Here is a 115,343-nt window from a genome sequence, read left to right as displayed (position 1 = left end):
CCGGAGGAACCGGCACGCGGACGCCCGAACACCCGGACATCGCTTTCGGGCACGGCGAGTGCCGCGGCCAGCGCATCGGCGCCCGGCACCGGACCAACGGTCGCCGCACCGATCAACCGAGCAGCACCGGGTGACACCATCAACGTGTCCGCCGCAAAGCCCAAGATCGCCCTTGCTTGCAACTCGGAGACAGAAAGGCGTTGGCTACGCAGGGTAACCCGCGCGGTATCCCTCGGGAATGGTTGGACGTCGGCAAAGTAGACCTCGTCGCCGTTGACCATCAACTCGACACCGAAAACCCCACATCCCCCAGCGCCTTGACGATGCGGGCGGCGATCGACTTCGCCGCATCGAGTGCGGCCACACTCACCTTCTGCGGCTGCCAGGATTCCTGGTCACCACCGTCGCCACCGTGGCCGATGGGTGCGCAGAAGTCGATGCGCGGACCTTGCGGCCCCTGGCTGCACACCGCGATCAAAGTGACCAAAAACTCGACCTCAACCTGGGTCTCGGCCCACACCCGGGGTGGGGCTCCCGCAGGCCCGCCCGCGACAGCCCGCGCCCAGGCGGCCTCCACTTCGTCGGGCCCACGGACCAAAGACCGCCGCGGACCGTCGGCGCCGGCTACCGGCTTGACGAGCAGCGGGTAGCCCACGTGTGCGGCGACCGCCTCGAGCTCGCCAAGGGATCCGACGAACCAGAACGGCGCGGTGGGCAGGCCGAGCTGGTCGGCGGCCAGCTTGCGCAAGGCCTCGCGATCGCCAGCAAGCCGGACACACCGGGCGCTGGGCACCAGCCCGATCGACCCGCCTTCGGAGGGCGCGCGGTCAGCCAGGGCGTCGAGGGCAGCGACGCTCACCGCGTCGGTAAGCGGCACCACAAGATCCGGCCGTAGCCGCGTGAAGACCACCTTCAGCTCGTCGGCATCGGTCATCGCCACCACCAGCGCCTAATCGGCGACGCGGTGCGCGGGCGCATCGGCGTCTGTGTCAACGGCGATCACCTCGGCTCCAAGGCCCTGCAGCGCGATCGTCAGCTCGCGGCCCTGCTCGCCACCTCCCAAGAGCACGACCCGAGGCCTGACGTGGACGTCGGCTTCGGCTCGCCGCGGTGTCCCAACGGGCGGAACCGCGATGGTGGTCGTCTTGTCGCCTTCGGGAGCGTTGGCGCCTTCGGTCGCCGGGCGTTGATGCTTGCCGATGGCTTCGTCGTGTCCTTCGGTCAAGCCGTCAGTCACCAGCTCACCCTCTCGCTCGGAATTTCATCCCTGCCGCTCAAGGATAGGGGCGCCAGATGGAGCAGCGAACGGCGCTAGGACTCCTCTACCAGAGGGCTCTATAGGAGAACGACGCTTCCGTGCTCATTTCTTGACAAATTGTGTAACTCTGCAAACAGCTCGCTGTGTAACTTGGCCATAAGGAGGTGGGGGCGAGTGAGCGACGAGCGATGGTCCGAGGTACCCGAAATCTGACGGCCGCAGGCGCGGACTGAACCGGTCAGCGCGGCCCCATCCGATTTCAGCGGCAACGGGGGCCTTCGCGGTCCCACCCAATCCGTCGAGGAGAAGTCGATGTTCCTGACGACGCAGCCTGAGACGCTGGCACCAGCCAACGTCGCTCGGGTCGTCACCGACGCGGCTTCCCACGCCCAAGACGCCGTCGCCGGCGTCGCCGCGGCCAGCCGGGGAGGTAGGCCGCAATGACCATGGGGATGGACTTCGGGGCGCTGCCCCCGGAGATCAATTCCGCCCGGATGTATGCCGGTCCGGGCTCGGCCCCGCTGGTGCAGGCGGCCCGGGCCTGGGGGCGGCTGGCAAACGAACTGAACGCCACGGCCGCCTCCTATTCTTCGGTGATCGCCGGGCTTGGCGCCGCTGACTGGCAAGGCCCCTCGGCACTGTCGATGGCGGCCGCCGCGGCCCCCTATGTGGCGTGGATGCGGTCCACCGCCGCACAGGCCGAGCAGGCCGCGGCCCAAGCCATCAGCGCCGCCAACGCCTACGAGTCCGCGCACGCGGCGATCGTTCCTCCTGGCCAGATCGCGGCCAATCGCAGCACCATGCTGTCGTTGGTGCGGAGCAACATTTTCGGGCAGAACACCCCGGCGATCGCAACCAGCGAAGCCGACTACAGCGAAATGTGGGCCCAGGACATCGTCGCGATGGACGGCTACGCCGGCACCTCGGCGGCCGCGACGGACTTGGCACCCTTCACCTCGCCAGCTGCGACAACCACCGGGACCGAAGCGCTCAGCGCGGCCACGGTGCCGGCGGCCGCCGCCGCTGCCGCACCGGCGGAAACCAGCATTTTGCCCCTCCTCCAGTCGTTCCTGCCCGCCCCGTTCAACGCCATACCAAACCCATTCGAGGACCTCGACCTGCTGGTCCTCGCAGCCGTGGTGGTCTCCCTGGGCGCCTTGGGCGTCTCCGCGATTCAGCTCGGCGAGGTGTACCGCCACGACATCGTCGACGAAGACGAGAACGCTCCGCTCTGCGGCGGGGAGTACGACGAGCTACCGGCCGCGGGCCTGAGGAACCCGGACCGAGACGCCATCACCACACCGGGCGGGCAACGGCTGGCGAGCCCGCCGTCGCCGCCGGTGGCTGCACTTTCGGGCTACTCGGCCAACATCGGCGGACTCTCGGTGCCACCGGCCTGGAATCTTCCTCCGGCGGTGCGCCAGGTGGCGGCGATGTTCCCCGGCGCAACCCCGATGTATCTGACCGGCGGGTCCGATGGCCAATACACCGGTATCGCGGCGGCGGGGATAGCCGGGGCCAGCCTGGCCGGTTTTGCCGCCCGGGGCAGCGGTTCGGCACCCGCGCCAACCACGGGAGCGCCATCAGCGGGCGGCGGTGGGGCCGCGGCGGCCGCCAGACCGGCCGCGAACACCCCATCGGTTCCGGCCGCCGCCGCCGCGGCAAACATTCCGGGGTTGCCCTCTGGTCTACCGCCGGGGGTCGTCGCCAACCTGGCGGCCACCCTGGCGGCAATTCCCGGAGCGACCATCATCGTGGTTCCGCCCGATCCGAACGCCGCCCAATAACCCCACCGCGACGGCTGGCGACCGGCCCGAACTGCTGCACGCCCGTCACCAACTTCGGTTGCGGGCTTGCAGATAGTTGTCAATTACGGTTGCCTACTCTAGCGAGCGTCGCTAATATACATAGCCGGGTGCGCATGTGTGCATGCGTAATACGTACCTATAAAATAGATTCGCTATGCATTTATGTGCCGGAGGCATGGTTGCCTGACATTGATTCATGTCGTCGGGGCCAGCCGAGTGCACCGTCAAGCGTGCGAACGACCGCGTCCAGTGGACCGCAGCGTCCAGATGCGAAGGAGTACCGGAGTACCAATGCCCCGAAAGAGCGCAACGTTTCGCAAAGTACCCAGGGCTCCGGCGTTGTTGATTAGCAGGCTTGTGAGCTGGGGAATTGTGGATTGAGGAGGTCTAGGCGGCGGTTGGCGGTCAAAGCGGTGATCCGGCAGGCTTCGGCGATGTTGTCGGCGCCGTTGAGGCGGTGCAGATTGATCGCGGTGTTGCGTAGCGTTGCTAGGACCTGTGCGCCGTTTCCGGTATGTGCCCTTTGACGGTCTTCGTCGAAGGTGACGTCGCGTATCCAGTGCAGGCTGTTCTCGATTCCCCAGTGTTGACGCATCCAGGTCATGATCGCGGTAGGGCGGGCGTGCTCGAACGGCAGGCTGCAGATGGCATAGACCACCTCCACGCTGCGCTGGTTGGTGGCGGTGATCAAGCGTTCACGAGTGATCCGGATGATTTGTTTTGCGTAGGGGAAGCCGATTCCTCGTGCAGCGGTGATGATTTGCAGGGTGCGGGTCTCGACACGGCCGTGGCCGCGGGAGTCGTCGGTAGCGGCTGCGGGCACCTCGGCCCAGGGCAGCGCGGTGATACGCGCAAGTATTTTGGCTTGGTTGGACTTGACGATCATCAGGTAGTGCGACTTCAAGGTGGCGCAGATCAACTTCGCGGTGACGACCTGGGTATGCATCGCATCCACGGTGACCAGCCACCGCAAGCTACCCGGCAGCAGCGTGAGCAGGGCACGTACGCAGGGAATTTCATTGCTTTTCTCGGCGACAGCGAGTTGACCGAGCACCAATCGGGCACGGTGGGCGAACACCGACACGAGATGCGTGGCTGTCGCTTTGGCGCGTAAAGGCACCACGCAGCATCTTGCCGTCCAACGCGATCGGCACCAATCCACTGGGGTCGCTGCTGGCCACGTGTGCAGTGAAGTAACTGCCCATCCTGGCGTTGAGGTCGGCGGGGTCTAGCCGAGACAAAACAGCGCGGAAGGTCTTCTCACTGGGCCGCCGGAACCGGACCCCTAATTAGGCCAACACATCATCGGGAGCGGTGGCCGCCCATGTGGCAAAACCAGCATAGCCGCGCATCCCCGCGGCAGTGGCCAGAACCGCGATCGCCAACAAAGCCATCAGCGAATACCTCCGACCGCGTGGGTCCCTCGGGTCTGGCACCGAGGCCAACACATCGAGAAACTCCGATCCGATGAGCTCGCTGCGCTCACCAGGACTCCAGCGGTCGAACACCTCTGGAACCGACGACACAGGCAATACTGAAACGGTAGGCACGGGCAACTCCAGACCAACGACGAACAGTAACCAACTCGATCGTTCTCCAGATAGCCCGTGCCTACACTCCGGCCCCAATAGCGCGGCACCAAAGATCATCAACCCAGCTCACAAGCCTGCTAATCAACAACGCCGGAGCCCTGCGCGATTGCGGTAGCCGCTCGGGTGCCATCGTTGGGCGGCTCGAGCAACTGCAGGGCATTGTGCAAGGGGAGAACCAACGCAACGGCGTCGAAGTAGCCCAGCGATCGATCATTGGCTGTCAGGAGTTGCCACGAGTCGGTCGCGCGCTTGATCCCAGTGACCGCAACACCGGTATATACCCGATGCTCCTTGGCCACCGCCTCGAACAGCGATTGCGCACCGTAGGTGAAACTGCGGAATCCCAACCCGCCCTTGCGCAGCCTCCTCAGCATCACCGAGTAAATGCTGCCGCGCGGAATGCAGAGCATGTAGTGCAGCAGGTATAGCGCGGAGACGTCTCGGTACGGGCCGTACCCCATGTCGACGGTGGACGGTTCCCACATCGTTGTCAGCGGGGTAAGCCGGTGCCGCACAGCCCATTCGGAGAATGGCAGCGCTAGTTCGGTGCGCAACCAGCCCAGTTCGGGACAGTGGTTGAAAGAGAATCCAGGTGTGTCGAAAAACTTTCGATGCCGTTTGACATAGCGCAGCGCGCGAATTACCGCGCTGAGATATTCCCGCGACGGGTGCATCGACCGCGTCATCTGTTCAGGGCTCCGGCGTTGTTGATTAGCAGGCTTGTGAGCTGGGGAATTGTGGATTGAGGAGGTCTAGGCGGCGGTTGGCGGTCAAAGCGGTGATCCGGCAGGCTTCGGCGATGTTGTCGGCGCCGTTGAGGCGGTGCAGATTGATCGCGGTGTTGCGTAGCGTTGCTAGGACCTGTGCGCCGTTTCCGGTATGTGCCCTTTGACGGTCTTCGTCGAAGGTGACGTCGCGTATCCAGTGCAGGCTGTTCTCGATTCCCCAGTGTTGACGCATCCAGGTCATGATCGCGGTAGGGCGGGCGTGCTCGAACGGCAGGCTGCAGATGGCATAGACCACCTCCACGCTGCGCTGGTCGGTGGCGGTGATCAAGCGTTCACGAGTGATCCGGATGATTTGTTTTGCGTAGGGGAAGCCGATTCCTCGTACAGCGGTGATGATTTGCAGGGTGCGGGTCTCGACACGGCCGTGGCCGCGGGAGTCGTCGGTAGCGGCTGCGGGCACCTCGGCCCAGGGCAGCGCGGTGATACGCGCAAGTATTTTGGCTTGGTTGGACTTGACGATCATCAGGTAGTGCGACTTCAAGGTGGCGCAGATCAACTTCGCGGTGACGACCTGGGTATGCATCGCATCCACGGTGACCAGCCACCGCAAGCTACCCGGCAGCAGCGTGAGCAGGGCACGTACGCAGGGAATTTCATTGCTTTTCTCGGCGACAGCGAGTTGACCGAGCACCAATCGGGCACGGTGGGCGAACACCGACACGAGATGCGTGGCTGTCGCTTTGGCGCGTAAAGGCACCACGCAGCATCTTGCCGTCCAACGCGATCGGCACCAATCCACTGGGGTCGCTGCTGGCCACGTGTGCAGTGAAGTAACTGCCCATCCTGGCGTTGAGGTCGGCGGGGTCTAGCCGAGACAAAACAGCGCGGAAGGTCTTCTCACTGGGCCGCCGGAACCGGACCCCTAATTAGGCCAACACATCATCGGGAGCGGTGGCCGCCCATGTAGCAAAACCAGCATAGCCGCGCATCCCCGCGGCAGTGGCCAGAACCGCGATCGCCAACAAAGCCATCAGCGAATACCTCCGACCGCGTGGGTCCCTCGGGTCTGGCACCGAGGCCAACACATCGAGAAACTCCGATCCGATGAGCTCGCTGCGCTCACCAGGACTCCAGCGGTCGAACACCTCTGGAACCGACGACACAGGCAATACTGAAACGGTAGGCACGGGCAACTCCAGACCAACGACGAACAGTAACCAACTCGATCGTTCTCCAGATAGCCCGTGCCTACACTCCGGCCCCAATAGCGCGGCACCAAAGATCATCAACCCAGCTCACAAGCCTGCTAATCAACAACGCCGGAGCCCTGGTCATCTGTTCCAACCCCATCCAGTCGGCCGATTTGAGGTCGACAGCCAGCGCCGCCTCGCTGCGCGGGAAGGTGGGCACGCGGTAGCGGTCCGCGAGCGGCCAACACATTGGGGTACTGCGGTGTGATGACGACGGCACCCAGGTCGTAGTCGCGACCATCGACTTCGACCGAGCAAGCCTTGCCCCCCCACCTGTTGCGCGCCTTCGAACACGGTGACGTCGTCGTAGCCGCGATCTCGCAACCGCACCGCGGCACTCAGTCCGGCGGCTCCGGCGCCGACTATCGCGATCCGCTTGGTCATGATGCATCCGCCGCGGTACCGGTGGGCCCCGCCAACGTCGGCCGACCGGGGGGCGCAACGGCATTGACGATTTCCTCTCCAAGGATCTGACGCTCAGCCCGGATCGGTTGATCCGCGACGACGGGGCCGAGCCGATCTCGGCACCAGCTACATTTAGCATCGCTAAAAACTCGTGTACAACTCGCATTTAAAATGCGGAGAACTTGCCGTCGGCAATTGCGAGAACATCGACGTTGTTGCTCATTTTCTTTCGGTGATCCGCCGCCGGAGCCAAACCTGATGTCGCCAATACTCGCCGCCCGCTCGTAGCACCGCCCGCCGAATTTGGCCCGAATTGTTCAACCATCCGCTCGGGACAGCTCGCGGGAGACACCACCACCAGAGGGTGTCCGCGGATCGCCAGAGCCCGGACCGGACTCCGGGCCCAGCCGCCCTAAAGTTGGCCTTTGGCTACATAATCCGCACAGCACGTCTACTCGGATGGCACGCCACCGCCGTGGGACGTGCGGCAATCCCGGCGACCCTAGCTGGCGAGCGGCGCCCGAGCCGGCACCCCCCGCCGCGCCACCGCGACCGCGTTGACCAGCCGTTCCGCCGCCGCGCGCGGCGCCCAGAAATGCGGATAGAACGCGATCGAGAATTTGTGTTATCCATAGCGCTCTAGAAACATCCGAACGATGGGTCTAGAGGGAGTATTGACTGCCGACATCAATTGTTGAGGCAACGATTCTTGCGGAAAGAACAACAACGCGTGAAGTGTCACGAGTGACCATATTTGACAAGCTATTCGGCCCGCCGTACGACGCGATTCGCCCGCGTCGGAATCGACGTGTGGGGCGCAGAGCTGCGAGCGGCCACGGTGCCCACGTCGAGGTCGTCGAGTCCGGCCCCAGTATCGCTGCCCGGGTGGTCTCGCTGGCATCCCGACTGACGGTCCGCCCGGTTATTGCGGTCGCTAGCCACTTCCCGCACCTACCGTGGCCGTGGAGCCTGGTCGATTTCGCGCTGCTGCCCATCACCTGGGCATCGGGCATCATCGGGGAAAGGGTGAGCCTGCCAAATGCCTCGGGACATCTGGTCCGCGCGTCGGGCGTGCCACCGCCGGACGGCAGCCGTCGGGTAGTCCTTTACATGCACGGCGGCGCCTTCCTGAAGGGTGGAATTCACTCGCACGCCAGGCTCGCCGGCACGCTGTCAAAATTTGCGGACTCACCTCTTCTGGTCGTCAACTATCGGCTGGTGCCCAAGCACACGGTCGGGATGGCGCTCGAGGATTGTCATGACGCGTACCTGTGGCTGCGGCTGCGCGGACATGCCCCGGAGCAGATCGTGCTGGCCGGCGATTCTGCGGGCGGCTACCTCGCGTTTGCCTTGGCGCAGCGCCTGCGAGCACGCGGCGAGGAACCAGGCCGCCCTGGTGGCAATCTCACCACTGCTGCAGCTGGCAATGCGGTCCAAGAAGGCCCATCCCAACATCAAGTCAGACGCGATGTTTCCGGCCAGGGCGTTCGATGCGCTGGTCGCCATCGTTGCGGGCGCCGCCGCCCGCAACGAAACCGCCGGCCGGCGTGAAGAAATCTACGAGCCGCTCGAACACATCGCCCCCGGCCTGCCCCCTACCCTCATCCACGTCTCTGGGGCCGAAGCGCTCTTGCACGACGCACGGCTGGCCGCGGGCAAGTTGGCGGCAGCGGGGGTTCGGGCCGAGGTTCGCGTCTGGCCCGGCCAACTGCACGATTTCCAGGTGGCCGCGCCGATGCTGCCCGAGGCGACGTACAGCCTGCGCCAGATCGGCGAGTACATCCGCCAGGCGACGGGCTAGGGCTGGTCCGGTAGCAGTCGCACCATCAGACCGTTGGCTTCGGCCAACAACACCTCGTCGGCGTCGACCAGTTCCGCGGCCACGAACGCCTTGCGGCCCTCGGTGCGGGTGACCCGCCCACGCACCAGCAACGGGGTATCGATCGGGGTGATCCTGCGGTAGTCGACGTGCAGGAAGGCGGTTCGGCTAATGGGCCGTGCCGCCGCGTGCGAGATCATGCCGAACATGTGGTCAAACAACAGCGGCAGCACGCCACCGTGCACCGCCGAGTTGCCGCCGACATGGAATCGGCTGAACGATCCCCGCATTTCCACACCGTCGGGGGCGTAGCGGGGCAATGTCCACGGTGGCAGCAGCAGGCTGCCCATGCCGGGCAGATCGGGTGTTCGCCCGGCGGGCCCTTGTCCCTCATCGGCCTGGAACGGACCGAGCAGGCTTGCCAGTGCGTCGGCCTGCTCGGCGGCTTGGTCCCACACGCCGTCACCGGGATCGGCAGACACGGCCAGATCCTGCAATCGGCGCATCGCTGCCACGAATCGGCCAAAGCCAGGACCGGGGCTGGCGGGTCCGTACTCCGGGAACCCGCCGTGATGCTCGTATTCGGGATCGACTTCTTCCCCGGATCCTTCCGATCCGAGCGAAGAATAATGGGTCACGCGCGTTCCTGCAGGATGTCCCGTCGAACGATGGTCTGGTCCCGTCCGGGACCGACACCAATGCACGAAACCGGCGCTCCGGCAATCTCTTCGAGCCGCAGCACATAGTCGCGGGCCTTGGCCGGCAGGTCGTCGAATTCGCGTGCCGCCGAGATGTCCTCCCACCAGCCCGGTAGCTCCTCGTAGACCGGTTTGGCACGGCACAGATCGCTTTGGGTCATCGGCATCTCACTGGTGCGTTTGCCGTCGATCTCATATCCGACGCACACCGGCACCGTTTCCAGGCTGGAGAGCACGTCGAGTTTGGTCAAGAAGTAGTCGGTGATGCCGTTGACCCGGGTGGCGTAGCGCGCGATGACGGCGTCGAACCAGCCACAGCGGCGGCGCCGGCCGGTGGTGACGCCGAATTCGCCACCGGTCTTGGACAGGTATTCGCCGCTGTCGTCGAACAGCTCGGTGGGGAACGGGCCGGAGCCCACCCGGGTGGTGTACGCCTTGAGAATCCCCAACACCGTGCGAATCCGGGTGGGTCCGATGCCGGAACCAACGGCAGCCCCGCCGGCCGTCGGATTGGAGGACGTCACGTACGGGTAGGTGCCGTGGTCGACGTCGAGCAGGGTGCCCTGGGAACCTTCCAGCAACACCGTCTCGCCGGCCTCCAGCGCGTTGTTGAGCAGCAAGCGAGCGTCGGCGATGCGATGGCGGAAACCCTCGGCCTGCTCCAATAGCGACTCGACCACCTGGTCCGGATCCAGCGCCTTGCGGTTGTAGATCTTGACCAGCACCTGGTTCTTGAATTCGAGGGCCGCCTCGACCTTGTGCGCGAGCTGGTCGGTGTCGAGCACATCGGCCACCCGAATGCCCATTCGGGCGACCTTGTCCTGGTAGCACGGGCCGATACCGCGACCGGTGGTCCCGATTTTCTTGCTACCCATGTAGCGCTCGGTCACCTTGTCGATGGCCACGTGGTACGGCATCAGCAGATGCGCGTCCGCGGAGATCAACAGCTTGGAGGTGTCGACCCCGCGATCTTCCAGCCCTTTCAGCTCGCTGAGCAGGACCCCTGGGTCTATCACGACTCCGTTGCCAATCACGTTGGTGACCCCCGGCGTCAGCACGCCGGACGGAATGAGGTGCAACGCGAAGTTCTCGCCGGAGGGCAAGACCACGGTGTGCCCGGCGTTGTTACCGCCCTGGTAGCGCACCACCCACTGCACCCGTCCACCGAGTAGATCGGTGGCTTTACCTTTGCCCTCGTCGCCCCACTGGGCTCCGATGAGGACGATTGCCGGCATGACGCGCTCCCTGGTCTCACGGGTTAAGCCCGCTTATTGTGTTCCAGCCGGTGACCTACCCTACCCAGGAGGTCAGGAGGAGCTTCAAGAATGGGCAGCAATATGGGGGTGAAATCGGCCGCGAACACGCCAAGCATGGCGGTACTGGTGTTCGATGGTCAAGCCGTGCCCGCCGCACTGACCGGCCTGCCGACCCATCAAGTCGGCGATTCCGCCTCCATCGACGCCGCGCTGGCCGCCTACCCACGGCTCGCTGTGATCGGCGGTGATGCCGACCTGGCCGCGATGCTGACCCGGCTACTGCGGACCGACCGACTCGACATCGAGGTGGCCTATGTGCCGCGCCGGCGCACCACAGCGACCCGGGTGTACCGGTTGGCCGCGGGACGCCGCGGCGCATGGCGCGCCCGGCGCGGCAGCGCGGGGCGGGTGCCGCTGATTCGCGACGAAACCGCGACGGTGATCGTCGGCCGCGCCCGCTGGCTACCCGCCGATGACGAGCAGACGATCCACGGCGAGGCGGTCGTCGACGACAACACGCTGTTCGACGGCGACATTGCCGGTGTCTACATCCAGCCGACGCTGGAGCTTCCCGGCCTGCGGGCCGCCTTGCACGAGCGCAGACCATGGCGACGTTGGATTGGCGGACGCGCCGCCCAGCTGGGCACCAGCGGCGCCCGAGTGATCCGCGACGGTATCCCGGCACCCCGGGCCGTGCGGCGCTCCACGTTCTACCGCAACGTCGAAGGCTGGCTGCTGGTCCGGTAGCTTTCGACCGGTGAGCGAAATGGGCCTGCACGAGTCGGTGCGACCCAGCCCGATCTTTCTGGGCCTGGTCGGGCTGACGACAGTTGGAGCGGCGCTGGCCTGGCTGGCGGGATCCAGCGTCCGCCCCTTGGCGTATGCCGGGGTGTTCGTCTTCGTCATCGCCGGCTGGCTGGTCTCGCTATGCCTGCACGAGTTCGGGCATGCGTTCACCGCCTGGCGATTCGGTGATCATGACGTCGCGGTGCGCGCTTACCTGACCCTGGACCCGCGGCGCTACAGCCACCCCGCGCTGTCGCTGCTGTTGCCGATGGTTTTCATCGCGTTGGGCGGAATCGGACTACCGGGTGCCGCGGTGTACGTGCGGACGTGGTTCATGACGCCGACCCGGCGCACCTTGGTCAGTCTGGCGGGGCCGGCCGCCAACGTGGTGCTGGCGGTGTTGCTGCTTACCGCAACCAGATTGTTCTATGACCAGGACCACTGGGTGTTGTGGGCCGGAGTGGCGTTCCTGGGTTTTCTGCAGATCATGGCGGTGGTGCTGAACCTGCTGCCGATCCCCGGTCTGGACGGCTACGACGCATTGGAGCCCCATCTGAGCCCACAGACTCAGCGCGCGCTGGCACCCGCCAAGCAATTTGGCATCTTCATCCTGCTGTTCTTGCTCTTGGCGCCGGTACTCAACCAGTGGCTGTTCGAGTTTGTCGGTTGGGTCTTCGATTTTTCCGGGGTGCCCCATCTACTGGCGATGGTCGGCAACTCGCTGACCCGCTTCTGGAGTCAGTGGATCTGACCGCGGTTGCAATATATGCATAAGTAAGCATATATTGCTCTGCCATGGGCGCTGGACACAATCACACCCCCGCTACGGCCTACGCCTCACGGATGATTCCCCGGATGGTCTGTGCGGCGACGATCCTGGCGATGTTTTTCGTGGTGGAACTGACCACCGCATGGCTGATCAATTCGATCGCGCTGCTCGCCGATGCGGGCCACATGCTCACCGACGTGGTCGCGGTGTTCATGGGACTGGCCGCCGTCATCCTGGGCAGGCGGGGCAGCTCGTCACCAAACCGCACCTACGGCTGGCATCGCGCCGAGGTGTTCACCGCGGTCGCCAACGCGGCGCTGCTCATCGGGGTCGCGCTGTTCATCGTCTATGAAGCGATCGATCGCCTGCGCGAGGCGCCCTCGGTGCCCGGCCTGCCGATGATCGTGGTGGCACTCGCCGGCCTGTCCGCCAACATCGTGGTTGCGCTGCTGCTGCGTTCGCACGCCGATAGCAGCCTGGCGGTCAAGGGCGCCTACATGGAAGTGGTCGCCGACACCGTCGGCAGCCTCGGTGTGCTGGCCGCGGGCGTGGTTACGGTCACGACCAGCTGGCCTTACGCGGACGTTGTGGTCGCCGTGCTGGTCGCGCTGTGGGTGGCACCGCGGGCGGTCTCGTTGGCCCGCGCCGCGCTACGAATCCTTTCCGAATCCTCGCCGAGACATATCGACGTCGACGAGCTTCGTTCGGCGCTGCGCGCCGTGGACGGCGTGACCGAGGTGCACGACCTGCATGTGTGGACGCTGGCCCCCGGCAAGGACATGGCTACCGCCCACCTGACCAGCAGCGCGGACTCCGCGCGGGTGCTGCACGACGCGCGGGCCGTGCTCTCCGACCGTGGGCTGCACCATGCCACGGTCCAGATCGAGCACACCGCGGGCATCCAGGAATGTCCCGATAGCTGTTCGGACGCGGTGCCCGCGATCGGCTGAGCCAAGCGGGCCCGCTTCGGCCAGCCTGCCTACCCGACAGCGGGGTCGCGGGCGTGCCGACCGCCGTGCGCCCAGGCGGCCAAATCCGGCGGAGCCAGTGCGGCGACACGCTCCTCGTATCGCTGTTGCTCAGCCCCACAAAGGATCTCCCGCCACTCACCCCGACCCCCCGCCCGAAAGAAGCGCTCGTTACTACGCCACACACCGTCTGTGGCGTTGGGAGCGAAGTCGAAAGCGCGCTCCCGCATGGCATCCAGCGTGGCGTAGGCGGCCAGCTTCCGGGCGCGAGCACACCCCAGCTCAATACCGAGCACCTCGGCCAGCCGGATCAGCTCACCCACCAAATCCGCTTGATAGTCGGCAAAGTGGAACATGGCGACGTTGGGCAGATGGCGCCGCTGCCAGAGCGAGCCGAAGTGATGCAGGATAGCGGCCAGGGATCCGATCTCGGTAGGCGGCCGAAACCGCATCTCCGACGACGGCACGGCCGCCGCGTCCATCCAGCTTCGGAACGCCTCAATCCGGTCAGGGGCGCAATCAAAGGTGAGCCGGAAGTCGGCGCCTGACTGAACAAATCGCTGGTGCGGCATCGCCGTCACTTCGCGGGTCCGCAATGCGCTGGCTTCCACGTTGGCCCACTGGAACAGCTCCGATACCGCGGCGTCACGCGGATCGCGGCCCACACCGATGTAGGTAACCCGATCGTCGAGCACCAGACCATCCAACGGCGTGTGAGTCTTGATGAACCGGCGATGCCGCTGCGCATCCAGGGCCCTCACCACATCCTCGATCGGGCGAATCGTCTGGTCGAGCCACGGTGACACCCTCGACATTGGCGCCGGCAGCTGCGGGCCGTTGAAGACGAGCAGTGAGACCAACCGCTGGGTCCAAGTCACGCCGCATTTCCACGGCGCGGAAATGACGATGTCGCCCTCGCGCAGTTCAAGCGCGTACCAACGCAGGTTGTCGCTCATCAACGAGCGGTACAGGACAGGTCCGGCCATCTAGGGCAACTTCTCTCGATCGTGGCCCCACTCGCCACGAAGCATTTGCGCTGACTTGTTGCCGATACCGACGGGATGTGAGCCCAACTTGCCCACATCCCGTCGGATCGGCGTCTCACTGTGCCGGTCAGAAGCCAACTCTCACTCGGTGAGTTCGTTGGCGCTGAACACGTAGCACGAGTGGGTGCTCTCTTTCTCGCAGAACAACACTTCGTGGGACATACCCTCACCTCCTGTCGGTGCTCGACGATGCACGTCGACGCAGCCTATATACAAAAACGTATGGTTGTCCATACGAAATAGTCTGTACCAGGGCAGTGGAGGCAGCACCCGACGGGCGACGATGCCGCAGGAGAGGCCGAGATGGGCTTGCGCCCTTAGTGATTCAGTTGCCGTCGGCAACCCGCCGACCGGCCTTAGAGCGGCTTGCGAGCCTCAATGAGTGCCCGGGTTGAATGTGTGACAAACGAGCCTTCGGACTGGATATGGTCGTGCAGCGCCCGCAGCTGATCATGGTAGCACTCGACGGTGAAGTCCGGCAGAAACCAGATCACCTTTCGCAGAAAATAGATGACCGCCCCGACGTCGAAGAACTCCACCCGAAGCCGCTCGATCCGCATATCGACGATCTCGAGGCCGGCGCCGGTGATTTCCGTGCGCACCCGGTCGGCGTACTGATCGGGCCCGCCGTGCTGTCGCGGCCCCAGGAAATGCTCGCGCAGGCTCCACAACGTGGCAGGCCCGACGTGCTGGGCAAAATACGTGCCACCCGCCTGCAGCACCCGGGCGACCTCTCCCCAGCACAGGTTGGACGGGTGACGGCTGGTCACCAAGTCGAACGCGGCGTCCGTGAACGGCAACGGCGGCTTGTCACCGGTGGCGACCACCACCACACCCAACGGATGCAGCAGCTTGGTGGCCAGAGCCGCGTTGGGCGGCCATGATTCGGTGGCGGCCATGGTGGTCGGGAAGTTGCCCGCACCGGCTAACACCTCGCCGGCGCCGGTTTCCAGGTCCAAGGCGGCCGTCGCGTTCGCCAGACGCTGACCTAGCAATCGTTGATAGCCCCATGACGGGCGTTCTTCGGTCGCGCGGCCAACCAACCAAGAGAAGTCCCAGCCCGCCACGGGCACTGACGTAGATTCGGCCACCAGATCGTCGAACGTTCTTGCCACGCCTCACGTTATCAAGGCTTCTCAGGGCTTCGGGGCTCCTTATTGGATGGCGAACCGCACGAAGGGTGCCGCGAAGTGGCTTCGGTGCATGACACACGGATGCCCGCGAAGCGGCTAGCGTCGCCAAGCTCGGAAGTGTCGGGATAACGCCTGGGCCCGGTTCGCAGCCTCGACGGCCGGCGCCAGTTGGCCAGCAAGCCGCCCAGCAAGCAGAGTTGCTCGCCTAGAACCCGAGCACCGAACGGGCCGTCGGGTCGCAATCGTCGAGCAGGTCCAAACACCGCCGGTACTCGTCGGTCTCGCCGATGGAGTCAGCGGCACGCGCCAGAGCGGCCACGCACCGCAGGAAGCCTTGGTTGGATTCGTGCGCGTAGGGCACCGGCCCGAAGCCTTTCCAGCCGTTGCGGCGCAACTTGTCCAGGCCACGGTGATAGCCGGTGCGCGCGTACGCGTAGGCGGTGATGACCTTGTCGTCGTCGAGCGCCTCCTCGGCAAGCGCCGCCCAGGCCTCCGACGCCGACGGATGGGCGGCGGCGACGGTGGCGGGACTTTCGTCTGCCAGCAACTTCTGCTCAGCCTCACTGTCGGGGGGCAGCAGAATAGGATCGGGCCACAGAAGATCACCCATCGACGTCATGGGCGTCATTTTGCCAACCGTTTTGGGCGTGGCCAAACCCGCCTGCCTGGCCGCCACTCAAACGGTTCCTAGCTCGGCAATCACCCCAAGCGGGGGTAGGGTCGCTAAGCTCCAACCTACCCACTCAATAGCGGGAGGAAAGCAGCACTCATGCCCAACGCACCCGAGCCCGACCGCGACGGGACCGAAACCAGGGACGCAGCGGCCGGGGAAGCAGGCACCGAGAGCTTTCCCCTGATCCCCGATGACACTGAAACCGAGACTGTGGTCATCTCCAAGGCTGATCCCGTTACCGATCCCGAACCGTCAGGCGCGGACGCGCAACCTGAGCGGCGCTTCACCGCGCCAGGCTTCGACGCCAAGGAGACCCAGGTCATTGCGACCGCACCCGAGCCGGCCACCGAGGTGTTCCAAACCCACCAAGCGCCGCCCGCTGGCCCACCGCCAATCGGCATGCCACCGAAAACTGCGGTGCCGCAATCGATCCCGCCGCGCGATAGCGGCAGACCGGCTGCCCTGAAACAGCGCAACTGGGGCTGGGTACTGGCAATTGTCGTGATCGTGTTGGCGTTGGCGGCGATCGCCATCCTGGGCACCGTCCTACTGACCCGCAACAAGCACCCGAACGTGTCCCAGGAAGACCGGGTGCGCCAAACCATCCAGCACTTCGACGCCGCGGTGCAGACCGGCGATCTAACCGCTCTGCGCAGCATCACCTGCGGTACCACCCGCGACGGCTATGTGGACTACGACGAACGCTCGTGGGACGAAACCTACCGCCGGGTCTCAGCGGCCAAGCAATATCCGGTCATCGCCAGCATCGACCAGGTCGTGGTCAACGGCCAGCACGCCGAGGCCAACATCACCACCTTCATGGCCTACGACCCGCAGGTTCGTTCGACGCGCAGCCTTGATCTGCAGTTCCGCGATGATCAGTGGAAAATCTGCCAGTCACCGAGCAGCTAGTAGCGCACGCCGCAGCTTCCACCGGGCAACAATTCTCCCGCTCGACCCGCCTGCGCTTCGCGCAAAATCTGTTGCACTGCAATAACTTTCAAATATGACCGCGGTTAGCACTGGCCCCGGGTGCGCCAGCGCGCATTTTCCAGGTCCAACCATTTGTGGCCAATTCCCGGACTCGATCAAGAACAGATTCGCCGCGGGGGCTTTCGGCGGCGACCGGTTGCACTGTTCGTCGAGGAACCACGACTCCCCGATGCATTCCCCATCCAGCCCCATCCAGCGGGACCCACGTCGCACCGGCCGCGCCGGGCAAGCTGCGTCCCGCCAGGATTGAGGCAGGCTTCACGACGGTAAAAGGCGCGCAGTGATCCGCTCGCAATGACCTCGACTATTCGTTTACCACCGCCGGGGGTCTACCCTGTGAGTCGCGGCGGCTACTGCATATTCGGATGTCTCCACAAACACCGAAGAATGCCGCGGTCACCGCCCCCCATCAGTGCAGACATGCCAGAACACGCGAACCACAGTTGCGGAACTAGCCGAACAATTGGCCCATTCGTTACCTGTAGTTTCGGGCTAGTTCCGGCCCGCACCACCCGTTCGTCAAATTGACGGAGTAGCTCGGTTTCCAGCGTGGGAGATCGACTGCTGCCGAAATGCGCCGACATGCATTCTGTGGCAGGGTGTTGGCGAATTGCCTGCTCCTGCGGGGATTTCGACCCGATTCGCTGTTCCAGGAGAGGCAGGTGAGTTTCACGTGAGCATCCACTACCCAGGGCTCCGGCGTTGTTGATTAGCAGGCTTGTGAGCTGGGTTGATGATCTTTGGTGCCGCGCTATTGGGGCCGGAGTGTAGGCACGGGCTATCTGGAGAACGATCGAGTTGGTTACTGTTCGTCGTTGGTCTGGAGTTGCCCGTGCCTACCGTTTCAGTATTGCCTGTGTCGTCGGTTCCAGAGGTGTTCGACCGCTGGAGTCCTGGTGAGCGCAGCGAGCTCATCGGATCGGAGTTTCTCGATGTGTTGGCCTCGGTGCCAGACCCGAGGGACCCACGCGGTCGGAGGTATTCGCTGATGGCTTTGTTGGCGATCGCGGTTCTGGCCACTGCCGCGGGGATGCGCGGCTATGCTGGTTTTGCCACATGGGCGGCCACCGCTCCCGATGATGTGTTGGCCCAATTAGGGGTCCGGTTCCGGCGGCCCAGTGAGAAGACCTTCCGCGCTGTTTTGTCTCGGCTAGACCCCGCCGACCTCAACGCCAGGATGGGCAGTTACTTCACTGCACACGTGGCCAGCAGCGACCCCAGTGGATTGGTGCCGATCGCGTTGGACGGCAAGATGCTGCGTGGTGCTTTACGCGCCAAAGCGACAGCCACGCATCTCGTGTCGGTGTTCACCCACCGTGCCCGATTGGTGCTCGGTCAACTCGCTGTCGCCGAGAAAAGCAATGAAATTCCCTGCGTACGTGCCCTGCTCACGCTGCTGCCGGGTAGCTTGCGGTGGCTGGTCACCGTGGATGCGATGCATACCCAGGTCGTCACCGCGAAGTTGATCTGCGCCACCTTGAAGTCGCACTACCTGATGATCGTCAAGTCCAACCAAGCCAAAATACTTGCGCGTATCACCGCGCTGCCCTGGGCCGAGGTGCCCGCAGCCGCTACCGACGACTCCCGCGGCCACGGCCGTGTCGAGACCCGCACCCTGCAAATCATCACCGCTGCACGAGGAATCGGCTTCCCCTACGCAAAACAAATCATCCGGATCACTCGTGAACGCTTGATCACCGCCACCGACCAGCGCAGCGTGGAGGTGGTCTATGCCATCTGCAGCCTGCCGTTCGAGCACGCCCGCCCTACCGCGATCATGACCTGGATGCGTCAACACTGGGGAATCGAGAACAGCCTGCACTGGATACGCGACGTCACCTTCGACGAAGACCATCAAAGGGCACATACCGGAAACGGCGCACAGGTCCTAGCAACGCTACGCAACACCGCGATCAATCTGCACCGCCTCAACGGCGCCGACAACATCGCCGAAGCCTGCCGGATCACCGCTTTGACCGCCAACCGCCGCCTAGACCTCCTCAATCCACAATTCCCCAGCTCACAAGCCTGCTAATCAACAACGCCGGAGCCCTGATCCACTACCCGACCGTCGAGCAATCGACTATTGATATCCGACAAGTTGTCGGCATCGGGACGCCCAAAGCCGTCGATTTGTGGCTCGATGTGGTCACCGACGCGCCGGATCGCGTCCGTGAACTTGCCTCCTTGTCCAAAGCCGAATTGGCCAAGCTCGGTGACCTGCTCGACACCACCAGCGGCGTTGAGTTGTTCGAATCGGTTGACGACATGCTGGCTGCCGAGGCGCTGCAAGCGATGGACTCGGCGGTGGCGGCCAGCCTGCTGGATGCGCTGGACTCCGATCACGCCGCCAACATTCTGCGCGAGTTCAAGACCGCCAAGCGCGATGCCCTGCTGGCCTCGCTGCCGCTGAAGCGCGCGGTTGTCCTGCGTGGCCTGCTGAGCTGGCCCGAGGACTCCGCCGCGGCGCACATGGTGCCCGAAGCGCTGACCGTGGGCGCCAATATGACTGTGCTGGATGCCATCGCTACCGTGCGCGAGCACGCCGCAGGATTGCGCAGCGACTCCCGGACCACCGCCTACGTCTACGTGATCGACGCCGACTCGCATCTGTTGGGCGTCGTCGCCTTTCGGGCCCTGGTTCTGGCCGACCCCGAGCGCCTGGTATCCGAATTGATGACCGAGGATCTCATCGTCGTCTCACCGCTGACCGACAAGGAATTGGCGGCACAGACGCTGATGACTCACAACCTCATGGCGGTCCCCGTCGTCGATGGGGAAAACCGCCTGCTCGGCATCATCGCCGAGGACGAAGCCCTCGACATCACCCAGGAGGAAGCGACCGAAGACGCCGAGCGTCAGGGCGGGTCGGCCCCGCTGGAGGTGCCGTATCTGCGTGCGTCGCCATGGCTGCTGTGGCGCAAGCGCGTGGTGTGGCTACTCGTGCTCTTTGTCGCCGAGGCCTACACCGGCAGCGTGTTGCGGGCGTTCTCCGACGAGATGGAGGCGGTGATCGCGCTCGCCTTCTTCATCCCGTTGCTGATCGGCACCGGCGGCAACACCGGCACCCAGATCGCAACCACGCTGGTGCGCACGATGGCCACCGGTCAGGTCAGGTTCCGCGATGTCCCCGCGCCCGATGTAGTTGACGACGGTGGCCGCGACGGTCGGCCCCAGCGCCGCAACCAGTGGATTGCCCGAAGACGACATGGCCGCGGCTCCGCCCGCGCCGGTGGCCAACAACAGCACGGCCGCACACGTCAACACCAAGACGCTGAACGCGGCGGTGATGCCGCGCGGAACGTTGCGGGCCGGATCTGCCGTCTCCTCGGCGGCCAGCGGCACCCCCTCCACGGCGAGAAAGAACCAAATCGCAAAGGGCAGCGCCGACCACACGCCCAGATAGCCGTGCGGCAGAAAAGCGGATGCGCCGACCGCGTCGGACGGGGTGATATCCACCAGATTTGCCAGTCGAAAGTGGCCAACCGCGGCGATTGCGAAAACGACGAGGCCTACCAGTGCCACACCGGTGATGATGAACATTACCTTCAGTGCTTCACCCACACCCGACAGATGAATGCCGATAAAGAGTGCATAAATGGTCAGGTAAACCCACCATCCATTGCGAATGCCGAACAGGCCCAGCGATTGTACGTATGCGCCGATGAAGGTGGCGATCGCCGCCGGTGCGATTGAATACTCGATCAGGACGGCGGTGCCCGTTGCGAATCCGCCCCACGGCCCCAGCGCGCGCCGGGCGAAGGTGTACCCGCCGCCCGCGGCCGGCAGTGCCGAGGACAATTCGGCCATGCTGAGCACCAAGGCCAGATACATCGCGGCGATCACCACGGCCGCGATCGCCAATCCGCCGAAGCCGCCGCGCGCCAGCCCGAAGTTCCAACCCGAATAGTCCCCCGAGATCACGTAGGTCACGCCCAGCCCCGCCAGCAGCAGCCAGCCGGCACTACCGGTCCGCAACTGTCGTTTCTGCAGATAGGTCGGTGACTCCAGGTGGCTGTCGGTGCCAGCCAAGTGTCCCCCCGCGAGGTGTGCAACCTCGTGATCGCCTGCCACCTCGTCGACCTCCGTTCAATCGATGGGCCTTCAGCATCTGTTCCGGCCCGTGGGAAAGCCAACCGGTGCAATACAGACTTAACTTTTTGCGCCGGGCCGACAAGGGTTGGCGGTCGGTCTACGAGCAAGCCTGGGACGGCTGGGTCAACGGTGCAGCCCGCCCGGTTGGTGGTGACCGGGCACGGGCAAACCGGGGCCGTGAGCCCCAGTCCGCCATCGGCTGCGCGCCACCTTAGACGACGGTGGGTGCCGCTGGGAACCCTTCGGGGAGTGGCGGATCGAGGCGGTGCGCGGCGGGCGGTCCGGATTCATTCTGGGACCAGCGGTCTCGGTATTTTGGCGGCCGCAGCGAGGGTGCGTGTCGGGCTTGATAAATCGGATCGGCGATTGGCGTCGATCGTGCGCGGGTAGTGGCCGAACTGCGAATTGTCGAGGTGAAGCCGGTTAATTCGGGGCCTTTTCCGATAGGCTTCCGGTGTGGCTCACGTCGATGTCGAATCCACGGAGCTGACAGCGGAGCCGGCCGGTTGGTCGTTTAGCGGGCCGTTGCTGTGGCTGAAGTCGGCGATTGTCGATCGCGACCGCCAATACGCCGATAGCCTGACCAGGCGGCGTCGCGTCGTTGCCATCGTTGCGTGCACCGCTTCGATGGTCAGCGCGAGTTTCGCGGTGATCGAGGTGCTGGCCACCAGTCAGTGGTACGTGGTCTCGCTCAACGCCGTAATGGCCGTGGTGTTTGCGGTGATACCGCTGCTATACCGGCTCGGCGAGCTGGTTCCGGCGCTGGCCTTGGTGATTGCCGCCAACGTGTCACTGGTCGTGGTCAGTTGGATGATCGACTCGCACGTCGGGATCGCGTTCTACTTCCTGATGTCGGTGTTGGTTGCGGCGCTCGTGCTGGGCATCGATCACCTCATGTTGGCGGCGGCGGTGGTGACCTTCGGGGTCGTGATCAACATCGCGGCGCGAGTCGTGGCCCCGTTCCATGCCAGAAAGATGCCGGTCTGGGCCACCGATGCGGGCTTTGCGGTCACCACGATTTCGGCATCGGTGGTAGTCATGGCGACGATCTGGTACGCGCTCAATGAGATTGAGCGGGCCAAGGAGGCCATCGAGCTCGAGTATGAACGTGCGGAGTCGTTGCTCACCAACATCTTGCCGGCGAGTGTGGCGGCCCGGCTCAAGGACCCGGCGACCAAGATCATTGCCGACAACTACGACGACGTCTCGATACTGTTCGCCGATATTGCCGGCTACACCGAACGCGCCAGTCGCGCCACTGCGGAGGAGCTGGTGAAGTTTCTGAACCGCTTCTATGGCGAATGCGACGACCTGGTCGAGCGCCACGGGCTCGAGAAGGTCAAGACCTCCGGAGACTGCTACATCGTGGTGAGCGGTGTGCCGCAGCCCAAGTCGGACCACCTGGAGGCGCTGGCCCGGTTTGCGCTCAGCCTCTCGGATTCGGTGGGTCACCTTACCGATCACACCGGTGAGACGGTATCGATCCGGATCGGCCTGGCGGCCGGTCCGGTGGTGGCCGGCGTGGTCGGCACCAGCCGGTTCTTCTATGACGTCTGGGGCGATCCCGTCAACGTCGCTGCCCGCATGGAGTCCACGGGTTTCCCGGGACGCATTCAGGTTCCGCAGGATGTGTACGAGCGCCTCAGGGAGCGTTTTGTCTTCGAGGAGCGCGGCACCGTGGCGGTGAAGGGCAAGGGGATGCTGCACACCTGGTTTCTGGTCGGCGAGCGCACCTCCGAGTCATCGCCGGTGGGTGGGTCCGTCGTGGCCGCCGGTGATTGACGAGCGTCCACGTCTGCGACCCTGGTTCTTGGATGCCAAGCCGGCTGGTGCCGCACTGGCGGCGTGGGCCCGGAATGTCTGAGGCAGGATCGGGGGCTATGGACCAGCTATGGGCGAACCGGGCCGCGAGTTCTGAAGCCGCCATCACCGGGCGTCACTTCAAGCGGCTGTGGGGGCTACCCGGAACCCAGTTGGGCGTGGTGTCATGGCCGTCGGAACGCAAAGACCGCATGTTCGGCACTTGGCATTACTGGTGGCAGGCGCATCTGCTGGACTGCCTGATCGACGCGGAGTTGCGCGACCCGCAGGCCGAGCGGCGCAGCAGGATCAATCGGCAGGTCCGCTCACACCGGTTGCGCAACAATTTCTCCTGGACCAACAGCTATTACGACGACATGGCCTGGCTGGCGCTGGCACTGGAACGGGCGGCGCGGATAGCAGGTGTGCAGCGGCGCCGGGCGCTGCCCAAGCTCGCCGACCAGTTCGTCAAAGCCTGGGTGCCCGAGGACGGTGGCGGCATCCCGTGGCGCAAGCAGGACCAGTTCTTCAATGCTCCTGCCAATGGTCCGGCGGGGATATTTCTGGCCCGCTATGACGACCGGCTTGCTCGCGCCGAGCAGATGGGTGACTGGATCGACCGCACGCTGATCGACCCGGAGACGCACCTGGTCTTCGACGGCATCAAGGGCGGGTCGCTGGTCCGCGCTCAGTACACCTATTGCCAGGGGGTGGTGCTCGGTTTGGAGACGGAGCTGGCGGCGCGGACCGGAAACGATCGGCATGCGCCTCGCGTCCATCGACTGGTCGCCGCTGTTGCCGAACACATGGCTTCCGCAGGCGTGTTGAAGGGGGCGGGCGGCGGAGACGGCGGCCTCTTCGCGGGAATCACCGCTCGGTATCTGGCTCTGGTGGCCACCACCCTGCCGGGTGATTCCGCCGACGACGCGCAAGCGCGCGACACCGCCCGCGCGATAGTCCTCGCGTCGGCGAAATCAGCGTGGGATTGCCGGCAAACAGCGGACGGGCTGCCGGTGTTCGGGGCGTTCTGGGACCGCGACGCCGAGTTGCCCACCGCCGAGGGGCAGCAGGCACAGTTTGTCGAGGGCGCGGTGCAGGGCTCGGAGATCGCCGAGCGAGACCTGTCGGTGCAACTGTCGGGCTGGATGCTGATGGAGGCGGCCCACAGTGTCGCGGCGGTCAGCTCACTCGGGTAGCACTACCGGGTCGGAGGAGTCGGACTCGTTGTTGGGGGAGCGCCGCCGCGACCGGTAGCCCCGCCAGGCCGCAGTCATGGCCGGGATCAGGGACACGATCAGAATGCCCAAGATGATCTTTTCCAGGTTGTGGTGCACAAATGGCACATTGCCCAGGAAGTAGCCGGCCAGCGTGACTCCGGCGCCCCAGCTGATCCCGCCGACGATGTCGAATGCCAGAAACACCGGATAGCGCATGTAGGACACGCCGGCGATCACCGGCACGAAGGTTCGCGCGAACGGCACGAAGCGGGCCAGGATGACGGTCCAGGGCCCGTACTTCTCGAAGAAGGCGTGCGATTCGGTCACATAGTGCTTCTTGAAGAACCGCGAATCTTCCTTCTTGAACAGCGCGGGTCCGATCCGGCGCCCGATGAAATATGCGGTCTGGTCGCCCAGGACCGCCACCACAGCCACGGCCGGGGCGAGCACACCGATCGTGACCGGTGGATGCGCACTGGCGGCCAGTAGGCCCCCGGTAAACAGCAGCGATTCGCCCGGCAGCAGCGGAAACAGCAAACCGGTCTCGATAAAGACGATGAGCAATATGCCGGGAAGCACGGCGGACCCGAAAATTCCGTCGGCGCCCAGCCAATACATCGGGTCGAGGATGTCCGGCAAGGCCATCTCGGCGGTGTTCATGGTGTCTCAACATACCGGCTTGAACAGGTGGCCCACCGGAGTGGACACATTCCCCGGTCTTGCAATACTGGGTACACCCAGCCTTCAGGAGGAGTCTTTCATGCCCATCGCAACGCCCGAGGTCTATGCCGAGATGCTGGGACGTGCCAAAGAGAATTCGTACGCCTTCCCTGCCATCAACTGCACATCTTCGGAGACAGTCAACGCCGCGCTCAAAGGCTTCGCCGACGCCGGCAGTGACGGGATCATCCAGTTCTCCACCGGTGGTGCGGAGTTCGGTTCCGGCTTAGGTATCAAGAACATGGTGACCGGCGCCGTCGCGCTGGCCGAATTCACTCACATCGTCGCGGCCAAGTACCCGATCAACGTGGCGCTGCACACCGACCACTGCCCCAAGGACAAGCTCGACACCTACGTACGGCCGCTGCTGGCGATCTCCGCCGAACGGGTGTCGGCCGGAAAAGACCCGTTGTTCCAGTCGCACATGTGGGACGGTTCGGCGGTCCCGATCGATGAGAACCTGGTCATCGCGCAGGAGCTGCTCAAGGCGGCCGTGGCCGCCAAGATCATTCTCGAGATCGAAATCGGCGTGGTCGGAGGCGAAGAGGACGGCGTCGAGGCCGAGATCAACGAGAAGCTCTACACCACCCCCGAGGACTTCGAGAAGACGGTTGACGCGCTGGGCGCCGGTGAGCAGGGCACCTACCTGCTGGCCGCGACCTTCGGCAACGTGCACGGCGTCTACAAGCCGGGCAATGTCAAACTGCGCCCCGACATTCTCGACCAGGGGCAAAAGGTGGCCGCGGCCAAGCTCGGGCTGCCCGACAGCGCCAAGCCGTTCGACTTCGTCTTCCACGGCGGCTCGGGCTCCCTGAAGTCCGAGATCGAGGAGGCACTTCGGTACGGCGTGGTGAAGATGAATGTCGACACCGACACCCAGTACGCGTTCAGCCGACCGATCGTCGGGCACATGTTCACCAACTACGACGGCGTTCTCAAGGTAGACGGCGAGGTCGGCAACAAGAAGGTCTACGACCCGCGCAGCTACCTCAAGAAGGCCGAGGCCGGGATGACCGAACGGGTGATCGAGGCCTGCAACGACTTGCACTGCGCTGGGAAGTCGCTAGCCGGCTGAGCGGAGCCGGCTAGCGGAGCAGGTCAGAGGCCCTGCAGCTGCGTCAGGGTCAGGTGCGCGATCATGAAGTAGATGATCAGCCCCGTGCCGTCGACGATGGTGGCGATCAGCGGCCCCGAAACGATCGCGGGGTCGATGCGCAACTTCTTGAGCAGCGGCGGCAGGATCGCCGCCACCAGCGATGACCACACCACGATGGCGGCCACCGTGACGGCCACCGTCACCGTGACCTGCGGACCCACGTTCAGCGTCCAAGCGCGGATCACCGCGGCCACCGCCATGGTGAAGCCGACCAGTGCACCCGTGGACAGTTCCTTGACCAGTACCCTACATCGGGCTGGCCGGTCTGGTCGCCAGCTTCTTTTCCATCATCTATGCCTACTCGCGGCAGCTGTTTGCGCTGTCGCGGGCGGGTTACCTGCCGACCGCGCTGTCGATCACCAACTCCCGCAAGGCGCCGACGCTGGCCCTGATCGTTCCCGGTGTCATCGGTTTCGCGCTGTCGGTCACCGGTGAAGGTGATCTTCTGCTGAACATGGCGGTCTTCGGAGCCACTCTCAGCTACGTGTTGATGATGATCAGCCATATCGTATTGCGGCGGCGGGCAGCCGATATGGCCCGCCCTTACCGCACCCCGGGCGGTATTGCCACGTCCGGCTTCGCATTGCTGGTCGCCGCGACCGCGCTCATTGCCACATTCCTGGTGGACACCGTGGCCGCTTTCTGCTGCCTGGGCGTATTCTGTGCGTTCATACTGTATTTCGCCTTATATAGTCGGCATCAACTGGTCGCCAATTCTCCGGACGAAGAATTGGCGGGCTCGCAAGATTTCGAAAGCGAACTGCAATGAGCTACCGGCAGACTATTTCGGGTACCACGTATGCCTTCGACGGGCTGGTCGACGTGTTGGCCAAGGCAACGCCGCTGCGCTCTGGTGACCAGCTCGCCGGCTGTGCCGCCGAACATGACGCCGAACGTGCCGCCGCCGCTTGGGTACTCGCCGACATGCCGCTGACAACGTTTCTCAGCGACGTGGTCGTGCCCTACGAAACCGACGAGGTCACCCGGCTCATCATCGACAGCCATGACCGCCAGGCATTCGCTCCGATCTCCCATCTGACGGTCGGCGGCCTTCGCGATTGGTTGTTGGACACCGCGGCTCGCGACGACAGTGCGGCACGCATCGCGGCGATCGCGCCGGGCCTGACCCCGGAGATGGTTGCCGCGGTCTGCAAGATCATGCGCAATCAGGATCTGATTCTGGTCGCCGCGGCCACGACCGCCACCGCCGCCTTCCGCACCACCATCGGGTTGCCGGGCCGGCTCGCCACCCGGCTGCAGCCCAACCATCCCACCGACGACCCGCGTGGAATTGCGGCCGGGATGCTCGACGGCTTGCTGATGGGCTGCGGCGACGCCGTGGTCGGCATCAATCCGGCGACCGACTCGCCTCAGGCAACCGCGGACCTGCTTCACCTTCTCGATGACATCCGGCAACGTTTCGAGATCCCCATGCAGTCGTGCGTGCTGTGCCACGTCACCACCACCACGGAATTGATCGACAAGGGTGTGCCCGTTGACCTGGTGTTCCAGTCCATCGCCGGCACCGAGGGCGCCAATTCCAGTTTCGGTGTGAACATCCCAATGTTGTTGGAAGCCAACGAAGCCGCGCGGTCGCTGGGCCGCGGCACCGTTGGCGACAACGTCATGTACCTGGAGACGGGACAGGGTTCGGCCCTGTCTGCCGGTGCGCACCTGGGCACCGGTGGCAAGCCCGTCGATCAGCAGACATTGGAGGCGCGGGCCTATGCGGTGGCCCGGACGCTGCAGCCGCTGTTGATCAATACCGTGGTCGGATTCATCGGTCCGGAGTACCTCTACGACGGTAAACAGATCATCCGGGCCGGGCTCGAAGACCACTTCTGCGGGAAACTACTGGGCCTGCCGATGGGCGTCGACGTCTGCTACACCAACCACGCCGAAGCCGACCAGGACGATATGGATACGCTGCTCACCCTGCTGGGCGTGGCGGGCGCGGCCTTTGTGATCGCCGTCCCCGGCGCCGATGACATCATGCTGGGCTATCAAAGCCTGTCGTTTCACGATCCGTTGTACGTGCGACAGGTGCTGCGGCTGCGCCCCGCACCCGAATTCGAAGCCTGGCTAACCGGTCTGGGGATGGCCGACGCCAACGGACGGATTCTGCCCATCGATCTGGCGACCTCGCCGCTGCGGGCATTGGCAACCGGTGCATGAACGCACCGGACGCACGGGCCGCCGATGAGGTGTGGGCATTGCTGCGCGACGTCACCCAAGCGCGCATCGGACTCGGCCGCGCCGGCAACTCATTGCCCACCCGGCGGGTCCTGGAGTTCCAGGCCGCCCACGCCGCCGCGCGGGACGCCGTGCACGACCCGCTCGACGTCGCAGGGCTCACCGAACAGGTCCGCGACCTGGGCCTCGGCGCACCGCTGGTGGTGCGCAGTCAGGCCAGCTCACGTAGCGAGTACCTGCGCCGGCCTGATCTAGGCCGCGCTCCGGCGGACCTGTCCATCCTGCCCAACACCGGCGCCGACATCGGCATCGTGCTCGCCGACGGCCTATCGCCTCGCGCCCTCACCGATCACGGCGCCGGCCTGCTGGGTGCGCTGGTGCGCGAGTTCCATGACCGCTATCGCATTGCCCCGCCAGTGATCGCGACCCAGGCGCGCGTTGCCCTCGGCGACCACATCGGTCAGGCGCTGGGAGTGCGCACGCTGCTGGTGATCATCGGCGAACGCCCCGGGCTATCGGTTGCGGACAGCTTGAGCATCTACCTGACGCACCTGCCGAGACCGGGTTTGACCGATGCGGATCGAAACTGCATCTCCAACATCCACCCGCCCGACGGCCTCGACTACCAGACCGCCGCCGGCATCGCCGCTGCCCTGGTCACCGGGGCCCGTAAACTCGGCCTCTCAGGGGTGGCCCTCAAAGACACCTCGCGCACCGAACTGACCGCCGACGACACGCTCGGCATCGGCTGACGTCACCGCAGATCGCCGCCCAGCGCCCGGAGCAACTGCTGTACCCCGGTCAACGAATGCGCCGGCAAGAACAGGTCACAGTAGGGCAGCGCCGCGGCCATCGAGCCGGTCAGCGGCTCGAAATCGCTCTGTGCCGCAAGCGGATTGAGCCAGACCAGCAACTGGGCGCGCCTGCGCACGCGAGCCAGCGCGTGACACAGGACCTTAGGTGCTTCGCTGTCCCAACCGTCGGAGGCAATGATCACCACCGCGCCGCGTAACGCGTTGCCGTGCGGCGGTTCCAGCAGCGCACCGACACTACGACCGATAAAGGTGCCGCCATACCGGTCGGCTACCTTCGCATTCGCCCGGTCCAGGGCCACCTCCGCCGAACGATGAGCCAGCACCGGGGTGAGCCGGGTCAGCGAGGTCGAAAACGCGAAGACCTCCGGGCGAATGCCGGGTTGGCGCGCCACCAGCGCCCGCATGAGATGCAGATAGATCGCCGCATAGGGCTGCATCGAGCGGCTTACGTCGCAGAGCAACACCACCCTCCTGGGCCGTCGGCGCGGCCGGATCCGCGCCAGGCGCACCGCTTCCCAGCCGGTGGCGCGCGAAGCGTTCATCGTGGCTCGCAAGTCGATGCGCTTGCCGTGCGGGCTGGACTCGAAGCGCAGGCTGCGCCGGCGCGGCCAGCGCGCCACCGTCGACTCCAGCCAGCCACCAATACGCCGCAAGTCTTCGGCGTCGAATTGGTCGAACGGTTCCTCGGCGAATGCGGCGATCCGGCTGGGCAGCAAGTCGGGCAACTTGATGCTGGGTCGAACACTTCCGTCCTGATCCCCGACCCGGCTGGCCCAGGGCAGCGGTTGGCCGCCGGCGGCACCGGAGGGCCCGCCGTTGCGATGCACGATGCCGGCCGCCGGTGTCTTGGGGCCCGGCAGCGGCCGGGCAGCATCGGCCGCCTCAGGCCCGGCCGCATCGAGCGCGCCGAACACGGCGGCAAAGGCGAGGTCAAAGGCAACCAGATCCTCCATCCGATTGACCAGGGTCAACCTCGCGGCCCAATACAGCGCGGACAGGGAGTCGGGCACCAACTGCCGCATTGCCTGCACAAAATTCGCCTGACCGCTGGCCGACACCAGCACCCCGACCCCGCGCAGCCGTGCCACCAGCGCGGCGGCGAACGCCGCCAGGTCGACGCCGCGCAGCAGCAACGGAGCGGTCATCGGCGTTCAGCGCCGTCTGCGCAGCACCCAGATCAGCACCAGCACGGCCAGCACAGCCAGCACGGCGGGGCCATACTTCTTGAGCTGGTCACCGCCGGCGAGCTCGAGCAGATCGATCGGCTCGGGCTCCGCAGACGTGGTGGGCTTGCGGGCCTCGACGGGCCGCGGCTGCGGGCTGACCGGGCTTTCCGGACTTCCGGGGCTTTCCGGGCTTTCGGGAGCCGCCGTCGCGGCATTGAGGGAGGCCAGTTCGGCTTCCAGCGAGTCCACGAATTGACCGAGCAACTTCTCCGACACCTGCTGCAGCATTCCGCTGCCGAACTGCGCCAGCTTGCCGACGATCTTCAGGTCGGTGTCGACGGTGACCTGGGTGCGCTCGCCCGCCTCCGCCAACTGAGCGGTCACCGTCGCGGCCGCGTTGCCGGTGCCGCGCGACTCCTTGCCCTTGGCGTCGATGACCGCGCGATGCTGATCGCGATCCCGCTCAACGAAATGCACCTTGCCGCTGAACTCACTGGTCACCGGCCCCACCTTGACCTTGACCTTGCCGAGGTAGTCGTCGTCCTGGTGACCGGTCAGCTGCGCGCCGGGCATCAGCGGGATCACCTGCTCCAGGTCGCACAGCACATCCCCAGGCCTGCTCGATCGGCGCGCTGACGGTGAACTGGTTCGCGATCTTCATTCGATGAGTCCTCTCATGTTCGGCTGTATTCGGTCAACGCGTCGCGTATCAGGGTTCGGTCATCAGGAGTCTTGGCCAATGCCCCGAGACTGGCCAATGCCGATGCGTCGACGAGGTCCGCGACACCCAGCGAGACCAGTGCGGCGACCCAGTCGATAGTCTCGGCCACGCCCGGCGGCTTGTCCAGATCGAGATCTCGTGCGCTGCCGACGAATTGAGTGGCATGCTCGATCAGCGCGGCGCTGGCCCCGGGAACCGTCCGCCGCACGATCGCGGCCGCCCGAGCCGGCTCCGGGTAGTCGATCCAGTGGTACAGACAACGCCGGCGCAACGCGTCATGCAGATCGCGGCTGCGGTTGGAGGTCAACACCGCGATCGGCGGCAGCGGTGCAACGAAGGTGCCTAATTCGGGAACCGTCACCGCCGCCTCACCGAGGAACTCCAGTAGCAGCGCCTCGAATTCATCGTCGGCCCGGTCAATTTCGTCGATCAGCAGCACCGGCGGTGTCGAGCCGCGATGGCGCACGCACTGCAGGATGGGCCGATCCACCAGATACGCCTCGCTGTACAGATCGGCCTCGGAGATATCGGCGCCACGCGCCTCGGCGAGCCGGATGGACAACAGCTGGTGCTGGTAGTTCCAGTCGTAGAGCGCCTCGTTGGCGGTCAGCCCTTCATAGCACTGCAGCCGGATCAACGAGGTATCCAAAACCGCGGCAAGGGCTTTCGCAGCGGTCGTCTTACCCACACCGGGCTCACCCTCGAGCAGTAGCGGGCGCCCGAGGGTGACCGCGAGATAGATGGCCGATGCGGTCCCGGTGTCCAGCAGATAGTTCTGCGCGTCGAACCGGCGAACCACATCTTGGGGGTCTGCAAAGGTCGTCACGCTCATTCAAGGCACCGATTCCACGAGCCGCCGGTAGTCGTCCCAGGTGTCCACGTCCAACGGTACCGAATCGTCCACCACCAGTTCCCGCACCGGGTGCCGGCCGGATTGAATGAGCTTCCACACTCCCTTATCGCCGTGCAGCTGTGTTAATTCACCGAATAATCTGCGGCTAAACCAGAATGGATGCCCGATTCCATCGTTGTACCGGCACACCATGAGGTCGCAGCCCGGCCCCTGGCCGACCAGGCGGGCGACGGTGGCCGGGTCGACGCCCGGCTGATCCCCAAGCATCAGCACAATGCCGGCGGATTGCGGATCCACCCGTCCCAGCGCAACGCGCAACGAAGCCGAACACCCGGCACCAAAGTCCTCGACCGTCACCACCTCGGCCTCATCCAGCGGCACCAGCGCGCGGACCCGTTGGGCGGCCCCGCCCAGGGTCACGATCAGCTGATCGAATCCGGCGCCCCGCGCTACCCGCAGAGTCGCCCCGAGCAGGGTCGTATCGCGATAAGACAGCAGCTGTTTCGGCGTGCCCAGACGACGGGATCCGCCGGCCGCCAGCACCACACCGGTGATGCTAGGCGCCCTCACGCGCCGCCGTTTCTGTCGCTGAACGCCGTTCGGCATGCGGGGCAGCAGAACCAGTAGTCGGCACCCGCCAGCCGCAGGTGTTCGGTCGCCAGCCCGATCAGGACCGTCATCCCGCACACCGGGTCCACCGCCTCGGCGGCAGCCGCATCCACCGGCGCGGGCCGGCCCCCGCCGCCGGCGCGCACCGCCGCAATGATTTCGGCGGCGATGGCCACCGCGATCTCGGCGGGCGTCTTGGCACCGATAGCCAGTCCGACCGGGGTGCGGATGCGCGCCCGCTCGGTCGCCGAGAGGCCCAGCGAGTACAGGACCGCGGCGCCACGGACCTTGCTGGCCACCAGACCGATGTCGCCAACGCCGTTATCCAATGCCGCGCGGATGTTTTCGGCTTCCGGGCCGCCATGGCTAGCGATCACGACGGCAGTCGGCAAGGCGGCGGCGCCGACCGGGTCGCTGTCGCGGCGGGCGTCGTAGCCCAGCACGCCGCAGACCTCGATCAACGCCTCGGCGATCGGCGTGGCACCGTAGATTCGGACCAGCGGCGCCGGCAGCTGCGGGGTCAAGAAGATCTCCAGCGACCCGCCCGACAGGCACGGATTGACCACCACGCATGCGCCGGGGGCTTCGGGGAAGTGCACGTCCCCATCGGGAAGCACGCGCAGCAGCACACTTTCGCCCGCCTGAAGCACCCCCAACGCCGCCTTGCGAACGGAGTTCTGCGCGCACTGCCCGCCGACGAAGCCCTCGATAGTGCCATCGGGCAACAGGATCGCCTCGTCACCGGGGTAAGCCGAGGTCGGCGGCTGGGCTCGGACCACCGTGGCATGCACAAACGGTGTCCGCGCAGCCAGCAGCTGCGCCGCCCGCTCACTAATGGTCATCTGCAACCCTTAAATCGGAGGTGTGGCCCGGCCCTGCATGGCCTCCCAGACTCGGGACGGCGTCAGCGGCATGTCGGCATGGCGAACCCCATATGGCGCCAACGCATCCACCACCGCGTTCACCACCGCCGGGGGCGAGCCCACGGTGGCCGATTCACCGATTCCCTTGGCCCCGATCGGGTGATGCGGCGAGGGCGTCACCGTGTGCCCGGTTTCCAGGTGCGGCACCTCGAGCGCGGTCGGGATCAGATAGTCCATCAGCGAGCCGCCCAGACAATTACCGTCCTCATCGAAGGCGATCATCTCCATCAACGCCATGCCGATGCCGTCGACGATGCCGCCATGCACCTGGCCCTCGATGATCATCGGGTTAATGCGGGTGCCGCAGTCGTCGACGGCCAGGAAGCGCCGCACCTTGACCACCCCGGTGCCCGGATCGACGTCGACCACACAGAAGTACGCGCCGTACGGGTAGGTCAGGTTCGACGGGTTGTAACACACCTCGGCGTCCAGGCCGCCCTCGATGCCCTCCGGCAGATCGCCGGCTCCATGGGCCCGCATCGCGATGTCGGCGATGGTGACCGATGCCGACGGATCTCCCTTGACGTGGAATGAGCCCTTCTCCCATTCCAAGTCGGCAACCGATACCTCGAGCATGCCCGAAGCGATGATCTTGGCCTTGTCGCGCACCTTGCGGGCCACCAACGCCGCTGCGGCGCCCGAGACCGGGGTCGAGCGGCTGCCGTAGGTACCCAGCCCGAACGGGGTCTGATCGGTGTCACCGTGCACCACGTCGATGTCGTCGGGTGGGATCCCCAGCTCCTCGGCGACGATCTGGGCGAACGTCGTCTCATGGCCCTGGCCCTGGGTCTGCACCGACAGTCGCACCACGGCTTTGCCCGTCGGGTGCACCCGGAGCTCGCATCCGTCGGCCATGCCCAGCCCGAGGATGTCCATGTCCTTGCGCGGGCCGGCGCCGACGGCCTCGGTGAAGAAGGAGATGCCGATGCCCATCAGCTCACCGCGATCGCGCTTTTCTTTTTGTTCGGCGCGCAGGGCGTCATAGCCGATCATGTCCATGGCCTGGCGCATGGTGGACTCGTAGTCGCCCGAGTCATAGACCCATCCCGTTTTGGTGGTGTACGGGAACTGCTCGGGCTTCAGCAGGTTGCGCAGCCGCACTTCGGCGGGGTCCATCTTGAGTTCGAAGGCCAAGCAATCCACCAGCCGCTCAACGAAATACACCGCCTCGGTGATGCGGAACGAACACGCGTAGGCCACCCCGCCGGGCGCCTTGTTGGTGTACACCGCGGTCATGTGGCAGTAGGCGGCTTCCAGGTCGTAGCTGCCGGTGAACACGCCGTAGAAACCGGCCGGGTATTTCGTCGGTGCCGCCTGGCCGTTGAAGGCACCATGATCGGCCAGCACGTGAGAGCGCAGCGCCAGAATCTTGCCCTCGTTGGTCGCGGCGATCTCACCGACCATGATGTAGTCGCGCGCGAAGCTGGTCGAGGTCAGGTTCTCGCTACGGTCCTCCATCCATTTGACCGGTTTACCCAGCACCAACGAACCGACGATGGCACACACATAGCCGGGATAGATCGGCACCTTGTTGCCGAAGCCGCCACCGATGTCGGGCGAGATGACCCGGATCTTGTGTTCGGGCAGCCCGGCGACCAACGCATACAGCGTGCGGTGGGCATGCGGCGCCTGCGAGGTGGTCCATAGCGTGAGCTTGCCGGTGACCGGGTCCAAATCGGCTACCGCTCCGCAGGTTTCCATCGGCGCGGGGTGCACACGCGGATAGACCATCTCCTGTTTGATCACCACGTCAGCCTTGGCGAACACGGCGTCGGTGGCCGCCGCGTCACCGGTCTCCCAGTCGAAGATGTGATTGTCCTGCTTGCCGTCGAGGTCGGTGCGGATCACCGGCGCCGACGGGTCCAAGGCCTTGCGCACGTCGACAACCGGGTCCAGCGGGTCGTACTCGACGTCGATCAACTCGAGCGCGTCGCGGGCCGAATAACGTTCCTCGGCAACGACGAAAGCCACCTCCTGGCCCTGGAAGCGCACCTTGTCGGTGGCCAGCACGGCCTGCACGTCGTTGGACAGCGTGGGCATCCAGGCCAAGCCCTTCTCGGCCAGATCCGCGCCCGTCACCACCGCCTTGACCTTCGGATGGGCAAGGGCCGCAGTCACATCAATGCTGACGATGCGGGCGTGCGCATACGGTGAGCGCAAGATCGCCAGGTGCAACATGCCCGGCAACGCGACGTCATCAACATAGTTGCCGCGGCCGCGGATGAAGCGAGGATCCTCTTTGCGCAGCATCCGGCCGTGGCCGCAAGGCTTTTGGTCGTTGTCGGCCAGGTCTTCTGGCCGTGATTCGATGGTGGTCACGAGCTGGCCACCTCCTTGGCGTTCTTGGCGGCCCACTGGATGGACCGCACGATGGTGGTGTAGCCGGTGCACCGGCAGATCTGCCCGGAGATCGCCTCGCGAATGGTCTCTTCATCGGGGTCCGGATTGCGGTCGAGCAGGGCGCGGGCGGTGATCATCATTCCCGGCGTGCAAAAACCACACTGCAGTCCGTGGCAACGCATGAACCCTTCCTGCACCGGGTCGAGTGAGCCATCGGCCGCCGCTAGCCCTTCCACGGTGCGAATGCTGCGCCCGGAGGCCATGACGGCCAGCATGGTGCAGGACTTCACCGGCACACCGTCGACGTCAACCACGCAGGTCCCGCAATTGCTGGTGTCACAGCCCCAGTGGGTTCCGGTGAGCCGCAGCTGATCCCGCAGGAAGTGGACCAGAAGCATTCGGGGTTCGACTTCGGCGCTGACCGGTTCGCCGTTGACGGTCATGTTCACCTGCATCATTAGTTCCCTTCCGGTGCCGGCTGGTTGCGCACTCGCCCGACGGCGCTGCGCAGGGTTCGAATGGTCAGTTCCGCGGCCAGATGCCGCTTGTAGTCGGCGGTGCCACGGATGTCGGTGACCGGCTCGCATGCCTGCCCGGCACGGCGGCCCGCTTCGGCGAACGTGTCTTCATTGGCCGGCCGACCAACCAGCGCCGCGTGAGTTCGGCCAGCGCGGCCGGGTCCGGATTGACCGCGGTCAATCCGGACCCGGGCGGCGGTAATGGTGTCGTTGTTCAGCGTGACGGCCGCCCCGGCCGCCGTCACCGCCCAATCACCGACCCGCCGCTCCACCTTCGCGTAGGCGCTGGACGTGTTGTGCCGGACCGGGATGCGAACCTCGACCAGCATCTCGCTCGGGGCCAGGGTGGTCTCGTAGGGCCCGGCCTGGAATTCGTCGATGGCGATCTCACGCTCCCCCCGAGGACCCGCGGGCCAGGCACACCGCGTCCAGCACGGTGCAGACCGTCGACAGGTCCTCGGCCGGGTCGGCCTGACACAGCGAACCCCCCAGGGTGCCGCGATTGCGCACCACCGGGTCGGCGATCACCCGCTCGGCGTCGCGGAAGATCGGGCACACCGCCGCCAGCGCCTCGGACTCGAGGATCTCGCGATGACGGGCCATCGCCCCGATGCGCACTAGCGTCGGATCGGTGATCAGGTACCCCAGCTCTGGCGCCAGGTCATTGATATCGACCAGGTACTCGGGGTTTGCGATCCGCAGCTTCATCATCGGCAGCAGGCTGTGGCCGCCGGCGACGAGGCGCGCCCCCTCCCTCAACCGGTCCAATAGTCCGATGGCGTGATCGACGCTGGTCGCACGCTCGTATTCGAAGGGCCCAGGTACTTGCATGTCGAAAGTGTCGGCCCCGCCCGAAATGGCCGTCAATATCGAATTAAGTAATCGTTGAACTTAGCCCGCACTTGCTTCGAAATCGTCTGCGACCTGCAGATCTCGGTGGATGCGCCCCGATGTCTCGGCCAACGGGCGGCCACCGCCGCCCCAACGCCGGGCGATGATGTCGGCCGCGATCGAGACCGCGGTCTCCTCTGGGGTGCGGGCTCCCAGATCCAGGCCGATCGGGCTGGACAACTGGCTCAGCTCGGCGTCGGTCAGCCCCGCCGCGCGCAGCCGGCTCATCCGATCGTCATGGGTTTGGCGTGATCCCATCGCCCCGATGTAGCCGATCCGGGGCAGGCGCAGCGCTACCTCAAGCACCGGGACATCGAACTTCGGATCATGAGTGAGCACGCAGATCACCGTGCGTTCGTCGATGGCACCCGCCTGCACCTCGGCGGCGAGATACCGGCTGGGCCATTCGACGACAACCTCGTCGGCCGTCGGGAAGCGCGCCCGCGTCGCGAACACCGCGCGGGCGTCGCAGACGGTAACCCGGTAGCCAAGAAACGAACCCTGCCGGGCCAGCGCCGCGGCGAAGTCGATGGCACCGAACACCAGCATCCGCGGGCGCGGCGCGAAGCTGGATACGAAGATCTCCATCCCTTCGCCGCGCCGCTGCCCGTCGGGCCCGTACTTGAGGATTTCGCTACGCCCCAGGGCGAGCAGACCCCGCGCATCATCGGTGACCGCAGCGTCGGCACGCACCGATCCCAGCGATCCCGCTGTCGGCCTGCTGGGGTCGGTCCGGACCACCAGCCGGCGGCCTACCCACTGCGGGTCCGGGTGCGCGATGACGGTGGCGACAGCGACCGGCACATGGGCCGCGATATCCTCGGCCACCGCGACCAGCTCGGGAAACGTCGCCGGCGAGACGGCTTCGATGAAGATGTCGATGATGCCGCCGCACGTCAGGCCCACCGCGAACGCGTCGTCGTCGCTGACACCGTAGCGCTCCAGCCTCGGTATGCCGGTGCGCGTCACCTCGCCGGCGCTCTCGTATACCGCGCCCTCCACACAGCCACCCGACACCGAGCCGCTCACCGAACCATCCGGCGCCACCACCATCGACGCGCCCGGAGGCCGGGGCGCCGAGCGCAATGTGCGAACCACCGTGGCCAGGCCGGCCGTGTCACCCGCGCGCCAGATCGTTATCAGGTCGGTAAGCACATCCCGCACACATCCCAAAGTAAGCTCAAACTCGTGACCCCGGCTCAACTTCGGGCCTATTCGGCGGTGGTGCGCTTGGGCTCGGTGCGGGCTGCCGCCACCGAACTCGGCCTCTCGGATGCCGGCGTCTCGATGCACGTCGCGGCATTGCGCAAAGAACTCGACGACCCGCTGTTCACCAGGACCGGCGCGGGGCTGGCGTTCACTCCTGGCGGCCTGCGGCTGGCCAGTCGCGCGGTGGAGATCCTGGGGCTGCAGCAGCAAACGGCGATCGAGGTCACCGAGGCGGCTCATGGCCGCCGGTTGTTGCGCATCGCGGCGTCCAGCACTTTCGCCGAGCACGCGGCGCCGGGGCTGATCGAGCTGTTCTCGTCGCGAGCCGACGACCTTTCCGTCGAGTTGAGCGTGCATCCCACCAGCCAATTCCGCGATCTGATCTGCTCGCGGGCGGTGGACATCGCGATCGGCCCGGCCAGCGAGAGTTCGATCGGTTCGGACACCTCGTTGTTCGTGCGGCCATTCCTGAAGTACCAGATCATCACCGTCGTGGCACCCAACAGCCCACTGGCCGTGGGGATTCCAACGCCCTCCCTGCTGCGCCAGCAACAGTGGATGCTTGGCCCACCGGCGGGAAGCGTGGCCGGTGAGATCGCAACCATGTTGCGCGACTTTGCGATTCCGGAGTCACAGCAGCGCATCTTCCAGAGCGACGCCGCCGCGCTGGAAGAGGTGATGCGCGTTGGTGGCGCGACGCTGACCATCGGATTTGCGGTCGCCAAGGACCTTGCCGCGGGGCGGCTGGTGCACGTGACGAGTCCGGGGCTGGACAAGGCGGGTGAGTGGTGCGTGGCGACCCTGCCGCCGGCCGCACGTCAACCCGCGGTGTCTGAGCTGGTCCGCTTCATCACCACGCCGAGGTGCATTCAAGCCATGATCCGGGGCAGCGGGGTCGGTGTGACGCGGTTCCGGCCGAAGGTGCACGTCACGCTGTGGAGTTAGCTATACGCTTTACCCCCATGAGCGTGTACAAGGTGATCGACATCATCGGGACCAGCCCCACGTCATGGGAGCAGGCCGCGGCCGAAGCGGTGCAGCGAGCGCGGGAAAGCGTCGATGACATCCGCGTAGCCCGGGTCATCGAGCAGGACATGGCGGTGGATTCCAGCGGGAAGATCACTTATCGCATCAAGCTCGAGATCTCGTTCAAGATGAGGCCTTCGCAACCGCGCTGATCCCGCCGAATGCGCGTCCTGGGCCTTGACAGTGCGCCGGGGGCGGTGGAATCACGAAATGCTCGCCGCCGGCGCACACTCGAAGCCGTCAGCGCAGCGTCGAGTCACTCACCAGGCGTGTGAGAGGTCTCCGTGCTGGCGGATCCAGGCGTGCATCGCGATCCCTGCCGCAACTCCGGCGTTAATGCTGCGTGTTGAGCCAAACTGGGCGATCGACACGGTGACCACGGCCCCGACCCGGGTGTCGTCGGTGATGCCGGGCCCTTCCTGGCCGAACACCAACAGGCAATCCCGCGGCAGCGTGGTCTCTTCGAGTCGCGCCGCTCCGGGCACGTTGTCCACCGCCACCACGGTCAACCCGGCCCCCACGGCGAACTCCAGCAACTCCGCAATGCTGTCATGGTGGCGCAACCGCTGGTAGCGATCGGTCACCATGGCGCCGCGCCGGTTCCAGCGCCGACGCCCCACGATGTGCACGGTGTCCACCGCAAACGCGTTGGCGGTACGCACCACCGAGCCGATGTTCGCATCGTGGCCGAAGTTCTCGATCGCGATGTGTAGCGGGTGCCGCCGCTTGTCGATGTCGGCAACGATCGCCTCGCGCGTCCAATACCGGTAGGCATCGACGACATTGCGGGCATCGCCGTCGCGCAGCAGGTCCGGGTCGTATCTCGGGTCGTCCGGGTGTTCACCCGGCCACGGGCCGACACCGGCGGCCGACGCCCCCCATTCGGTGGGACCAGGTTCGCTCATCGCGACGTCCACACCGCGGCATGCGTACCCACCACCGCCACCGTGGCATACAGCAGCGCGTCGTTGATTTCGCCTTGCGTGCACAGCGACGCGTTGACCTGCACCACGTCCATCGATGCGTCCGGCAGGATCAGCACCGAGGAACCGTAGACTGCACAGGACGGGCTGAGCCCCCGGCCGGGCAGCGTCGGCGAGGTGAGCAACATCATCGGACCGCCGCGGGCGGCGGAGTCGTCGCGATAGCGGGCCGCCAGGGCGTCCACCTGCAAGCCGAGCAGCATGAACCCGTTGCCGGTGAAGGCCGCCGGGTCGCCGAGCTGCGCCTTGGTCAGCGGCGTACCGTCCGCACGCCATGCCGACAGGCTGGTGGTCTTGACCGTAAGACCGGTGTCGTTTTGGTTGGTCGGCAGCATTCCCACCGGAAAGGCAGCCGGATAGGCGGCCGCGGTCTTGGCGATCCGGTCATGAGGTGAATACGCGTAGACACCGCGGACCGCGCTGCGATCGGTGAGCGGGCCCAGACACACCGTCCCAAGGAGCCGATCCTGTGCCCCCGAGAGCGGCGAGCCAATGTCGCGCACCTTGGTCATCGCGTCGTCGCAGCTGCCCAGGCCGTTGGCCTCCATCGGGTGCGATAGCGCTCCGTAGAGGCCGTAGCGAACATCCTCGGGTTTGGCGTGGGGTGTGTCCTGCTGGGTCGGCGATGCGTCGACATTGACCAGTACGTAGTCCCCCAACCAGCGCAAATTCGACACCCGCATGTTCCAGCCCAGCACCGGCAGCGCCTGGCCGAACCGCGCGCGCTGGGCGCCGTAGACCAGATCGGACTCCGATCGCGAGCAGGCCACCAAGCAGGACAAAGCGATGGCCAGCGCAATCAGGAAACGCACGGCAGGCGGCCTAGCCCAGCCCCAGATCGGCAAGGCCCAGCACACTGCGGTACGGCAGTCCTTCGGCTTGGATCGCCTCGGCCGCGCCGGTGGCCCGGTCCACCACGGTGGCCACGCCGATGACCTCGCCTCCGGCATCTTGAACGGCATGCACCGCCGTCAGCGCCGAATTGCCGGTGGTGCTGGTGTCTTCGACCACCAGCACTTGCTTGCCCGATACCTCGGACCCTTCGATAAGTCGTTGCATGCCATGCACTTTCGCGGCCTTACGGACCACGAAGGCGTCGATCGGGCGGCCCGGTGCGTGCATCATTGCGGTCGCCACCGGGTCGGCCCCCAGGGTCAGACCCCCGACGACCGCATAGTCCCAGTCCTGGGTCAGCTCGCGCATCAGGCTGCCGACCAGCGCCGCCGCCCGATGGTGCAGCGTCGCGCGGCGAAGGTCGACGTAGTAGTCGGCTTCCTTCCCCGACGACAGCGTGACACGGCCGTGCACGACCGCCAGCTGGCGCACCAGCTCGGCAAGCTCTTCACGCTCACGTACGGCCACGACCACCACCTACTCGTTTCATCACGGCCCGTAGCAGGCCTCGGGGAATCATTCGTCCGGCACCGACCAGCGCCTTGTACTGCACACCCGGAATGCTGATCACCTTGCCGTCGGCGATGTCGGCCAGGCTTTCCTGGATCACATCGTCAACGTCGAGCCACATGAACGACGGCAACTTGGTCATGTCGATACCGGCCCGGGCGTGAAATTCGGTATGGACATAGCCCGGGCAGACGGCGTGCACGCCCACGCCGGTGCCCTCCAGCCCGGTGGAGAGCCCTTCGCTGAACGAGATGATCCAGGCCTTGGACGCGGAATAGGTAGACCCCCGCCCGGAGAGCAGCCCGGCAACGCTGGCGATGTTGATCACCGTGCCCGCACCGGCGGCCAGCATGGGCGGCAGCGCCGCCCGGGTCAGCTGCATCACCGCGGTCACGTTGACATCGAGCTGTGCCTGTAAAGCGGCGGGCTCGGTTTCCCAGAACTCCCCGGAGGTGGCGAACCCGGCATTGTTCACCAACACCCGGACTCCACGGGAGAGCCGCTCGGCGACTTTGTCGCGACCGGCCGCGTCGGCGAGATCGGCAGGCAGTATCTCCACGTTGCCGGCATCGTCCTCGAGCTCGACCGCTAATTGCTTCAACCGGTCGACGTCGCGGGCAACCAGTATCAGGTCGTAACCGTCTTGGGCGTAGCGGCGCGCATAGCCGGCGCCTATCCCGGACGTCGGCCCGGTGATCAACGCAACGGGGCGTGGCATGAGCGTCAGTCTACTGACCGGGTGCTGGCGTCCCCGGCGCGCTATTAGCGCTGGTACTTCGTGGCCTGCTGGCCGTTACGGCCCCCCAGCGGTGGCCGCCGGGAGCCCTCGGAACGGCCCTCCTCGCGACGCATCGGCTCGGGGGTGCGGCGCGACGCGTCGGGCAACAAGCCGGCTGCGGGATCGACCTGAGCACGCCGCGGCGGCAGCTCGGGGCGGCGGGACGGAGTCAAAGAGCGGTTCCCGCTTTGGGCCGGCTCGGATTCCTCGGCCTCTTGTGGGCTCTCCTGCGGCAGCGGCGGCAATACCCGCAACAGGTCGTTGAACTGGCGCACGGTGCGCAGCCCCTCGTCCCACTGCGCGCGCGAGCTGGCGATTGGCATGCTGACCAGCGTCCAGTTCTGCTCGTTCCACATGATTTCGGCACAGTCCGGAGCGGTGTGCGCGAAGGTCACCATGCGCCGGTCGCAGGCCCGCCGGGCGGCATCGAGATTGGTGGAATACACCATCCGCGGCCCGATCGCGCCGAGCAGCCAGATGTCGCTCTCGCGCGGCTCCTTCAGGCCCTTGAGCCGCAGGTCAACCACGACGTTGGTGCCCACCTTGCGGTGCAGCGCGATCACCGTGGCGACTTCCTCGAGATCGAAGATGTACACGGCCTCGCCCCGAATCTGACCAAGCACCACGTTCTTGGCCGGGACTTCGCCGACCGTGGACATCACGCCGCGCGTCCAGCGCTGCAGAATGTCGGTCGACTCGCGCTCGTAGTCAAATCCGTGCGACCGCGCCCAAGACTTACGACGTCTGCTGCGCCCGCGGCGTCGATCGATGTCGACGTATAACAGCACCACCGCACTGACGAAGCACAGTGCGGAGAGCGTGAACCAAAGCGGGACCATTCCGCACAGCCTATCTGCTCTGCGGACCCAGTAAATAATCCGAGCAGGTCACAACCCAATCACAGGACTTTATACCCCGGCCTGCCCCCCACCCGGTAACCCGCCTTTTCGGGTTTGATGTGCCGGGTTGGACACCCGTTGCGGTGCGCTGATGTGAGCCTTGGGTGAGCCGATGTGAGGTTTGTCGCCTTGCGATGAATCGCAAGGCGGCGTGCGCGGCGACGGGAGTTTGGCCTGGTGCGCGACGCCGGCAGGGGCTCCCCGGGTGACGCAATGGGCGAACTCTTTGCCGCAGTAATGGCCAGACAGCACGGCGATGGCAATATCGGCGGTACGTGAATTTCTCGGAGGCCTAGGGATGCACCAGGATTTCCGGCTCTTACGAGTCGTCAGCGCCGACGGGATTTGCCGGGCCACCATCGACCACCCGCCGGTCAACCTCTTAGACGTTGACCTGCTGACCGAAATCGAAATCCTCACCAACCAAGTCGCGGCCGACAACGAGGTGCGGGTGTTGATCGTCGACTCGGCCGATCCGGAATTCTTCATCGCGCACGCCGATGTCTCGCTAATCAGTGACTTGCCGGCCGACGACACCGCCCGCCATGACGAGCTGTCGCGATTCAATGCCGCCATGCAAGCGTTGCGCGGCCTGCCCAAGGCCACGATCGCCGTCATCGAGGGCGCGTGCCGCGGCGGCGGCTGCGAGTTCGCGATGGCGTTCGACATGCGCTACGCCGCGCTGGGCACGACGGTGCTGGGCCACCCCGAGGTGTCGGTGGGCATCATCCCCGGGGGCGGCGGCACCCAACGGCTACCGCACCTGGTCGGCCGTGCACGGGCGCTCGAGGTGATCCTCGGATGCCGGGACATCGACGCTGCGACGGCCCAGGCCTGGGGGTATGTCAATCGGGCGCTGCCGGGCGAGGAGCTGTGGCGATTCGTCGACAAGCTCGCCGGGCGCATCGCGTCGTATCCCGAAGAGGCCATCGCGGCGGCCAAGCGCGCCGTGGACGTCGCACTGGACCCGCGAACAGATCTGACTACCGGTCTGCGCATCGCGGATCAGCTCTTACGCGAAACGCTCGCGCTGCCGGACACCCGCCGGCGATTGCAGGCGGTCATCGAGGCCGGCGCCCAGACCCGAGAATTCGAGCTGGGCGCCGCCCCGAAACCTCCTGCGACTTAACCGAGGACCAGCGACTCGCCGTCGGCGCTGACATTGACCGGCACCGTGTCGCCGTCGTGCACCTGACCGGCCAGCAGCATCTTGGCCAACTGGTCGCCGATCGCCTGTTGCACCAACCGGCGCAACGGGCGGGCGCCGTACACGGGGTCGAATCCGCGCTGCGCCAGCCATTCCTTGGCCGGCAGCGGCACCTCGAGTTGCAGACGACGCTGGGCCAGCCGCTTGTCCAGCTGTTGGAGCTGGATGTCGACGATCTGCACCAGTTCGTCGGGGTTGAGGGCGTCGAAGATCAGCACATCGTCGAGCCGGTTGATGAACTCCGGCTTGAAGGCCGCCCGCACCGCCGCCATCACCTGGTCCGGGGTGCCGCCCGACCCGAGGTTGGACGTCAAGATCAGGATGGTGTTGCGGAAGTCGACCGTACGGCCCTGCCCGTCGGTCAGCCGGCCCTCGTCGAGAACCTGCAGCAGCACGTCGAACACGTCCGGGTGGGCCTTCTCGATCTCGTCGAACAGGATCACCGTGTAGGGACGCCGCCGCACCGCCTCGGTCAGCTGACCGCCCTGGTCGTAACCGATGTAGCCGGGAGGGGCCCCGACGAGGCGGGCCACCGAGTGCTTCTCGCCGTACTCGCTCATGTCGATGCGCACCATCGCGCGCTCGTCGTCGAACAAGAACTCCGCCAGCGCCTTGGCCAGCTCGGTCTTGCCGACACCGGTGGGGCCGAGGAACATGAACGAGCCGGTCGGCCGGTTGGGGTCGGCGACCCCGGCCCGAGAGCGCCGCACGGCGTCAGAGACGGCCTGCACTGCCTTCTTCTGCCCGATGACGCGGTGGCCCAGCTCGTCTTCCATTCGCAGCAGCTTGGCCGTCTCGCCTTCGAGCATGCGTCCGGCGGGAATGCCGGTCCATGCCGACACCACCTCGGCGATGTCGTCGGGACCGACCTCTTCCTTGAGCATCACCTGCTCTCGGGCTTGCGCGTGCGGCACGGCAGCGTCGAGCTTCTTCTCCATCTCCGGTATGCGCCCGTAGCGCAGCTCGGCTGCCTTGGCCAGGTCACCATCGCGCTCAGCGCGCTCGGATTCCCCACGCAGGGCGTCCAACTGCTCTTTGAGCTCGCGGACGATCTCGATGGAGTTCTTCTCGTTCTGCCATCTGGTCGTGAGTTCTGCCAGCTCTTCTTTCTTGTCGGCCAGCTCGGCGCGCAGCTTTTCCAGCCGATCTTTGGAGGCGTCGTCCTCTTCCTTGGACAGCGCCATTTCTTCGATCTCCAGCCGGCGCACCAGCCGCTCGACCTCGTCGATCTCGACGGGGCGCGAATCGATTTCCATCCGCAGCCGGCTGGCAGCCTCGTCAACGAGGTCGATGGCCTTGTCCGGCAGGAACCGCGCGGTGATGTAGCGGTCGGACAGCGTCGCGGCGGCCACCAGCGCGGAGTCGGTGATCCGGACGCCATGGTGCACCTCGTAGCGGTCCTTGAGTCCGCGCAGAATGCCGATGGTGTCCTCCGCCGAGGGCTCACCGACGTACACCTGCTGGAAGCGGCGTTCCAGTGCGGCGTCCTTCTCGATGTGCTTGCGGTACTCGTCGAGCGTGGTGGCACCGACCAACCGGAGCTCGCCGCGGGCCAGCATGGGCTTGATCATGTTGCCGGCGTCCATCGCACCTTCACCGGTCGCGCCGGCACCGACGATGGTGTGCAGCTCGTCGATGAAGGTGATGATCTGCCCGGCCGAGTTCTTGATGTCGTCGAGGACGGCCTTGAGCCGCTCCTCGAATTCACCCCGGTACTTCGAGCCGGCCACCATCGAGCCGAGGTCCAGCGCGACGATCGTCTTGTCACGCAGACTCTCTGGGACGTCGCCGGCCACGATGCGCTGGGCCAGACCCTCCACGATCGCGGTCTTGCCGACGCCGGGTTCACCGATGAGCACCGGGTTGTTCTTGGTGCGCCGCGACAGGACCTGAACCACGCGGCGAATCTCGTTGTCTCGCCCGATCACCGGGTCGAGCTTTCCTTCACGGGCCCGCGCGGTCAGGTCGGTCGAGTATTTCTCCAGCGCCTGGTACGTCGCTTCCGGTTCGGGGCTGGTCACCCGGGCGCTACCGCGTACCTTGACGAACGCCTCGCGCAGAGCCTGCGGCGAGGCTCCGTGCCCGGTCAATAGCTTGGCGACCTCGGAGTCGCCGGTGGCCAGCCCGACCAGCACGTGCTCGGTGGAGACGTACTCGTCGTCCATCTCGGTAGCCAGTTGCTGGGCGGTGGTGATGGCGGCCAGTGACTCGCGGGATAACTGCGGCTGCGTGCTGGCCCCACTGGCCTGCGGCAACCGGTCAACTAGGCGCTGCGCCTCGGTGCGGATGGTGGCGGGGTCGACGCCAACGGCCTCGAGCAGCGGCGCGGCTATGCCATCGGCCTGCGTCAACAGGGCCATCAGCAGATGCGCCGGCCGAATTTCGGGATTGCCGGCAGCCGAAGCCGCCTGCAGAGCCGACGTCAGGGCCGCCTGCGTCTTGGTGGTCGGGTTGAAAGAATCCACGACAGCTCCGTTCGGGGTAAGTATCTGAAAAAAATGGTTCTCGGGTTGTGCAACGCCGTCAAGGTTGAGTCTGTTCCGCTCAACTCTAGCTTTTTTGTCTGCCGGTAATCCAGGGCGGGTCCGACCTACCGGCCAGCGCCCGGCAAATAGCTCGGCAACCCCGGCGGGCATGGCGGCGCGGGGTCGGGTGGGCCCCGCATGACCATCTCTCATCGGCGACTAGCTGCGAGTTCCAGCGGCACCGCGGACCACCTTGGGCCGTGCACCGCGCGCCAGTAGCCCAATCGCGATCCCCGGTGCGTCCCGGCAAGCCTAGAATCGTGGTCCGTGGGCCTTGAGGACCGAGACGCGCTGCGGGTGCTGCGGGACGCCTTCGCACCGCAACCCGACTTAGACCACAAAACGCAATCCAGCGAACTCGTCCGCAGCTTCTACACCAACTGGTTCTCCCTGGACAGTTCGGTGCGCGACTTGTTCCCACCCGAAATGAGCGGCCAGCGCGCAGCTTTCACACGTGCGCTGCACTGGGTGTACAGCGAGCTCGTCGCACAGCGCGCCGAGGAGCCGATTGCCTTCCTGGCACAGCTCGGCCGGGATCACCGCAAATACGGTGTGCAGCCAACCCAATACGAGACGTTGCGGCGCGCCCTGCAGACCACGTTGCGCAGTCATCTCGGCAGTTCCTGGACCGATTCGGTCGCGCGCGCCGCTGAGCAATCTCTCAATCTGATCGTCGGGGTGATGAGCGGCGCGGCCGATTCCGAGGACGGACCCGCGTGGTGGGACGCAACGGTAATCGAGCACATCCCGGCGTCGCGCGATCTGGCGGTGATCAGGCTGCAACTGGACCACCCAATGCCCTATCACCCCGGCCAATACGTCAATGTCCAAGTCCCGCAGTGTCCGCGTCGCTGGCGTTACCTCAGCCCCGCCATTCCGGCCGACCTCGAAGGGCGGATCGAATTCCATGTCCGCGTGGTACCCGGCGGGCTGGTCAGCACCGCGATGGCCAACGAAACTCGGACCGGCGACCGGTGGCGCTTGGCGAGCCCGCACGGCGGCTTGCACGTCGACCGCACCGGCGGTGACGTGCTCATGGTCGCCGGCAGCACCGGTCTGGCCCCGTTGCGGGCGCTGATTTTGGATATGGGCCGCTTTGTCGAGAATCCACGAGTGCACCTGTTTTTCGGCGCGCGCTACTTCTGCGAACTCTATGACCTGCGCACGCTTTGGCAGGTTGCGGCGCACAACCCGTGGCTTTCGGTTTCTCCAGTCGCCGAATACAACCGCGACCCGTCCTGGGCCACCGACTATCCCGATGTATCACCGCCGCGCGGCCTGCACGTGCGCCAGACCGGCCGGCTGGCCGAAGTGGTCACCAACTACGGCAACTGGGGCGATCGGCAAATCCTGATCTGCGGCGGGCCGGCCATGGTTCGCACCACCAAGGCCGCACTGATCGCCAAAGGCGCTCCGCGCGAACGCATCCAGCATGATCCACTGCCCTAGCGGCAAGCCACGACTACCAGGAAAGGCCCCGCGCTCAGCCACCGCAGCGGGGCACGCACGCTAGTCTGGCCGGCGTGCATGCCGCAACTCTGCGCGACCCGTTGTCATCGGTGGAAGCACAGTTCGTGCCCGCGGCTGGAATGATCGGCACCTCGCTGACCGACGCCGGAGTGCAACTGCTCGGCCAACAGCGCGGCCTGGACGGCTACCTTGCCGCGGGCAAGACAATGGGAATACCGATTCTGTACCCCTGGGCAAATCGACTGGGCGAGAACACATATGACGCCGAAGGCAAGGAGGTAACACTGAACCCCGGCGCAAACGGGGTTCGGGTGGACCCCGCCGGCTTGCCGATCCATGGGGTCCTGGCCGCCTATCCCTGCTGGCGGGTCACGGCTCAATCGGGCAACGAGCTCACCGCAGAGCTGGACTTCGGGGCCGACCCGGTGCTGCTGGCCAGCTTTCCGTATCCGCACGTGCTGTCGTTGACGGCGCGGCTGGCCGAACGGGTGCTGACACTGCGCACCACGGTGACCCCAACCGGTGACACGGCCGTGCCGTTGTGCTTCGGCTTCCACCCGTATCTGCAGTTGCCGGGTGTGCCCCGCACCGAGTGGGTCATCGAGACACCCCCGCTGCGGCAGCTCTGCCTCGACCAGCGCGGACTGCCCACCGGCGAGTCGGACCACCGGCCGGCGAAGACAGCGCCCCTGGGCGAGGGCACCTTTGACGACGGCTATGACCAGGTGACCGAGGGAGCGGTGTTCGCCGCGTCCGGTGGCGGGCGCCGCCTGGAGGTGCACTTCGAACAGGGGTATCCCGCGGCGCAGATCTTCGCGCCGATCGCCGAGGACGTGATCTGCTTCGAACCGATGGCCGCCCCGACCGACGCGCTCCGGCGCGGCGGCTACCGTTGTGCGCCGATTGGCGAGTCGGCGATCGCGGTGTTCTCAATCCACGTCTAGCCAGAACAAGTCGCCTAGTCTGGTTTCGCCCCGCGGCGCAGGGCTCCGGCGTTGTTGATTAGCAGGCTTGTGAGCTGGGGAATTGTGGATTGAGGAGGTCTAGGCGGCGGTTGGCGGTCAAAGCGGTGATCCGGCAGGCTTCGGCGATGTTGTCGGCGCCGTTGAGGCGGTGCAGATTGATCGCGGTGTTGCGTAGCGTTGCTAGGACCTGTGCGCCGTTTCCGGTATGTGCCCTTTGACGGTCTTCGTCGAAGGTGACGTCGCGTATCCAGTGCAGGCTGTTCTCGATTCCCCAGTGTTGACGCATCCAGGTCATGATCGCGGTAGGGCGGGCGTGCTCGAACGGCAGGCTGCAGATGGCATAGACCACCTCCACGCTGCGCTGGTCGGTGGCGGTGATCAAGCGTTCACGAGTGATCCGGATGATTTGTTTTGCGTAGGGGAAGCCGATTCCTCGTACAGCGGTGATGATTTGCAGGGTGCGGGTCTCGACACGGCCGTGGCCGCGGGAGTCGTCGGTAGCGGCTGCGGGCACCTCGGCCCAGGGCAGCGCGGTGATACGCGCAAGTATTTTGGCTTGGTTGGACTTGACGATCATCAGGTAGTGCGACTTCAAGGTGGCGCAGATCAACTTCGCGGTGACGACCTGGGTATGCATCGCATCCACGGTGACCAGCCACCGCAAGCTACCCGGCAGCAGCGTGAGCAGGGCACGTACGCAGGGAATTTCATTGCTTTTCTCGGCGACAGCGAGTTGACCGAGCACCAATCGGGCACGGTGGGCGAACACCGACACGAGATGCGTGGCTGTCGCTTTGGCGCGTAAAGCACCACGCAGCATCTTGCCGTCCAACGCGATCGGCACCAATCCACTGGGGTCGCTGCTGGCCACGTGTGCAGTGAAATAACTGCCCATCCTGGCGTTGAGGTCGGCGGGGTCTAGCCGAGACAAAACAGCGCGAAAGGTCTTCTCACTGGGCCGCCGGAACCGGACCCCTAATTAGGCCAACACATCATCGGGAGCGGTGGCCGCCCATGTAGCAAAACCAGCATAGCCGCGCATCCCCGCGGCAGTGGCCAGAACCCCGATCGCCAACAAAGCCATCAGCGAATACCTCCGACCGCGTGGGTCCCTCGGGTCTGGCACCGAGACCAACACACCGAGAAACTCCGATCCGATGAGCTCGCTACGCTCACCAGGACTCCAGCGGTCGAACACCTCTGGAACCGACGACACAGGCAATACTGAAACGGTAGGCACGGGCAACTCCAGACCAACGACGAACAGTAACCAACTCGATCGTTCTCCAGATAGCCCGTGCCTACACTCCGGCCCCAATAGCGCGGCACCAAAGATCATCAACACAGCTCACAAGCCTGCTAATCAACAACGCCGGAGCCCTGCCCCGCGGCGGCGGATATCGAGAGCGCGGCCGAAATTGAGCGCTGGGTGCAACAACCGATCACCGCGGCTCGCATATTTCGCCGTCCATCAATATCCGCCAACACAGGTTGTTTTCACAAAAGCCGCAATACCGGGTTGATGTTTCCGTTTCCTGCCGCACAGCCCATTTAGTATCACTCCGGATATCTACGCGCATCACCGTTGGCCACTCGGATACGGCGCGGTTGCCGATATTGACCAAAGCCCACGGCGCCGAAATGAACAGGGCAGCCGCGCAGAATTCGGCCCCCTCGATTCGGGCTGGCCGCACCACACTCCCCAATCCGCCGCGCTCGGCGGGCGGCCCGATCTCCAACATTTCCGAGCCCTGACAATGCGCGTGACGGGACCGATGCAGGCGCCGTCGTCAGCGGCCAGATCACCTGGCCAGGCGATACCTGCGACCACCCGACACGAACCGTCACGCGGGGGTGCGCGGACCGCCCACGGTCGCGTGGCACAGCGCGCCCAACACCTACCGATTAGAGCATGGTTCTAGAACCAGCTTCGAGTACCGGCGCCCTGGAGCCATGGGGCACTGCACCATTCGGCGCCGACACTGATGAATATTTTGGCTGATCCAGTCGCTTGAATGACGCGGCTACCTCCACCCGCACGACCGACCGGGAGCATCCCCATCGCCGACGCAATGGCGGTCCGTTCGCCGGCCTGGGGCGACTTGGCGCACAACGCGCCCTCGTTCGAGCCCGCGCGGTGCCGCTGGTTGCTGGGGCATGAACCTCACGCGCAACGATGGCGGGCCCGCGCGCGCCAGGCCCGTAGCCAACACCGAAAGCCGTTCACACTTGCGGTGCTCGAATTTGCCTCGTTCGACGACATTTTTGACAATTTCATTTATACCTGGATGAATTTCGCTCGGCGATAGGTGCGCACAACGCGCATGTCAACGTCGCGTGTTTGCCCCAAACCCTGGAGCATGCCGACGGCACTCCGAGTCGAATCCGGCGGGATTAAGAAACCCAGATTTTTTTGAGCAAATCAGTGGCTTTTTCGCCGTGCGCAACTGAATAATCTTGCTGCTGTCGGCACCGGACTCAGGGAGGTCGTGCGGATGCCGTAGCGCCACTGCACGTACCGGTCAAACGGTTCGAGTTAAGGATCTGAGTTAGGGACGGGTGATGAATTTCGCGGTGCTGCCGCCGGAGATCAACTCGGCGCGCTTGACCATCGGCGCCGGGCTGGGACCGATGCTGGAGGCGGCCAATGCCTGGCAGGGTCTGGCTGGTGAGCTGGGCTCGGCCGCCTCGGCGTTCTCGTCGGTAACCACCGATCTGGTGAGCGGCGGCTGGCAGGGTGCGGCGTCGGCAGCGATGGCGAGTGCGGCGGCGCCGTACCTGAAGTGGCTGACTACCGCGGCAGCTCAGGCCGGGCAAGCCGCGACGCAAGTCCGATTGGCTGCGGCCGCATTCGAGGCGGCGCTGGCCGCGACGGTGCACCCAGCCGCGATCTCCGCCAACCGCTCCCAATTCGTATCCCTTGTGGTCTCTAACCTATTGGGGCAGAATGCCCCCGCGATCGCCGCCACTGAGGCCGCCTATGAGCAGATGTGGGCCCAAGACGTTGCCGCGATGTTTGGCTACCGTTCCGGAGCGGAATCGATCGCCGCGGCGTTGACACCATTCCCGCTGCAGACCGCCGGGTCGGTCGTCACCGCCAACCTGGGCTTTGCAAACGTCGGCTTCCGCAACTTCGGTAATGGAAATGTCGGCGACTACAACCTCGGCTCGGGAAACCTCGGCTCGGAAAATGTCGGCAGCTCCAACATCGGCAGCGGCAAAATTGGTTTCGAAAACTCGGGGCCCGCACTGACAGCGGCCCTCAACAACATCGGCTTCGGCAACACCGGCGACAACAACCGCGGCATCGGACTCACCGGCACCGGCCAATTCGGATTCGGCGGCCTGAACTCGGGCAGCGGCAACATCGGGTTGTTCAACTCGGGCACCGGCAATTTCGGTATTGGGAACTCGGGAACCGGCAACTGGGGAATCGGGAACTCCGGCAACAGCTACAACACCGGCATCGGCAACTCGGGTGACGCCAACACCGGCTTCTTCAATGCCGGCGTCGCCAACACCGGCATCGGCAACGTGGGCAGCTACAACACCGGTGGCTTCAACCCTGGCGATGCCAACACCGGCGGTTTCAACACGGGTAGCTACAACACGGGTTACCTGAATCGCGGCGACTACAACACCGGCGTTGCGAACTTCGGCAATGTCAACACCGGCGCCCTGAACACCGGCGACTACAACAACGGCTTCCTCTGGCGCGGCGACAACCAGGGTCTGATCTTCGGAGAGCCCGGCTTTGGGAACTCGACCACCGTCCCCTCCTCGGGTTTCTTCAACAGTGGCGAAGGTAGCGCCTCAGGGTTCTTCAACTCCGGCGCCAACAACTCTGGCTTCTTCAACGATTCCTCGGGGCCCGTCGGCAACTCGGGTTTCGCCAACACCGACGTGCTGCAGTCAGGTCTGGTGAACTCGGGCAACACCATATCCGGTTTGCTCAACTCGAGCCTGGTGCCCATAACGACGCCGGCCTACATCTCCGGTGTCTTGAACACCGGTAGCAGCCTAGCCGGATTCCTGCTTGGCCCAACACTGTTCAACATCGGCTTCGCCAACGACGGCGTCGGAAACATATTGGCCCATGCCAACGTTGGCAACTACAACATCGGCGGAAACGGCAACGTCGGCGACTACAACATTTTCGGCAGCGGCAACATCGGCAGCCTCAACCTCGGCTCGGCCAATATCGGCAGTTACAACATCGGTTCGGCAAGCCTCGGTAGCTACAACGTCGGATTCGGAAACCTCGGTGACTACAACACCGGCTTCGGCAACGCCGGCAGCTACAACCAAGGTCTGGCCAACACCGGCAGCAACAACACCGGGTTCGCCAACACCGGCAACGGGAACATCGGCATCGGACTGACCGGTGACGGCCAGATCGGAATCGGCGCACTGAACTCCGGCATCGGCAACGCGGGCTTGTTCAACTCGGGAACCGACAACGTCGGCCTGTTCAACTCGGGCAGCGGAAACATCGGGATCGGAAATTCGGGCAGCGGGAACACGGGCCTGCTCAATGCGGGCGTTGCGAACTGGGGCCTGGAGAATCCCGGCACCGCGAACACCGGTATCGGTAACGCCGGCCAGTACAACACGGGCCTGCACAACGTCGGAGCGGCCAACACCGGCTTCTACAACAACGGCAGCTACAACACCGGTGGCTTCAACGTGGGCAGCACCAACACCGGCAGCTTCGATGCGGGTAGTGCGAACACGGGCAACTTCAACCCCGGTGACACCAACACGGGCTCCTACAACCCCGGGAACGTCAACACCGGCTTCTTCGACACCGGGAACTACAACAACGGCTTCTTCGTGACCAGCGACAACCAAGGTCAGATCGCGATCAACCTATCGGTCACCACTCCGCACATTCCCATCGATGTGCAGTCGATCGTGCCGGTGAATCACGTATACACGCTGGGCGGCAACACGATACAAGTCAGCGAGGCTGGATCGGTCTTCCCCAGGACCTACTATCTGGGCGGCCTGTTCTTCCTGGGACCGATCAACCTCCGCGCCTCCACCCTGACGATTCCCACCGTGACAATCGCCCTCGGTGGACCGAGCACGAACATACCGATCAGTATCGTCGGCGCCGTCGAAAGCCGCACGATCACCTTCCTGGACATCCCGGCAGCGCCCGGCTTCGGAAACACCACCGCCGGCCCGTCGTCAGGCTTTTTCAACGCCAGCACCGGAGGCAACTCCGGCTTCGCCAACTTTGGCGCCGCCAGTTCGGGCCTGTGGAACAGCGGGGTGGCGGCGGCCGGAAACTCGGGCGTGCAAAACTTCGGCTCGCTGGCATCAGGCTGGGCGAACCTGGGCAACACGCTGTCGGGCTTCTACAACACCAGTACGGCGAACCTCGCTGCACCAGCCAATCTTTCGGGTCTATTCAACGTCGGCACCGACCTGGCGGGTGTGCTTCGCGACGCCAACGGAACAATCTTGAATCTGGGCCTTGCCGACCTGGGCCACCTCAACGTGGGCAGCGGAAACCTCGGCGACTTCAATGTGGGCAGCGCAAACATCGGCGACTTCAATGTGGGCAGCGCAAACATCGGTAGCGCGAACTTCGGATTCGGCAACGTCGGCTCCGACAACCTCGGCAGCGGGAACATCGGCAGCGGCAACATCGGGTTCGGAAACGCCGGAGCGCGGCTGACGGACGCGTTCAACAACATCGGCTTCGGCAACACCAGCGACAACAACATCGGCTTTGGCAACACCGGCAACGGCAACATCGGCATCGGCCTTACCGGTGCTGGCCAGCGGGGCGTGAATTTCGCCGGCGGGTTGAACTCGGGTAGCGGCAACATCGGGTTGTTCAACTCGGGCACCAACAACGTCGGTATCGGAAACTCCGGAACCGGAAACTGGGGCATCGGCAACAGCGGCAGCCTCAACACCGGATTCGGCAATGCCGGCAGCACTAATACGGGCCTGTTCAACACCGGGATGGTCAACACCGGTATCGCCAATGTGGGTGACTACAACACCGGCTGGCTCAACACGGGTGACGTCAACACCGGCGCCGCCAACCGCGGCGACTACAACACGGGCTGGTACAACACGGGCAACTACAGCACCGGCTTTGCCAACGCTAGCAACATCGATACCGGCCTGCTGATCAGTGGTGACATGGGCAACGGCTTCGCCTGGCGCGGCGACCAGCAGGGCCAGGTGAGCGCCAGCTATGTCATCCATGTTCCGGAGATTCCAGCGCATGTCGACGCCAGCGCCCCCATCAACATCCCGCTCACCGCCAACTTCACCAACACGCTGTACAGCGGAATAACGATGGAGGACATCAACTTCGGTTTTACCGTCGCGATTGGGCCGCTACCTGTCTTGACCGGAACGATCGACTCCGTCACCCTTGCCCCGATCACGGCCACCGGTCCGGCGATTTCGTTCAACATCGGCGACCCCAAGGGGACGACGGTGGTGTCGATCCCCGCCACGGCCAGTCTCGGCCCCGTCGACTGGACCATCTTCGACATCCCGGCGGTCACCGGCTTGTTCAACTCCACCAGCAGCCCGTCATCGGGTTTCTTCAACGGCGGCACCGGAACGGTATCGGGGATCGCGAATTTCGGCGGCGACATCTCCGGCTTCCAGAACTTCGGGACCTCGGCAGTATCGGGCTTCAAGAACGTCGGCTCGCTGCAATCGGGTCTGCTGAACATCGGCGACACCGGCTCCGGCCTGTTCAATACCGGCATCGGAACACCCGCCAATGTCTCGGGCGTGTCGAACATCGGCACCACCCTCGCGGGCATCTTCGTCGACCAGGCGTCTGGAATGTCAACCTTCAGTTTGGGACTGGCCGACATCGGCCAGGCCAACGTGGGCTTCGGCAACACCGGCGACTTCAATCTCGGCTTCGCCAACCTTGGCGACGAGAACCTGGGCCTTGGCAACAGCGGATTCAACAATCTCGGCTTGGCCAACCTCGGCAACTTCAACGTCGGCTCGGCGAACCTGGGTGGCTACAACATCGGCTCGTCCAACCTCGGCGACTACAACGTCGGATTCGGCAACGCGGGCGGCTTCAATCAGGGCCTTGCCAACAGCGGCAACAACAACATCGGCCTGTTCAACACCGGCAACAACAACATCGGTATCGGGCTCACCGGCGACAACCAGCAGGGCTTCAATTTTGGTGGCGGCCTGAACTCCGGCACCGGCAACACCGGACTGTTCAACTCCGGCAACGCAAACTGGGGCATCGGCAACACCGGCGTCACCAATACGGGCGTCTTCAACTCGGGTCAGATCAACACCGGATTGTGGAATGCGGGCAACGTCAACACCGGAATCGGCAACCCGGGCAACTACAACACCGGAAGCTTCAACACCGGAAGCTTCAACACGGCCGGTCTCAACCCGGGCGACTACAACACCGGCTACCTCAACAGCGGCAACTACAACACTGGTTTTGCCAACTCCGGCGACGTCAACACCGGCGCATTCATCTCGGGCAACTACAGCAACGGCTTGTTGTGGCGGGGCGACTATCAGGGCCTGTGGGGCATCGATTACGCGATCACCATTCCCGACACCGCCATCCCACTGAACCTGGATGTGCCAGTCTACCTCGACATCCCCATCACCGGCACACTCGGGGTCTTCACCGTCGACGGATTCACCATCCCGGCGTCCACCGTCGAATTGGACATCGTCGGCATCGGGTTCAAGGCCGTCCATGTCAGCGCGATCAAGTTCCCCAACCTCGAGCTGGGCCTACCCGCAATTGACATCAACATCGGTACCGGACCGGAACCGTTGATCCACATCGTCGGCACCGGCGGCCTGCTGCCGATCAAGATCCCGATCATCGACATTGCGGCCGCCCCCGGTTTCGGTAACTCCACGACAACTGCGTCCTCGGGCTTCTTCAACACCGGCAGCGGCACCGCCTCCGGGTTCGGTAACACAGGCGGCAACAATTCCGGGTTCTTCAACCTCGCTTCGGGCAGCTCCGGAATATCGGGCTACCAGAACCTCGGCGATCTGGTGTCGGGCATGTCCAACCTGGGCAACAGCGTCTCGGGCTTTTTCAACACGAGCTCCCTGGGCGTATCGATACCGGCCGACATCTCCGGCGCCGCCAACATCGGCACCAACATCGCAGGGTTCTTCAATGACAACCCAATCGGCAACCTGGGCATCGCCAACCTCGGCAACGGAAACATCGGCGACGGAAACATCGGCAGCAACAACGCCGGTTTCGGCAATGTCGGTGCCAACAACTTCGGCAGCGGCAATATCGGGAGCTTCAACTCGGGCACCGGCAACACCGGCATCTTCAACTCCGGCACCGCAAACTGGGGCATCGGCAACTCCGGGACCGCCAATTCCGGCATCGCCAACTCGGGCAGCACGAACTGGGGCCTGTGGAACCCGGGCACCGGCAACACCGGCATCGCAAACGCAGGCGACTACAACACGGGTCTGTACAACGCCGACCACACCAACACCGGCCTGGCCAACCCCACCGACTACAACACCGGCTTTTTCAACACCGGCGACTACAACACCGGCCTGGCGAACGCAGGCAACTACAACACCGGTTTCTTCAACACCGGCGACTACAACACCGGCCTGGCGAACACGGGCGACGTCAACACCGGCGCATTCATCTCCGGCAACTACAGCAACGGCATGTTCTGGCGCGGGGACTACCAAGGGCTAGTGGGCGCCCACTACGAGATCTTCATTCCCGAATTCCCGGTGCTCAACTTCGATTTGAACATCCCGGTCGACATCCCGATCTACCTCGATCTCGGCAGCCTGGCCCTCAACGGCTTCACGATTCCCACCATCACGATCGACGCCCTGTCGATCACCGATTTCAAAATCGGGCCGATCACCATCCCGACCATCAAGGGCATTCTGCCGGTCATCGATATCAACATCGGCAACCCCGACGGTTCCAGCTCGATCCCCATCGCGATTCGCAGCGGCTTGAGACCCATCAGCATCGTCTTGCTCGACATCCCCGCGGCGCCCGGGTTCGGAAACTCGACCTCGGCCCCGTCGTCGGGCTTCTTCAACTCCGGCACCGGAACCGCCTCGGGCTTCGGAAACGTCGGCGCAAACAATTCGGGCTTCCGGAACACCGGCTTCGGCGACATCGGCAGCGGCAATATCGGGTTCGGAAACGCCGGAGCGGGCTTGACGGAGGCGTTCAACAACATCGGCTTCGGCAACGTCGGCGACACCAACATCGGGTTCGGCAACACCGGCAATGGCAACCTCGGCTTCGGCAACACCGGCAACGGCAACATCGGCATCGGGCTCAGCGGCGACGGCCAGATCGGGTTCGGCCCGCTCAATGACGGCGTCGGCAACGCGGGCCTGTTCAACCTGGGCGACTTCAACACGGGACTGGCCAACGCCGGCAACGACAACCAGGGCTGGTCGAACACCGGAAGCAACAACATCGGGCTGTTCAACACCGGGGACAACAACGTCGGCATCGGGCTCACCGGCGACGGCCGAGTCGGGTTCGGGTCGCTGAGTTCGGGTTCCGGCAACACCGGCTTCTTCAACTCCGGGACCTCGAATGCCGGCATGTTCAACTCCGGCACCGGCAACGTCGGCTTCTTCAACTCCGGCACCGGCAACGTCGGCATCGGGAACATGGGTACCGGCGGCATCGGCATCGGTCTGCAGGGTGACAACCTGGTGGGCATCGGCGGCCTGAACTCGGGCAGCTTCAACGTCGGCCTCTTCAACTCCGGCACCGGCAATGTCGGCATCGGCAACTCCGGCACCGGCAACTGGGGCATCGGAAACTCCGGCAGCCACAACAGCGGCATCGGCAACACGGGCAGCTACAACACCGGCTTGTTCAACTCCGGTTCCTTCAACACCGGCATCGCCAACCCCGGCAATTTCAACACCGGCTTGTTCAACATCGGCGTCTTCAACACCGGCATCGCCAACCCCGGCGACTACAACACCGGCTTCTACAACACCGGTGACTACAACACCGGCCTGGCAAACATCGGCAACTTCGACACCGGCGCCTTCATCACCGGCAACATGGCCAACGGCGTCTTCTGGCGGGCCGACAGCATGGGGCAGCTGTCCGCCCACTACGCCATCACGGTCAACAGGATTCCGGCATTCATGACCATCGATGCCCCGGTCAACATCCCTATCACCGGCACCATCACCGACATCTCGATCCCGGCCGTGACCTTCCCGAAAGTGCCCGCCACGGGCAAGGTCGACCTCGCCATCATCAGTGGCACGGTCATCGCACCGATCGGCCCCATCACCATCCACGGTGGCGACGCGTCGGCCCCGTTGAACACACCCATCGTCATCGACTTCGGCACCCAACCGGCGTTGCAGCTCAATCTCGGTAATCCCGATGGTTCCACCGTCGTTCACGTCGGTGGCTACTTCAACTTCTGCCCCGGCCAGATTCCGCTCATCGACATCAAACCGGCCGCCGGCTTCTTCAACGCGACCACCGGCCCGTCGTCGGGCTTCTTCAACCTGGGCGACGGAAGCGCGTCCGACTTCGCCAACGTGGGTGCCAACAACTCGGGCATCTGGAACGTCGCCACCGCCGCCCTGGGCAACTCCGGCTTCCAAAACATCGGGTCGCAGCAATCCGGCCTGGCCAACCTCGGCAACGCCATCTCCGGTTTCCTCAACACCGGTGGCGCAACGCCGGCCAACCTCTCCGGATTCCAAAACATCGGCACCGACCTGGCCGGCTGGTACCGCAATGGGCCGGACGCAACGACCTTCAGCTTCGGCATCGCAAACCCCGGATTCTGGAACGTGGGCAGCGCCAACATCGGCAGCTACAACCTCGGAAACGCCAACATCGGCGATTCCAACTTCGGCTTCGGCAACCTCGGCAGCGCCAACCTCGGCAGCGCCAATCTCGGCGGCTTCAACCTCGGCAGCGCCAACATGGGCAGCTACAACTTCGGCTTCGCCAACACCGGCCCGGCGCTGTCGGACGCCATCGGCAACATCGGGTTCGGCAACACCGGAAGCTACAACATCGGGTTCGGCAACCCCGGCAACGGCAACCTCGGCTTCGCTAACACCGGCGACGGAAACATCGGGATCGGACTCGCCGGTGACACTATGACCGGATTCGGGGGCTGGAACTCGGGCAGCGGCAACATCGGCTTGTTCAACTCCGGCACCAACAACATCGGCTTCGGAAATTCCGGCACCGGCAACTGGGGCATCGGCAACTCCGGCAGCTACAACACCGGCATCGGCAACACCGGCACAACTAACACCGGGTTCTTCAACTCCGGCATGGTCAACACCGGCATCGGCAACGCGGGCAACTACAACACCGGCTGCTACAACAGCGGCGACTTCAACACCGGCAGTTTCAACCCGGGCGACTACAACACCGGCGGCTTCAATCCGGGCAACTACAACACCGGCTACTTCAACGAGGGCAATTCCAACACCGGCCTGGCCAACTCCGGCAACGTCAACACCGGCGCGTTCATCTCGGGCAATTACAGCAACGGGTTGCTGTGGCGCGGCGATTACCAGGGCCTGCTCGGCTTCACCTACGAGTCCACCGTTCCAGCGATCCCGTGGAATATCGGGGTGCACTCCGACATCGACATACCGATTACCGGCGCGATCAACACCATCACCCAGGACATGTTCACCATCGCCGAATTCGAGATACCAATCAGTCTGGAGACCACGATCTGCCTGATCTATGTTCCGTTCGTCGGCTGTGTGCTGCACGTATCGGTCACCGTTCCGATTACCACCGAACACGTCGGGCCGTTCGTCATCGATCCCAGTGTGATCAACCCGCAAAGCCCGATAAACACGGCCATCACGGACACCATCGACTTCTCCGACGCGGGCACCGTCGGCCCCGCCACCTTCGGCTTCAACTGGCAGCAGAGCCCTGGATTCTTCAACTCGTCGGACACGCCGTCGTCGGGCTTCTTCAATTCCGGAGCCGGAGGCGCGTCGGGCTTGCTCAACGACGCCCAAGGGGCCGTCTCGGGGATCGGAAACGCCTTCTTGGAGAGTTCGGGATTCTTCAACGCGGGCGGCCCGGGACTGTCCGGCCTCCAAAACGTCGGCACGCTCGAATCAGGCTGGGCGAACTTCGGCAACTCGCTGTCGGGCATCTACAACACCAGCATTCTGAACCTGATGGCCCAGGCCTTTGTCTCCGGCTTGGGCAACACCGGCCATGAGCTTTCCGGCTTCCTGAACGACGCGATGGCGTAACGGCACCCGGACCCGCGATCGGGGACGTCGCTCAATCCACCTGCGGCACCGCCTGATCGGCCGCGCCTGCCGCAAGTTGGCCCAGCGGACAATTCGAGGTGCGGCAGCGGACAAAGCCGCATCGAATATCCCGCCGATTCCTGCCGAACCAATCCAAATCCAAAACGGACAAGACAAATCGGGCTAGCCTGGCCAGCAGAGAGTAGCCATTGGAAATTGTGAATAGGTTTCACATTTTGCTATGCGAATGGTTTTCGCATTTGCTGTGTGCGCGGGGAGTGTTATGAGACAGCTCGCCATCCGCTTAGTAGCGGCGAGTAGGCGTTTCCGATGAGTTTTGTGCTGTTGCCGCCGGAGATCAATTCGGCCCGGATGCACCTCGGTGCTGGGCCGGGGCCCATGCTGGCGGCAGCGACGGCCTGGGATGGGCTGGCGGCCGAGTTGTTCGCCGCGGCAAGTGCGTTCGGGGCGGTGACCTCCGGCCTGGCGGGCGGGTCTTGGCAAGGTCCGGCGTCGACCGCGATGGCCAGCGCCGCACAGCCCTATCTGGTGTGGCTGACCACGGCAAGCGCCCAGGCCGAGCAGGCCGCCAGTCAGGTCCGGGCGGCGTTGGCTTCTTTCGAAGCGGCGCTGGTGGCCACGGTCAGTCCGCCGGCTATCGACGCAAACCGCACCGTCCTGACCGCACTGGTGAATGCGAACGTGCTGGGCCTGGCCGCGCCGGCGATCGCGGCCGTCGAAGCACAGTACGAGCAAATGTGGGCCCAGGACGTCGCCGCCATGCTCGGTTACCACGCCGGCGCCTCGGCGGCCGCCCCAGCATTGACGCCCTTTGCCGTGAGCGGATTGGTGCGCCAGCTTGGCAACGCCGCCGCCGCGAGCCTGGCCAGCGCGGCCCCGGCCAGCGCGGCGGTGGCCGCCGCCGCCGAGGCCGCGGTCGCCGACCCGGTGAGCGCGCTGGGCCTGCCCAGCTTGGGCCTGGCCGCCGCGACCCCGTTGAACCTGGGGGCGGCCAACGTCGGCACATCCAATCTGGGCTTCGGGAACATCGGTAGCGGGAACATCGGAAACGGCAATAACGGTGATGGCAACCTCGGTGGCGGCAACCTCGGCAGCTATAACCTCGGTTGGGGCAACCTAGGCGGCGCCAACCAGGGCTTTGGCAACGCGGGCAGCAACAACCAGGGTTTCGCCAACACCGGCAGCAACAACCAGGGCTTCGCCAACACCGGCAGCTTCAACGTCGGCTTCGGCAACACCGGCAGCAACAACATCGGCATCGGGCTCAGCGGTGACGGCAAGATCGGGTTCGGCTCCTTGAATTCCGGGAGCGGCAACATCGGGCTGTTCAACTCGGGCACCAACAACATCGGCTTCTTCAACTCGGGCACCGGCAATTTCGGTGTGTTGAACTCGGGCAGCTACAACACGGGCTTCGGCAACTCGGGTGAGGCCAGTACCGGGGTGTTCAACCCGGGCAACGCCAACACCGGCTGGGCGAAGACCGGCAACCACAACACGGGCAGCTTCAACGCCGTAAACACCAACACCGGCGGCTTCAACCCGGGCAACCTCAACACCGGCTGGGCCAATACCGGCGATGTCGATACCGGCGCATTCATCTCGGGCAGCTATAGCAACGGCCTGTTCTGGCAGGACGATTACCGGCTGCTCGGCATCGATCTCAAGATCAACTTCGGCGGAACCAGCGGCGACTACGCCGTCAGCATCCCCCTGGACAACACGTTCAGCGCCACCGTGCCCACCATCACCACCCCGGGCACCACCATTCCCAAGCAGACCTTCCTCAACGGGGGATACATCGGCCCCATCACCATCCCATCGATCACGATCGTCGGTCCCCCGATCAATGCCACCGTGGGCCCCGCAACGCTGGATCTGTCCCTTTCCTATGACGTCAGCCCCATCCAGCTGCAACTTCTCTACATCCCGCCGACCAAGGGGCTTGGGAAACACGAGCTCGAGCCCGTCGTCGGGATTCTTCAACCAGGGCGACGGCGGCTCGTCGGGCTTGTTCAACACCACCTCCGGCCCGTTCGGCGTCTCCGGGCTGCTCAATTACGGCGATCTGGAATCGGGCGCGCTGAACTTCGGCAACACGATCTCGGGCATTCACAACACCAGTGGGCTCGAACTCGCGACCCTGGAGCCGGCCCGGATATCGGGAGTCGGCAACATCGGCAGCGATCTGGCCGGTGTGTTTCGGGACGGCCCGGACGCGACCACCTTCAACGTGGGCGTCGGCAACGACGGCGGGCTGAACTTCGGTAGCGCAAACATCGGCGACTACAACTTCGGCAACGCGAACATCGGCAACCTCAACCTCGGCAGCGCAAACATCGGGTTCGGCAACATCGGCGGCGGCAACGTCGGCGACTACAACCTCGGCAGCGGAAACCTCGGCAGCGCCAACATCGGATTCGGCAACGCCGGTCCCGGGTTGACGGCCGCCTTCAACAACATCGGCTTCGGCAACACCGGCGACAACAACATCGGCTTCGGCAACACCGGCAACGGCCAACACCGGCGGCGCCAACCAGGGCGACTACAACACCGGCTGGTTGAACCTGGGCGATTACAACACCGGACTGGCAAACGTCGGCAACGTCAACACCGGCGCCCTGATCAGCGGCAACTACGACAACGGCATCTTGTGGAGATCCGACTACCGGGCGCAAGGCGGCTTCAGCTACGCGATTGGCCTGGTGCCCATCACCACCAGCCTCAACCTCAGCGTCCCGATAGACATCCCCATCAGCGCCACCGTCGGCAACACCGTGATCGAGGGCTTCACCATTCCGGAGATCCCGATCGGCGCGTACGGAGTGGTCAGCGGCAACATCGGGCCGGAAACCTTCCCGACCATCACGATTGTCGGTCCAACGATAGACATCGGCGTGGGCGGGACACAGTCCGTGTTCACGCCCAGCTTTGTTGTCGACACGGGGCTGGTCCAGGCGATCGTCCTCGACCTGCCTTCTGGCCCGGGAGTCGGCAATTCGACCAGCGTCGAGTCGTCGGGTTTCTTCAACTCGGGTGACGGTAGCGCGTCGGGCTTCGGGAACGGGGGCGGCAGCAACTCCGGCTTCCTGAACTTTGCCACCGACAGTCTCGGAAACTCCGGTTTCAAGAACTACGGCACGCTGGAGTCCGGCATCGCAAACCTGGGCAACAACGTTTCCGGTGTGTTCAACACGAGCGCGCTGGACCTGCTGACGGCGGCCAATGTGTCGGGTGTTTCAAACTTCGGCAGCAACCTTTCGGGCTTCTTCCTCGTCGGTGACTCTGCCGATCGAATCTTCAACGTGGGTGTGGCCAATGACGGCAGTTTCAACATCGGCAGCGCCAACCTCGGCGACTACAACTTCGGTCTGGGCAACGTCGGTAACACCAACTTCGGCCCCGGGAACCTCGGCAGCACCAACATCGGCGGGGCAAACATCGGCGACACCAACTTCGGCTTCGGCAACATCGGTAACAACAACTTCGGCTTCGGCAACTCCGGCGCCTCGTTGACCAACGGCAACCACAACATCGGCTTCGGCAACACCGGCAGCAACAACTTCGGCTTCGGCAACACCGGTGACGGCAACATCGGCTTCGGCAACACCGGCGATGGCAACATCGGAATCGGGCTCAGCGGCGACGGTTTGCGCGGGTTCGGCGCCCTGAACACCGGCAGCGGCAACATCGGCCTGTTCAACTCCGGCACCAACAACATCGGCCTGTTCAAGTCGGGCAGCGACAACATCGGCATCGGGAACTCGGGCATCGGCAACGCCGGGCTGTTCAACTCGGGCAACTACGACACCGGCGTGTTCAACGCGGGCATCGTCAACACGGGCATCGGCAACGCCGGAGACTTCAACACCGGAACCTTCAACGCCGGCGACGCCAACACCGGCAACGCGAATTCGGGCAGCTACAACACCGGCGGCTTCAACTCGGGTAACTACGACACCGGTTGGGCCAACACGGGCGATGTCGACACCGGCATCTTCATCTCCGGCAACTACAGCAACGGCATCCTGGCAAGGGGCGACTACCAGGGCTTGGTCGGCGTCCCACTGTTCGACATCGCCGCCGCGCCGGGCTTCGGAAACACGACCACCAGCTACTCTTCGGGCTTCTTCAACAACGGTGCTGGCAGCGGATCGGGCTTCTTCAACTCCGGCACCGACGTATCGGGCTACGGAAACCTGGGCGCGGTGCAATCCGGCCTGGCCAACTACGGCAACAGCGTCTCGGGCCTGTTCAACACCAGCAGCCTGGACACCGCGACGGCGGCCTACGTCTCCGGCGTCGGAAATGCCGGCGCCAACCTTGCCGGGTTGTTCCGGGACTCCGCGGGCGGCACCACCCTCAACGTGGGCTTCGCCAACCTGGGCGTCCTGAACCTCGGTGCCGCCAACGTCGGCGACTACAACGTGGGCACCGCAAACGTCGGCGGCATCAACTTCGGTGGCGCAAACACCGGCGACCTCAACTTCGGCGCCGGAAACCTCGGCAGCACCAACTTCGGCTTCGGGAACCTGGGCAGCAATAACTTCGGCTTCGGGAACCTGGGCAGCAATAACTTCGGCTTCGGCAACTCCGGCGTCTCGCTGGCCAACGGCAACCACAACTTCGGCTTCGGCAACACCGGCAGCAACAACTTCGGCTTCGGCAACACCGGCAGCAACAACTTCGGCTTCGGCAACACCGGCGACGGCAACATCGGCTTCGGCAACACCGGTGACGGCAACATCGGAATCGGGTTAAACGGCGACGGCTTGCGCGGTTTCGAAGCCCTCAACAGCGGCACCGACAATGTCGGCTTGTTCAACTCCGGCACCGGCAACGTCGGCATCGGCAACTCGGGCACCGGAAACTGGGGCATCGGAAATTCGGGCAACTACAACACCGGCGTCGGGAACACCGGCGCCGCGAACACGGGCATGTTCAACTCCGGCATCGCCAATACCGGCGTGGCCAACGCGGGCAGCTACAACACCCGCAACCTCAACGCCGGCGACATCAACACCGGCTCGTTCAACACCGGTGTCGGCAATACCGGCTACTTCAATGTGGGCGACACCAACACCGGAATTGCCAACCTCGGCGATATCAACACCGGTGGTTTCAACTCCGGCAGCATGAACAACGGCTTCTTACTCAGAGGCGACGAGCTAGGCCAGCTGGGCTTCAACTACACGCTCAATATCCCGACTCTGCCCGTGGACCTGGATATTTATGCCAACTTCCAGACACCGATCAGCCTCGACGTCGGTGGAACGACCATCCACAGCTTCGACATTTCAGCGTTCACCATCTCCGGAAAGTACGGCTACTCGTACAAGGTCCTCGGAATCAAGTTCAACTACCCGTTCAAGTATTCCTTCGACATCCCCGCGATCACGATCCCGAGCATCCAGATCGGCGGGTCCAGCCAGAACTTCACGGTGGGTCCCCCGGCTCTCAATACCACCATCAATTTCGATGGCGGGCCACTGAACATCGCGGTCGACATGGACCCGGCGCCGGGCTTCTTCAACTTCACCAACAACGACTCGTCGGGATTCTTCAACTCCGGTAAGGGCTTCACGTCGGGGCTTGGCAACATCGGCGGCTACGACTCGGGTTTCCTCAACGGCAGCATGGATCCGTTCGGCTCCGGAAGCAGCCAGACCTCGGGCGTCTACAACTTCGGCGAGCTGCAATCGGGCCTGGTGAACGTGGGCAACACCGTCTCGGGCTTCTTCAACACCAGCAAGGTCAAAGACGCCGCAGCTTACATCTCGGGCTTCTTCAACACCGGATCCAACCTCTCCGGGTTCTTCAATACCGGCACCGGGCCGTAGCCCGGCGGGGTGTGGCGGAAAGCCGGCTCAGCGGGGCCGGCGCGGCTGCCACACGACCAGCGCCGTGCTCTTGGGCACCAGCGCCACCTCGCGGCGCTGCTTTGCCCGCATCGTCTCGAGCTCGTCGGCCATTTCCTGCAACCTCGACTGCAGCGCCTCGACCTGGTTGGTCAGCTCGATGATGCGCTTGATGCCCGCGAGGTTGACCCCCTCTTCCTGAGAGAGCTGCTGAACCTGACGCAGCAGATTGACGTCATGTTCCGAATAGCGGCGCCCGCCACCGGATGTCCGGCGCGGGCTGACCAGACCAAGCCTGTCATAGGTGCGCAGCGTCTGCGCGTGCATTCCGGCCAGCTCCGCCGCCACCGAAATCAGAAACGTTCGGGCTTCCCCTTCTCTCGAGTTCTTAGCCATCTAGCGATTACCTGCCCAACCGGCCCTGGGATCGAACCCACTGGACCGCTCGGCCGCCGCGTAGGCTTCCAGCGCCTCCTTGGCAGCCCCTTCCAAATTCGGCGGGACGGCCACCTTGACCGTGACGAGCAGGTCGCCGCTACCTCCGCTGCGTTTGGGCACGCCACGGCCGCGAACCCGCAGGATGCGCCCGTCGGCGGTGCCCTGCGGCACCTTGACACCGACGCTGCCGTCCAGCGTTGGCACCGAAAGCGTTGAGCCCAAAGCTAGTTCGGTGAAGCTGACCGGAACCGTGACGGTGAGGTCGTCGCCGTCACGGCCGAAGACCTGGTGCGGCCGCACGTGCACGGTGACATAGAGATCTCCCGACGGTGCACCGCGCAACCCGGCCTCGCCCTGCCCGGCCAACCTGATCCGCTGCCCGTCCTCCACGCCGGGTGGAATCCGGACATTGATGGTGCGGGTGCGGGTCGTGACGCCGGTGCCTTTGCACTCGTCGCAGGGGTGATCGATGATCGAGCCGCTTCCCCGGCAATCGGTGCAAGGTTCGGAGAAACCGAACGCGCCCTGGTTGCGGTTGACCACACCGGCACCGTTGCAGTTGGGACACACCTTCGGGCTGGTGCCCGGCCGCGCGCCACTGCCGTGGCAGTTCGTACACGGCGCCGGACTGGTCAGCCGCAGTGGCATCGCCACGCCTTTGGCTGCCTCCACGAAGTCCAGTTCGGTCTCGGTCTCCAGGTCGTTGCCGCGGCGGGGCCGGCTCGGACGAGCGCTGCCGCCGCGTCCGAACAGGCCGCCGAACAAGTCGCCGATGTTGGTGCCCCCGGACCGGCCGGCGGCGTCGAACAAGTCATTGAGGTTGAACTCGGCGCCATCGGAGCCATATGCGGGCCCCCTGTGAAGCCGCCGAAGCCACCCGTGTCGAAGCGGCGGCCCCCGAATCCGCCTCCCGCAAAGAGCCGACGAGTCTCGTCGTACTCCTTGCGTTTGGCCGGATCCGTGAGCACCTCTTTGGCCTCGGATACCGCCTTGTAGCGGTCCTCGGCCGAGTTGTTCCCCGGGTTGCGGTCGGGATGATTCTCGGCGAGCAGCTTGCGAGCCGCCCGCTTGATCTCTTCAGGTGCGGCGTCGGAGGAGACGCCCAACTCCTTGTAGAAGTCCTTCTCGACCCATTCACGCTGGGCCATGCCGCGTCACCTCCTTACCTTCATGTCCATTTTTTGTTGTCGTCCTGATTCTGGGCCCTATTCAGCTGGGGCGTCGGCGTTATCGGCGGTGTCGGGTCGCCCGGCTTCGCCGCTATCGGCCGGCTGCTGAGTGGATCCCGCTTCGGAGGTGTCGTCGGCAATCGTTTCGACGACCGCGACCAGCGCGTTTCGCAACACGTGCTCACCGAGCTGGTAACCCTGACGCATGACGGTGCCGATCACCGGTTTAGCGTCCTGCCCGCCGTCGCCCTCGTGTTGCACGGCCTCGTGGAGCACGGGGTCGAAGTCCTCGCCCTCGGCGCCAAACGACTTGAGCCCCAGCCCGGTCAACACACTCATCATCTTGTCGGCGACCGCCTTGAGCGGACCGGAATCCAGGTCCCCGTGTTTGCGCGCCCGTTCGATGTCGTCGACGGCATGCAGCAATTCGCTGACCACCGAGGCCTTGGCCCGATCCGCGGCGGCCTGCTGATCACGCAACGCCCGCTTGCGGTAGTTGGCGAAGTCAGCCTGCACGCGTTGCAGATCGGCGGTCAGCTCGGCGACTTTGGCGGCCGAACTGTCCGCGCCCGCCGGAGGCGTCCCTCCCGGCGTATCGCCGGGAGGGACGTGCCGGACTTCACCGGTCTCGGGATCGACCCGCCGCTTGTCGGTAACAGTTACCTGTTCCTGTGGATTGCCCTCGCTCACTTGGACTCCTGGTCGTCGTCGACCACCTCCGCGTCCACCACGTCGTCGGCGCCGGGCTCGGCACCGCCGGGTTGGCCGCCGGGTGCGCCTGCAGCCGCCGCGTCAGCCTGGGTGGCTTCGTAGATGGCCTGCCCCAGCGCCTGCGACTCCTGGCCGAGCTTCTCCATCGCCGACTTGATTGCGGCAATGTCGGTGCCGGCCAGCGCCGACTTGGCTTCCGCCACGGCTGCATCCACCTTGTTGAGCGTGTCCTCGGGAACCTTGGACCCGCCCTCGGCTTCGCGCTGTTCCTTGACGAACTTCTCCGTCTGGTAGACCAGCGTCTCGGCCTGGTTGCGGACGTCGGCTTCCTCGCGACGCTTGTGGTCCTCGGCGGCGTGCGCCTCAGCGTCCTTGATCATCCGGTCGATCTCGTCCTTGGACAGGCCCGAGCCTTCCTGGATTCGGATGGTGTTCTCTTTGCCGGTGCCCTTGTCCTTGGCCGTGACGTGCACGATGCCGTTGGCGTCGATGTCGAAGGTGACCTCGATCTGGGGCACACCGCGCGGGGCCGGCGGGATGCCGGTCAGCTCGAAGGACCCGAGCAGCTTGTTGTGCGCGGCGATCTCGCGTTCACCCTGATACACCTGGATCTGCACCGACGGCTGATTGTCGTCGGCGGTGGTGAAGGTCTCCGACCGCTTGGTCGGGATCGTGGTGTTGCGCTCGATCAGCTTGGTCATCACGCCACCCTTGGTCTCGATACCGAGCGACAACGGCGTGACGTCCAGCAGCAGAACGTCTTTCACCTCACCCTTGAGCACACCCGCCTGCAGCGCGGCGCCCACGGCAACCACCTCATCGGGGTTGACGCCCTTGTTGGGCTCCTTGCCGCCGGTGAGCTCCTTGACCAGTTCGGTGACCGCCGGCATACGGGTCGAGCCGCCGACGAGCACCACGTGGTCGATGTCGGACACCGAGATGCCGGTGTCGGCGATGACCGACTGGAACGGCTTGCGGGTGCGGTCCAGCAGGTCTTGCGTGATGCGCTGGAACTCGGCGCGGGTCAGCTGCTCGTCGAGGAACAGCGGGTTCTTGTCCGCGTCAACGGTGATGTAGGGCAGGTTGATCGAGGTGCTCTGCGAGCTCGAGAGCTCGATCTTGGCCTTCTCGGCGGCTTCCCGAAGCCGCTGCATGGCCATCTTGTCCTTGGCCAGGTCGATGCCGCTGGTGCCCTTGAACTTGTCGACGAGCCACTCGACAACGCGGTCGTCCCAGTCGTCGCCGCCCAGGTGGTTGTCACCCGAGGTGGCGCGCACCTCAACCACACCCTCGCCGATCTCCAGCAGGGAGACGTCGAAGGTGCCACCGCCGAGGTCGAAGACCAGGATGGTCTGTTCCTTCTCGCCCTTGTCCAGACCGTAGGCCAGCGCGGCCGCGGTCGGCTCGTTGACGATCCGCAGCACATTGAGGCCGGCGATCTGACCGGCATCCTTGGTGGCCTGACGCTGGGCGTCGTTGAAGTACGCCGGGACGGTGATCACCGCGTCGGCGATGTCCTCACCGAGGTAGGCCTCGGCGTCGCGCTTCAACTTCATCAGCACGCGGGCACTGATCTCCGGCGCGGTGTACTTCTTGTCATCGATCTCGATGGACCAGTCGCCACCCATGTGGCGCTTGACCGAGCGAATAGTCCGGTCGACGTTGGTCACCGCCTGGTTCTTGGCGGGCTGGCCGACCAGCACTTCACCGTTACGAGCGAACGCCACGACGGACGGAGTCGTCCTAGAGCCCTCGGAGTTGGCGACGACGACAGGGTCGCCACCTTCTAGAACCGCGACGACGGAGTTGGTGGTCCCGAGGTCGATACCGACCGCACGAGCCATAGTGATTCCTCCTGAGTAGGTAGATCTTGTTACTGCACTATGCTGAGTAAACCCCGCTCAAGCCTGCTCCGGCCGCAGCAAGGCTGTCAACCTCAAGGTTGAGTATGGTTCGCTCAACTTGTCGATCATGTTAACGCCGGTCCTTCGCGTCTTGTTCCCGGGGGTACGCACTCCCCCATCCGGCCCGCCGCAGCGCATGGTCGGAGTGAGCCCAGATGGCGAAATGTTCCGTACCGGTTAACGCTGGGCCATCAGCGCAATCGTGCGCTAGCCTGACACCCATCCGTTGCTTGGGGGTGTTCGCGTCGACGCGTTCCGGGAAGCCCTGACAGCAGGAGCTTGATGCCACCGCTAGACACCGCCGCGACCGCGAGACTCACCCGCGAAGACAGGGGCTATCACAAGTCCCTCAAGAACCGCCAGCTGCAGATGATCGCGCTCGGCGGGGCGATCGGGACCGGACTCTTCCTCGGCGCGGGCGGTCGGCTCGCATCCGCAGGACCCGGCTTGTTCCTGGTCTACGGGATCTGCGGCTTCTTCGTCTTCTTGATCCTGCGAGCCCTGGGCGAACTCGTCCTGCACCGCCCCTCGTCAGGATCTTTCGTGTCCTACGCCCGCGAATTCTTCGGCGAGAAGGTGGCCTTCGTCGCGGGCTGGATGTACTTCCTGAACTGGGCCATGACGGGGGTCGTGGACACCACCGCGATCGCCCACTACTGCCATTACTGGAAAGCGCTGCAATTCGTCCCGCAGTGGACATTGGCGCTGGTCGCGCTGGTGAGCGTGTTGTTGATGAACCTGATCTCGGTCAAGCTCTTCGGCGAGCTGGAATTCTGGGCAGCCCTGATCAAGGTGATAGCGCTGGTGATATTCCTGATCATCGGGTCAATCTTCCTAGCGGGAGGCTTCCACGTCGACGGTCAGGAAACCGGGCTAGGGCTGTGGCGTAGCCACGGCGGATTCTTGCCGACCGGCCTGGTGCCGCTGGTGCTGGTCACTTCTGGGGTGGTGTTCGCCTATGCCGCCATCGAATTGGTCGGTACCGCCGCCGGAGAGGCGGCCGAGCCCGAGAAGATCATGCCGCGTGCGATCAACTCGGTGGTGTTCCGCATCGGGCTTTTCTATATAGGGTCGACAGTTCTGCTGGCCCTGCTGCTGCCCTACACGGCTACCGCGAACACGTCAGCCCGTTCGTGACGTTCTTTTCCAAGGTCGGAATTGAGGGCGCGGGCAGCGTGATGAACATCGTCGTGCTCACCGCCGCTCTCTCGAGCCTGAACGCCGGCTTGTATTCGACGGGCCGGATCCTGCGATCGATGGCCATCAACGGCAGTGGCCCTAAATTCACCGCGCCGATGTCGAAGAATGGGGTGCCGTACGGCGGAATCCTGCTGACCGCCGGGATCGGCATGTTGGGCATCGTGCTCAACGCCGTCAAACCCAGTCAGGCCTTCGAGATCGTGCTGCACATCGCGGCGACGGGGGTGATCGCCGCCTGGGCCACCATCGTTGCCTGCCAGCTGCGCTTCCACCGGTTGACCATCAGCGGCGTGCTGCAGCGGCCGAGTTTCCGGATGCCGTTGTCCCCCTACAGCGGCTGGATCACGCTGGCTTTCCTGGCGAGCGTGCTGATTCTGATGCTGTTCGACGAGACCTACGGTCGCTGGATGCTGGCCGCCATCTTGGTGGGTGTCCCCGCGCTGGTCGGCGGTTGGTATCTGGTTCGAAACCGGGTAAAAGTGGCCGCCCGCGATACCCTCGAACCGGCCCAGCCGGAGAGTGGTCACACCGGTTTACCCATGTGATGCCCGCTGGGCTCCACCAGCCGGCACGTCCGTCGTGGCCACCGCCGGTAGACACGGGCATCCCCGCAACGCCGAAGCCGCGCCCACCGACGGCGCGGGGAATATTTGACCTTGGCAAGAACGCGAGCGCCCGCGGCGTCATCGGCTAACTGGCGACCTATCGTGATTTCGTCGACATGATCGACGGGAGATCGTTATGTCGTTTGTGGTTGCCACGCCGGAGATGTTGGTGGGGGCGGCGACGCAGATGGAGCGCATCGGCTCGGCGCTGGGCGCGGCCAATGTGGTGGCGGCGCCAGCGATCACGAGCGTGGTCGCCGCCGCCGAAGATGAGGTTTCGGCAGCCATTGCGTCGTTGTTCTCCGAGTGCGCCCAGGCTTACCGGGTGCTCAGCATCCATGCAGCGGAGTTTCATGGCTCGTTCGTGCAGGCCGTGAAGTGCACAGCGGAACGGTATCAAGCCGCTGAGGCCGAGTTCTACGCCCTGCTTGCGGCCCGGCAAGCCGAGCGCGCGTCCCTTCCGAGCCCGCAACCAGACCCCAATCACGCCAGCCCCGCCGGTGGCGGCGGCTAGCGCCCACGAACCAGGTCAGACGGGTCGGTCAATGTCGCTGCCGCTGGCCAGATCAAGACAGTCAACGTTTTCGACGTCTCGCCGGGCAGCCAGGTAGGCGGCCGCGCCATGGTCGCCGGTCATGCGGGCCAGTATCTCCGGCCAGTGACGGCGGGCGATAACGACGGGGTGGCCGGGGCGATCCCCGAAGTACGCCCGCGCCAGACCGCTACTTGATCCCAACGCACGACCAACAACTCGTGCTACTACCGCCGCATCGACATCGGGTGTATCGATCACGTGCAATACGGCGTAATCGGCCTTCATCCGGTCGGCCTGCACCAAGCCGGCGCGAACCGACGCACTCAGGCCCTGCTGCCAATCCGGGGCGGTGACGGCGGTGACGCCCGAGGGAACGGCCGCCGGGGCCGCGCCCAGCACCACCACCACATCGGCACAACCGCCGCCGCGCAGCGCGGCCACCGCGGTCTCCAGCCAACCCTCAACCAGAACTTTCGGCTTCCCGTAGCGCCGGCCGGCCCCCGCGGCCAGCAACACCGCTACGACGCGGGTCAGCTCGCACATCGCCGGCGACTGTCAACTCCGATCACCACCACACCGCCCATGATGTCATCGCGCCCCCAACCTGCGGCGGCACGCGCAATGGCGACTATCGACTACGGTAACACCACTCTCCTATGATGACATTGAGCTTCTCATTGGGCGACAATCGGACGGAGCGGCATGACCCAGGACATGCAAGAGGCCCCCGCACCCCGGTACGCGGGGACCCGCGTACCGCGCGTTGAAGACGGCCGGCTGCTGACCGGTCACGGCAGCTTCGTCGACGACATCTCGCGGCCCGGCATGCTGCACGCCTGCTTCGTCCGCAGCCCCTTCGCCCACGCCCGGATCAACGGCATCGACACCACCGCGGAACTGGCTCTACCCGGCGTGCACGCGGTATTCACCGCGGCCGACCTCAACGCGGACGTCAAGGAGGCCTGGCACGCCGTCGCGGGCAGGGATGTTGCGGACACACCCCGACCGCCGCTGGCCGAGCGGGACGCGAAATTCGTCGGGGACCCGGTTGCTCTGGTCGTCGCCGAGAGCCGCTATGTCGCCGAGGATGCGATCGAGCTCGACGACATCGACTACGAACCGCTGCCCGCGATCACCGATTTCACCCGAGCCCAATCGTCGGATGTACTGGTGCACGAGAGCTACCCCGACAATGTCGCGGGTGGCCTGGCCGGGGCGCCACCCGACGAGCAGACCTTCGCCACATCGCCGTGCGTCGTGACCGAGAACATCTACCAACAGATGTACGCGCCGGTCCCGATCGAGACCCGCGGGCTGGTCGCCGAATGGGCGCGCGCCTCCGAAGAACTCACCCTCTGGGCTTCCACCCAGACGCCCCATGAGCTCCGGGCATTCTGCGCACGCCTGTTAGGCATTGCCGCACAACGGGTTCGAGTCATCATGCGCGATACCGGCGGCGGCTTTGGCCAGAAGGTCGTCCCGATGCGCGAGGACATGTGCATCATGCTGGCGGCCCGCAAGGTACCCGGGGCGCTGAAGTGGATCGAGGATCGGCGCGAAAACCTGATGTCGGCCGGGCAAGCCCGCCACGTTGACGGCACCGCACGGATGGCCTTCGACAGCGACGGCAACATCCAGGCGGCCGATGTCGACTTCATCATGGACATCGGCGCGTATCCGACGCCGTATCCGGTGTTGACCACGGCCGCCATCGGAATGTTCTTCCCTGGGCCATACCGGATACCCAAAGCCAGCTTCAGCTACAAGACGGTCTTCTCCAACACCAGCGGGTTGGCCGCTTACCGAGGTCCCTGGCAATACGAAACGCTGGCGCGCGAGATCCTTCTCGACATCGCGGCCCGCAAGATGGGTATCGATCCGATCGAACTGCGCCGGCGCAACCTGCTGCGGCGCGAAGAAATGCCCTACGTCAACCCCAACGGCATGCCCTACGACCACGTCGCCCCGATCGAGACGTTCGAACAGGCCGTGAAAATCCTTGATTACGAAGGCTTTCGTCGCGAACAGCGAGAGGCGCTGGCACACGGCCGATACCTCGGTCTCGGGCTTTCGGCCTACATCGAGCCAACCGGCGCCGCCACCGGCCATCTGGCCACCGAAGGGGCCACAATTCGCATGGAACCGACCGGCAAGGTCAACGTCTACGTCAACGGCGGGTCAAGCGGAAACAGCCTGGAAACCACCGTCATTCAGTTGACCGCCGACGCGCTCGGCGCCGATATCGACGACGTGGCCACGATCCAGGGCGATACCGCGATCACGCCCTACGGCGCCGGGACCCAAGGCTCCCGTAGCGGCCCGATGACCGCCGGAGCCGTCAACGAGGCGGGAAAGATCCTGCGCGAGAAAATCGTGGCGCTGGCCGCGCACCACCTCGAGGTGGCCGAATCCGAAGTGGAGTTGGCGCATTCGAAAGCAGCGGTGCGCGGCGATCCGGCAAGGCAGGTGACCTTTGGCGAGCTGGCCTATACCGCCTACTACTCGCCGCAGCAGTTGCCGTCAGCGATGTCGACCGAGTTGGAGGGGACCGCTCGGTTCAAGTCGCCCAATCCCATTCACTGGGCCAACGCAACACACGCCTGCACCTGCGAAGTCGATACCCAGACAGGCAAAGTCACGTTGCTGCGCTACGTGGTCAGCGAAGACGTGGGACCGATGATCAACCCCGCGGTGGTAGAGGGGCAGATCGCCGGCGGCACGGTGCAGGGCATCGGTGGCGCGTTGATGGAAAACCTCGCCTACGACGACGGAAACCCCCTGGCTACCAAGTTTGTCGACTACCTGCTGCCGACCGCCACCGAGGTCCCACCGATCGAGTACGGCCACGTCGAAATACCCGGCCCGGGGCCGGGCGGCTACAAGGGCGCCGGCGAAGGCGGGGCGATCGGTTCCGCGCCTGCGGTCATCAACGCCATCAACGACGCCCTGGCACCGTTGGGGGTGACCGTCACCCGGTTGCCGGCCAGCCCCGCATCGGTGGCCTCGCTGCTGGCCGGAGCGTCCCGATGAAGCCGGCGTCGTTCGACTATCACCGCCCCGATACAGCCGAGGAAGCCGTGGGCCTCCTGGCCGAATTGGGTGAGGACGCCAAGATTCTGCCTGGCGGGCAGAGCCTGGTGCCAATGCTGTCGATGCGCCTGGCCTTCTTCGACCATCTCATCGACATTTCCCGGTTAGGGGAACTGCAGGGAATCCAGCTCCGCGACGATCAACTGTGGATCGGCGCGGGGACTCCAGACAGCAAGGTGGTGACCAATTCCCAAGTGCACCAGTCGATTCCGCTACTAGCCCGGGCAACCCCCTACATCGGGCACTTTCAGATCCGCAACCGAGGCACGTTGGGTGGTTCGATCGCGCATGCCGATGCCGCGGGCGAATACCCGACGGTGGCGCTCACCCTCGATGCGGTCATGGAGGTGCTGTCACCGCGCGGACACCGCGAGATCCCCGCAGCGGAGTTCTTCACCGGGCTCTGGGAGACCGCGATGGAGCCCGATGAGGTGCTCACCGGGGTCCGCTTTCCCACCTGGACGGGCAAGTCCGGCTTCGCGATGCGGGAATTCTCGCGCCGGCACGGCGACTTTGCGATCGCCGGCGCGGCGGTCGCCGTCCAACTCGACGACGAGCACCGGGTATCGCGCTGCGCGATAGGGCTACTCGGCCTGGGCCCTACCCCTCGGCGGGCGACGGCGGCGGAGGCGGCCGTTCTCGGCAAGCCGATCGACGAGCTGGTACCCGAGCAGATCGGCCAGAGCGCCATGTCCGGCCTGGATGACATTGCGTCCGATCTGCAGGGGTCAGCGTCCTACCGCGCCCAGGTGGGTGCGGTCATGACGGCCCGCGCCTGGTCGCGGGCCGTCCAGGAAGCGAACGCGGAGACCGCCCATGCATGAACGATCAGTCCAGTTGTCAGTCAACAGCAGTCGCGTTGCCGCCAGGGTCGAACCGCGGATGACATTGGCCGACTTTCTACGGGAGAAGTGCGGACTCACCGGTACCCATCTGGGCTGCGAGCACGGGGCGTGCGGCGCCTGCACGGTGTTGGTGGGAGGCGATGCCGTGCGCTCGTGCCTGCTGTTCGCGGTGCAGGCGGACGGGGCCGACGTGACGACGGTGGAGGGCATCGCGTCAGCTGACGGCGAGCTCTCGCCGGTGCAGTCGGCTTTGCGGGAGTGCCATGGACTTCAGTGCGGCTTTTGCACCCCTGGTTTCGTCGTGTCGATAACCGCGCTGTTGCGCGACAATCCCGATCCCACCGACGAGCAGATACGTGAAGGCCTGTCCGGGAATTTCTGTCGTTGCACCGGCTACCAGGGCATTGTCGCGGCTACCCGACGGGCCTCGGAGCTGATGTCGCAATGATGGGCTGGTCCCAAGGTGCGTCACTGCGGTGACTTGCGTTCGCTCGTGCGTAATCTGAATTCTGATATCTGGATTTCTCGGGGAGTAACGCGTGCGTTTACCGCAAAAAACACGGTGGGGCCTGCTGGCCCTGTCGGCTGCTGCTGTGCTGGCCGCCGGGTGCGACGCCACCATCGACGGCAAGCCGATCGCTACTCCGGGAGCGGGGCCAACCGAGCCGTCTTTTCCGACGCGCCGACCAACGACGTCGCCGCCGACCAGCACGTCACCCAGCCAGCCCACGTCGCCGGCCAGCCCGACCTCGCCCGCCGGCGCCATCCCGTTGCCGCCCGACGACAACGGTTATGTCTTCATCGAGACCAAATCCGGCCAGACACGCTGCCAGATCAACCACGACAGCGTGGGCTGCGAAGCGCCGTTCACCAATTCCCCTATCAAGGACGGGGAGCACGCCAACGGTGTGCACATCACCTCGGCCGGCAACGTGCAGTGGGTGCTGGGCAACCTCGGCGCGATCCCGACCGTCACCATCGACTACAAGACCTATGACGCGCAAGGCTGGATCATCACCGCCACCACCGACGGCACCCGCTTCCAGAACAACGGCACCGGGCACGGCATGTTCGTCAGCATCGACAAGGTAGAGACGTTCTGACCTGACTGGCGCCGCGGCGTCAGTACCATCGGTTCCGTGGCACGCTACGGCCCACCTGACGACTTCCACAGCCAACCGACCCAATACGGCGGCTACCCAGCGGGCGGAAGGCCGCCGGCCGGTGCCCCACCGTCGCGGCCGGCCGGCCCGCAGTCCGGGCCACCCCCGCAGGCCCCGCCGGGCCCCGATTCACCCAATCCGTCCGAGCAGTTCGCATCCGCTGAGGGCTACGACCAGGAGAAGCCGGAGGCCGAGCCCAAGCCGTGGTATCGCAATCCGGTGACGCTGACCGGCTGGGCACTGCTGGTCATGATCCCGATCGCGCTGATCGTCTACGGCATCATCGAGCTGATCAGCGACCGGCAGGGCACCGGCAACCCGAGCACGACGACGCCTTCCACCACCACGTCGACCACCACCGCCGAGACGGCCACCACAACCCCGCCGACCACCACGACGACGACGGTCGCGCCGGCCACTACCCCCGGGTCCAGCCGCCACCCCAACAACCCACGCATCCCCCGACGCATCGCTTCCCGCATCTGCCGCCGCTGCCGTCTGTGATCACCATCCCGGGAGTGCCGACGACGATCACCCTGCCGCCCCACCTGCCCTAGCCGTCAATGCCCAGGCCGACCGGCTAGAGACGCAATTGAGCTACCGTCCGGTAACGAACCGCGTTGCTGCGGGGTCGGGCTGACCGCAGCGGCTACCATCAGCGGCCGTGGCAAGGCACGATCCGCCGGACTACGGCGCCGGTGATCCAACCGCGTACGGCAACTACGGCTACGGCGACCAAGGTGGCGGCTACGGCCAACAGCCACCGCCCGAACCCACCCCGGGGTGGCGCAAGCCCCTGGCGTTGGCGGGTTGGGGCGTGTTGATCGCGGTCCTGATCGGGCTGATCATTTTCGGCATCATCCAGCTTGCCCATGGTCGCCCCACCCCCGCGTCGGTAACCAAGACGGTGACCGCCACCATGACCACCACGACGCCGACCACCACCACGGCGCCGACCAAGACGACCACCACAACCACCACCACGACGACAACCACCACGACCACCACAACCACCACAACCACCACCACGACGACAACCACCACCACGACGCCGACCACCACCACGACGACCACGACAAACCCGATGTCCCCCGGAGCGATGCCAACTTTCCCTTCGCAGCTCACGCCGTCGATACCCACCGTGATCAATTTGCCGCCGGGCCTGTGAGCCGATTTCGCCGCATCGGCGGCGGTTATGGTGGGGAACGGCCAGCGGCCAGCGATCGCTGGCAAAGACAAGGGACACAGGGGTGTGGGATATGAGCGAGTCGCTCGGGCTGTCGATCGGGGTGGCCAACCTGGTCGCTACCCGGGCAGGCGGCGCCCCGCTGCGACGTGCATCGGTGTTGCATCTATTTCAGCACCAAGCGGCCGAAGTCGGTCTGCCAGAGGAAAACCCCGGTCTCGCCGGCGCTGGCCTAGTGCTACGGGGATTCGTCGAACGAGTTGGGGACCAGTCGCCGCTGATCGCGGCCGACGGCACCAAATACCTCGGCGAGGCGCTGGCCGTGCAAGCCCTGAGCGCGTTGGCGCGCACGGTCGGCTACGGTTCGCCGGTCACAATCGCCGCACCCGCGTATTGGTCGGGGGCTCAACTTGGCGCGTTGCGCGGGGCGTTGCTGACCGAGCCGGCCTTGGCGCCCAACGGTGTTGCTGCGGCGGTGGTCTCGGATGCGGCGGCCGCACTGGCAGCGCTGCGGCCCACACCGGGATTCCCGGCCAGCGGCGTGGTGGCGCTGTGCGATTTCGGCGCCGGCGGCACCAGCGTAACGCTGGCCCAAGTTGGTTCGAGTCTTCAGCAGATCGGCCCGACCCTCCGGTACCGGGAGTTCTCCGGCGACGAGATCGACCAACTCATCTTGAGTCATCTCCTGACGGTCACCCCCGGTATCGACAGCGCCGAGGTTTCCGGTACGGCGACCAGCATGGGGTCGGTCACGCTTCTGCTCGGCGGGTGCCGGTTCGCCAAAGAACACCTGTCGGCGGCGCCGGTGGCCACCATCGCAACGGGTGCGGCGGGGCAGCCGGGTGCCGATATCAGGTTTTCCCGCAACGAGCTTGAACAGCTCATCACCCAACCCCTGGACCGATTCATCGGCTCGGTCGAAGACATGCTGCAGCGCAGCGGAGTGCCACGGCCCAGCCTGGCCGCGGTGGCGGCCGTGGGCGGAGGCGCTGCCATCCCGCTGATCGGCAACCGGCTGTCGGAACGCCTGCAGGTACCCGTATTCACCACGGCACAACCGATATTCAGCGCGGCCATCGGCGCGGCGATGCTCGGCCAAGATCAATCGTCGGCCGGTGCTCCCACCGGCGCCGGGCCCGCGGTCGACATGCCAACCAACATTGTCGGCGCCGCCGGCACGATCGGCGCCATGACCGAGGTCTCGCCCACAGCGTGGGCGAACCAGGCCGGCAGTGCGGCGGCCTCCGAATCCGCATCTGACAACGCCAAATCGGCGACATATCGAGCCCTCGCCTGGTCCCAGGACGCGGACACCGGCAACGAACCGGTGCCCTACACCGGCCCCGACGCCACCGGCGAATACGGCCGGGAGCCAGCCACCGACTACGCGCCCCGCTGCGACTACCCCGATCAGGACCGCTACGCCGAAGCCGCCCCCTTGCCGTGGTACAAACGCGCGGCGGTGGTGTTCAGCCTGGCCGCGGCCGGGCTAGCCATCTTGGTCGCGGTGGTGTTGGGGCTGACGCTGGGCACGTCCAACAACAAGCCGGTCAACACCACGGTTCCGGCGCCCCCACCGGAACCCATCACGACGACGATCTTGGGGCCCAACAGCAGCCCCACCGTGACCGTGATAACCCCGACGCCGCCCTCCACGACCACCACATCGCCGTCGGCGACCACCACGACTACCCAGCCCACCACTACGACAACGACCACGACCACGACGACGACCACGACCACGCCCCCGACCACCACGACCACCCAGCCGACCACCACCCGAACCACGACCACGCAGCCAACGACCACCGCCCCGCCGACCACCACCCAACAACCGTCGACGACGACGGCCGCGCCCATCACGCCGACCACCGGGGCGCCAGGGGCCTAGCCGGTCAGCGGCGTGCGGCGAACTCCGCCACCATCGCCTCGGCGCTGCGCACCGCGGCGCGGCAGGCTCTGGTGGTGAATGGGTCGTTGAGCGGATGATCCGCACGCCGGCGCCAGCGTTGCGCCGCGGCGAAAGCGGCCCGCGGACCGTCGTGCCGGTGCTGCGGATCCAACCCCAACCGGGCGGCGGGACTGGTGCCTGAGCCGCCAATGATGCGCCGCAGCGAGACGAGTTCTTCGTCATTCAATGTCGTTGCTTGCGAAGGCAACAGGCTCAGCACACGCAGTTCCTCAAAGGCGTGTGTGTCGGCCAGCAGTGGATCGATATCGGCGATCACGTACGGCGTCGCCATGACCGGGTGCGCCTGCACGAACCGGCGCAGCGAGACCAGCGCCGTATGTGCCTTGAGCATGTCTGAGCGCTGCGCGAACTGCTGATCGATCACCTCCCGCAGGGCCACCAGCCCACTGCGTTCGAGCAGTTCGGCGGCCAGCCCAGCCGAATCCGCGATCCCCGCCGCCAGGCCGGCGATCGAGATACGAATTCCGAACATGCCAAACCGCTCCAACAGCTGCGCGCGGGTGCCCGCGTCCACCGGCAACGGACTATCCGGCCGGACAAAGCGATCCACGCTGAGCAGTGCCTTGTTGAGTTCGGTGCTGTCGGCGCCGGCCAGCTTCTTCAGCGCCGCGAATTCACTCTGGCGCAGCGTGCGTGCGGTGAGCGCGAGCAGTCCGGATACCGGCACCACGGCCTGACAGATGCCCGTCTGACTCAGCTCGGCGGTGAATCGCTTCGCCACGTCTTGGGCCGAGGACATGGCATCGATCCGGCCCGCACCGATCTCATCGGCCCGTGAGGCGACCCCAATGATGCCCAGCGCTTCCGCCGAGTCCCCCACCAAGCCGCCAATCTGTTTGAGCAGCGCGATATCCGCGGCGTTGAGGGTTCGCAGCAGGAAGACCACGGCATCCACCCTGGGCACCCCGTCCGCGGGCACCAACAGCCGCAACGTGCGTTCGGAGGTATCCCGGTTCAGCGACGACGTTCCGGGGGGTGTCGATGATCGTGGTATTGACGAGTTCTTCTGCTGGCCATTCGACGTCCAAATCCGCGATCTCGGCCGGGTTGAGCCGGCGCAGATCGAAGCTGAGACCATCCCGGTGGGTGATGGGCACGTTGACGCGGCGCCCGCCACGGTGGTTGGCCGTCACCCTGGGAGTCGGGCCGTGCCGGAACCCGGTGACGATACGGGTGGCCTCGGTGGCGTCCGTCGGCGCGATATCGTCGCCGACCAACGCGTTGACGAGCGTGGATTTGCCCGCCTTGAGGGTGCCGGCCAGCGCGATGCGGATCGGTTCGCTCAGCCGGGCACCAATGCGGTCGAGTTCGTAGAAGACGTCCGCGCGCTGGCGGTAGGCCGGCTCACCACGGTAGGCCTGAATGGTTCCGCCCAGAATTGCGCGGACCCGATCGCTGGTGCTCACGCTCGTCCTAGGTTCGCCCGGGGGCTCAATTTCAGCAGGTTGTCGGTGACCTGGCCGAGGATGTTGCGCTGTCGCTCGAGTTCGCGAACCCTGTTGTCGCGCTCGGCTTCTTCCAAGTGCGAGGCGGTGACCGTGGCCTGCAGCGATTCGTTCAACGACCGAGTGATCTCGTTCGCGATTTCGCGGTAGTGGTCACGCAGGGTCCGCTGGATCATCTTGAGACGGTCGCGCGATTCCTTGCCAACCACGAACGAGACATCGTCGACGAAGCGCCGCACGTTGGTCTTGGCCTCAGCACGCGCGCGCAGCAGCCGATTTTCACGGTCTTCCTTGTAGGCCATCCGGCCGAGTATCAACCCGGCCCCCACTGACACGGGATTGAACAGACCCAGCCCAGCCACCGAGGACAACATGCCGATCATCACGACGCCGCCGTAGGAACCCCGCAAGCCGGTCACCACTTTCTGGGCCTTGCCGGCCGGCTTGGCTTCCAGTTGGGCGGGGGCCTTGAGCTGACCGAACTCGGCCCCCATGGCCCGCTTGCTCAGTTCCGGGGACAGCACCGAGTCCAGACCGGCGTCGGCGAAAGACCTGGCAACGTCGTCGGCCAATGCCTCGCCGCGCTGATATGCCCAGACGAAGTTGTCGCCGACGGCGGTGGCGATCGCGTTCTCCACATCGGTGCCGATCTCCGCCCAGTGCAGGGTCGGATCGCAGGAATCTATCTGACGCTCAGCGTCTTCGGTAACGGCACGGAACCGGGCCCGCAGATCATGATCCACATCGGTACTCAGGTCGGTGAATCCGTCGTTGAGCACCTGCTGCCACAGTGCGGTCTGCTGCAAGGCATCGTTGGCTTCGCGCTTGCGGCGCTCCAGGTCGCCCGCCAACCTGTCCCGCAGTGCGGGATCGTTGATGACCGCCAGCTCGGAGTCCACGGAGATCGTTAATTGCTCGGCAGCCGAACGTATTTCGCGCAGCACCTCATCGCGCACCCGGTCGGTTTCACGGGAGAGCACCTTTTCGCTGAGGAATTTGACGATCGCCGGGAAGTTGGATTCCTCGTTGAGTTCCTTGTCGTTGAGCGTGACCGCATGACTGCGCAATAGCGACGAGACGGGAATGATCGGCATTGGCACCCGAGCGCGCTGCAGGTGCGCGGCATTGGTGTTGACGATCTCGCGCCAGTGCGGATAGAGGTCGGTCTTGGTCGCAACCACCACCCCGGCCGGACAGAGCTGATGCGCCTTTCGCAGAAACCACATCTCCGGTTCGGTGAATTCTTGGCTGGCGTCACTGACCATCAACATGGCGTCAGCGTCTGGCAACAGCCCCAGAGTCGCAGACAGATGGGGCTGCCCGTGGCCGCCGACGCCAGGGGTATCGATGAAAGCCAACCCGCCTTGCAGCAGCGGGCTGGGTGCGCCGATCTCGACCCGCAGGACTTCGCGGCCACCCGCCTGCGGCGCCCGGCGCAAGTCGGTGTTGATGTCGTCGACTGGGACGTCGATCGAGGTGGTTTCGCCATTGGGCCCGGCGGCCACGATGATCCGGGTCGAGGGCTGCGGGCTGTAGCTGACCACCGTGACCACCACGGTGGCCTCGTCATCTCCCACTCGCGCCACGGGCAGGTTGAGCAGAGCGTTGAGCAGTTGGCTCTTGCCCTGTTTGAGCTGCCCAGCGATCACCACACGGATCTGTGGATCGGTGATCCGCTGGCGAGCACGGCGCAAACGCCCCACCAGGTCATTGCGCTCGTTGAGTTCTGCGATCGCGATGGTGTGGTCGATGAGTTCGACAATCACGCCGACCCGACGCGGGTCATCGGGTTGGGTCACCGCATTGCCCCACTTTCTCGGTCGCTGTGTATTTCAGATCACGGTATGCGCATAAACCGGCGGGGACCACGAAGGTCCCCGCCGGTTTCGCGATTACGGCTCAGAACCCGTGCGGGTCAACCGGACCGTGTGACGGCGGATCGACATGCACCGGCGGTGTGTGGGTCACCGGAGGCTCGTGACCGAACACCGAGGGGCTCGGCGGCTCGTGATGCGCCGGCTGTTCGGCCGGCACGTGCGGTTGCGGTGTCACCACCGGTGCGTGCTCAACCGGCGGAGTGTGCGCCGGCGTCGGCGTCGCGACGTGCGGCGCGGGCGCATTGATCACCGGCGGGTTCGCGCCACCGTGACCGGCACCGGCGCCCGGGCTCTGGATGACGGGACCGTTGCCCGACGGTGGGCTCACCTGACCGCCGGCCCCGGCTCCGGCACCCCCGCCGCCCTGGATGACGGGCCCTTGACCGGTAGGGATGGTCGGCCCGTGCTCTACCGGCGGGATCCCGCCGCTGACGCCGCCGTTGCCCCCGAGGGTGGTGCCTTCCTGGCCAAGGATGTCTCCATGGCCCACCGATCCACCCGCGGTGCTCCCGCCACCGAGGCCGGCCTGGCCGCCAGCGGTGCTCCCGCCACCGAGGCCTACCTGGCCGCCAGCGTGTGTGCCACCGCCAACTCCGGCGCCCATTCCGGCTCCCGGGCTACCCGCCGTGCCACCCAGCTCCGTTCCCGCGCCGCCCGCCGCGCTGCCACCCAGCCCGGCCTGGCCGCCAATGTGGGTACCGCCACCAAATCCGCCAGCCGCCTCGGCGCCTGCACCGCCCGCGACGCTGCCGCCCAGCCCGGCGGCCATTCCGCCGCCCGCACCGGAATGGGCCCCTATGCCCGTACCACCGGCTGCGCCCAGGGCGGCGGGCTGCGGATTGGGATGCCCGCCCAAGGTGGTGCTGTCACCACTCAGGATGCTGCCCCGGCTGCCAGCCCCGAGGCCCAAGCCCGCACCGCCGGCTGCGCCGGCCTGATCGCCAACTCCCACACCGCCCAACGGGCCTGAAACATGTGGGGTGGCAGCACCATTGAGCGCGGCGCCTTCGCTGGCAATCAATCCGGCTTGACCGGTGGCTCCCAGCGATGCGTTGCCACCGATGCCGGTCAGGCCGCTGATGTTGCCCACGCCGGCAAGCCCGCCACCGACCGCGGCACCCGCTTGCCCACCCAGCGCCGCCTGGCCACCAATACCCAGACCGGCCTGGCTAGCGATACCTGCCGAACCACCGGCAGCAAGACCTGCCTGACTGGCGATACCGGCCTGACTGGCGATACCGGCCTGGCTAGCGATGCCCGCTTGACCAGCAAGACCTGCCTGACTGGCAATGCCCGCCTGACCGGCAAGACCGGCTTGACCAGCAAGACCTGCCTGACTGGCGATGCCCGCCTGACCAGCAAGACCCGCCTGACCAGCAAGACCCGCCTGACCAGCAAGACCCGCCTGACCAGCAAGACCGGCCTGACCAGCAATGCCGCCACCTGCCTGGCCAGCGATGCCGCCGCCCGCTTGGCCCGCGATGCCACCGCCTACCTGGCCACCGGCGCCAACCTGGCCATTGCCAACGACGCGGCTTCCAAAGCCCGCACCTGCGCCAACCGCACCGCCGGCGCTACCGCCAACAGCGGCGCCAGCCTGACCACCCACGCCAGCCCCACCACCGAAGCCACCGCCGATCGCACCACCAGCACTACCGCCGACCGCACCACCGGCCTGGCCACCAACACCGGCACCAACACCGGCACCAACACCGACGCCAGCCTGACCACCCACGCCAGCCCCACCACCGAAGCCACCGCCAATCGCACCACCAGCACTACCGCCAGCCTGACCACCCACGCCAGCCCCACCACCGAAGCCACCGCCGATCGCACCACCAGCACTGCCGCCGACCGCACCACCAGCCTGGCCACCAACACCGGCACCAACACCGACGCCAGCCTGAGCGCCCAGCTGCGCGTCAAACCCAGCCTGGCTCACAAACCCACCCCCCAAACCAAGCCCAGCCTGACCACCCACGCCAGCTCCACCACCGAAACCACCGCCGATCGCACCGCCAGCGCTACCGCCGACCGCACCACCGGCCTGGCCACCAACACCGACGCCAGCCTGACCACCCAGCTGCCCGTCAAACCCAGCCTGGCTCACAAACCCACCCCCCAAACCAAGCCCAGCCTGACCACCCACGCCAGCTCCACCACCGAAACCACCGCCGATCGCACCGCCAGCGCTACCGCCGACCGCACCACCGGCCTGGCCACCAACACCGACGCCAGCCTGACCACCCAGCTGCCCGTCAAACCCAGCCTGGCTCACAAACCCACCCCCCAAACCAAGCCCGGCCTGACCGCCGAGCGCGCCACCAACATCAAGACCAGCATTGCCGCCGATCCCGGCGCCAACCGTGGCGCCGGCCTGAGCGCCCAGCTGCGCGTCAAACCCAGCCTGGCTCACAAATCCACCGCCCAGACCAAACTCACCAGCGCCGCCGAACCCGCCGCCGAGACCAAGCCCAGCCTGACCACCCAACCCGCCGCCGAGTCCAAGTCCGAGCCCACCACCGACAGCGGTCTGACCGCCAAGGCCCACTCCCAGACCCGTTTGCGCGCCGATCCCAAGGCCCAAACCGGCGCCAGCCTGACCGGCAAATCCCCCTCAAAACCGGCTCCGATGCCCAGGCCGGTTTGTGCGCCCAGGCCGGTCTGGGCGCCGAACCCGAGCCCGAGACCGGCACTGGCTTGCGCACCGAACCCGGCCTGAATACCGGCCCCGAAGCCCAGGCCGACCTGGCTGGCAAGCCCAACCTGGCCGCCGAAGTCTCCGGTTGCCTGCGTGTAAGCAAGGCCCGGAACAACTCCGCCGACACCGGTCTGCCACCCGAGGCCACTCTGGCTCCACAACCCAGCTCCCAGACCGCTTGTCAGCCCGCTGGCCAGGCCTGCCCCAATGTCGGCCGCAACGACATTCGCCACCGAGGCACCGATGTCTGCACCGGCAAAGCCCGCATCAGCCGCAGCGACTCCCGCGTCACTCACGACCGCGGCAGCGTCTTGAGCAACGACAGCACCCGCATCTTGAGCAACGTAGCTCGACGCGGCGCCCACCTCCGAGGCCGGCGCAAGCCCGTATTGGTCCGCCACCGCTTGCTGCAATCCCCCAATCGGGTCCCCAGCACCAAGGTTAAGAAATGGCAGCGCATTGGCCGCGGCCGACGAGATCTCCACCGGAGACACGTTGACCAGTCCGGCGTTGGTCATGGCCTGCCCGGGAGATGCGATGAACGACCGTGCCGCGTCTTCGCTGCGAAACAGGCTCAGGATGTAGTCGACAAGCGAGGTCATCTTCATTGTCCCTTCAATCGAATGTGTGAAGTTGTTCGCCGAAACGACCGGCGCTCTGCCATAAACGCTATGGATTTGGCCCTTCCTCGAAATCGGGGCCAGATCCCCCAGCCCAACGAGTACCCACCGGGATCGACCGGGCCACCCCATTAGGGGATTAGGGGAAATTGAGCACCCCCAATGCGCATGCGGGAACCGCCCCCAAAAAAAACCAGCATTTCTGCACGTCACATACCAATGACGGGCCGCAAGAGGCGGCTAGCTAGATCACTAGCGAACGGAGTTCACCCGTGGATGCCGAAGCCGTGGTGATCGGGCTCGGTGACATGCAGGTGATCGACTGGGTGATCCCAGATAGCCGGATCAGCCGCCGGCAGGACGCCGTGGTCAAAGGTCGGGTCGGGCGTCTCAGCACCCGTGAACAGCACTGATGGCTGATGGGGTTCGAACGCTACGGGATGCGGATCGGCGGTTACTTCACCGGAGGCGACGGGTGTTGGTTCGTTGATCACGCCGCCCGACGGTTGGTGCTGTGGGACGACCGCCCCGGCAACATGCGGCGAGAACGAGTCCAGCGCGGCCGCCGCCGCACCGCTCGCCCAAACGTTGCCGTGATCGGCAGGTTGTGCCCCGGCAATCGCCCCGCTCGGGCCGGCCATGGACAGTGAATCCGACACCATCGGGATCAGATTGTTGACGTCGGCGCTGGTCACGTCCGTAAGGTGGGCATCGGCGATAGCCTGCGCGGGGTTGGCCGCATACCGTGCGGCCGCCGCGGGGTCACGCACCAGCGCGATGACGAAATCGAGCAACGAGTTAGCCATCTCGCGCCTCCAAATCGCACATTTTCCGCGTCGGGGACGATGCTATCCGGTGATGCCACCAATGTGTTCGGTGTCCAACCCGCGTATCCCGCGACCCCATTAGGGGGTGGCGCGTTAGGGGATTTTGGGGTTCCGGGGCAAGAAACAGTATGGCCAGAAATCCGCTGTCACCCGCAAGTGATGCCCGGGGAGAGCGAGATGGGGTGTCCGAGGGCCACGCTTCGCGCGACGACACGTCGGCGCCCCCTAACTCGGCCGCGGTTCCCGCTCCCGCACGCGGGCTGATCGATGAACTCGCAAGCGGCGGCGCGACCCCGGTGAAGGCGTTGATCGGCGGCGGCATCGGGACCGGCAAGACAACCGTGCTGGGCACCGTCCGCGACGCCCTGCGCCGCACCGGGGTTACCGTCCGTACCCATCCCACCAAGGACTGCGAACCCTCCGAGGCGGCGCTCGTGGTCGACGACGCCCACCTACTCACCGAGGACGAACTACTGCGCCTGGCCGAGTGGGCCGCAGATCCCCAGGCCACCGTGGTGGTGGGCACACAGCTTTATCCGCAACACCCCACGCTGCGTGCGCTCGCGACGACCATAGAACGCGAACGACCTCAGATATCGCTGGGTCCGTTGCCGGTCGCCGACCAACTTCGGGATAGCACCGCGGGTATGCCGTTCTTGGTCGAGGCGGTATCCCGCGAGACCGACTCCCCGGTACCGGCGGCCAGGTTTGCCCTCATCGAGCGGTTGCGCCGACTCGACGAACCCACCCTGGATGCGCTGCTCATCATGTCGTTGACCCAGGAATCGGGAACCACTGACGTGGCCGCCGCGCTTGGCGTGTCCACCTCGGAAGCGCGTCAGCTCGTCGATCGTGTGCACGCCAGCGGACTGGTCGAGCCGTCACATCCGCCCGCCTTCCTGCGGCTGGTACATGAGGCGGTCGTACACATCGTCGGCAACACACACCACCATGAGGTCGAGACCTCCCTGCTGCGATCACAACTCGACATCTCGCCGATGTCGCAAGATCTCGCGCTGCGGCTGCCCGAGCACGGGCTGCACGGTGAGCGATTGGCGACCGCCCTCGCCGGATACGCCTCGGCCGCGCGCGGTGAACCCGCGCAGACGGCGCGGCTCTACCGGGCGGCCGTCAGTGCCGGCGCAACAGAACTGAAATCCCAATTGGCCGATGCGCTGGCCCGCACCGGCGACTGTGCGGGCGCGGCGGCGTTGGCCGACGAGCTGCTTGGCTCCGCGGATTCCGCGCAACGCGCCGCGGCGGTGCGGATCGCGGCCAGCGTGGCGACCCATGAGGGCAACGCGGGTCAAGCGGCCGAGCTGTTCGGGTGGTTGGGGCCCCTACCCGGATGCGGTCGTTGGTTCGTCAGCGGCGATCGTGCTCGCTGCGGTGGGTGATCTGGAGACCGCCCGCGCCGCGCTAGACGTGAAGGACACCGGCCCGCCGACCATGGCGGCGCGGGCCGCGCGCGGTCTTGCCGACGGACTGCTGCTGACCATGGATCAGCCATATCCGGTGGCCATGGCGAAGCTGGGGCAGGCCATCGCGGCGGACCAACCGATCACCGAGGCAATCCCCGACAGCCCGGCCGCGCTGGTGACGTTGGCCGCGATTCATGGCGGTGATCCGGTCCGCGCACGCAGCGTGATCGGGCGTGCGGTGCGCTCCGGAACCGACCAGGTGTTCCATCAGCGCCACCTGCGGCTATCCGGCTGGATCAAGATGCAAGAGGGGCAACTCCCGTCGGCCAGTGCTGATGTCACCGCGGCTTGCTCCGGTGCACCAATGCATCGACGCGACGCACTGTGGGCCGCGGCACTTGAAACCGCGATCGCACGCCGCAGTGGTGATGCCGGTGCACTGCAAAAGCATTGGAATGCGGCCATGGAGGTGCTCGGCGAGTATTCCCTCGACCTGTTCGCATTGCTGCCGTTGGGCGAATTGTGGGTAGCGGCCGCCCGTAATCGCCAGGTGGACCAGCTTCAACACACTTTGGATCAGGCCTTTTCGCTGCTGAATTCACTTGGCAACCCGGTCTTGTGGTCAAACTCACTTCATTGGGCCGGGGTGCATGCGGGAATCCTGGCCAACTCGCCAGGTGCTGTTGCACCACACGGACAGGCGCTTGGCGCGGCCGCTGCCGAGAACGCTCTGGCGCATGCCCTGTCGGTCGCCGGACGGACGTGGCTGCGAGTGCTGGCCGACCAGGTGGATGTCGAGGAGGTCACCGTCGCCGCCCGGTCATTGTCGGGCGTGGGACTGACGTCTGACGCGACCAGGCTGGCCGGTCAAGCCGCCCTGCAGACGCCCGATGCCCGGGTCTCTGGAGCCATGTTGCAACTGGCTCGAGACCTGAAGCTGGCCAGCGGCTTTGACGATCTCACCGATGCGGAACCGGTCGCCGATGCGGCGCCCGCACCCCGCCAGCCACCGGCCGGATCCCCTCTATCCGATCGCGAACGTGAAGTCGCCGAGCTACTGCTGTTGGGCATGCCTTACCGCGACATCGGCGCCCAGCTGTTCATCTCCGCGAAGACGGTTGAACACCACGTCGCGCGGATCCGTCGTCGCCTCGGCGCGGGCTCTCGCTCGGAGATGTTGTCGATGCTGCGGGCGATGTTGACGGCACCGGGCTGAGACAAAAATGTCCTAAAGCGAGCGAGCCTAGGTTAGGACAGCCTTTCTCGCGGCGAATTAAGCAAAGATGTCAGTATGAGCAGGTTGAGCTGCCAGTAAGCACACTGAAATGCATTGGAGAGTACTTCGGTGACCACGCAGATGCTCATCAGACTGACAGTTGGAATGGGCATGACCGCGGTCGTGGTCGTGCTCGCACTGCGTCGGGTCTGGTGGCTGTACAAGCTGATCATGTCTGGGCAACCAGCCTCGGGACGTACCGATGACATCGGCGCCCGGATCTGGACGCAGATCGCCGAGGTGTTCGGTCAGCGGCGGCTTCTGAGATGGTCGATCCCCGGCATCGCGCACTTCTTCACCATGTGGGGCTTCTTCATCCTGCTCACGGTCTACATCGAGGCCTACGGGTTCCTGTTCGTGGAGAACTTCTCCATCCCGGTGATCGGCCACTGGGACGCGCTGGGCTTCCTGCAGGACTTCTTCGCCACCGCGGTGTTCCTGGGCATCGCTACCTTCGCCATCATCCGGATCAAGCGGAACCCGCGCGAGATCGGTAGGGCGTCGCGCTTCTATGGCTCGCACAACAGCGGTGCGTGGCTCGTTCTGTTCATGATCTTCAACGTCATCTGGACTTACGTCTTGGTCCGGGGCTCAGCGGTCAACAACGAAACGCTTCCTTACGGCAAGGGCGCATTCCTGTCCCAGCTGTTCGCGGCGATCCTGCGCCCGCTTGGTCAGCCCGCCAACGAGATCATCGAAACCACGGCGCTGTTGGCGCACATCGCGGTCATGCTCGCGTTCTTGATCATCGTGCTGCACTCCAAGCACCTGCACATCTTCTTGGCTCCGATCAACGTCACCTTCAAGCGCCTGCCCGACGGGCTGGGTCCGCTGCTGCCGGTGGAAGCCGGCGGCGAGCCGGTCGACTTCGAGAACCCGCCCGACGACGCCATTTTCGGCCGCGGCAAGATCGAGGACTTCACCTGGAAGGGCATGCTCGACTTCGCGACCTGCACCGAGTGCGGGCGCTGCCAGTCACAGTGTCCGGCCTGGAATACCGGCAAGCCGTTGTCGCCCAAGCTGGTCATCATGGACCTGCGCGACCACTGGATGGCCAAGGCGCCCTACATCCTGGGTGAGAAGACCGCGGATCCGCTCGAGGGTCTTGACCTCGAGACCGCCGCCGAAGAAGGCCACCACGTGCCCGAATCCGGCTTCGGCCGGGTGCCCGGAGACGGTCCCGAGCAGGCCGCGCGCCCGCTGGTCGGTACCGCCGAACAGGGTGGTGTCATCGATCCCGACGTGTTGTGGTCCTGCGTGAGCTGCGGCGCCTGCGTCGAACAATGCCCGGTGGACATCGAGCACATCGATCACATCGTCGATATGCGCCGCTACCAGGTGATGATGGAGTCGGAGTTCCCCTCCGAGCTGTCGGTGCTGTTCAAGAACCTGGAGAACAAGGGCAATCCGTGGGGCCAGAACGCTTCGGACCGGACCAACTGGATCGACGAAGTCGACTTCGATGTCCCGGTCTACGGCGAGGACGTGGATAGCTTCGACGGCTACGAGTACCTGTTCTGGGTGGGTTGCGCCGGCGCCTACGACGACAAGGCCAAGAAGACCACCAAGGCCGTCGCCGAGCTGCTCGCCACCGCGGGTGTGAAGTTCATGGTGCTGGGCGCCGGGGAGACCTGCAACGGTGACTCCGCCCGCCGGTCCGGCAACGAGTTCCTGTTCCAGCAGCTGGCCCAGCAAGCCATCGAGACCCTCGACGGCGTCTTCGAGGGCGTGGAGACCGTCGACCGCAAGGTCGTCGTCACCTGCCCGCACTGCTTCAACACCCTGGGCAAGGAATACCGGCAGCTGGGCAGCAACTACAGCGTGCTGCACCACACCCAGCTGCTCAACCGGCTGATCCGCGACAAGAAGTTGGTCCCGGTCACCCCGGTTTCCCGAGATGTCACCTATCACGACCCGTGCTACCTGGGTCGGCACAACAAGGTCTACGAGGCGCCGCGTGAGCTGATCGGCGCCGCCGGGGCCAACCTTGCCGAGATGCCACGCCACGCCGAGCGCAGCTTCTGCTGTGGCGCCGGCGGGGCCCGCATGTGGATGGAAGAACACATCGGCAAGCGGATCAACCACGAACGCGTCGACGAGGCGCTGGCCACCAACGCTTCCACCATCGCCACCGCGTGCCCGTTCTGCCGGGTGATGGTGACCGACGGTGTCAACGACCGGCAGGAAGAAGCGGGCCGTTCCGGTGTCGAGGTACTCGACGTGGCCCAGGTGCTGCTCGGCTCGCTCGACCGCGAAAAGGCAACGCTGCCGGAGAAAGGCACGGCCGCAAAGGAAGCCGAAAAGCGGGCGAAAGCTGCGCCTAAGGCCGCCGCCCCGGCCGCGCCCGCCCCGGCACCCGCGAAGGCTGCTGAGGCCCCGGCCGCCGCCACAGCGGCCAGCCCGGCCGCACCGGCCAAGGGGCTGGGCATGGCTGGTGGCGCGAAACGACCGGGCGCCAAGAAGGCGGCTCCGGCGCCAGCAGCCGAAACCGCGGCAGCGGAGGCCCCGGCCGCACCGGCCAAGGGCCTTGGTATGGCCGCGGGCGCCAAGAAACCCGGCGCCAAGAAGGCGGCCGCGCCCACCGGCGAAACCAAGCCGGCCGAGGCGGCCGCACCCGCCGCACCGGTCAAGGGGTTGGGTATGGCCTCGGGCGCGAAGCGACCTGGGGCCAAGAAGGCAGCGCCACCAGCTGCTGCGGCACCGGAAGCGGCCGCGACGGCACCGGCTCCCGAGGCCGCGGCCGCGCCCGCGGAACCTGCCGCACCCGCCGCCCCGGTCAAAGGGCTGGGAATCGCCACCGGCGCCAAGCGTCCGGGGGCGAAGAAGGCACCCGCGCGGGCGGAAGCGCCCTCCGCGGCGGCCCCCGCCCAGCCGGAGCCCGAGGCAACGCCGGAACCCGAGCCGGCCAGCAAGCAGGATGGGGAACCGACTCCACCTGCGGCGCCGGCCGCCCCGGTCAAGGGTCTGGGCATGGCACGGGGTGCGCGTCCGCCGGGCAAGCGCTGACCGTGGCTTGACACCTGTCAGCAAATATCAGTGGACAGCGATGAGACCATGGTTGACGTGACCACTCACCAGCTGCCCTGGCACGCCTCCAGCCACCAGCGCCAGCGTTCCTTCGCGCAGTCGTCCAAGCTTCAGGACGTCCTGTACGAAATCCGCGGTCCGGTGCACCAGCAGGCCGCGCGGCTGGAGACCGAAGGGCATCGGATCCTCAAGCTCAATATCGGCAACCCCGCGCCGTTTGGCTTCGAGGCGCCGGACGTGATCATGCGCGACATGATCCAGGCGCTGCCCTATGCGCAGGGGTACTCCGACTCGCAAGGGATCCTGCCGGCCCGACGTGCCGTGGTCACCCGCTACGAGCTCGTCGACGGCTTTCCCCGATTCGACGTCGACGATGTCTACCTGGGCAACGGTGTCTCCGAGCTGATCACCATGACGCTGCAGGCCTTGCTCGACAACGGCGATCAGGTGCTGATTCCCGCACCCGACTATCCCCTGTGGACGGCGTCGACCTCGTTGGCCGGCGGCACTCCGGTGCATTACCTATGCGACGAGACGCAGGACTGGCAGCCCGACATCGCCGATCTGGAGTCCAAGATCACCGAGCGCACCAAGGCGCTGGTGATCATCAACCCCAACAACCCCACCGGCGCGGTCTACAGCCACGAAATCCTCACCCAGATGGTGGAGCTGGCCCGCAAACATGAACTGTTGCTGCTCGCCGACGAGATCTACGACAAGATCCTCTACGACGACGCCAAGCACATCAGCGTCGCCACGCTCGCCCCGGACATGCTGTGCCTGACCTTCAATGGCCTGTCCAAGGCCTACCGCGTTGCCGGATACCGGGCGGGTTGGCTGGCGATCACCGGCCCCAAGGAGCACGCCAGCAGCTTCATCGAGGGAATCAGCCTGCTGGCCAACATGCGCTTGTGCCCGAACGTCCCGGCCCAGCATGCGATCCAGGTCGCCCTGGGCGGCCACCAAAGCATCGATGATCTGGTGCTCCCCGGCGGTCGTCTGCTCGAACAGCGTGACGTCGCCTGGTCCAAGCTCAACGAAATTCCCGGGGTGTCCTGCGTCAAGCCCAAGGGTGCGCTGTATGCGTTTCCCCGGCTGGACCCGGAGGTCTACGACATCGCCGACGACGAACAACTCGTGCTCGATCTCCTGCTGTCCGAGAAGATCCTGGTCACCCAAGGGACCGGGTTCAATTGGCCGGAGCCGGATCACCTGCGCCTGGTGACCTTGCCGTGGTCGCGTGATCTGGCAGCGGCCATCGAGCGCCTGGGCAACTTCCTAGTCAGCTACCGGCAGTAGCACCGAATCCGGAGTTGCGGGCGCCCCGCTCGTTGTCGATTCGGCGCATCCGCCGGTGCCGATCCCGTTTGCACCACCGTGGCGCATTGCCGGCTATACGACGATGCCGGCCGCGCCGTTCGGGCCGGGCTTACCCCCGGGTCCGGGGTTACCGCCTTTGCCACCGACGCCGGGGACGGGACTGCCCGCGGGCGCGTGGGCATTACCGCCAACCCCGCCGGTGCCGCCGGTGCCGCCGGTTGCCGTACCGTCGCCCCCGCGACCGCCATTGCCGGCACTAGCGGTTCCGGTTCCCGTGGTCGAGGCATAACCGCCGGCGCCGCCGTTTCCGCCGTTGGAACCGTTGGCTGTGCCACCGTCACCACCGTTCCCGCCGATGCCGCCGGTGGCCGTGGCAGTCGAGGCGCCATTAAGGGTGTATGCGGCACCGCCGGCACCGCCGGTCCCCCCGACGCCGGTGGTGCCGGCGGTGCCGGCCGCGCCAGCGCTACCGGTGGCATCTCCGGTTCCGTAGCTGTACGCGGCACCGCCTTGGCCGCCGTCACCCCCGACGGCGCCGGTACCGCCGGCGCCTGGGGCGCCGCCGATGGCCTCTCCGCTTCCGTTGTTGATCCCAACACCTCCGACGCCGCCGGTCCCGCCGCGGCCGGTGCCGCCGCTGCCGCCATCACCACCGGCTCCGCCGGTGGCGGCGAGCACTGAGGCGCTGCTGTCGATTTCCGTGAATCCACCGGCACCGCCGGCCCCGCCATCGGTGGCGCCATCGCCGCCGTGACCGCCGGCACCGCCCTGCGGGACAACCGTGGAGGCGCCGTTGTTGATGTCCGCGCCGCCACCCGAACCGCCGATCCCACCGACTCCGGTGCTGCCGGTGCCACCATCACCGCCGACGCCGGCGATGATATTTCCGGTCCCGAAGGTGAAGGCAAAACCGCCCGACCCCCCGTTTCCGCCGTCGGTACCGTCGCCACCGGCACCGCCGCTGCCGCTGGTAGCAGTGGCGGTCGAGGCGCTGTTGAGGACGCTTGCGGCGGCGCCGGACCCGCCGGACCCGCCGGCTCCGGTAGTGCCGTCGGTGCCGGCCGCTCCGTCGGCTCCGGTGGCGTTTCCGGTTCCGTAGTTGTACGCCGCACCGCCCGAGCCGCCGTTGCCGCCGACGACACCGGTGCCGCCCTTCCCAGCGGCGCCACCGAAGGCGTCGCCGGCTCCGTAGTTGATCGCGGTGCCGCCGGGACCGCCACCCCCACCGTGGCCGGTACCGCCGTTGCCGCCGTCCCCGCCAGTGCCGCCGGTGGCGGTGGCCCTGGAGCCAGCGCCATCGATAGTGGTCCTGCCGCCATCCCCACCGGCGCCGCCGTCCGTGGCGCCGTCCCCACCGTGGCCACCGGCGCCGCCGACGAAGGAAACCGTAGAAGCGTCGTTATTGACTTCCACGTTCCCGCCGTCACCGCCGGAACCGCCGTTGCCGGTGCTGCCTGTGCCGCCATCGCCGCGGGTGCCGCCGGTGACGTTTCCAGTCCCCCTAGTCGACGCAGCACCGCCCACACCGGCGTTGCCGCCATCGTTCCCGTCGCCACCGGCACCCCCGGCACCGCCCGTGGCAGTAGCGGCCGAGGCGCCATTGAGGATCTGCGCGGCGCCGCCCCCACCCCCGGCACCGCCAGTGCCCCCGGTACCCCTGCTACCGGCGCCGCCATCGCCACCCGCGCCACCGGTGGCGTTTGCGGTTCCGTAGCTAGTTGCGTTGCCGCCGCCGCCACCGGCCCCGCCGTTGGTGCCGACGCCGCCATCGCCGCCCCGACCGCCGCTGCTTCCCATCGCACCGCTGTCGCCGCCGGTGCCGCCATTGCCGCCGTTCCCGCCGCCGGGTGCGGAGTTACCACCGGCCCCGCCAGCACCGCCGTTGCCGTAGAAGCCGCCCGCGCCACCATGTCCGCCGTCGCCACCGTTGCCGATGGCGGGGCCGGCAGGGCCATCGGCGGCATAGCCGGTCCCGCCGGCACCGCCATTTCCTCCGTTGCCGGCGATGATGGTGCCGGCGGCACCGCTGGCACCGGCGACCGCACCCGCGCCACCGGCCGCCCCGCTGTTGCCGCCACCGCCGACCGCGCCGGGGTCACCACCGGTGCCGCCCATGCCCCCGGAGGTGGCCGCGTCGGGGCCGACCCCACCGGTACCACCGTTGCCGGGCGCCCCCGGGTTTCCGCCGGCGCCACCGGCCCCGCCGTTGCCGTTCGCGCCGGCCGCGCCAAACAAGGCCGACCCATGCCCGCCGGCCCCGCCCGCGCCCCCGTTACCGCCAGCGCCCCCGCCACCGCTGTCGCCGCCGTCGCCACCGGTGGCCGCAAGCACTCCGGCGGCGGTGGCGTCCCAGCCTGCGCCGCCAACACCGCCCGCCGAAGTCGAGGTCCCCGCGGTACCGGCGGCGCCCACGGCGCCGTCCGCGCCGGCCCCACCCATGCCCCCTGCCCCGCCGTTGCCGAACAGCACCGCGTTGCCACCGGTTCCGCCGACTCCACCGCTCACACCTGCGCCGCCGACTCCACCGGCCCCGCCGTTGCCCAACAACCAGCCGCCGCTGCCGCCCATCCCGCCGGCCCCGCCGCCGGCCCCACCCATACCCCCAGCACCCCCGGTGCCGATCAGGCCGGCCGCTCCCCCGGCCCCGCCGGCCTGGCCAGCCGCGCCGGATCCGCCGTTGCCACCGTTGCCCCACAAGAGCCCCCCGGCACCACCGGCGGCTCCGGTTCCCGCCAGTCCATCGGTGCCATTGCCGATCAACGGACGCCCCAACAACGCGTTGGTGGGCGCGTTGATCACCGCCAGCACCTCCTGCTCCGCGGCCTGCAACGGCGAAGCATTGGCCGCTTCGGCGGCCGCGTAGGCGCCGCCCGCTCCGGTCAAGGCCCGCAGAAACTGGTCGTGAAACGCCGCCGCCTGGGCACTGATCGCCTGGTAAGCCTGGCCATGGCCGGAAAACAACGCCGCAATCGCGACCGACACCTCATCATCGGCAGCGGCCATCACCCCGGTCGTCGCCCCCACGGCCGCGGTGTTGGCCGCGCCGACCGATGAGCCGATGCCAGCCACATCGGCGGCCGCCGATGCCAGCATGTCCGGTATTGCCACCACATACGACATCGCAAGTCTCCCAACCGATTAGCCATCGACTACTGGTGAATCGCGCTCAGAATCAGCAGAGGGTAACCCCGGCGAACTCAGAGCTTTGACCACACAGGTTTTTTTGCGAAATGACACAGCAAACTCGCAGCAGAAACCTCGCGGCGCAGGTCAGTACCGAGGACACGACCGGCTTGAATCCGCCCCCGAGACGGCCCTCGCATTGCGCGGCCGGGGCGGCGCGATCACGAGGAATCTTGTGCGTGCCGCATTAATACTTTGCGAATTTGCCCAATTGGCTGCGCCCAGCAGCAACGATGGGTCTAGTCCCGTCGATTGATGGTTAGCAGCGATCGCCGGGACGGCGTTGAACGGTGAGTTATGGGTCGCTACCTGTTGGTGAGGTGGTCGAAATGTCATTTGTGATCACGGCGCCGGAGGCGCTTACTGCGGCAGCTACGGATTTAGCCAGCCTCGGGTCAACGATCGGCGCGGCGAACGCGGCAGCGGTGGCCCCTACCACCGCGGTGCTGGCCGCGGGCGCCGACGAGGTGTCGGCGGCGGTTGCGGCGCTGTTCGACGCGCAGGGCCAGGCCTATCAGTTGCTCAGCGCGCGGGCGGCGGCGTTTCACGAGCAGTTTCTGCAGGCCTTGAGCGGGGGTGGGGCTTCGTATGCGGCCGCCGAGGCTGCGGCCGTATCGCCGCTGCTCGACGCGATCAACGCTCCCGTGCTGGCGGCTACCGGGCGCCCGCTGATCGGTAACGGCGCCAACGGCGCCCCGGGGACGGGGGCCGACGGCGGGGCCGCCGGGTGGTTGATCGGCAACGGCGGAGCCGGCGGTGCCGGCGGCACCGCATCGAGCCTCGTCGGCGCCATACCCGGCGGAAACGGCGGGTATGGCGGGGACGGCGGACTGCTATTCGGCCGCGGCGGCGCGGGCGGCGCGGGCGGTTTCGGCAACAACACCACCGGCGGCATCGGCGGGCTCGGCGGAGCCGGCGGACTGTTCGGCGCTGGAGGCGATGGCGGAGTCGGCGGGTTCGGCACCTTTGCTGGCAATGGCGGCGACGGCGGCACCGGCCTGTTCGCCGCCGGCGGGGACGGCGGGGCCGCCCTTGGACTTTTCGGCGCTGGCGGGGCAGGTGGCACTGGCGGAGAGGGCGGCCTGTTCGGCGGGGCCGGCGGAATGGGCGGCAGCGCCGGCATGCTCTTCGGCAATGGCGGGGACGGCGGCGCCGGCGCCGCGGCGACCATCGGCAACGCGGCTGGGAACGGCGGCGCCGGCGGCAACGCCGGCATGCTCATCGGTGCCGGTGGCGCGGGCGGCAACGGCGGATTCGGCTTCAGCGCCTCCGACGGCGGAGCCGGCGGGGCCGGCGGGGCCGGCGGGGACAGCGTGGGCGGTGCCGACGGTGGGGACGGCGGCAACGGTGGCAAGGCCGGACTGGTCGGTCAGGGCGGTGACGGCGGCGCCGGCAGAAACAACAACTCGGGATTCGGCACCGGCGGCTCCGGCGGTAAAGGCGGTGACGCCGTGCTGATCGGCAACGGCGGCAACGCCGGTTCCGGCGGGGTGGGCCCGGGTATCGCCGGCGCCGCCGGCATCGGCGGACTACTCATCGGCGAGGACGGAATGGAGGGGCTGACGCCCTAACCACCCGCATTCAGCGGCAGCAAAATCTAGCCACGAGTGGTCGCGTTACGCGCTTGAATAATGTTCGCGAAAGACCACTACGTGGTGCCGCTGCCAGCATACGATGCGCTTCTATCCAGTCGTTGGTGACCGGGCGGTCCTCCCGCTGTGCCACGCACTGGCCTGAAATGGGAGGGATCACATGGCGTTTCTGTTCGTGGCACCGGAGACATTGACGGCGGCAGCGGCGGACATCGCCGGGATCGGGTCGACGCTGGGCGAGGCCGGCGCGGCCGCGGCCACCCCGACCACCGCGGTACTGGCGGCCGGCGCTGACGATGTGTCGGCGGCCGTTGCGCCGTTGTTCAGCTCCTACGGACAGGCCTATCAGTCGCTCAGCGCCCAGGCCGCCCAGTTTCATTCCCAGTTTGTGCAGGCAATGCAGGCCGGCGCCGGCTCGTACGCGACAGCTGAAGCAAGCAACGTCGCGCAGACCGCGCTGGACCTCATCAACCAGCCCGTCCTGACGCTGACCGGGCGCCCACTGATCGGCAACGGCGCCAACGGGGCGGCAGGCACCGGCGCCAACGGAGGCGCCGCCGGCTGGTTACTCGGCGACGGCGGGGCGGGCGGGTCCGGAGGCTTGGAGCAGCAGGGCGGCACCGGCGGCGCGGCCGGACTGTTCAGGTAACGGCGGTGCCGGCGGGGCGTCAACGGTGGGCACCGGTGCGGCCGGCGGCGCGGGTGGGGCCGGCGGGCTCTTGTGGGGCCAGGGCGGCATCGGCGGTACCGGTGGATCCGGAATCGACGGCGGGGCCGGCGGCGCCGGGGGTGCCGGCGGCGCACTATTCGGCATCGGCGGCGCCGGGGGCCAGGGCGGCATCGCCAGCACCGGATTGACCGGGGGTGGCGCCGGCGGAGACGGTGGCGCCGGCGGCCTCTTCGGCAACGGCGGGATCGGCGGTACCGGCGGTCTGGCCAGCGTCGGGCCTGGCGGGGTCGGCGGCAACGGCGGCGCGGCCGGCACCCTGCTCGGCAACGGCGGTGGTGGCGGCGTCGGCGGGTTCGGCGCTACCCAGGGCGGCGACGGCGGCGACGGCGGCATCTTCGGGGGTACCGGCGGCGCCGGCGGCGCGGGCGGACAGAGCACCAACGCCCTCGCAGACTCCGTGGGCGGTAACGGAGGCCAAGGCGGCGACGGCCGGCTCTTCGGCAACGGCGGTGCCGGCGGCGTCGGCGGGGCCGCATACACCAGCAACATCCTCATGAACGCCACCGGCGGCAATGGCGGCCAGGGCGGTACCGGCGGCACGCTATTCGGTAACGGTGGTGGCGGCGGCACCGGCGGAGCCGGCTTCGTCGGCCCCAGTTCCGCCGGTGACGGCGGCAACGGCGGTGGCGGTGGTAGGGCCGGGCTGATCGGAAACGGTGGGGCCGGCGGCGCGGGCGGGGCGCCCGGCCCGAACGGCGGCTTCTCCGGCGGAAACGGCGGAAACGGCGGCGATGCCGTGCTGATCGGAAATGGCGGAAACAGCGGCGACGTCGGGCTATCGGGCGCCGGCACCCCGGGCCTTCCGGGCAACGGCGGGCTGTTGATCGGCACGATCGGGAATACCTGATAGTACGAGCCGTCGGGCACCGGATTGGCGCTGAAATCAGTTCCTTTCCAACAACTCCAGCAAGTAGCTGCCGTACCCGGACTTGACCAGGCTGCGTGCGCGCCGCATCAGTTGTTCGTCGTCAATCCAGCCCAACCGCCATGCCACTTCCTCGGGAACACTCACCTTGAGTCCCTGCCGCCGCTCCAGCGTCCGGACGAAATCGGCGGCGTCTAGCAGCGAGTCGAACGTGCCGGTGTCCAGCCAGGCCGTTCCGCGGGCCAGCATCTCGACGTTGAGCCGGCCGTGGTTCAGATAGGCCTGGTTCACCTCGGTGATCTCATACTCGCCGCGCGCGGATTTCTTCAAGCTCCGCGCGATCTCGATCACGTCGTTGTCGTAGAAATACAAGCCTGGCACCGCATAGTGCGACTTCGGGGTGGCCGGTTTCTCCTCCAGGGAGAGCGCGGTCCCGTCGGCGCTGAACTCGACAACACCGTAGGCAGTTGGGTTTGCCACCCAGTACGCGAAAATCGTTCCGCCACTGATGTCTTGAAATCGGCGCAGGCTGGTGCCCAAACCCGGGCCATAAAAGATGTTGTCCCCCAACACCAATGCCACCGAGTCGGTGCCGATGTGGTCGGCGCCGATGACGAATGCCTGGGCCAGACCATCGGGCTGATCCTGGGTTGCATAGGTGATGTTCACGCCGAAATGCGTTCCGTCGCCGAGTAGGCGGTGAAACCCGGCAGCGTCATGGGGGGTGGTGATCAGCTGGATGTCGCGGATGCCGGCCATCATCAGGGTGGTCAGCGGGTAGTAGATCATTGGCTTGTCATAGACCGGCAACAGCTGCTTGCTGATACCCATGGTGATCGGGTACAGGCGGGTGCCCGAACCGCCGGCCAAGATGATCCCGCGCATGAGTGGCTCCTAGTTGCCTTTCGTCGAACTCAATCGACCAGGTCAGCCTCGGTGAGTTCGGTGGCCGCCAGCGCCGACGCCAAGTCGTCATGGCGGAAAACCGAGGTGACGTGATCGCGGACCACCCGGAATGCCGAGGCGGCGTTCGCGACGCTGTCGGGGTCGTCGCGGCCGATGATCCGTTGCTCGACCACCACAACACCGTCGTGCACGTACATGCGGCCCATCTCGGCGGTCGTCTGCAGCGAGCTGGCCCAGCGCCGCAGCGCCTCGTGGCCCTGGGCTGCTCCGTGCGCGTCGCCGATGTCGATATCGTCGCTGGACAGGGCCACCAGGATGTCAATGTCAGCGGCGTTGAGTGCGTCGCTCCAGGCCAGCACGGTGGCAATCTCCGATGTGGTCATGGCCTGCAAATTACCGTGTTCGCCTAGTCCGCACGCTAAAGAGGCGTGCGCTCCAGCCATTTCTGCCATACGGCCTGGTCGCCGAACACCTCGATCCCGGTGTCGGGCACCGAGACCCGCCGCGTCATCGCCAGCAGAAGCTCCGCGGCGCCGCCGCGCACGGCCACGGTGCCTTTGCCGTGCTCAGGCGACCAGGTGATGTGGCCGTCCTCGACGGCGGCGGTCCATTCCCCGATGTCACCGAGACCGGGATCGGTGGCGTGCAGATGCACGGTGTCGCCGTCCTCGATCGGCAGCGGCGCGCCGTCGCGCCCCGCCTGGACCGCAATGCGTTCCAGAAACTCGCTGATGCCGTCGGCCGCGATCTCGGGTTCCAGGACGAATTGCTGCCCGAGCGCGATGGCGGCGTCAGCCCGATGCACCACCACCTCGTGCAGCCGGCGCCTAACCCACCAGTGCGCCGGGCGCGGCCCAAGAAATGTCCACACCGGCGTTTCCGCGCCCGCCTGCTCGACGGCGTCGACCATCAGCTGCGCGCCGTCTTGCAGCCAGGCGATCGCGTCGTCCACAGCTGCCGGCGGCTTTCCGCCTGCCACATTGCGGGGATCCAGAAAACTGTCCAGCCGGTCGCGCACGATCTGGGCCGCCCACCGGTCGCCGCGTCCGACATGACGGAACAGCTGCCCGAGGTTCCATCCCGGGCAGCTGGGCACTGGCATGGATTGGTCATTGTCGCCGATGAGTTCGCCGAAAGCACGGGTCTGGTCAAGGTATGCCGCCACCTGGTCCACCCCGGTAACGCTACTCGTGCCGGGTTGCCCGCAGCCCGAATTCGCCGACGGACGCGGCCGACTAGGACGCCGCCCGAATCCGAGCCCCCAGCCGGAACACTCGCCAGCCAGCCCGCTCCCAGCGGGAGACATCAAGGCAGTTGCGGCCGTCGACAATGACGCGGGCCCGCACCCGGTCGGCCAGATCGTCGGGGTCGAGGTCGACGAACTCCTGCCATTCGGTGAGTATCAACACGGCGTCGGCTCGCTCGCAGGCCTCGGCAACCGAGACCGCGTAGTTCAGCGTGGGAAACAGTCGGTTCGCGTTGTCCAGGGCCTTGGGGTCATAGACATTGACCGCCGCACCGTTGAGCTGTAGCTGTCCGGCGACGTTGAGCGCGGGAGAATCTCGAACGTCGTCGGATTCGGGTTTGAACGCCGCGCCAAGCACCGCGAGGTTGGCTCCCAGCAGCGAACCGCCACACGCGGTGGTGGCCAGTTCCACCATCCGGGTACGCCGCCGCATGTTGATGCTGTCGACCTCACGCAGGAAGGTCAGCGCCTGGTTGGCACCGAGCTCGCCGGCACGGGCCATGAACGCGCGGATATCTTTGGGCAAGCAGCCGCCACCGAATCCCAAACCCGCATTGAGACATTGGCGCCCGATGCGGGTGTCGTAGCCGAGGGCATCGGCAAGCAGACTGACGTCGGCACCGGCGGCCTCGCATACCTCCGAGATCGCGTTGATGAACGAAATTTTGGTAGCCAGAAAGGCATTGGCGGAGACCTTGACCAATTCCGCGGTCTGCAGATCGGTCACCAAGAAGGGCACCCCGGCCTCCAGCAACGGTCCGTACAGTTCTCGGACGAACTGCTCGGCCAGGATCGAATCCTCCTGCACACCAAGCACAATCCGATCCGGACGCAGCGTATCGCGGACCGCGAAACCTTCGCGCAGAAACTCCGGGTTCCAGGCGATCTCCACACCAACGCCGGCCACTGCCAGCCCGGCCGCCCGCCGGGCCAACTCGGCCGCCGTTCCGACCGGGACCGTCGATTTGCCAATGAGCACCGACGTTCTGGTCAGCCGCGGCACCAGGGTATCGATGACGGCGTGAATGTGACGCAAGTCGGCGCCGTATTCCCCCCTTTTCTGGGGTGTGCCAACACCCAGAAAGTGCACATCGGCGAACTCGGCGGCCATGTCGTAGTCGGTCGTGAAGTGCAGACGTCCAGCAACAAGGTTGTCCCTCAACAGCTTTCGCAAACCCTGCTCGTAGAAGGGGATATCGCCCCCGGCCAGCTTGGCCACCTTGCCCGGATCAATGTCGACCCCGACAACCTCGTGCCCAAGTTGCGCCATTCCAACGGCGTGGGTGGCGCCTAGATAGCCGGTGCCAAAGACGGTGCATCGCATAACACCGTGTGTAGGCGACTGCGATGAGCGAACTGCATCGCGACGCTGAACGGCAGATGACAGCTACCCGGCAAGATCAGATACCCGGGATAAACGGGATGTTGAACCCGCCCCGCCCGTGCCCACCGCCGTGACCGCCGCCGTGCCGGCCGCCGCGTCCACCACCACGTCCGCCACGGTCATCGTCACCGCCGGGGAACCCGCCGCCGCCACCGGGACCAAAGATCTGGGGAAGCGGGATCTGAATGGGCACCGGAATGGGCATCGGAGCCGGCACCGGAGCCTCCGGCGCGGGTGCGGGAGCCTGAGGAATCGGAACCGGAACTGGCGCGGGAGCCTGCGGCACGGGCACTGGCGCTTGGGCAACCGGTACCGGCACCGGCGCCGGGGCCTTCGGAGCCGGAACCTGCGCCTGGGGGGCCGGGGCTTGCGGCGCCGGCGCCCGCGGGGCGGGGGCTTGGGGCGCCGGGGCTGGGGCCGGAACCTGGGCCTGGGGCGCCGGGGCTTGGGCTTGGGGCGCCGGAGCCTGCGGTGCCGGGGCCTGGGGTTGAGGGGCCGGGGCCGCGTGCGCCGGCGCGGGCAGGTGTGTGACGACGCTCTGGCTGGGATCGGGGCGGGTGCCGGGTTCGGAGCGGATGCTGACCGCCAGAGACACGGCCAAGGCACCCACACCGATGATGAAGATTGACCCCATGATGCTGGCCAGCAGCGCGAACGGCCTTCGCTCATGCTGCTCTTCGGGCACCGCGCTGTAGGCCAGAGCCTGCTGACCCGTCCCCAACTGGTCCGACACATCGTCGAAGTAGGCGGCATCGAGCCCGTACGGCGCGTGAGAGTAGAGCACCCCGCTGCCGGGATCCTGGGCCCACGCCTGCGCCGCCGTGGATGACGCGAACAGGGGGCTGCTCGCCGCCGCGAGCGCGGCACCGCGGGCCAGCGCGGTATCCGGTTCCTCGGCCGCGGTAACCGGCAATGTGGTCGACGCCTCGAGCGTCGGCTTGATCAATGGCAGATCGATACCCGAGCCCACCAGAAACACCGCGTCGGGACGGGTCGGCAGGCTCTCGGCCTGCGAAATCAACTCCGGCAACTGGCCCACGGCCGTGTCATCGTCGTCTGACAGTGAGAGTCGATGAATGTCGGTAACCGAGCCGTCCGCACTGTCGACAACCGCCAGCGTGGCGGCCTCGGGTTCGATGAACAGCAACGCGGTCTGCGCATAGTTGGTTTCGCTGCCCACCGCGTGAGCCAGCGCGGCGGCGGCCAGGAACGCCGAGACCAGCACGACGTTTTCGATCTTGCGCCGGGCCAAGACGTCGCGCAGGGCGGCGGCTTGGGCCGGGTCTCTCCAGGTCACCCCGGTTGAGGTCAGCTGGTAGCCGCCCTCGGAGGCGCCTTCCCTGGTTCCCAGGATCGCCGAGATCACCTGTTCGGCGGCCCCGATAGTTGCCGCGTCGCCATCACCGCTGACATCGAACGCGTCTTCATCGACCAGCGCGCCATCGCCGTTTTCGCCTTCGACCAGCACCAACCGCACTGCCGTCGGTGCCACAGATACTCCGAGCACGGTGTCCAAGAGCTCCCCCAATACCTGTTCGACCATCGCATACAGCGGGCCTACGCGGGTCCCCCAACCCTGTAGCCGCCGATTTTACGCGCCTCCCGGGGTGCATACCGGAGCCTTGGTTGCCGGATCGGCTTGGGTCAGCACATTTCAGCAGTAAAAGGATGCCTAACCGTCGAACAGACGATTAGCTGTCAGCGTCCCCCGTGGCCGCCACCGAAACCACCACCGTGGCCCCCACCGAAACCTCCACCGTGGCCGCCACCGAATCCTCCGAACCCGCCACCATGGCCACCGCCACCGCGGCCACCGCCGAACCCACCGCCGTGACCGCCGCCACCGAAGTGGCCCCCGTGGCCGCCGCCGAACTGGCCCCCATGGCCGCCGCCGCCGGACGGACCGCTACGACCGGGAGCGCCGCCGCCGAAGTGCCCGCGCCGGCCAGGACCGAGGCTGCCGCCAGCGGGCCCACGACCGGGGTTGGGTATCCGGCCCAGCCCGGGCAGCCTCAGACCGCCGCGCCCGCGCGGATTCGGACTCACCACCGGCGGGGGCGAGGCTGGAACTTCAACACGGGGGGCGGGCACCTTGGGCTGCTGACGTGGCACCGGCGCTTGGATATTGGGGACAGAGGGGCGCAGGAAGGTGTCGACCCCGCTGGGTACCCGGACCGGCGGCACGACGATGGGCACCAGCGGCGGCACGGCCACCACCGGTTCAGGAATGGCGGGGGAGGGCAACACCGGCACCTCTGGCGCCCTCTGCGCCGGCGCCGCCGGGGCCGGCAGCTGCGGGCTGGCCGCGCGCGGCACCACCCGGGGGCGCGGCAACTCGATCTTCGGCTCGGGAGCGGCCACTTGCGGCGGCGCGGCCGCCTGCTGAGGCGGGGCGACCAGGTGGTTCTCGTTGGGCCTGGGCTGTAGGGCCACCGTCGGGCGGATGTCGATCGCCAGGGCGACTTCCAGCGCCACCACCGCCGCGGTGGCGACCACGGCCAGGCCGCTGCCGATCAAAAGCCCGGATCGGCGTCCGGCGGGTTCCTGGTCGAGCGAGAGCTCGTCGACCAGGTCGCTCTCCGCCAGGGGGTCAGGATCATTGAGGTCCTGCGCATATGCCAGGGCGGCGGTGGTGGCGGCAAACAGGGGCGCATTGCCGCAGGCCAGCGCCGCGCCTCGGGCGAGCGCCATTTCCTGTTCCTCGGACACGCTCACCGTCAGCGACGTCGCCGCATCGAGTGCCGGCTTGATCATGGCGACGTCCACACCCGTGCCGACCACATAGACACCGTCCGGACGCGCCGGCAGAGACTCGGCCGCGGCCACCATGGCGACCACCTCGGCCACCGCCGCGTCGTCGTCTTCGGCCAACAATTGCTGGCGCACCTCGCTGACCGAGCCGTCCGCGGTGTCGACGACGGCCAGGGTCGCCGTATCGGGCTCGATGAACAACACCGCGGTCCGCGCATAGCTGAGGGCGCCGCCGACCGCCTGCCCCAGGGCGGCCGCAGCCAGAAAACCCGAGACCAGCATGACGTTTTCGACCTTGTGCCAGGCCAGCGCATCGCGCAGCGCCGCGGCCTGAACCGGGTCGGTCCATGTCACGCCGATCGAGGACAACCGCAAGCCGGCGTCGGCCGCACCCTCCCGAGTGCCCAGAATCGCCGCGACCACCTGATCGGATGCGCTCGACGTGACCGGATTGCGGTCGAGGTCGAAACTGTCTTCCTCGACGATCAAGCCGTCGCCGTCTTCGCCTTCGACCAACGCCATCCGGACGTCAGCCGCTGCCATCGATACCCCAAGTACGACGTCCAAAACCCCTCCCAAGGTCTTGCAACCCACCACGGTCGCTGCGGAGGAGAACACGGCGCGGATGGCTCCGGATGGCCCGGCAATGGCTCTTGGATAGCCAAGCCAACGGTCTACTAATCCTTATCGCGCAAGCTATGCGGCAGCTATGTAGACCTTATGAAGTTCTGGTACGAACGAGACGGCGTGGGCCCCCGCTGACCCTGGTATTTCGACCCTACTCCGGAACTCCCGTAGGGATGCTCAGACGGACTGGTCAATTTCAAGATGCACAGCTGGCCGATTTTCATGCCGGGCCACAACGTGATCGGGAGGTTGGCGACGTTGGACAGCTCCAGCGTGATGTGCCCACTGAAGCCGGGATCGATGAACCCGGCAGTGGAATGGGTGAGCAAGCCCAGCCGGCCCAGCGACGACTTGCCCTCCAGCCGCCCGGCCAGGTCACCGGGCAGGGAGAAGATCTCCAGCGTGGAACCCAGCACGAACTCGCCCGGGTGCAGCACGAACGGATCCCCCTTGGTCGGCTCCACCACGCTGGTCAACTCGTCCTGGCGCTGCGCCGGGTCAATGTGGGTGTACCGGGTGTTGTTGAACACCCGGAACATGCAGTCGAGCCGGACGTCGACGCTGGACGGCTGAACCAGGCTGTCATCGAACGGGTCGATACCCAACCGCCCGGCGGAAATTTCGGCTCTGAGGTCTCGATCAGAGAGCAGCACGCGATGAGCGTATCTGCTCTCGGATCGCCGCCGCCGCGCGACGAGTCAGCGGAGGTAGATTTCCTTGCCAGTGGGGTATCCGCCACCAGTGGTGGTGACGTGGACGTGGTCATAGTGACCGAGGCGGCTTCTGGTTGCACCGGTGGGCGTGTAGTAGACGCCACGCCAAATCGCATCCTGCATCCCGAAGCGCTCGGCGTTGGCCAAGACGTAGGCGACGATCTCGTTGCCCAGCGCTATCCCCTCAGCACTGCCGGGGTTGGGGATCATCACGTCGAGCGCCAATCCGTTCGGATGCCAGCGCAACGCATCGGGGCGCACCCCACCGATTTCGTGAATCTCCGGGAAGACCGCGCTGATGCTGCGCGCCGCCAGGATGGTCTTGACCTGTAGCCCGCGTTCCGGTGCCACCCCGACCGGCAGCAGGCGCGCTGACCTGTCCACCCGCAATCTCGATGCCGCGGCGAACTGACCGGCCGCAAAACCCATCCCCACCGCACCGCTGGATATTTTCGACGACAACTCGATGGGCGTTGCCGCAACAATCTCCACACAACACGCTTCATCACCAACGGCCATTTGGTCGATGCGATCACGCGCGGACGATGGGCCGATATCCCCTGCCACCGCGAAGAAGGCGGCCGCGGGCGCTACCACTGCAGCCAGCAGAACAGACGGCTTGCGCCGCTTCCTGGCTAACTCGTGCCGACCCACGGAAGCAGATTACGACACGATAACGAAATAATAAACACCGGATTGGTTAGCAATCCTGTGGCATATATCGCAGTTTGCCACTTATCAAGACAATAATGGCACCCGACTTGACGCGGGGCCATTTGTCCTGCTCAGCGCAACATTTCTTGTGCCATAAGACACAGCCGAACAGGATTGTCTGGCCGCCAAGAGTTTAGTGCCCTCAGATCTGCAAACGTGACGGGACGGGCTGGCGAGTATCGGCCGCATGCTGCACCGCCGCCTCGATGCCGGCGACCAGTCCCGCGACCGCCGTCTCCACCGACATGCTCGGAACACCCAGGTTGCGATCCAGGGCGGCGACCATCGGCAGACAGGGCAGATGGACCCAGCCGGCGCGGATGGGCAGGTTCCGCGAGGCGATGTGGTGCAGCACGCCGTACATGAGGTGGTTGCACACGAAGGTGCCCGCCGCGTCGGAGACATCGGCCGGGATCCCGGCCGCGCGCATCGCCAGCACCATCTCGTGGACCGGGACGGTGGCGTGGTAGGCGACCGGGCCGTCCGGATCGGTCGGCTCGCCCACCAACACCTTGCCGGCGGTGTCGGCGAGGCCATAGCGCCCGCAATCGTTGATGTTCTGGGCCAGCCGCTCGACGGTCAGCATGGCGCGCCCCGGGTATTCGCCCAGCATGATCACCAGCTACGGATCCACCTCGGCGATGGCCTGCTCAGCCGCCGCGATCGAGTCGAAATAGGCGCCGGGCACAATCCGCGAGACCACCGTCGCCCCGGCGATGGTGCGTCCGTCCAGCGCCTCGGCGGTGAACTGGGCCGGATTGTCCGGCGTCACGCCATACGGTCCGAACCCGGTAACCAGCACCTTGGTCATGTGGTGTTCCTTCCTGGTCGAAACTAGGTGAGCGGGCGTTCGGCCATGGGTATCACCCTGGAATCCTCCAGCATCGCGAACCGATGCGGAAGATCGGCCTGCACCTGTTCGCTGGACATCACCGCGATGAAGGCTTCCAGCGAGGGATACCGCACGAATTGAATGACGTCCCAGCGCTCCTCGGGCGGGCCGATGAAGCAGCCGCCGGCGTCGGCCACAAAGACCCGCTCGGCGCCGACCTTCGCCAGCACCGACTCCATCCCGGCGGCGTAGCGCTCGAACAGTTCGCGACCGCTGATCGGCGCCGGGGGCGCAAGCTCGGGGTTCGCTGAGTAATCGGCGACCTCGCGGATGCGGTAGAGGTTGAGCATGACGAAGGGGCCGGGCGGCATTGCGGTCAGCATCGCCTCAGCCGCTTGCGGTGTCGGAACGATGTGCACGATCGATCTCCCTCGTCGCCTCTATTTGTACGTGGTGTTGGCGATTCCCGTTGGTCGCGTTGCGGCCAGCGCTCGGCGCCACGGCATCAATTCGGGCGCTCGGCAGCCGTCGGGGAGCCCGGCACGGCGCGCAGCAGGACCACCACAAAGGCCGACATCAGCATCATGGCGCCCACCGCCCACATGCCCGCCTTGTCGGTCCCGGTCACTTGTTCGAGCGCCCCGGTCAGATAGGGCGCGGCGAACCCGCCCAGATTGCCCACCGAATTGATCAGCCCGATGGCGCCGGCTGCCGCGGTGCCGGTCAGGAAGTTTGACGGCAACGCCCAGAAGCTGGGGATGGCAGCGAACACCCCCATCGCGGTGATCGCCACGGCCACCATCACCAGCACCGGGGTGTGCAGGTGCAGCGCGACGGGAATGGCCAGCCCGCCAAGCAACATCGGGACGGCGACATGCCACACGTGCTCACCGGTGGCGTCCGCGTGCCGCCACCGCAGGTACATGGCCACCGCCGCACAGGTGTACGGGATCGCCGCGATGAGTCCCACTTGCACGATCGAGAAGTCGATCCCGAAGGTCTTCTTGAAGCCCGAGATGATGCTCGGCAAGAAGAACGTCAGGGCGTAGAGCCCGTAGGCCATGCCGAAGTAGACCAGGGCCAGCGCCCAGATCCGTGGGCTGGTCAGCGCGCGGCGCAGCGGAAAGTGAAAGTCGCCGGCAACCTGGCGCTGCTCCTCGGCCAGGGTGTCGACGAGCCATTGCCCTTCGTCGGGCTCTAGCCATGCGGCGTCACCGGGCCGGTCGACCAGGTAGTACCAACAGGCGAACCCCAACACGATCGCCGGGACACCGACGGCGATCATCATGAACTGCCAGCCCGCCAGCCCGAACACCCCGTTGCCGAGGTGGATCAGCCACGCCGCCAACGGGGTTCCAAGCGCTGCCGCGATCGGGCTGGCCATCATGAACAGCGCGACGACCCGGGCCCGGTAGTCGCGCGGGAACCAGCGACTCAGGTAGTAGATGACCCCCGGGAACAGGCCCGCCTCGGCCACCCCTAACAGGAACCGCAACACCAACAGCGTCGTCGCGTTTGGCGCAAAGCCGGTGGCCACCACCACGATTCCCCACGACACCGCGATCCGCGCTAGCCAGCGTCGTGCGCCGTAGCGATCCAGCGCGAGATTGGACGGAACCTCGACCAGCACATAGCCGATTAAAAAGATGCCCGAGGCCAGGCCGAACATCGTCGCTGTGAGCTGTAGGTGCGCGCTGATGTCGGCGCGGGCGATGCCGAGGTTGGTGCGGTCCAGGTAGTTGACGAAATACAGGGCCATCAAGAACGGCACGATGCGAATGCCCAGTTTGCGGATCGTGCGCGCTTCCAGCGAGCGTTCACCGGTGTCTAAAACGGCCATCGTGTCTCCTGCGTGAGGACCCGGTGCCGTCGAGTTCCGCAACGCTCGTGTCTGTTGGATGTCGGGGTCACGGTGGCCCGCGAGGCCAGCGTGCGTCACGTCGGAAACGTACGAACCGAGGCTCCGGTGCCGTCGGCCCGTCCGCCGAGCACTGTATACGCCGGCGCGCCATCCGGCCTCCGCCGATACCGGCCGATCGAGCGCACCCGAGTATGTTCGTCTCAATCGGCCCCGGGAGGTTTGGCGTGAGCACCCTGACAACCGCTGCGGCTTTGGTCGCCTTCCCGGTGATCGCCGGAATCATCGGTGGCGCTGTGGCAGTCGTGCGCACGCCGTCGGCGGCGCTGGTCAGCGGTGTGCAGCATTTCGCGGCCGGTGTGGTCATGGCCGCCGTGGCCACCGAGGTGCTGCCGGACCTGCGGGCGCGGGGCCCGCTGTGGCTGATCATTCTCGGGTTCAGTGCGGGGGTCGCGCTGCTGGTCGGATTCCGCCAGTTCGAAGACCACGGACCGCACGGCGAGGACGAGGACGGCCACGACGACGTCCGTGCGGGCGGTCAAGTGCCGGTGGGTTTTCTCGCCGTGGTCGCCGTCGACCTGTTCATCGACGGGCTGCTGGTGGCGACGGGCGCGACCGTCTCCCGGCGCACCGCGATCATCATCACCATCGCGCTGACCGTCGAGGTGCTGTTTTTGGGGGTGTCGGTGGCGCTGCGGCTGACCCGCTCCGGAGTACCCAAGGCCAGGGCTCCGGCGTTGTTGATTAGCAGGCTTGTGAGCTGTGTTGATGATCTTTGGTGCCGCGCTAT

74 protein-coding genes and 21 pseudogenes (1 of these 95 only partly in view) are annotated in these 115,343 nt (G+C 65.9%); 40 read left to right on the top strand and 55 right to left on the bottom strand.

Annotation, left to right across the window (positions count from 1 at the left end):
* A pseudogene (gene purT, locus CKW46_RS05740) lies at positions 1-1,237 on the bottom strand (formate-dependent phosphoribosylglycinamide formyltransferase) (it extends 100 nt beyond the left edge of the window).
* A 333-nt stretch (positions 1,238-1,570) separates the two neighbouring features.
* Here purT and CKW46_RS05735 point away from each other — a divergent pair.
* The gene (locus CKW46_RS05735; protein ID WP_015354378.1) at positions 1,571-1,702 is read left to right on the top strand and encodes a hypothetical protein; all 132 of its coding nucleotides are present in this window, start codon (positions 1,571-1,573) and stop codon (positions 1,700-1,702) included.
* Positions 1,699-3,045 carry a PPE family protein gene (locus CKW46_RS05730; protein ID WP_482052952.1) on the top strand — a complete coding sequence of 449 codons (1,347 nt, stop codon included), beginning with the start codon at positions 1,699-1,701 and terminating at the stop codon, positions 3,043-3,045. The genes CKW46_RS05735 and CKW46_RS05730 overlap by 4 nt, the downstream gene beginning before the upstream one ends.
* A 367-nt stretch (positions 3,046-3,412) precedes the next feature.
* Here the strand turns inward: CKW46_RS05730 and CKW46_RS05725 are convergent.
* The 5 genes and pseudogenes from CKW46_RS05725 to CKW46_RS05705 all read right to left on the bottom strand — a co-directional run bounded on the left by CKW46_RS05725 (position 3,413) and on the right by CKW46_RS05705 (position 7,366).
* A pseudogene (locus tag CKW46_RS05725) lies at positions 3,413-4,616 on the bottom strand (ISAs1-like element IS2404/ISMul1 family transposase).
* Positions 4,617-4,735: 119 nt separating this feature from the next.
* Positions 4,736-5,344: a hypothetical protein gene (locus CKW46_RS05720; RefSeq protein WP_051045761.1), complete on the bottom strand. Its 609-nt coding sequence runs from the start codon at positions 5,342-5,344 to the stop codon at positions 4,736-4,738.
* Between the two features lie 25 nt (positions 5,345-5,369).
* A pseudogene (locus CKW46_RS05715) lies at positions 5,370-6,573 on the bottom strand (ISAs1-like element IS2404/ISMul1 family transposase).
* Between the two features lie 144 nt (positions 6,574-6,717).
* Complete coding sequence (locus CKW46_RS05710) at positions 6,718-7,020, bottom strand: FAD-dependent oxidoreductase (RefSeq protein WP_142925500.1); 303 nt, start codon at positions 7,018-7,020, stop codon at positions 6,718-6,720.
* 187 nt (positions 7,021-7,207) lie between these two features.
* A complete protein-coding gene (locus tag CKW46_RS05705; protein WP_240274321.1) occupies positions 7,208-7,366 on the bottom strand; it encodes a hypothetical protein in 159 nt (52 codons plus the stop codon).
* 785 nt (positions 7,367-8,151) lie between these two features.
* Between CKW46_RS05705 and CKW46_RS05700 the strand changes: the two are divergent.
* A pseudogene (locus tag CKW46_RS05700) lies at positions 8,152-8,842 on the top strand (alpha/beta hydrolase fold domain-containing protein).
* Here CKW46_RS05700 and CKW46_RS05695 read toward each other — a convergent pair.
* Together CKW46_RS05695 and CKW46_RS05690 are read right to left on the bottom strand one after the other, a co-directional pair.
* Positions 8,839-9,498: a PaaI family thioesterase gene (locus tag CKW46_RS05695; RefSeq protein WP_117436822.1), complete on the bottom strand. Its 660-nt coding sequence runs from the start codon at positions 9,496-9,498 to the stop codon at positions 8,839-8,841. The pseudogene CKW46_RS05700 and the gene CKW46_RS05695 overlap by 4 nt on opposite strands.
* Positions 9,495-10,793: an adenylosuccinate synthase gene (locus tag CKW46_RS05690; protein WP_015354371.1), complete on the bottom strand. Its 1,299-nt coding sequence runs from the start codon at positions 10,791-10,793 to the stop codon at positions 9,495-9,497. The genes CKW46_RS05695 and CKW46_RS05690 overlap by 4 nt, the downstream gene beginning before the upstream one ends.
* Positions 10,794-10,883: 90 nt before the next feature.
* On the opposite strand from CKW46_RS05690, the gene CKW46_RS05685 reads away from it, so the two are divergent.
* Genes CKW46_RS05685 through CKW46_RS05675 form a run of 3 tightly spaced genes read left to right on the top strand, consistent with a single transcriptional unit; the run spans position 10,884 to position 13,319 of the window.
* Entirely contained in the window at positions 10,884-11,561 is a 678-nt protein-coding gene (locus CKW46_RS05685; RefSeq protein ID WP_015354370.1) for a hypothetical protein, read from the top strand.
* A 10-nt stretch (positions 11,562-11,571) separates the two neighbouring features.
* Complete coding sequence (locus CKW46_RS05680) at positions 11,572-12,351, top strand: site-2 protease family protein (protein ID WP_020788822.1); 780 nt, start codon at positions 11,572-11,574, stop codon at positions 12,349-12,351.
* Positions 12,352-12,395: 44 nt separating this feature from the next.
* Positions 12,396-13,319, top strand: a complete 924-nt coding sequence (locus tag CKW46_RS05675) for a cation diffusion facilitator family transporter (protein ID WP_011740736.1) — start codon at positions 12,396-12,398, stop codon at positions 13,317-13,319.
* Positions 13,320-13,348: 29 nt separating this feature from the next.
* On the opposite strand, the gene CKW46_RS05670 is transcribed toward CKW46_RS05675, so the two are convergent.
* From CKW46_RS05670 to CKW46_RS05660, 3 genes are all read right to left on the bottom strand, one after another.
* Complete coding sequence (locus tag CKW46_RS05670; RefSeq protein WP_482052951.1) at positions 13,349-14,323, bottom strand: sulfotransferase domain-containing protein; 975 nt, start codon at positions 14,321-14,323, stop codon at positions 13,349-13,351.
* A gap of 416 nt (positions 14,324-14,739) precedes the next feature.
* A complete protein-coding gene (locus CKW46_RS05665) occupies positions 14,740-15,498 on the bottom strand; it encodes a methyltransferase domain-containing protein (RefSeq protein WP_015354367.1) in 759 nt (252 codons plus the stop codon).
* 223 nt (positions 15,499-15,721) lie between these two features.
* Complete coding sequence (locus CKW46_RS05660; protein ID WP_482052950.1) at positions 15,722-16,135, bottom strand: DUF3151 domain-containing protein; 414 nt, start codon at positions 16,133-16,135, stop codon at positions 15,722-15,724.
* 150 nt (positions 16,136-16,285) lie between these two features.
* Between CKW46_RS05660 and CKW46_RS05655 the strand changes: the two genes are divergently transcribed.
* The 3 genes and pseudogenes from CKW46_RS05655 to CKW46_RS05645 all read left to right on the top strand — a co-directional run.
* Positions 16,286-17,101 carry an Rv0361 family membrane protein gene (locus CKW46_RS05655; RefSeq protein WP_011740742.1) on the top strand — a complete coding sequence of 272 codons (816 nt, stop codon included), beginning with the start codon at positions 16,286-16,288 and terminating at the stop codon, positions 17,099-17,101.
* Between the two features lie 913 nt (positions 17,102-18,014).
* The gene (locus CKW46_RS05650; protein WP_482053369.1) at positions 18,015-19,217 is read left to right on the top strand and encodes an ISAs1-like element IS2404/ISMul1 family transposase; all 1,203 of its coding nucleotides are present in this window, start codon (positions 18,015-18,017) and stop codon (positions 19,215-19,217) included.
* Positions 19,218-19,237: 20 nt separating this feature from the next.
* Positions 19,238-20,317 (top strand): annotated as a pseudogene (locus tag CKW46_RS05645) (magnesium transporter); the annotation flags it as partial.
* Here CKW46_RS05645 and CKW46_RS05640 read toward each other — a convergent pair.
* Positions 20,318-21,256 (bottom strand): annotated as a pseudogene (locus CKW46_RS05640) (amino acid permease); the annotation flags it as partial.
* Positions 21,257-21,733: 477 nt separating this feature from the next.
* Here CKW46_RS05640 and CKW46_RS05635 point away from each other — a divergent pair.
* The gene (locus tag CKW46_RS05635) at positions 21,734-23,059 is read left to right on the top strand and encodes an adenylate/guanylate cyclase domain-containing protein (RefSeq protein ID WP_482052949.1); all 1,326 of its coding nucleotides are present in this window, start codon (positions 21,734-21,736) and stop codon (positions 23,057-23,059) included.
* A 98-nt stretch (positions 23,060-23,157) separates the two neighbouring features.
* Positions 23,158-24,273 (top strand): glycoside hydrolase family 76 protein, encoded by a 1,116-nt coding sequence (locus CKW46_RS05630; RefSeq protein ID WP_015354361.1) that lies wholly within the window; start codon positions 23,158-23,160, stop codon positions 24,271-24,273.
* Here the strand turns inward: CKW46_RS05630 and CKW46_RS05625 are convergent.
* The gene (locus CKW46_RS05625; RefSeq protein WP_012392627.1) at positions 24,262-24,954 is read right to left on the bottom strand and encodes a DedA family protein; all 693 of its coding nucleotides are present in this window, start codon (positions 24,952-24,954) and stop codon (positions 24,262-24,264) included. The two genes, CKW46_RS05630 and CKW46_RS05625, sit on opposite strands and share 12 nt — an antisense overlap.
* Before the next feature lie 100 nt (positions 24,955-25,054).
* On the opposite strand from CKW46_RS05625, the gene fbaA reads away from it, so the two are divergent.
* Positions 25,055-26,089 carry a class II fructose-bisphosphate aldolase gene (gene fbaA, locus CKW46_RS05620; RefSeq protein WP_012392628.1) on the top strand — a complete coding sequence of 345 codons (1,035 nt, stop codon included), beginning with the start codon at positions 25,055-25,057 and terminating at the stop codon, positions 26,087-26,089.
* Positions 26,090-26,112: 23 nt separating this feature from the next.
* On the opposite strand, the pseudogene CKW46_RS05615 reads toward fbaA, so the two are convergent.
* Positions 26,113-26,415, bottom strand: a pseudogene (locus CKW46_RS05615) (magnesium transporter); the annotation flags it as partial.
* Between CKW46_RS05615 and CKW46_RS05610 the strand changes: the two are divergent.
* The 3 genes and pseudogenes from CKW46_RS05610 to eutC all read left to right on the top strand — a co-directional run.
* A pseudogene (locus tag CKW46_RS05610) lies at positions 26,412-26,939 on the top strand (amino acid permease); the annotation flags it as partial. The pseudogenes CKW46_RS05615 and CKW46_RS05610 sit on opposite strands and share 4 nt — an antisense overlap.
* Positions 26,936-28,345, top strand: a complete 1,410-nt coding sequence (locus CKW46_RS05605; RefSeq protein WP_012392623.1) for an ethanolamine ammonia-lyase subunit EutB — start codon at positions 26,936-26,938, stop codon at positions 28,343-28,345. The pseudogene CKW46_RS05610 and the gene CKW46_RS05605, both read left to right, overlap by 4 nt.
* Positions 28,342-29,115, top strand: a complete 774-nt coding sequence (eutC, locus tag CKW46_RS05600; protein ID WP_482052948.1) for an ethanolamine ammonia-lyase subunit EutC — start codon at positions 28,342-28,344, stop codon at positions 29,113-29,115. Before CKW46_RS05605 ends, eutC begins: the two co-directional genes overlap by 4 nt.
* 2 nt (positions 29,116-29,117) lie before the next feature.
* Here the strand turns inward: eutC and CKW46_RS05595 are convergent, their stop codons facing one another.
* The 10 genes and pseudogenes from CKW46_RS05595 to CKW46_RS05550 form a co-directional block, all read right to left on the bottom strand.
* On the bottom strand, positions 29,118-30,323 hold the full coding sequence (locus tag CKW46_RS05595) for a vWA domain-containing protein (RefSeq protein WP_482052947.1): 1,206 nt from the start codon (positions 30,321-30,323) through the stop codon (positions 29,118-29,120).
* A gap of 6 nt (positions 30,324-30,329) precedes the next feature.
* Positions 30,330-31,005 (bottom strand): annotated as a pseudogene (locus CKW46_RS05590) (SRPBCC family protein).
* A 13-nt stretch (positions 31,006-31,018) separates the two neighbouring features.
* Positions 31,019-31,897 (bottom strand): AAA family ATPase, encoded by an 879-nt coding sequence (locus tag CKW46_RS05585; protein WP_012392619.1) that lies wholly within the window; start codon positions 31,895-31,897, stop codon positions 31,019-31,021.
* Positions 31,898-32,488 carry a nucleotidyltransferase family protein gene (locus CKW46_RS05580; protein WP_015354356.1) on the bottom strand — a complete coding sequence of 197 codons (591 nt, stop codon included), beginning with the start codon at positions 32,486-32,488 and terminating at the stop codon, positions 31,898-31,900.
* The gene (locus tag CKW46_RS05575) at positions 32,485-33,369 is read right to left on the bottom strand and encodes an XdhC family protein (RefSeq protein ID WP_482052946.1); all 885 of its coding nucleotides are present in this window, start codon (positions 33,367-33,369) and stop codon (positions 32,485-32,487) included. The genes CKW46_RS05580 and CKW46_RS05575 overlap by 4 nt, the downstream gene beginning before the upstream one ends.
* Before the next feature lie 9 nt (positions 33,370-33,378).
* Positions 33,379-35,769 (bottom strand): aerobic carbon-monoxide dehydrogenase large subunit, encoded by a 2,391-nt coding sequence (locus CKW46_RS05570; RefSeq protein ID WP_482052945.1) that lies wholly within the window; start codon positions 35,767-35,769, stop codon positions 33,379-33,381.
* A complete protein-coding gene (locus CKW46_RS05565; RefSeq protein WP_036426958.1) occupies positions 35,766-36,245 on the bottom strand; it encodes a (2Fe-2S)-binding protein in 480 nt (159 codons plus the stop codon). The genes CKW46_RS05570 and CKW46_RS05565 overlap by 4 nt, the downstream gene beginning before the upstream one ends.
* A 2-nt stretch (positions 36,246-36,247) precedes the next feature.
* Entirely contained in the window at positions 36,248-36,637 is a 390-nt protein-coding gene (locus tag CKW46_RS05560; protein ID WP_482052944.1) for an FAD binding domain-containing protein, read from the bottom strand.
* Positions 36,638-36,695: 58 nt separating this feature from the next.
* The gene (locus CKW46_RS05555; RefSeq protein WP_482052943.1) at positions 36,696-37,175 is read right to left on the bottom strand and encodes an FAD binding domain-containing protein; all 480 of its coding nucleotides are present in this window, start codon (positions 37,173-37,175) and stop codon (positions 36,696-36,698) included.
* Positions 37,176-37,199: 24 nt separating this feature from the next.
* Complete coding sequence (locus CKW46_RS05550) at positions 37,200-38,363, bottom strand: XdhC family protein (RefSeq protein ID WP_041298725.1); 1,164 nt, start codon at positions 38,361-38,363, stop codon at positions 37,200-37,202.
* Positions 38,364-38,387: 24 nt separating this feature from the next.
* Between CKW46_RS05550 and CKW46_RS05545 the strand changes: the two genes are divergently transcribed.
* Both CKW46_RS05545 and secE2 read left to right on the top strand, forming a co-directional pair.
* On the top strand, positions 38,388-39,353 hold the full coding sequence (locus tag CKW46_RS05545; RefSeq protein WP_015354351.1) for a LysR family transcriptional regulator: 966 nt from the start codon (positions 38,388-38,390) through the stop codon (positions 39,351-39,353).
* Between the two features lie 17 nt (positions 39,354-39,370).
* Positions 39,371-39,586: a calcium dodecin gene (gene secE2 / locus CKW46_RS05540; RefSeq protein ID WP_012392611.1), complete on the top strand. Its 216-nt coding sequence runs from the start codon at positions 39,371-39,373 to the stop codon at positions 39,584-39,586.
* 108 nt (positions 39,587-39,694) lie between these two features.
* Here the strand turns inward: secE2 and CKW46_RS05535 are convergent, their stop codons facing one another.
* Genes CKW46_RS05535 through ttfA form a run of 5 tightly spaced genes read right to left on the bottom strand, consistent with a single transcriptional unit; the run spans position 39,695 to position 43,438 of the window.
* Positions 39,695-40,339, bottom strand: coding sequence for a TrmH family RNA methyltransferase (locus CKW46_RS05535; RefSeq protein WP_015354350.1), 645 nt, complete (start codon positions 40,337-40,339; stop codon positions 39,695-39,697).
* Positions 40,336-41,229: a hypothetical protein gene (locus CKW46_RS05530; RefSeq protein WP_482052942.1), complete on the bottom strand. Its 894-nt coding sequence runs from the start codon at positions 41,227-41,229 to the stop codon at positions 40,336-40,338. The genes CKW46_RS05535 and CKW46_RS05530 overlap by 4 nt, the downstream gene beginning before the upstream one ends.
* Before the next feature lie 10 nt (positions 41,230-41,239).
* Positions 41,240-41,779 carry an orotate phosphoribosyltransferase gene (gene pyrE, locus CKW46_RS05525; RefSeq protein WP_015354348.1) on the bottom strand — a complete coding sequence of 180 codons (540 nt, stop codon included), beginning with the start codon at positions 41,777-41,779 and terminating at the stop codon, positions 41,240-41,242.
* The gene (locus tag CKW46_RS05520) at positions 41,766-42,539 is read right to left on the bottom strand and encodes an SDR family NAD(P)-dependent oxidoreductase (protein WP_015354347.1); all 774 of its coding nucleotides are present in this window, start codon (positions 42,537-42,539) and stop codon (positions 41,766-41,768) included. The genes pyrE and CKW46_RS05520 overlap by 14 nt, the downstream gene beginning before the upstream one ends.
* A gap of 44 nt (positions 42,540-42,583) precedes the next feature.
* On the bottom strand, positions 42,584-43,438 hold the full coding sequence (gene ttfA / locus CKW46_RS05515; protein WP_012392606.1) for a trehalose monomycolate transport factor TtfA: 855 nt from the start codon (positions 43,436-43,438) through the stop codon (positions 42,584-42,586).
* 358 nt (positions 43,439-43,796) lie between these two features.
* On the opposite strand from ttfA, the gene CKW46_RS05510 reads away from it, so the two are divergent.
* Positions 43,797-44,627: an enoyl-CoA hydratase/isomerase family protein gene (locus tag CKW46_RS05510; RefSeq protein ID WP_499018900.1), complete on the top strand. Its 831-nt coding sequence runs from the start codon at positions 43,797-43,799 to the stop codon at positions 44,625-44,627.
* Here the strand turns inward: CKW46_RS05510 and clpB are convergent.
* Complete coding sequence (gene clpB, locus CKW46_RS05505) at positions 44,624-47,170, bottom strand: ATP-dependent chaperone ClpB (RefSeq protein WP_015354345.1); 2,547 nt, start codon at positions 47,168-47,170, stop codon at positions 44,624-44,626. The genes CKW46_RS05510 and clpB overlap by 4 nt on opposite strands.
* A 327-nt stretch (positions 47,171-47,497) precedes the next feature.
* On the opposite strand from clpB, the gene CKW46_RS05500 reads away from it, so the two are divergent.
* On the top strand, positions 47,498-48,679 hold the full coding sequence (locus CKW46_RS05500) for an FAD-binding oxidoreductase (protein ID WP_117437324.1): 1,182 nt from the start codon (positions 47,498-47,500) through the stop codon (positions 48,677-48,679).
* Positions 48,680-48,753: 74 nt separating this feature from the next.
* Positions 48,754-49,644, top strand: coding sequence for an aldose 1-epimerase (locus CKW46_RS05495; RefSeq protein ID WP_482052940.1), 891 nt, complete (start codon positions 48,754-48,756; stop codon positions 49,642-49,644).
* Between the two features lie 58 nt (positions 49,645-49,702).
* Here the strand turns inward: CKW46_RS05495 and CKW46_RS05490 are convergent.
* Positions 49,703-50,905: pseudogene (locus CKW46_RS05490) on the bottom strand (ISAs1-like element IS2404/ISMul1 family transposase).
* A gap of 202 nt (positions 50,906-51,107) precedes the next feature.
* Positions 51,108-51,407, bottom strand: a complete 300-nt coding sequence (locus tag CKW46_RS05485; protein WP_015354341.1) for a hypothetical protein — start codon at positions 51,405-51,407, stop codon at positions 51,108-51,110.
* An 820-nt stretch (positions 51,408-52,227) separates the two neighbouring features.
* Here CKW46_RS05485 and CKW46_RS05480 point away from each other — a divergent pair.
* From CKW46_RS05480 to CKW46_RS05465, 4 genes and pseudogenes are all read left to right on the top strand, one after another.
* A complete protein-coding gene (locus CKW46_RS05480) occupies positions 52,228-61,941 on the top strand; it encodes a PPE domain-containing protein (protein WP_482052939.1) in 9,714 nt (3,237 codons plus the stop codon).
* Between the two features lie 330 nt (positions 61,942-62,271).
* Positions 62,272-64,233: a PPE family protein gene (locus tag CKW46_RS05475; RefSeq protein ID WP_482052938.1), complete on the top strand. Its 1,962-nt coding sequence runs from the start codon at positions 62,272-62,274 to the stop codon at positions 64,231-64,233.
* Positions 64,160-64,351, top strand: a pseudogene (locus CKW46_RS05470) (hypothetical protein); the annotation flags it as partial. The gene CKW46_RS05475 and the pseudogene CKW46_RS05470, both read left to right, overlap by 74 nt.
* Before the next feature lie 172 nt (positions 64,352-64,523).
* On the top strand, positions 64,524-67,802 hold the full coding sequence (locus tag CKW46_RS05465; protein ID WP_482052937.1) for a beta strand repeat-containing protein: 3,279 nt from the start codon (positions 64,524-64,526) through the stop codon (positions 67,800-67,802).
* A gap of 27 nt (positions 67,803-67,829) precedes the next feature.
* Here the strand turns inward: CKW46_RS05465 and CKW46_RS05460 are convergent, their stop codons facing one another.
* The 4 genes and pseudogenes from CKW46_RS05460 to dnaK all read right to left on the bottom strand — a co-directional run bounded on the left by CKW46_RS05460 (position 67,830) and on the right by dnaK (position 71,982).
* A complete protein-coding gene (locus CKW46_RS05460; protein ID WP_012392599.1) occupies positions 67,830-68,216 on the bottom strand; it encodes a heat shock protein transcriptional repressor HspR in 387 nt (128 codons plus the stop codon).
* Positions 68,217-69,406, bottom strand: a pseudogene (dnaJ, locus tag CKW46_RS05455) (molecular chaperone DnaJ).
* A gap of 57 nt (positions 69,407-69,463) precedes the next feature.
* Complete coding sequence (gene grpE, locus CKW46_RS05450; RefSeq protein WP_012392597.1) at positions 69,464-70,117, bottom strand: nucleotide exchange factor GrpE; 654 nt, start codon at positions 70,115-70,117, stop codon at positions 69,464-69,466.
* Positions 70,114-71,982: a molecular chaperone DnaK gene (gene dnaK, locus CKW46_RS05445; protein WP_482052936.1), complete on the bottom strand. Its 1,869-nt coding sequence runs from the start codon at positions 71,980-71,982 to the stop codon at positions 70,114-70,116. The genes grpE and dnaK overlap by 4 nt, the downstream gene beginning before the upstream one ends.
* 342 nt (positions 71,983-72,324) lie before the next feature.
* On the opposite strand from dnaK, the pseudogene CKW46_RS05440 reads away from it, so the two are divergent.
* A pseudogene (locus CKW46_RS05440) lies at positions 72,325-73,787 on the top strand (amino acid permease).
* Between the two features lie 196 nt (positions 73,788-73,983).
* Entirely contained in the window at positions 73,984-74,361 is a 378-nt protein-coding gene (locus CKW46_RS05435; RefSeq protein WP_117435799.1) for a PE family protein, read from the top strand.
* A gap of 15 nt (positions 74,362-74,376) precedes the next feature.
* On the opposite strand, the gene CKW46_RS05430 is transcribed toward CKW46_RS05435, so the two are convergent.
* Entirely contained in the window at positions 74,377-74,925 is a 549-nt protein-coding gene (locus CKW46_RS05430; RefSeq protein ID WP_015354336.1) for a nucleotidyltransferase family protein, read from the bottom strand.
* A 159-nt stretch (positions 74,926-75,084) separates the two neighbouring features.
* Here CKW46_RS05430 and CKW46_RS05425 point away from each other — a divergent pair, with 159 nt between their 5' ends.
* The 5 genes and pseudogenes from CKW46_RS05425 to CKW46_RS05405 all read left to right on the top strand — a co-directional run bounded on the left by CKW46_RS05425 (position 75,085) and on the right by CKW46_RS05405 (position 80,037).
* A complete protein-coding gene (locus tag CKW46_RS05425; RefSeq protein ID WP_015354335.1) occupies positions 75,085-77,412 on the top strand; it encodes a xanthine dehydrogenase family protein molybdopterin-binding subunit in 2,328 nt (775 codons plus the stop codon).
* Positions 77,409-78,296, top strand: a complete 888-nt coding sequence (locus CKW46_RS05420; RefSeq protein WP_015354334.1) for an FAD binding domain-containing protein — start codon at positions 77,409-77,411, stop codon at positions 78,294-78,296. Before CKW46_RS05425 ends, CKW46_RS05420 begins: the two co-directional genes overlap by 4 nt.
* Positions 78,289-78,765: a (2Fe-2S)-binding protein gene (locus CKW46_RS05415; protein WP_117435803.1), complete on the top strand. Its 477-nt coding sequence runs from the start codon at positions 78,289-78,291 to the stop codon at positions 78,763-78,765. Before CKW46_RS05420 ends, CKW46_RS05415 begins: the two co-directional genes overlap by 8 nt.
* Before the next feature lie 91 nt (positions 78,766-78,856).
* On the top strand, positions 78,857-79,420 hold the full coding sequence (locus CKW46_RS05410) for a hypothetical protein (protein WP_011738891.1): 564 nt from the start codon (positions 78,857-78,859) through the stop codon (positions 79,418-79,420).
* 36 nt (positions 79,421-79,456) lie between these two features.
* Positions 79,457-80,037: pseudogene (locus CKW46_RS05405) on the top strand (hypothetical protein).
* A 190-nt stretch (positions 80,038-80,227) separates the two neighbouring features.
* Here the strand turns inward: CKW46_RS05405 and CKW46_RS05400 are convergent.
* Complete coding sequence (locus CKW46_RS05400) at positions 80,228-80,620, bottom strand: hypothetical protein (RefSeq protein WP_499018891.1); 393 nt, start codon at positions 80,618-80,620, stop codon at positions 80,228-80,230.
* 119 nt (positions 80,621-80,739) lie between these two features.
* Here CKW46_RS05400 and CKW46_RS05395 point away from each other — a divergent pair, with 119 nt between their 5' ends.
* A complete protein-coding gene (locus CKW46_RS05395) occupies positions 80,740-82,557 on the top strand; it encodes an Hsp70 family protein (RefSeq protein ID WP_482052933.1) in 1,818 nt (605 codons plus the stop codon).
* Positions 82,558-82,561: 4 nt separating this feature from the next.
* On the opposite strand, the pseudogene iniC reads toward CKW46_RS05395, so the two are convergent.
* The 3 genes and pseudogenes from iniC to CKW46_RS05380 all read right to left on the bottom strand — a co-directional run bounded on the left by iniC (position 82,562) and on the right by CKW46_RS05380 (position 86,450).
* Positions 82,562-84,044 (bottom strand): annotated as a pseudogene (iniC, locus tag CKW46_RS05390) (isoniazid-induced dynamin-like GTPase IniC).
* Positions 84,041-85,882, bottom strand: a complete 1,842-nt coding sequence (iniA, locus tag CKW46_RS05385) for an isoniazid-induced dynamin-like GTPase IniA (RefSeq protein WP_482052932.1) — start codon at positions 85,880-85,882, stop codon at positions 84,041-84,043. The pseudogene iniC and the gene iniA overlap by 4 nt, the downstream one beginning before the upstream one ends.
* Before the next feature lie 100 nt (positions 85,883-85,982).
* Positions 85,983-86,450, bottom strand: coding sequence for a hypothetical protein (locus CKW46_RS05380; protein WP_096371888.1), 468 nt, complete (start codon positions 86,448-86,450; stop codon positions 85,983-85,985).
* Here CKW46_RS05380 and CKW46_RS05375 point away from each other — a divergent pair.
* Entirely contained in the window at positions 86,442-86,930 is a 489-nt protein-coding gene (locus CKW46_RS05375) for a hypothetical protein (protein ID WP_482053368.1), read from the top strand. The two genes, CKW46_RS05380 and CKW46_RS05375, sit on opposite strands and share 9 nt — an antisense overlap.
* Before the next feature lie 3 nt (positions 86,931-86,933).
* Complete coding sequence (locus CKW46_RS05370) at positions 86,934-88,682, top strand: hypothetical protein (RefSeq protein ID WP_499018885.1); 1,749 nt, start codon at positions 86,934-86,936, stop codon at positions 88,680-88,682.
* Between the two features lie 410 nt (positions 88,683-89,092).
* Here CKW46_RS05370 and CKW46_RS05365 read toward each other — a convergent pair.
* Together CKW46_RS05365 and CKW46_RS05360 are read right to left on the bottom strand one after the other, a co-directional pair.
* Positions 89,093-89,263, bottom strand: a pseudogene (locus CKW46_RS05365) (IniB N-terminal domain-containing protein); the annotation flags it as partial.
* Between the two features lie 284 nt (positions 89,264-89,547).
* Positions 89,548-90,087 (bottom strand): Rv0340 family IniB-related protein, encoded by a 540-nt coding sequence (locus tag CKW46_RS05360; RefSeq protein ID WP_117435809.1) that lies wholly within the window; start codon positions 90,085-90,087, stop codon positions 89,548-89,550.
* A 203-nt stretch (positions 90,088-90,290) separates the two neighbouring features.
* Here CKW46_RS05360 and iniR point away from each other — a divergent pair.
* The 3 genes and pseudogenes from iniR to CKW46_RS05345 all read left to right on the top strand — a co-directional run bounded on the left by iniR (position 90,291) and on the right by CKW46_RS05345 (position 97,131).
* Positions 90,291-92,745: pseudogene (gene iniR, locus CKW46_RS05355) on the top strand (isoniazid response ATPase/transcriptional regulator IniR).
* Positions 92,746-92,874: 129 nt separating this feature from the next.
* Entirely contained in the window at positions 92,875-95,811 is a 2,937-nt protein-coding gene (locus CKW46_RS05350) for a (Fe-S)-binding protein (RefSeq protein WP_482052931.1), read from the top strand.
* A 30-nt stretch (positions 95,812-95,841) separates the two neighbouring features.
* On the top strand, positions 95,842-97,131 hold the full coding sequence (locus CKW46_RS05345; RefSeq protein WP_011738880.1) for a pyridoxal phosphate-dependent aminotransferase: 1,290 nt from the start codon (positions 95,842-95,844) through the stop codon (positions 97,129-97,131).
* A gap of 93 nt (positions 97,132-97,224) precedes the next feature.
* Here the strand turns inward: CKW46_RS05345 and CKW46_RS05340 are convergent, their stop codons facing one another.
* Entirely contained in the window at positions 97,225-100,272 is a 3,048-nt protein-coding gene (locus tag CKW46_RS05340) for a PE family protein (RefSeq protein ID WP_482052930.1), read from the bottom strand.
* A 392-nt stretch (positions 100,273-100,664) separates the two neighbouring features.
* On the opposite strand from CKW46_RS05340, the pseudogene CKW46_RS05335 reads away from it, so the two are divergent.
* A pseudogene (locus tag CKW46_RS05335) lies at positions 100,665-101,234 on the top strand (PE family protein); the annotation flags it as partial.
* Between the two features lie 853 nt (positions 101,235-102,087).
* Positions 102,088-103,498 (top strand): annotated as a pseudogene (locus tag CKW46_RS05330) (PE family protein); the annotation flags it as partial.
* 42 nt (positions 103,499-103,540) lie between these two features.
* Here CKW46_RS05330 and rfbA read toward each other — a convergent pair.
* From rfbA to CKW46_RS05275, 11 genes and pseudogenes are all read right to left on the bottom strand, one after another.
* Positions 103,541-104,407, bottom strand: coding sequence for a glucose-1-phosphate thymidylyltransferase RfbA (gene rfbA, locus CKW46_RS05325; protein WP_011738875.1), 867 nt, complete (start codon positions 104,405-104,407; stop codon positions 103,541-103,543).
* Between the two features lie 29 nt (positions 104,408-104,436).
* Positions 104,437-104,811 (bottom strand): nuclear transport factor 2 family protein, encoded by a 375-nt coding sequence (locus tag CKW46_RS05320; protein ID WP_117438136.1) that lies wholly within the window; start codon positions 104,809-104,811, stop codon positions 104,437-104,439.
* Positions 104,812-104,846: 35 nt separating this feature from the next.
* Positions 104,847-105,602: a maleylpyruvate isomerase family mycothiol-dependent enzyme gene (locus CKW46_RS05315; protein WP_117438135.1), complete on the bottom strand. Its 756-nt coding sequence runs from the start codon at positions 105,600-105,602 to the stop codon at positions 104,847-104,849.
* A 61-nt stretch (positions 105,603-105,663) separates the two neighbouring features.
* On the bottom strand, positions 105,664-106,998 hold the full coding sequence (locus CKW46_RS05310; RefSeq protein WP_015354321.1) for a UDP-glucose dehydrogenase family protein: 1,335 nt from the start codon (positions 106,996-106,998) through the stop codon (positions 105,664-105,666).
* Between the two features lie 76 nt (positions 106,999-107,074).
* Complete coding sequence (locus tag CKW46_RS05305; RefSeq protein WP_117438134.1) at positions 107,075-108,601, bottom strand: DUF7159 family protein; 1,527 nt, start codon at positions 108,599-108,601, stop codon at positions 107,075-107,077.
* Positions 108,602-108,756: 155 nt separating this feature from the next.
* The gene (locus CKW46_RS05300) at positions 108,757-110,352 is read right to left on the bottom strand and encodes a DUF7159 family protein (protein WP_252872724.1); all 1,596 of its coding nucleotides are present in this window, start codon (positions 110,350-110,352) and stop codon (positions 108,757-108,759) included.
* 164 nt (positions 110,353-110,516) lie between these two features.
* Complete coding sequence (gene dcd, locus CKW46_RS05295) at positions 110,517-111,089, bottom strand: dCTP deaminase (protein WP_012392561.1); 573 nt, start codon at positions 111,087-111,089, stop codon at positions 110,517-110,519.
* Between the two features lie 45 nt (positions 111,090-111,134).
* On the bottom strand, positions 111,135-111,803 hold the full coding sequence (locus tag CKW46_RS05290; RefSeq protein WP_015354318.1) for a VldE C-terminal domain-containing protein: 669 nt from the start codon (positions 111,801-111,803) through the stop codon (positions 111,135-111,137).
* A 202-nt stretch (positions 111,804-112,005) separates the two neighbouring features.
* Positions 112,006-112,674, bottom strand: a pseudogene (gene pcp, locus CKW46_RS05285) (pyroglutamyl-peptidase I).
* A gap of 23 nt (positions 112,675-112,697) precedes the next feature.
* Positions 112,698-113,114: a DUF1330 domain-containing protein gene (locus CKW46_RS05280; RefSeq protein WP_015354316.1), complete on the bottom strand. Its 417-nt coding sequence runs from the start codon at positions 113,112-113,114 to the stop codon at positions 112,698-112,700.
* An 86-nt stretch (positions 113,115-113,200) separates the two neighbouring features.
* Positions 113,201-114,535, bottom strand: a complete 1,335-nt coding sequence (locus CKW46_RS05275; RefSeq protein ID WP_117438132.1) for an MFS transporter — start codon at positions 114,533-114,535, stop codon at positions 113,201-113,203.
* 212 nt (positions 114,536-114,747) lie between these two features.
* Here CKW46_RS05275 and CKW46_RS05270 point away from each other — a divergent pair.
* A pseudogene (locus tag CKW46_RS05270) lies at positions 114,748-115,290 on the top strand (ZIP family metal transporter); the annotation flags it as partial.
* Positions 115,291-115,343: the final 53 nt, after the last annotated feature.

Source organism: Mycobacterium liflandii, assembly GCF_022354805.1.
Classification (GTDB): domain Bacteria; phylum Actinomycetota; class Actinomycetes; order Mycobacteriales; family Mycobacteriaceae; genus Mycobacterium; species Mycobacterium marinum.
This window is presented reverse-complemented; position numbering and strand designations above follow the sequence as displayed.

Coding starts and splice junctions, on each gene's coding strand:
- CKW46_RS05735 (WP_015354378.1), top strand. CDS start 1,571: ATGTTCCTGACGACGCAGCCTGAGACGCTGGCACCAGCCAACGTCGCT.
- CKW46_RS05730 (WP_482052952.1), top strand. CDS start 1,699: ATGACCATGGGGATGGACTTCGGGGCGCTGCCCCCGGAGATCAATTCC.
- CKW46_RS05720 (WP_051045761.1), bottom strand. CDS start 5,344: ATGACGCGGTCGATGCACCCGTCGCGGGAATATCTCAGCGCGGTAATT.
- CKW46_RS05710 (WP_142925500.1), bottom strand. CDS start 7,020: ATGACCAAGCGGATCGCGATAGTCGGCGCCGGAGCCGCCGGACTGAGT.
- CKW46_RS05705 (WP_240274321.1), bottom strand. CDS start 7,366: ATGGTTGAACAATTCGGGCCAAATTCGGCGGGCGGTGCTACGAGCGGG.
- CKW46_RS05690 (WP_015354371.1), bottom strand. CDS start 10,793: ATGCCGGCAATCGTCCTCATCGGAGCCCAGTGGGGCGACGAGGGCAAA.
- CKW46_RS05685 (WP_015354370.1), top strand. CDS start 10,884: ATGGGCAGCAATATGGGGGTGAAATCGGCCGCGAACACGCCAAGCATG.
- CKW46_RS05675 (WP_011740736.1), top strand. CDS start 12,396: ATGGGCGCTGGACACAATCACACCCCCGCTACGGCCTACGCCTCACGG.
- CKW46_RS05670 (WP_482052951.1), bottom strand. CDS start 14,323: ATGGCCGGACCTGTCCTGTACCGCTCGTTGATGAGCGACAACCTGCGT.
- CKW46_RS05660 (WP_482052950.1), bottom strand. CDS start 16,135: ATGACGTCGATGGGTGATCTTCTGTGGCCCGATCCTATTCTGCTGCCC.
- CKW46_RS05655 (WP_011740742.1), top strand. CDS start 16,286: ATGCCCAACGCACCCGAGCCCGACCGCGACGGGACCGAAACCAGGGAC.
- CKW46_RS05630 (WP_015354361.1), top strand. CDS start 23,158: ATGGACCAGCTATGGGCGAACCGGGCCGCGAGTTCTGAAGCCGCCATC.
- CKW46_RS05625 (WP_012392627.1), bottom strand. CDS start 24,954: ATGAACACCGCCGAGATGGCCTTGCCGGACATCCTCGACCCGATGTAT.
- fbaA (WP_012392628.1), top strand. CDS start 25,055: ATGCCCATCGCAACGCCCGAGGTCTATGCCGAGATGCTGGGACGTGCC.
- CKW46_RS05605 (WP_012392623.1), top strand. CDS start 26,936: ATGAGCTACCGGCAGACTATTTCGGGTACCACGTATGCCTTCGACGGG.
- eutC (WP_482052948.1), top strand. CDS start 28,342: ATGAACGCACCGGACGCACGGGCCGCCGATGAGGTGTGGGCATTGCTG.
- CKW46_RS05595 (WP_482052947.1), bottom strand. CDS start 30,323: ATGACCGCTCCGTTGCTGCTGCGCGGCGTCGACCTGGCGGCGTTCGCC.
- CKW46_RS05585 (WP_012392619.1), bottom strand. CDS start 31,897: ATGAGCGTGACGACCTTTGCAGACCCCCAAGATGTGGTTCGCCGGTTC.
- CKW46_RS05575 (WP_482052946.1), bottom strand. CDS start 33,369: ATGACCATTAGTGAGCGGGCGGCGCAGCTGCTGGCTGCGCGGACACCG.
- CKW46_RS05565 (WP_036426958.1), bottom strand. CDS start 36,245: ATGCAGGTGAACATGACCGTCAACGGCGAACCGGTCAGCGCCGAAGTC.
- CKW46_RS05560 (WP_482052944.1), bottom strand. CDS start 36,637: ATGCTGGTCGAGGTTCGCATCCCGGTCCGGCACAACACGTCCAGCGCC.
- secE2 (WP_012392611.1), top strand. CDS start 39,371: ATGAGCGTGTACAAGGTGATCGACATCATCGGGACCAGCCCCACGTCA.
- CKW46_RS05535 (WP_015354350.1), bottom strand. CDS start 40,339: ATGAGCGAACCTGGTCCCACCGAATGGGGGGCGTCGGCCGCCGGTGTC.
- CKW46_RS05520 (WP_015354347.1), bottom strand. CDS start 42,539: ATGCCACGCCCCGTTGCGTTGATCACCGGGCCGACGTCCGGGATAGGC.
- ttfA (WP_012392606.1), bottom strand. CDS start 43,438: ATGGTCCCGCTTTGGTTCACGCTCTCCGCACTGTGCTTCGTCAGTGCG.
- CKW46_RS05510 (WP_499018900.1), top strand. CDS start 43,797: ATGCACCAGGATTTCCGGCTCTTACGAGTCGTCAGCGCCGACGGGATT.
- CKW46_RS05485 (WP_015354341.1), bottom strand. CDS start 51,407: ATGTTGGAGATCGGGCCGCCCGCCGAGCGCGGCGGATTGGGGAGTGTG.
- CKW46_RS05480 (WP_482052939.1), top strand. CDS start 52,228: ATGAATTTCGCGGTGCTGCCGCCGGAGATCAACTCGGCGCGCTTGACC.
- CKW46_RS05475 (WP_482052938.1), top strand. CDS start 62,272: ATGAGTTTTGTGCTGTTGCCGCCGGAGATCAATTCGGCCCGGATGCAC.
- CKW46_RS05460 (WP_012392599.1), bottom strand. CDS start 68,216: ATGGCTAAGAACTCGAGAGAAGGGGAAGCCCGAACGTTTCTGATTTCG.
- dnaK (WP_482052936.1), bottom strand. CDS start 71,982: ATGGCTCGTGCGGTCGGTATCGACCTCGGGACCACCAACTCCGTCGTC.
- CKW46_RS05435 (WP_117435799.1), top strand. CDS start 73,984: ATGTCGTTTGTGGTTGCCACGCCGGAGATGTTGGTGGGGGCGGCGACG.
- CKW46_RS05430 (WP_015354336.1), bottom strand. CDS start 74,925: ATGTGCGAGCTGACCCGCGTCGTAGCGGTGTTGCTGGCCGCGGGGGCC.
- CKW46_RS05425 (WP_015354335.1), top strand. CDS start 75,085: ATGACCCAGGACATGCAAGAGGCCCCCGCACCCCGGTACGCGGGGACC.
- CKW46_RS05420 (WP_015354334.1), top strand. CDS start 77,409: ATGAAGCCGGCGTCGTTCGACTATCACCGCCCCGATACAGCCGAGGAA.
- CKW46_RS05415 (WP_117435803.1), top strand. CDS start 78,289: ATGCATGAACGATCAGTCCAGTTGTCAGTCAACAGCAGTCGCGTTGCC.
- CKW46_RS05395 (WP_482052933.1), top strand. CDS start 80,740: ATGAGCGAGTCGCTCGGGCTGTCGATCGGGGTGGCCAACCTGGTCGCT.
- CKW46_RS05375 (WP_482053368.1), top strand. CDS start 86,442: ATGGCCCACCGATCCACCCGCGGTGCTCCCGCCACCGAGGCCGGCCTG.
- CKW46_RS05370 (WP_499018885.1), top strand. CDS start 86,934: ATGTGGGGTGGCAGCACCATTGAGCGCGGCGCCTTCGCTGGCAATCAA.
- CKW46_RS05360 (WP_117435809.1), bottom strand. CDS start 90,087: ATGGCTAACTCGTTGCTCGATTTCGTCATCGCGCTGGTGCGTGACCCC.
- CKW46_RS05340 (WP_482052930.1), bottom strand. CDS start 100,272: ATGTCGTATGTGGTGGCAATACCGGACATGCTGGCATCGGCGGCCGCC.
- rfbA (WP_011738875.1), bottom strand. CDS start 104,407: ATGCGCGGGATCATCTTGGCCGGCGGTTCGGGCACCCGCCTGTACCCG.
- CKW46_RS05320 (WP_117438136.1), bottom strand. CDS start 104,811: ATGACCACATCGGAGATTGCCACCGTGCTGGCCTGGAGCGACGCACTC.
- CKW46_RS05310 (WP_015354321.1), bottom strand. CDS start 106,998: ATGCGATGCACCGTCTTTGGCACCGGCTATCTAGGCGCCACCCACGCC.
- CKW46_RS05305 (WP_117438134.1), bottom strand. CDS start 108,601: ATGGTCGAACAGGTATTGGGGGAGCTCTTGGACACCGTGCTCGGAGTA.
- CKW46_RS05300 (WP_252872724.1), bottom strand. CDS start 110,352: ATGGCAGCGGCTGACGTCCGGATGGCGTTGGTCGAAGGCGAAGACGGC.
- CKW46_RS05275 (WP_117438132.1), bottom strand. CDS start 114,535: ATGGCCGTTTTAGACACCGGTGAACGCTCGCTGGAAGCGCGCACGATC.